This window comes from Kitasatospora sp. NBC_00039, assembly GCF_045160625.1.
In the GTDB taxonomy this organism is placed as follows: Bacteria; Actinomycetota; Actinomycetes; order Streptomycetales; family Streptomycetaceae; genus Kitasatospora.
Genome location: NZ_CP108289.1, coordinates 2908351 through 3021785, shown reverse-complemented (window position 1 = coordinate 3021785; position 113435 = coordinate 2908351). Strand labels below are relative to the sequence as shown.

Below are 113435 nucleotides of genomic sequence, written 5' to 3'. Positions count from 1 at the left end.
GCGGCATCGCCGAGTTCTGCGAGTTCCTCGCGCCCGACAAGCCGGTCTGCGACGTGCTGCGGCTGCGCGGCGAGGGCACCTTCAAGGAGACCGTCCCCGTCCTGGACGAGCTCGGCCACATGACGCCCACCGAGGTCACCCGGCACCTCGGCGTGGACATCGCGCTGCGCTGGGGCGCCGGCTACGACACCACGCTGCGTTCCTTCGTCAACATCATCGCCACCCCCAAGGGCGGCACCCACGTGACCGGCTTCGAGCGCTCGCTCGCCAAGACCGTGAACGAGGCGCTGCGCGCCGGCAAGCTGCTGCGCGTCGCCGAGGACGACATCACCAAGGACGACGCCACCGAGGGTCTCACCGCGGTGGTCACCGTCCGGCTCGCCGAGCCGCAGTTCGAGGGCCAGACCAAGGAGGTGCTGGGCACCTCGGCGGCCAACCGGATCGTCGCCGCCGTGGTCGCCAAGGAGCTCAAGGCCTTCCTGACCTCCGGCAAGAAGGACGAGAAGGTCCAGGCCAGGGCGGTGCTGGAGAAGGTCGTCGCCGCCGCCCGCACCCGGGTCGCCGCCCGCCAGCACAAGGAGGCCCAGCGCCGGAAGACCGCGCTGGAGACCAGCTCGCTGCCGGCCAAGCTCGCCGACTGCCGCAGCGACGACGTCGACCGCACCGAACTCTTCATCGTCGAGGGAGACTCGGCGCTCGGCACCGCCAAGCTGGCCCGCAACTCCGAGTTCCAGGCCCTGCTGCCGATCCGCGGCAAGATCCTCAACGTGCAGAAGGCGTCGGTGAGCGACATGCTCAAGAACGCCGAGTGCGCCTCGATCATCCAGGTGATAGGGGCCGGTTCGGGCCGGACCTTCGACATCGACCAGGCCCGCTACGGCCGGGTCATCTTCATGGCCGACGCCGACGTCGACGGTTCGCACATCCGCATCCTGCTGCTGACGCTCTTTCAGCGCTACATGCGCCCCATGGTCGAACAGGGCCGGATCTTCGCCGCCGTGCCGCCGCTGCACCGCATCGAGCTCACCAACCCCAAGCGCGGCCAGGAGAAGTACCACTACACCTACTCCGACGCCGAGCTGCGCTCCACCTTGCTGGACTTCCAGCGCAAGGGCTTGCGGTGGAAGGACCCGGTGCAGCGGTACAAGGGCCTCGGTGAGATGGACGCCGACCAGCTGGCCGAGACCACCATGGACCCGCGCCACCGCACGCTGCGCCGGATCAACCTGGGCGACCTCGAGCAGGCCGAGAAGATCTTCGACCTGCTGATGGGCAACGACGTCGCCCCGCGCAAGGAGTTCATCGTGGACTCGGCGGCCACCCTGGACCGCTCGCGCATCGACGCCTGAGCAGCCGGCCCCCTCCGCGGCAGGGCCCTCCACCCGTGGGTGGAGGGCCCTCGCGTTTTCTGGTCCACCCCTGGTCCACCCCGGCTCCGATCAGCGGACGGCGCCGGATCCGTAGCGTCGGAGAGGTCAGCCCAGCCCCTTCCGCCGGAACGGAGAGACCGATGAGCGGCCTCGTCAACATCCTCGTGATCATCGCGGTGATGGTCCTGGTGGTTCAGCGCCAGATGCGCGCCCAGCGCCTGGACACCGAGCGCCGCTTCTGGCTCGTGCCGCTGATCCTCGCCGCGCTCGCGCTGCGTGACCCGCAGCTGGTCGACCACGCTCACCCGGCCCCGGCCGTCGCACTGCTCGTCGCCTCGCTGCTGGTGGTGCTGGCCATGGGCTCCGTCTGGGGCTGGACCGTCCGGCTCTGGCACGGCAAGGACGGCGAGCTCTGGGCGCAGGGCACCAAGGCCACGGTCGCGGCCTGGGCCGGCATGGTCGCCATCCGGCTCGGCCTGTTCGGGATCGGCTCGGCGCTGCACGTCCGCCAGAGCGGCAGCGCGCTGCTGCTCGGCCTGGCGGTCCTGCTGCTGGTCAGGTCGCTCGTGGTGAACTGGAGGGCGCGGAACCTGGAGCCCTCGTACCGCGCCACCACGACCGGCTGACCGCCGCCGATCCGTCGAGCCATGAGGAGTGCCCGTGCCCGGGTGGAGCTGGACCCGCTGGCCCTCCCGGGAAGGGCTGGAGCGGGACGCGGAGAGCCCGGCGCGGCGGACCCTCACCGTGCTGGGCCGGACGGTGCTGTTCGTCACGCTGGTCTGGGGGACGTACTCCCGGGGGACGTACGCCGGTTGGGGCGTGGTCGCGGTCAGCGCCGGGCTGGTCGCCGTCGTGGCGCAGTGGTTCGCCTTCCTGAAGGTCAGCCGGGAGCAGCGGGCGCGGCCCACGTTCGTGCTGGCCGCCACCCTGATCGGCTCCGCCTGGCTCGGCGAGTGGGGGCACGCCTACGTGCTGGCGGACTTCACCTGGGCCGGCCTCGCGGTGACCGCCCTGGTCCGGCTGCCGATCGTCGCCGCGCTGGTCACGGCCGTGGCGGCGTTCGGCTCCTACACGGCGGCCAGTTGGGAGAGCTGGCTCGCCGTCTGCGCCACGATCGGGGGGCTCGGCGTGCTCGGCTACCTGCTGCGGCTCGACACCGAGGCGCGCGGCACCGCCCGCCGGCTGCTCACCCAGGAACGGGCGGCCCGGGCCGCCGAAGCGGAGAGCGTGGCGCTCGCCGAACGGGCCAGGATCGCCCGGGAGATCCACGACGTGCTGGCCCACAGCCTCTCCGCGCAGCTCGTCCACCTGGAGGCGGCCCGGCTGATGCTGGACGCCGGCACCGACCGGGAGCAGATCCGCGAACGGGTGGTGGCCGCCCGGCGGATGGCACAGGACGGCCTGGCCGAGACCCGGCAGGCGCTCTCCGCGCTGCGCGGTGAGTTCACCCCGGTCGGGGAGTTCCTGGTGGAGCTGACGGGGCGTGAGCGGGCCGGTCTCTCGGTCACCGGTACGCCGCGCCCGCTGGCCGCCGAGGCGGGGCTCGCGGTGCGGCGTACGGCACAGGAGGCGCTGACCAATGTGCGCAAGCACGCCACCGGCGCACGCTGCACCGTCGAACTGCGCTACCTGCCGGAGGAGGTGGAGCTGGAGGTGCACAACACCCGCCCGGCGCGCGGCGGGGCCGCCGGCGAGCTGGCGGCCAGCGGCAGCGGGTACGGTCTGCTGGGGATGCGCGAACGCGCGGAACTGCTCAGCGGCACCCTGCTGGCGGGCCCTGACGAGGGGGGATGGCGCGTGCTGCTGCGGGTTCCGGCGTGAGCGTGATCCGTGTGGTGGTCGCGGACGACCAGACGGTGGTGCGCGAGGGCATCGTCATGCTGCTCGGGCTGCTGCCGGGCATCGAGGTGGTCGGCGCCGCCGGCGACGGCGAGGAGGCCGTCGCCCTGGTCGAACGGCACCACCCGGACGTGGTCCTGATGGATCTGCGGATGCCCCGCTGCGACGGCGTCGAGGCGACCCGCCGGATCCGGACCGCCCACCCGGAGACCGAGGTGGTCGTCCTCACCACCTACGCCGACGACGATTCGCTGTTCCCGGCGTTGCGGGCCGGGGCGCGCGGCTACCTGACCAAGGACGCGAGCGGCGAGGAGATCGCCCGGGCCATCGCGGACGTCCGCTCGGGCGCGGCCGGGCTCTCACCGCAGGTGCAGCTGCGGCTGCTTGAGCGGCTGGCGGACGCGGCTCCCACGGTCGGACCCACACCTTCCCCGGGGCGCGCGGCGGGCTTCCCGGCGGCGCCCTCGGGCGTGCTGCCGGACGGGCTGACCGCCCGCGAGGCCGAGGTGCTGGCGCTGATCGCCGAAGGGCTCTCCAACACCGAGATCGCCCGGCGGCTGTTCGTCAGCCCGGCCACGGTGAAGACCCACATCAACAACCTCTTCGCCAAGACCGCCGTCCGGGACCGGGCGCAGGCGGTCGCATACGCGTTCCGACACGGAATCACCGGTACGCAGCAGTAGTCGCATGAGTGTCTGTCGGATCATCGATCACCTCATCGAGTGAACGTATCTGCAATGGGAGTTGGCGGGGTTTGTAGGCCTCCATCATGGTTCGGTCAGCACATCCCTCGGTCCAGGAGCAGCAGTGCCACAGCAGCAGACGAGCAGCCCCGGCCAGGGGCAGCGATTCGACTGGTGGGCCGCTCCCGCCGCCGCACCCCGGCCCGGTCAGCCGACACCGACACCGACACCGGCCCCTGCCCCGAGCCCGACGTCGGCCCAGGCGCCGGCCCAGGCGTCGACGCCGGCCCCGTCATCGAACCCGGTGTCGAACCCGGCCTCGGCCTCGACCATGGCCTCGGCCTCGGTACCGGCCGAGCCGACGGCCCGGCCGGTCCGCGGTGCGGCGGTGCCCCCGCAGCCGGTCCCGCCCGTCGTGGAACCGCCGGTCGTCGACGCGAGCACCGAGGTGTACCGGGCCGTCCAGGCCAGCGACGCCTTCCAGGACATCAAGCGCAGCTACCGCGCCTTCGTCTTCCCCACCAGCGGCGCCTTCCTCGGCTGGTACCTGCTGTACGTCGCCGCCCAGGCCGGTGCGCCCGGCGTGATGCGCAGCCCGATCGCCGGACCGCTCAACGTGGCCTGGCTGCTGGGGCTGCTGCAGTTCGCCTCGACATTCGTGCTCACCTGGCTCTACGCCCGCAACGCCCGCACCAAGCGCGACCGGGCCGCCCTGGGGCTCCGCTGGGACACCCAGGACCGGCTGCGATGAGGACCGCCACCCCGCCCCCCGTCGCCCCCACCGGGGACCACCACGACCTGGCCATCGTGCTGTTCGCCGTCATCGTCCTGGTCACCCTGGGCATCACCCTCTGGGTGGGCCGGCGGGGCAGCGCCGCCGAGGACTTCTACGCCGGCGGCCGGGACTTCACCCCGCTGCAGAACGGCTTCGCGCTCTCCGGGGACTACCTCTCCGCCGCCTCCTTCCTCGGCGTCGCCGGGCTGATCGCGCTGTACGGCTACGACGGCGTGCTCTACAGCATCGGATTCCTGGTCGCCTGGCTGGTCGTCCTGACGCTGGTCGCCGAGCTCGTCCGCAACGCCGGCCGGTACACCCTCGCCGACGTGCTCGCGCTGCGGCTGCGCCGTCGCAAGGTCCGGGCGGCGGCCGGCGGCGCCAGCGTCGTCGTCACCCTGTTCTACCTGGTCGCCCAGATGGTCGGTGCGGGCAGCCTGGTCGCCCTGCTGCTCGGCACCAACAGCTCCGAGGCCCGGACCTGGACCATCGTCGCGGTCGGCGCCCTGATGATCGTCTACGTCACGATCGGCGGGATGCGGGCCACCACCTGGATCCAGATCGTCAAGGCCGTCCTGCTGGTCGCCGGCTCGGTGCTGCTCACCGTGCTGCTGATGGTCCGCTTCCACGGGGACGTCGCCGAGCTGATGCGCCAGGCCGCCCAGCACAGCGGCGCGGGGCAGCGGTACCTGGAGCCCGGGCTCAAGTACGGCAAGACCTTCACCAGCCGGCTGGACTTCTTCAGCCTCGGCCTGGCCCTGGTCCTGGGCACCGCCGGGCTCCCGCACATCCTCTCCCGCTTCTACACCGTGCCCACCGCGCGGGCCGCCCGGCGCTCCACGATGTGGGCGATCGGGCTGGTCGGCGGCTTCTACCTGATGGCCATCGCGCTCGGCCTCGGTGCCACCGCCCTGGTCGGCTCGGCGGAGGTCCGGCACGCCAACCCGGCCGGCAACACCGCCGTCCCGCTGCTGGCCCTGGTGCTCGGCGGCGGCAACGGCTCCACCGGAGGGGTGGTGCTGTTCGCGCTGATCTCGGCGATCGCCTTCGCCACGATCCTCGCCGTGGTCGCCGGGCTGACGCTCGCCTCCTCGGCGGCCTTCGCCCACGACATCTGGGCGGGCGCCTGGCGCGGCCGTCCGCGCCGCCGCCCCCGGGGCCGACGGGCTGCCGTCCCGGCCTCCCGGCGGGTCCGCGCCGGCCGGGCGGACGGCGACGCGGCGGGGAGCGAGGCCTCCGAACGCCAGGAGGTCGGCGTCGCACGGATCGCGGCGGTGGGGATCGGGGCGGTCGCGATCGCGCTCAGCCTCTTCGCCCAGCAGATGAACGTGGCCTTCCTGGTCGGCCTGGCCTTCGCCGTCGCCGCCTCGGCCAACCTGCCGGTGCTGCTCTACTGCCTGTTCTGGCGGCGGTTCACCCCGCGCGGCGCGGTCTGGTCGGTCTACGGCGGGCTGATCCCGGCGGTGGTGCTGGTGGCCTTCTCGCCGGTGGTCTCCGGCACCAGGATGGCCCTCTTCCCGGGGGTGGACTTCCACTGGTTCCCGCTGGAGAACCCGGGCATCGTCTCCATCCCGCTGGGCTTCCTGGCCGGCTGGATCGGCACGGTCACCTCGCCCGAGCCGGCCGACGCGGACCGCTACGCCGAGCTGGAGGTCCGCTCCCTCACCGGCGCCGGAGCGGCCTGAGCGGCGTCCCTTCCCGAACCCCGGCGGGCCCAGGCCCGCCGGGGTTCGGCGTGTCCGGGCCCGGGCGCGGGCCGACGGCCCTCAGGCGCGGGCCGCCAGCACGTAGCGGTGCTCGGGCCGTCCGGTGTCGCCGTAGCGCAGGGTCAGCCGCAGCCGGCTTTCACGCTCCAGCTGCTTGAGGTAGCGCTGGGCGGTGGAGCGGCTCAACCCGGTGGCGTCCGCGACCTCCTGGGCGGAGAGCGGCCGGCCCGCCCGGCGCAGCACCCCGAGGACCAGGTCGGTGGTGGGCGCCGAATGGCCCTTGGGCAGGGCTGCCGCCGGGGCCGCCGCGCTGCGCAGGGTCGCGAACAGCCGGTCCACCTCGTCCTGGCCGGCCTCGCGGGCGGCCGGGCCGGCCAGCGCGTGCCGCAGCTGCGCGTAGGCGACCAGCTTCTCCCGCAGGCCGGCGAAGGTGAACGGCTTGACCAGGTACTGCAGGGCGCCGTGCTGCATCGCCGCGTGCACGGTGGAGACGTCCCGGGCGGCCGTCACCATCATCACGTCGCAGGTGATGTCGCGGTCGCGGAGCCGGCGGACCAGGGCGAGGCCGGTCTCGTCCGGCAGGTGGTGGTCGAGGAGGAGCAGGTCGACCGGGCGGCGCTCCAGCGAGGCCAGTGCCTCGGCGGCCGAGTGCGCGGTGCCGGTGACCCGGAAGCCGGGCACCTTGGCCACGTATGCGGCGTGCACGTCGGCGACCCGGAAGTCGTCGTCCACCACGAGTACGTCGATCATCACGCCTCCACGAGCGGTGCGGTGGGCAGGGCGCCGGCCTCGGGGTGCCGGGCGTCGGCGACCGCGGCGGTGGGCGGGGCATCGGCAAACGGGGCGTCGGCAAACGGGGCGTCGGTGTGCACGGCCTCGTCGTGCAGCGCCTCGGGCAGCTCGACGGTGAACCGGGCGCCGCCGAGCGGGCCGGTGTCGAGCACGATCCGGCCGCCGGTCCGCCCGACCAGCCGCCGCACCATCGCCAGCCCCAGCCCGCGCGGCCGGTGCGCGGGCGCGTCCTTGCTGCTCCACCCCTCCTCGAAGACCCGCTCGCGCAGCTCCTGCGGCACGCCCGGTCCGCTGTCCGCGACCTCGACCAGCAGGGTGGAGCCGGCGGCGGCCAGGGTCACGTCCACCCGGCCGCCGCCGCCCGGCGCCAGTGCGTCCACCGCGTTGTCGATCAGGTTGCCGAGCACGGTGACCAGCGTCCGCGCGTCGACCACCGCGTCCGGCAGGTGGGCAGCGGGGGCGACCGCCAGCCGGACGCCCCGCTCCCCCGCCACCGCCGCCTTGCCGGCCAGCAGCGCGGCGACGTGCGGGTCCTGCACCTGTTCGGCGATCCGCGCCGCGACCACCGCGTGCGAGCCCGACTGCTCGGAGATGAACGCCACCGCCTGCTCGTGCCGGCCGAGCTCCAGCAGCCCCAGCAGGGTGTGCATCCGGTTGGCGTGCTCGTGGTCCTGCGCCCGCAGTGCCTCGGTGAGGCTGCGGGTGGTGTCCAGCTCGCGGACCAGCGACTCCAGCTCCGTGCGGTCGCGCAGTGTCACGACGGCGCCGCCCTCGGCCGTGGCCATCCGGTTCACCACCAGGACCCGGTCGTCCCGGACGGCCGGCAGGTCCGTACCGGTGATCCGCCCGGCCAGCACGTCGGCCAGCCGGCCGGGCGGCAGCACCTCGTCGATCGGCCGGCCGGTGCAGCCCTCGGGCAGGCCGAGCAGCCGCAGCGCCTCGTCGTTGGCCAGCCGGATCCGCCCGCGCTCGTCCAGCGCCACCATGCCCTCACGGATGCTGTGCAGCATCGCCTCGCGTTCCACCAGCAGCGCCGAGATGTCGGCCAGCGCGATGTTGTGGGTGCGCCGCTTCAGCCGGCGGGCCAGCGCCAGGGTGGCGACGGTGCCCGCGGCCAGGCCGGCACCCGCGCAGAGCAGGATGCCGGTGAGCATCTTCAGCAGGCGCCGGCGGATCGAGCCGTCGCTGATCCCGACCGACACCTCGCCGACGATCCGCCCGTCGGCGATCCGCAGTGGAACCTTGCCGCGTGCGGTGCGCCCCAGGGTGCCCTGCTGGATGGCGGTGACGCTGCGGCCGCTGAGCGCCGGCTCGGGGTCGGTGGAGACCCGTTGGCCGATCCGGTCCGGGTCGGTGTGCGAGAGCCGGATCCCGTCCAGGTCGGTGACCACGACGAAGCTGGCGCCGGTGGCCAGCCGGATCTGTTCGGCGTTGCGCTGCGCGGTCGCGGAGTCGCGGGCCTCGGCGGCCCGGGCGATCACCTCGTCGTTGGCGGTGGCCTGGGCGATCGACAGCGCGCGCTGCATCGCGTCGTGGTCGAGTTCGGAGCTGACCGGCGCCAGGAAGAGGCCGGCGGTGACGATGGTGACGCCGACGGTGACCACGGTCTGGCTCAGCAGCAGCTGGGCGAAGACCCGGCGGGGCCAACGGGGGTGCTTCATCCGGGCCTCCTCTCGGCGGACGGACTTTCGGGCAGGTGGGCGGGCGGGCGTTCGGGCGGGCTTTCGTGAGGCCTTGGGCCGGGCGGGCTTCGGGCGGCCTCGTGGGCCTTCCGGCGGGCGGGGTGGTCTGGCGGCCTGGTCTGGCGGCCCGCCGGTGGGCCGGCTTTCCGGCCGGTCGGCGGGTTGTGGGGCGGGTGGTCGGCACACCCTATGTTTCCGAGGTGTTTCTGTCAGCCGCGTCCCCGCTGTTGTAGCGGAAGCAAAACGAGCAGAACACCCCTCAACGCGGAGAACCCGCAGTACGCCGAGAAGCCTCCCGCCACCGCCCCGGCCGCTCCTAGCCTCCCGGAGCAAGCACAGACCCGGGAGGTCACATGAGCACAACCCCGGCGGCAGCCCCCACAACCCCCACGGCGCAGGCGGTACCGGCGATCGAGCTGGCCGGCGCGACCAAGCGCTTCCGCACACCGTCCGGCACCCTGCACACCGCCGTCCGCGATCTCGACCTGACGGTGGCGCAAGGCGAGTTCGTCGCCGTCGTCGGCCCCACCGGCTGCGGCAAGTCCACCACGCTGACCCTGGTCAGCGGCCTGGAGGAGCCCACCGAGGGCGACGTCCGCGTGTACGGCGAGGCGGTCGACGGGATCAACCCGCAGGTCGGCTTCGTCTTCCAGCAGGACGCCGTCTTCCCCTGGCGCACCGTCCTGTCGAACGTGACGGCCGGCCCGCGGTTCCGCGGCGTCCCGGCCGCCGAGGCCCGGGAGCGGGCCCGCGACTGGCTGGCCAGGGTCGGCCTCGGGGCCTTCGAGGACCGCTACCCGCACCAGCTCTCCGGCGGCATGCGCAAGCGCGTCGCGCTCGCCCAGACCTTCGTCAACGACCCCAAGATCCTGCTGATGGACGAGCCGTTCTCGGCGCTGGACGTGCAGACCCGCGCCCTGATGTCCGACCAGCTGCTGGACCTGTGGGCCGGCACCAGTTCTTCCAGCACCGCAGCCTCCGTCGTCTTCGTCACCCACGACCTGGACGAGGCGATCGCACTGGCCGACCGGGTCGTGGTGATGACGGCCGGCCCGGCCACCGTCAAGGAGATCTTCACCGTCGACCTGCCGCGCCCGCGCACGGTGGAGGCCGTCCGGCTGGAACCGAGGTTCGTCGAGCTGTACCGCGAGATCTGGGCCTCGCTCGGCGAAGAGGTGCGCATCACCCGTGAGAGAGGAGCGGGTCGTGCCGCTTGAGAGCGCGTCCACCGCGTCCACCGCGTCCACCGCGTCCACCGCTTCCGCCGTCGCCGGCAAGCCCGCGGCCGCCCCCACCACCAGGACCGAGGCCCGCGAACGGGCCGCCCGCAACCGGAAGTTGCGGGTGTACGGGGCCCGGGTCGCGGTGCTCCTCGCCTTCCTCGGGCTCTGGGAGCTGTGTGCCCGCACCGAGGTCATCGACCCGTTCAACTTCTCCCAGCCGTCGAAGATCTGGGCGCAGATCTGGCAGTGGATCACCCACGGCACCGCCCAGGGCTCGCTGGGCGAGCAGATCGGCTACACCCTGTACGAGGCCCTCACCGGCTGGGTGATCGGCGTCACCGGCGGTGTGCTGCTGGGCATCGCGCTCGGCCGGATCCGGTTCCTGGCCGACGTGTTCGGGCCCTACATCAAGGTGCTGAACGCCATCCCGCGCATCGTGCTGGCCCCGATCTTCCTGATCTGGTTCGGCCTCGGCCCGGCCTCCAAGGTGGCCTCCGCGGTGGTGCTGGTGTTCTTCCCGGTCTTCTTCAACGCCTTCCAGGGCGCCCGGGAGGTGGACCGAAACCTCGTCGCCAACGCCCGCATCCTGGGCGCCAACAACCGCAAGGTCACCCTGCAGGTGGTCATCCCCGCCGCCACCACCTGGATCTTCACCAGCCTGCACGTCAGCTTCGGCTTCGCGCTGATCGGCGCCATCGTCGGCGAGTACATCGGCGCCACCAAGGGCCTCGGCCTGCTCGTCGCCGCTGCTCAGGGCACCTTCAATGCGGCCGGCGTGTACGCCGCCATGACCATCCTCGCCGTGGTCGCGCTGCTCACCGAGGGGCTGCTGACCTTCGCCGAGAAGAAACTCTTCCGCTGGAAGCCCGCCGACTCCGGCGACGGCCGCTGACCCCCGTTCCCTCCCCTCCCGTCGTACGTAGAGAGGCACCCCACCCCATGCGCTCGAACCCGACCGGCAGAGCCGCCGCCGCCGCCCTCGCCGCCGCCCTGATCCTCCCGCTCGCCGCCTGTGCCAACGACGCCGCCTCCACCTCCCACAACGGCGCCGCCCCGGCCGGCCGACAGGTCGACGGACCCAAGGTGAAGATCATGGTCGGCGGCCTGGACAAGGTCATCTACATGCCCGCCATGCTCACCCAGCGTCTCGGCTTCTTCGCCGAGGCCGGCGTCAACGTCGAGCTGATGAGCGAACCGGCCGGCGTCAACGCCACCACCGCCCTGCTCGCCGGAGACGTCCAGGGCGCGGTCGGCTTCTACGACCACACCATCGACCTCCAGGCCAAGGGCAAGAACGTCGAGTCGGTCGTCCAGTTCTCCCAGGCCCCCGGCGAGGTCGAGATCGTCTCCACCAAGCAGGCCGACGCCATCAGGTCCGGCGCCGACTTCAAGGGCAAGAAGCTCGGCGTCACCAGCATCGGCTCCTCCACCGACTTCCTCACCAAGTACCTCGCCGTCAAGAACGGCACCGCGGTGGCCGACTTCAGCCCGATCGCGGTCGGCGCCGGCCAGACCTTCATCGCCGCGCTCCAGCAGGGCTCCATCGACGCCGGCATGACCACCGACCCCACCGTCGCCAACATCCTCGACAAGGGCCTCGGCAAGATCCTCTACGACATGCGCACCCCCGAGGGCTCGCGCGCCGCGCTCGGCGGGCTCTACCCCTCGTCCTCGCTCTACATGAACACCGACTGGGTGGCGAAGAACAAGGACACCGCCCAGAAGCTCGCCAACGCCTTCGTGAAGACCCTCAAGTGGATGTCCACCCACAGCCCCGAGGAGATCGCCGCGAAGATGCCCGCCGACTACGCGCAGGGCGGCGCCGACCAGTACGCGGCTGCGATCAAGGCGACCCTGCCGATGTTCACCACCGACGGCGTGATGCCCGGCGACGGCCCGGCGACGGTCCTCGCGGTGCTCGCCGCCTTCCACCCCGACGTCAAGGGCAAGGAGGGAACGATCGACCTCGCCCGCACCTACACCACCGAGTTCGTCAGCAAGGCCGCCACGGGCTGAACCCGAGCCGACGGTCCCGCGCTCACCCCCACGGGCGCGGGGCCGTCACCGCTCCCGGACGGACACGACGTCCATCCGGGACGGCGTCCCCGCGGCCTTGCCGCAACTCTCCGGGCGGGGCGGTTCACTCGCGGCCTCGGCCACCTCGACCTCCCAGACGCGGCCGTCCTCGTGGCGCACCGTCACCAGCCAGCGGCCGTCACCGGACGGCTGCTGCGTCAGCGTCAGCGCGTCGGCCCGGGTCTCGCCGGTGGCCAGCCGCACCGCGTGGTCGGCGGCCTGGCCCGGGCGCTCCCAGCCGGAGCAGCCGCGGGCCCACTCCGGCACCATGTGCCCGGCCGCCGTCGCCGCCAGCACGTCCTTGGCGGTCTCCGTCGTCAGCCGCCCGTACGCGTAGCCGTACGGCAGCACCAGCATGGTGGGGGAGAAACGGTGCCCGCCCAGGTGCGTGACCTCCCACACCTCGCTGTGCCCGGCCGCCGCCAGCTCGGCCGCCAGCGGCCGGCCGAGCAACGCGCAGCAGCGGTCCCGGCGGCCGTTGGTGCACACCAGGGCGACCGGCCCGCCGACGTGTTCCGTCCCGAGACCGCCGTGCTCCCCGGCGCCCAAGGCCGCGAAGTCCAGCCCCAGCAGCTCCGCCGGATCCGCCACCTCGGCCCGCCGGACCCAGCCCCGGCCCGGCACGCTGTGCGCCACGATCACCTCGTGGCGCGCCGTCGGCAGGCAGTCCGCATGCCGCCCGGGCCGCCGGATCAGCGCCACCCGCACCCCGGTCCCCGCCGCGGCCGCCTCCAGCGCCCGCCCGACCGCCGAGTCCAGATGGCTCTCGCCGAGCGCCTTCGCCCCCCACGGCCCGCTCTGCTCGACCAGCAGCCAGGTCGTGGCGGTCGCCGCCGTGGCGGCCAACGGCTCCGACAGTTCACGCGACAACGTCGCACAAGTGCTCACGCAGGTAAGGCTACCCGTACTGAAAAGACCGCGGCGGGACACCGAAAGGTGCCCCGCCGCGAGCCTGTCCTCCGTCCGCCCGGCGCCGCTACGCCGGGCCGGCGACCACCGCGATGGGCGTCGTCACCGGCGTACCCGAGCCGTCACGGCGCGGGTCCCGCTCGGGCAGGTCGACCGGGGCGCCCTTGGCGGTGGCGGCCCGGGCGGGGGAGGGGCCGGCCCAGGCGAAGGCCAGGGCGTCCTCACCCCGCAGGAAGCGCTGACAGCGGACTCCGCCGGTGGCACGGCCCTTGCGCGGGTACTGCTCGAACGGGGTGACCTTCCACGAGCTCTGCTCCTCGCCGGTCAGCGTGCCCGCGGCACCGGCCACCGAGACCACCACCGCGTCCGCCGCCGGATCCACCGCCGTGAACGACAGCACCCGGGCACCGTCCGACAACTTGATGCCGGCCATGCCGCCCGCCGGGCGGCCCTGCGGACGGACCTGGCCCGCCGGGTAGCGGAGCAGCTGCGCGTCCGAGGCGATGAAGACCAAGTCCTCCTCGCCGGTGCGCAGTTCGACCGCACCGATCACCTCGTCGCCCTCCTTCAGGGCGATCACCTCGAACTCGTCCTTGTTGGCGGGCCACTCGGGCACCACCCGCTTGACCACACCCTGCGCCGTGCCCAGCGCCAGACCCGGCGACGACTCGTCCAGCGTGGTCAGCGCCAGCACCCGCTCGCCCGCCTCCAGGCGCAGGAACTCGCCCACCGCGGCGCCGCCCGCCAGCGTCGGCGACGGCGTCGGCGGCAGAGCCGGCAGATCGATCACCGGCAGCCGCAGCACCCGGCCCGCCGACGTCACCACACCGACGTCCGCACGCGCCGTCGCCGGCACCGCCGACACGATCACATCGTGCTTCGCCCGCTTCTCCGACAGCTCGAACGGCTCACCGTCCGCCGTCCGCGCCAGCAGACCCGTCGACGAGAGCAGCACCCGGCACGGATCGTCCGCCACCTCCAGCGGCACCGCCAGCGACGCCGACGGCACCGCCCCCGCCTCCAGCAGCACCGTCCGCCGCTCCGTGCCGAACTGCTTGCCCACCGCGGCCAGCTCCGTCGACACCACACTGCGCAGCCGCGTGTCCGACTCCAGGATCTCCGTCAGCTCGGCGATCTCCGAGTTGAGCTTCGCCTGCTCCTCCTCCAGCTCCACCCGGTCGAACCGGGTCAGCCGGCGCAGCGGGGTGTCCAGGATGTACGCCGTCTGCGTCTCCGACAGCGAGAAGCGCTCGATCAGGCGCTCCTTCGCCTGCGCCGCGTTGTCGCTCGACCGGATGATCGCGATGACCTCGTCGATGTCGACCAGCGCCACCAGCAGGCCCTCGACCAGGTGCAGCCGCTCCTGCCGCTTACGGCGACGGAAGTCGCTGCGCCGGCGCACCACCTCGAAGCGGTGGTCGACGTATACCTCCAGCAGCTCCTTCAGCCCCAGCGTCAGCGGCTGGCCGTCCACCAGCGCCACGTTGTTGATGCCGAAGGTCTCCTCCATCGGCGTCAGCTTGTACAGCTGCTCCAGCAACGCCTCCGGCACGAAACCGTTCTTCACCTCGATCACCAGCCGCAGCCCGTGCTCGCGGTCGGTGAGGTCCTTGACGTCCGCGATGCCCTGCAGCTTCTTCGCGTTGACCAGGTCCTTGATCTTCGAGATCACCTTCTCCGGGCCGACGTTGTACGGCAGCTCGGTGACCACGATGCCCTTGCGGCGGGCGGAGACCGCCTCGATCGTCGTGGTGGCACGGATCTTGAAGGTGCCGCGGCCCGACTCGTACGCGTCCCGGATGCCCGACAGGCCGACGATCCGCCCGCCCGTCGGAAGATCCGGACCGGGAACGAACCGCATCAGCGTGTCCAGATCCGCGTTCGGATGCTTGATCAGGTGCCGGGCCGCCGCCACCACCTCGGACAGGTTGTGCGGCGGCATGTTCGTCGCCATGCCGACCGCGATGCCCGTCGCACCGTTCACCAGCAGGTTCGGGAACGCCGCCGGCAACGCCAGCGGCTCCTGCTCGCTGCCGTCGTAGTTCGGGCCGAAGTCGACGGTGTCCTCGTGGATCGACTCCACCATCGCCATCGACGCCGCCGTCAGCCGCGACTCCGTGTACCGCATCGCGGCCGGCGGGTCGTCGTTGCCCAGCGAACCGAAGTTCCCGTGCCCGTCGATCAGCGGCAGCCGCATCGAGAACGGCTGCGCCATGCGCACCACGGAGTCGTAGATCGACGCGTCACCGTGCGGGTGCAGGCGGCCCATCACCTCGCCGACCAGGCGCGCGCACTTCACGTGCCCGCGCTCCGGCCGCAGGCCCATCTCGTTGGCCTGGTACAGGATCCGCCGGTGCACCGGCTTCAGACCGTCCCGCGCGTCGGGCAGCGCGCGCGAGTAGATCACCGAGTAGGCGTACTCCAGGAAGGAGCCCTGCATCTCGTCCACAACGTCGACATCGAGGATCCGCTCCTCGAAATCTCCGGGCGGCGGGGTCTGCGAACTGCGGCGGGCCATCGCGGCGGGGCTCCCTTGCGTCTGTCTGATGCGTCTGTCTGCTTCGGATCACGGCTCAGCGCCCCCATTGTGGACCCTTCCGCCGACACTCCCGCCCAGCGCCCCTCTTCCGCCCCTGGCGAACGCACCGTCCGCGCGGACACATCCGCGCCCTTCACGCGTTGCACCACAATGGGGGACGCCACACGAACCCCCGACATCGACGACGGGAAGGACCCGAGCGCATGGCCAACCCGGCCCCCGCATCCACCTCCACCGGAGGAAATGGCGCTGCCATCGCCATCACCGAGCACCGCCTGGCCAACGGCCTGCGCGTCGTCCTCTCCGAGGACCACCTCACCCCGGTCGCCGCCGTCTGCCTCTGGTACGACGTGGGCTCCCGCCACGAGGTGAAGGGCCGCACCGGGCTGGCCCACCTGTTCGAGCACCTGATGTTCCAGGGTTCGGCCAACGTCTCCAACAACGGCCACTTCGAGCTCGTCCAGGGCGCCGGCGGGTCCCTCAACGGCACGACCAGCTTCGAGCGCACCAACTACTTCGAGACCATGCCCGCCCACCAGTTGGAGCTCGCCCTCTGGCTGGAGGCCGACCGCATGGGCTCCCTGCTCGCCGCCCTCGACGACAACTCGATGGAGAACCAGCGCGACGTCGTCAAGAACGAGCGCCGCCAGCGCTACGACAACGTCCCCTACGGCACCGCCTTCGAGAGGCTCACCGCGCTCTCCTTCCCCGACGGCCACCCGTACCACCACACCCCCATCGGCTCCATGGCCGACCTGGACGCCGCCACGCTGGAGGACGCCCGCGCGTTCTTCCGCACGTACTACGCGCCCAACAACGCCGTCCTCTCCGTCGTCGGCGACATCGACCCCGAGCAGACCATCGCCTGGGTCGAGAAGTACTTCGGCAGCATCCCCGGCCACGACGGCAAGCAGCCCCCGCGCGACGGCACCCTCCCCGACACCATCGGCCGCGAACTCCGCGAGTCCATCCGCGAGGACGTCCCCTCCCGCGCCCTGATGGCCGCCTACCGCCTCCCGCACGACGGCACCCGCGAGGCCGACGCCGCCGACCTCGCGCTCACCATCCTCGGCAGCGGCGAGTCCAGCCGGCTCTACAACCGGCTCGTCCGCCGCGACCGCACCGCCGTCGCCGCCGGCTTCGGCCTGCTCCGCCTCGCCGGCGCCCCCAGCCTCGGCTGGCTCGACGTCAAGACCTCCGGCGACGCCACCGTCGGGCAGATCGAGACCGCCGTGGACGAGGAGCTCGCCCGCTTCGCCGCCGAAGGCCCCACCGCCGCCGAACTCGAGCGCGCCCAGGCCCAGATCGAGCGCGAATGGCTCGACCGGCTCACCACCGTCGCCGGCCGGGCCGACGAACTCTGCCGCTACGCCGTCCTGTTCGGCGACCCCAAGCTCCTCAACAACGCCCTCCCCAAGGTGCTCGACGTCACCGCCGAGGAGGTCCGGGACATCGCCCGGGCCCGCCTCCACCCGCAGAACCGGGCCGTCCTCGTCTACGAGCCCACCACGGCCGACGACACCGGCACCGACCAGACCGCCACCGCCGCGACCGAAGAGGAGGGCGCTGCCGCATGAGCACCGACTACGTCCCCGCCATGACGTTCCACCCCCAGCCCCAGCCCGGCACCCCCAGCCCGTGGGCCTTCCCCGCCCCCGAGCGCGCCGCCCTCGGCAACGGCATCACCGTCCTGCACTGCCACCGCCCCGGCCAGCAGCTCGTCGCCGTGGACGTCCTCCTCGACGCCCCCCTCGCCGCCGAACCCGACGGCCTCGACGGCGTCGCCGGCATCCTCGCCCGCGCCCTCAACGAAGGCACCGACACCCTCACCGCCGAGGAGTTCGCCGCCGAACTCGAGCGCGCCGGCGCCACCCTCGACGCCCACGCCGACCACCCCTGCATCCGGGTCTCCCTCGAAGTCCCCGCCAGCCGGCTCCAGCGCGGCCTCGGCCTCCTCTCCGACGCCCTGCGCGCCCCCGCCCTCCCCGAGGACGAGATCGAGCGCCTCGTCGCCAACCGCCTCGACGAGATCGTCCACGAGCAGGCCAACCCCGCCCGCCGCGCCGCCAAGGCCCTCTACGCCGAACTCTTCGACGGCACCGACCGCCTCTCCCGCGCCCGCGGCGGCACCGCCGACACCGTCAAGTCCATCGACCGGGCGGCCGTCAAGGCCTTCTACGACGCCCACATCCGGCCCGCCACCACCACCGTCGTCGTGGTCGGCGACCTCACCGGCACCGACCTGCCGGCCCTGCTCGAAAGCACCCTCGGCGCCTGGACGGCCGACACCGCCGCCCCCAGCACCCACGCCCCGGTCACCGCCGACGACACCGCCCGCGTCGTCATCGTCGACCGCCCCGGCTCCGTCCAGACCCAGCTGCTCATCGGCCGCATCGGCCCCGACCGGCACGACCCGGCCTGGGCCGCCCAGATCCTCGGCACCTACTGCCTCGGCGGCACCCTCACCTCCCGCCTCGACCGCGTCCTGCGCGAGGAGAAGGGCTACACCTACGGCGTCCGGGCCTTCGCCCAGCCGCTGCGCTCCGCCGCCGACGGCACCGGGCGCGCGCTGCTCGCGGTCAGCGGCTCGGTTGACACCGCCTCCACCGCCCCCGCCCTCGCCGACACCTGGACCATCCTGCGCACCCTCGCCGCCGAGGGCCTCACCGATGCCGAGCGCGACGAGGCCGTGCAGTTCCTGGTCGGCGTCGCACCGCTGAAGTTCGAGACCGCCGGTTCGGTCGCCGGTACCCTGGCCGACCAGGTCGAGCAGCACCTGCCCGACGACTACCAGGCCGAGGTCTACCGGCAGCTCGCCGAGCTCCCGACGGCCGCCGCCACCGAGGCCGTGGTCGCCGCCTTCCCGCCGGACCGCCTGGTCACCGTCCTCGTCGGCGACGCCGCCCAGATCGCCGAACCCGTGCGCAAGCTCGGCATCGGCGAGGTCACCGTGATCAGCGCCTGAACCGCGCCTGAACCGCCGTACGGGAAGGGCCCGGTGGAGCATTCCGCTCCGCCGGGCCCTCCGTCGTTAAATCCCTTGCGGGGCGTGATCGCCCTGTGGGTAGATATCCCCCGGCAGCCGGTACGACGACGGAAAGGAGGCGGTCACCATGAGGGTCGAGCCGACCACAGTGCGCTCCCCACGACCGTTCCTCCCGTGTGCCCCGGCCCGCCCCCTGGCCGCCTGAGCGCCGCCACCCCAGATCTTCCCCGAGCCGCACCGGGACTCTTCGCGCGGCACCACACCTAGGCTTGAACCAACCGACCTTTGGAGGTCGTTCAACCATGTCGTACACCGAGGTACCCGGCGTCCGGGTCCCGATCCGGATGTGGACCGACCCGGCCACCGTCGAGGGCCAGGCCATGCAGCAGCTGCGCAACATCAGCTCGCTGCCCTGGCTGCACGGCCTCGCCGTGATGCCCGACGTCCACCTGGGCAAGGGCGCGACGGTCGGCTCCGTGATCGCCATGCGCGGCGCCGTCTGCCCCGCGGCGGTCGGCGTGGACATCGGCTGCGGCATGAGCGCCGTGAAGACGTCGCTCACCGCCGAGGACCTCCCCGACGACCTCTCCCGCCTCCGCTCCAAGATCGAGCAGGCCATCCCGGTCGGCCGCGGCCTCCACACCGACCCGGTCGACCCGCGCAGGCTGCACGGCTTCGCGACGGCGGGCTGGGACGACTTCTGGGAGCGCTTCGACGGGGTCGCGCCGGAGGTGAAGTGGCGGCGCGAGCGGGCCATGCAGCAGATGGCAACGCTCGGTGGAGGTAATCATTTCATCGAACTGTGCGTTGATGACACCGGCACTGTCTGGCTGATGCTGCACTCCGGCTCGCGGAACATCGGCAAGGAGCTGGCGGAGCATCACATGGGCGTCGCCCGCTCGCTGCCGCACAACCAGGGGCTGGTCGATCACGACCTGGCGGTGTTCATCGCGGACACCCCGCAGATGGGTGCCTACCGGCAGGACCTCTTCTGGGCGCAGGAGTACGCCAAGAAGAACCGCGCGGTGATGATGGCGCTGTTCCAGGACGTCGTCCGCCGTGAGTTCGCCAAGGCGAAGGTCGCGTTCGACGAGGTGATCAGCTGCCACCACAACTACGTGGCGGAGGAGCAGTACGACGGTGTCGATCTCCTGGTGACCCGCAAGGGTGCGATCAGGGCCGGCTCCGGAGACTACGGGATCATCCCCGGCTCGATGGGCACCGGTTCGTACATCGTCCGCGGCCTCGGCAACGAGGCGGCGTTCAACTCGGCCTCGCACGGCGCCGGCCGCAAGATGAGCCGGAACGCCGCGAAGAAGCGGTTCACCACGCGTGATCTGGTCGAGCAGACCAAGGGCGTGGAGTGCCGCAAGGACAGCGGAGTCGTGGACGAGATTCCCGGTGCGTACAAGTCGATCGAGAAGGTCATCGAGCAGCAGAAGGACCTCGTCGAGATCGTGGCACACCTGAAGCAGGTCGTCTGCGTCAAGGGGTGAGCCCGGACGCGAGGAGGGCCCCGGGTATGTCGGGGCCCTCCTCGCGGTGTTCGTCCCGTGGACGGACAGAAGCGCCCGGCAGTGCTGTCACTGCCGGGCGCTCTGTGGCCGAGAACTGGCTCAGGCGGCGGCCGGCAGCTCGTCGAGGCCCTCCTGGACCAGCTTGGCGAGGCGGTCGAGGGCCTCGTCGGCGCCCTCGGCGTCGGAGGCGAGGACGACCTCTTCGCCGCCCTGGGCGCCGAGACCGAGCAGGCCGAGCAGGGAGGCGGCGTTGACCGGCTTGCCGCCGGGCTTGGCGATGGTGATCGGCACGCCGGTGGCCGTGACGGCCTTGACGAAGACGGCGGCGGGACGGGCGTGCAGGCCCTCGGCCCAACCGATGGTGACGCGGCGCTCAGCCATGAGACGTGCCTTTCCGGTGAAGCTGGTCACGGCCGTGCTAGGGGTGGCGGCCATGTTGTCTAGACCAGTGTTGCACGCAGGTGACCCCTTCGAGCCGCCTCGTTCAGGACTTGTGATTGTTTCTTTCGGGGGCATAAGTGAGGGCATAAGCCCCGGCCAGCGGCCTTGCCGGGCCGCTGGGCGGCCCTGCTCACCCTGCCGTGGCCGCACGCCCGGCGCCATTCGGCTCGCCGCCGGATAACCTGACGAATGTGGACGACTCCGCGGTACCGCATCCCGAGCTGGGCCCGCAGCACGGCACGACGCAGGGCCCGATGCAAGGCGCACGGCAGGGCCCGAAGCCGGCGTCGGCGCACCACCCCGAGCATGCCGGGCCGGACTACCCGCAGCACTGGGAGGCCGACATCCTGCTGCGGGACGGCGGCACGGCCCGGATCCGGCCGATCACGCCCGCGGACGCCGGGCGGCTGGTGGAGTTCTACGAACAGGTGTCGGACCAGTCCAAGTACTTCCGCTTCTTCGCGCCCTATCCGCGGCTGTCCGACAAGGACGTCCGTCGTTTCACCCACCACGACTTCGTCAACCGGGTGGGCCTGGCCGTGGTGATCCGGGACCGGTTCATCGCGACCGTCCGCTACGACCGGATCGACCCCGACGGCCGTCCGTCGGACACCGGTACCGATGCGGAGGTGGCGTTCCTGGTGCAGGACGCGCACCAGGGCCGCGGGGTGGCCTCCGCGTTGCTGGAACACATCGCGGCGGTGGCGCAGGAGCGCGGTATCCGCCGTTTCCAGGCGGAGGTGCTGCCGGAGAACCGCAAGATGGTGAAGGTCTTCACCGATGCCGGCTACACCCAGCACCGCAGCTTCGCCGACGGTGTGGTCCACCTGGAGTTCGACCTGGAGCCGACCGCGGCCTCGCTCGCGGTGATGAGGGCGCGCGAGCACCGCGCGGAGGCGAGGTCCGTGCAGCGGCTGCTCACTCCGCGTTCGGTGGCGGTGCTCGGGGTGTCGCGCAACCCGCAGACCGTCGGCCGGGCGATCCTGCGCGATCTGCTCGGCGGATTCGAGGCCAGTGACCTCGAGGCCGGTCACCTCGCGGCCAAGGGCTCCGCGGCCGAGGGCTCCGGGGCCAAGGAAGCGGACGACGACCGCCGCGTCTACGCCGTGAACCGCAACGCGCCGCCCGGTACCGAGCTGGACGGTGTCCCGGTGCACCGTTCGATCCTGGAGATCCCGGGCCCGGTGGATCTCGCGGTGATCGCGGTGCCGTCCGCCGCCGTCCCCGCCGCGGTCGCCGAGTGCGGCGCGCACGGGGTGCAGGGTCTGGTGGTGGTCACCGCCGGCTACGCGGAGACCGGGCCGGAGGGCCGGGACCGCCAGCGTGCCCTGGTCCGTCAGGCGCGGGCGGCCGGTATGCGGGTGATCGGCCCGAACGCCTTCGGTCTGATCAACACCGACGCCGACCGCCCGTTGAACGCCTCGCTCGCGCCGGTCCTGCCGCGGCGCGGCGGCTTCGGCATCTTCTGCCAGTCGGGTGCGATCGGCGTGGCCCTGCTGGAGGCGGCCCACCGCCGGGGGCTCGGCGTCTCCTCCTTCGCCTCGGTCGGCAACCGCTCGGACGTCTCCGGCAACGACTTCCTCCAGTACTGGGCGGAGGATCCCGCCACCGAGGTGGTGCTGCTCTACCTGGAGTCCTTCGGCAACCCCCGCAAGTTCACCCGGATCGCCCGCCGGCTGGCCGCCGCCAAGCCGATCGTGGTGGTGAAGGGCGCCCGCCACACCGGCAGCCTGCCGCCGGGCCATGCCGTCCCGGCCACCGCGACCGGGCTGCGCGACGCCACCGTGGACGCGCTGTTCGAGCAGGCCGGCGTCACCCGGGTGGAGACGATCACCGAGTTGTACGACACCGGGGAGCTGCTCGCCCTGCAGCCGCTGCCGTCCGGGGACCGGGTCGCGGTGGTAGGCAATTCGGACTCGCTCGGCCTGCTCACCCATGACGCCTGCCTGAGCGCCGGGCTGCGGCCGCGGACGCCCGTGGACCTGACGACCGCCGCGACCGGAGAGAACTTCCGGATCGCGCTGGACGTGGCGTTGGGCGACCCGGGGGTGGACGCGGTGATCGCCGTTGCCATCCCGCCGATCGGCACGTCGGCGCATGCGTTCATGGGTGGCCGGCTGACCGGCCCGGACGATCCGGAGATGGGCTCCGACGACCCGGAGATCGCCGCCGCGCTGCTCGAAGCGGGTGAGCGGGCGAGGGAGTTGGGCAAGCCGCTGGTGCTCGCCCATCTGGCGCTGACCGATCTGCCGAACCGGCTGCGGCCGGGAGGCATCCCCGCCTACCCGGCGCCCGAGCGGGCCGTCCGCGCCCTCGCGCACGCCGTCCACTACGCGCAGTGGCGGTACCGGATGGCCGAGGCGGAGGAGACGGCCCGCGTCCCGGAGCTGGACCGGATCGACGAGTCGGGCGCCCGGGCCCTGGTCGAGGCGGTGCTGAGCACCCGGACTGCCCGCCCGTCGCCCACCACCACCCTTGTTCGTGGCGCTACGCGCCGCACCTTCTCCGCCCGGACCCAACCGGGGGGCGCGCGGATCACGCTGCCGGACGCGGACACGACGGCGCTGCTCGCCCGCTACGGCATCGACGTCTCGCCGACGCTGCCCGCGCCCGACGAGGAGGGCGCCGTTCGTGCGGCCGCGACGCTCGGTTACCCCGTCGCGCTGAAGGCCACCGCCCCGCACCTGCGCCACCGCCCCGATCTCGGCAGCGTCCGGCTGGACCTCACCGGCGAGCCGGGGCTGCGCCGGGCCCACCGTGAGCTGGACGCGCTGCTCGGCGGGGCCGCCCAGGCCGAGCTGGTGGTCCAGCGGCTGGCCCCGCGCGGTGTGGACACCGTGATCGGCGCCACCGTGGACCCGGCGGTCGGCGCGATCCTCTCCTTCGGCCTGGCCGGCGCTCCTGCCGAGCTGCTCGGTGACGTTGCCCACCGGCTGGTCCCGGCCACCGACCAGGACGTGGCCGGGCTGATCCGGGAGGTCCGGGCGGCGCCCCTGCTGTTCGGCTGGCGCGGCGCCGAGGCGGTGGACACCGACGCCCTGGAGGAGGTGCTGCTGCGGGTCTCCCGCCTGGTGGACGACCTCCCGGAGGTCGCCTCGGTGGATCTCGAACCCGTGGTCGTCGCCCCGCACGGGCTGGCGATCCTGGGGGCGCGAGTGCGGATCGCACCCCTGCCCGTCCGCAGCGATCTGGGCCCGCGCGCCATGAGCACGCTGTAACCTTCCTTGGTTGCGCCCTGTCCGGGGGCGCTGTTGCCCGGAAGCTCGGCGCCGTGCCGCCCGCTTCGTCGGCGGACCATGCCAGGATGGAGTTATGGCGAAGACCGGTACCACCACCACTCAGGACCTGCGCTCGGCGATCGAGCGCAGCGGCTACTACCCGGCCCTGGTGTCCGAGGCGGTCGAGTCCGCGGTGGGTCCTGAGCCGATCAGCTCCTACCTGGTGCACCAGGAGACCACCTTCGACGCCAACGAGGTCCGCCGGCACGTGACCGTGCTGGTGCTGACCCCGACCCGGTTCGTGGTGAGCCACACCGACGAGCAGTCCGGCGACGGCGCAGGCCCGGCCGTGCCGTACGCGACGACCTCGACCGAGAGTGTCCGGCTGGACCGGATCGGTTCGGTCGTGGTGAGCCGGATGGTCGCCAACCCGGAGACGTACACCCCGGGCACGCTGCCGCGCGAGGTCGTGCTGACCATCGGCTGGGGCGCGGTGCAGCGCCTGGACCTGGAGCCGGCCGGCTGTTCGGACCCGAACTGCGAGGCGGACCACGGTTACACCGGTTCGGCCACCGCTGACGACCTGTCACTGCGGGTCAGCGAGGCCGGCGACGGTCCCGAGACGGTGGCCCAGGCGCTGGTGTTCGCCCGGGCGCTGTCCGACGCGACGATCAGCAACAGCCCACGGGTCTGAGCCGGCGACGCACGACGACGTGCGCCGGGACCTGACGCACGACGACGCCACCGAAGCCAGGAAGCCAGCCCCTCACCCATGTCCTTCGCCCCCGACGGCTACGACGCCTTCGAGATCCTCGACCCCGCCACCGCCCCGGCGCCCCTCTACGGCAGCGGCTCGCTCTGCGACCTCCTGCCCTCGGTGGCGGCCGGCCTCGGTGTGCCCGGCTTCACCGCGACGCTGCCGATCGCGCCCGCCGACCGGGTGGTGGTGTTCCTGGTCGACGGCCTCGGCTGGGAGCTGCTGCTGCGCCACCCCGAGTACGCGCCGTTCCTCTCCTCGCTGGCCGGCAGTTCGCTGGGCGGCACCGGCCGCCCGCTGACCGCCGGCTTCCCGTCGACCACCGCGACCTCGCTGGCCTCCGTGGGCACCGGGACCCCGCCGGGCCTGCACGGCCTGGCCGGCTACACGGTGGCGGTGCCGGGCGCGGGCTACCTGATGAACCAGCTGCGCTGGCAGCCGCACACCGATCCGGCGCTCTGGCAGCCGTACCCGACGGTGTTCGAGCAGACCGACGCCGCCGGGGTGGCGACCGCCCAGGTGTCCTCGCCGTTGTTCGCCCAGACCCCGCTGACCCGGGTGGCGCTCTCCGGCGGCTCCTTCCTCGGGCGGACCACCGGCGAGGAGCGGATGGACCAGGCCGCCGCCTGGCTGGCCGAGCACGACCGCGCCCTCGTGTACACCTACGTCAGCGAGCTGGACGGTGCCGGGCACCGGTTCGGGGTGGACTCCGACGAGTGGCGGATGACGCTGGACGCGGTGGACCGGCTGGCCCGGCGGCTGGCCCAGCAGCTGCCGCCGCGGTCGGCGATGTACGTCACCGCGGACCACGGCATGATCGACATCGCTCCCGAGGACCGGGTCGACTTCGACGAGGACTGGGAGCTCGGCGCCGGTGTCGCGCTGCTCGGCGGCGAGGGCCGTGCCCGGCACGTGTACGCCGTGCCGGGGGCAGCCGCCGACGTGTACACGGTCTGGAGCGAGGTGCTCGGCGACCGCATGTGGGTGGCGACCCGGGACGAGGCGATCGCCGCCGGCTGGTTCGGCCCCTCGGTGGACGACCGGGTCTACCACCGGATCGGCGACGTGGTCGCCGCGGCCCGTGACGACATCGCCGTGGTCGCCTCCCGCAACGAGCCCGGCGAGTCCGCGATGATCGGCCTGCACGGCTCGATGACCCCGGTCGAGCAGTTCGTGCCCCTGCTCGAGGTCCGCGCGTGAACCCCCCGCTCCGCGTGAACTCCCCCTCTCTGAAAGGCCTCTGCTCCACCCATGGCTGAACTGGTGTTCTTCTCGGGCACGATGGACTGCGGGAAGTCGACGCTCGCGCTCCAGATGGACCACAACCACGCCGCCCGCGGCCGACAGGGGATCATCCTCACCCGCAACGACCGCGCCGGCGCGGCCACCATCTCCAGCCGCCTCGGCCTGCAGGCCGAGGCGGTCGAGGTCGCCGACGACTTCGACTTCCACGCCCACGTCGTGCACCGGCTCTCGGCCGGCGGCCGGGTGGACTACCTGATCTGTGACGAGGCCCAGTTCTTCGCCGCCGAACAGGTCGACCAGCTGGCCCGGGTGGTCGACGAGCTCGGCATCGACGTCTTCACCTTCGGTATCACCACCGACTTCCGGACGAGGCTCTTCCCCGGCTCCCAGCGGCTGATCGAACTGGCCGACCGGGTCGAGGTGCTCCAGGTCGAGGCGCTCTGCTGGTGTGGCGCGCGCGCCACCCACAACGCCCGGACGGTGGGCGGCGTGATGGTGGTCGAGGGCGCCCAGGTCGTGATCGGCGACATCACGGTGCGCGAGGACGAGGTCGGCTACGAGGTGCTCTGCCGCCGCCACCACCGCCGCCGGCTCACCGCCGCGACCGCCCGCGCCTCGGTGCTCTCCCCGGACGTGCTGCCCTTCGAGGAACAGCAGGCCTGAGAGCCCTCGGTCAGAGGCCCGTTTCCAGTACGGAGAAGTGCCCGCCCTGCGGGTCGGCCAGCCGCGCCAGCCGGCCGAGCCCCGTCACGTGCGGCTCCACCAGCACCCGGCCGCCCAGCTCCATCGCCCGACGGGCCGTCAACACCGTGTCCCGGACGGCGAAATGGACCCGCCAGCGCGGCGCATGCCCGCGTAGCTCGGTGCCGGACCGGATGCCCGCCACCGGCCGGCCGTCCACCAGCAGCGCCGACCCGTCGGCGCCCGGCGCCACCGGCCGCCCCAGCACCGCGCCGTAGAAGACCGCCGCACCCTCCTCGTCCGGGGTGATCAGCTCGGCCCAGGCGGGACCGCCGGGCTCGGGGCCCGCCTCCCGGCCGGTGTGCTCCTCACCCTGCCAGAGCCCGAAGACCGCACCGGACACGTCGGCCGCGATCGCCAGCCGGCCGGCCCGCTCGGCCTGCAGCGGACCGACCGCCACCGTGCCGCCGCACTCGCGCACCAGCTGGGCCGTCCGGTCGGCGCTGTCCACCGCGAAGTAGGTCGTCCACTGGACGGGGAAGCCCGTCGCCGCGGAGACACCGAGACCGGCGACCGGGGCGCCGCCCGACTCGGCCCGCACGTAGGCGCCGAGCTGGGTGGGGCCCGGGGTGTACGTCCAGCCGAGCAGCTCGCCGTAGAAGGCGCGGGCGCCCGCCAGGTCGTCGGTCATCAGGCTGACCCAGCACGGCGTGCCCTGGGCCAGCCGGAGCTTCACCGCAGGCATGCGGGCCTCCTCACGGGGCGGACGGCGCACGGAGCTGCGCACGTGAGGGTGATGGTTCCACCCTGGCGCGCGCCGAACCCCCGGGCCGCGCGGAAAGTCCGGCAAAGACCGCACAAAGAGCGTCGAGTTGGTGGCCCTGCGCAAGAATGACCGGCATGACGACTTCTCACGATGACTCCCCGCTGGTCTCGGTGGCCGGCCTGCGGGAGGCGCTCGCCGCGGATCTCCCGCCGGTCCTGCTCGACGTGCGCTGGCAGCTCGGCGGTCCGCCCGGGATCGAGGACTACACGGCCGGCCATCTCCCGGGCGCCCATTTCGTCGAGCTGGACACCGACCTCGCGGCCCCGGCCGGTCCGCCCGGGCGAGGCGGCCGCCACCCGCTCCCCGACGTCGAGGAGTTGGGCGCCGCGCTGCGCCGTTTCGGGGTCTCCACCGGCCGTCCGGTGGTGGTGTACGACGGCGCCACCTCGCTGGCCGCGGCCCGGGCCTGGTGGCTGCTGCGCTGGGCCGGCCACCCGGACGTGCGGGTGCTGGACGGTGGGTTCGCCGCCTGGCAGGCGGCCGGGCTGCCGGTGACCGCCGAGGTGCCGGCGCCGGAGGAGGGTGACTTCAAGCCGGCGCCGGGCCGGTTGCCGACGGTGGACGGGGACGGCGCGGCGGCCTGGGCCCGGACGGGGCTGTTGCTGGACGCCCGGGCCGGGGAGCGCTACCGGGGGGAGACCGAGCCGATCGACCCGCGCGCCGGGCACATCCCGGGGGCGGTCTCCGCGCCGACGACCGAGAACGTCGGCCCGGACGGGCGGTTCCGGCCGGCCGCCGAACTGGCCGAGCGGTTCCGCGCGCTGGGTGCGGGGGAGCGGGAGACCGCGGTGTACTGCGGTTCGGGTGTGACGGCGGCGCACCAGATCCTGGCGCTGGCGGTGGCGGGCCTACCGGCCACGCTGTACCCGGGCTCGTGGAGCGAGTGGTCGAGCGACGGGAGCCGCCCGGTGGCGGTCACCGACCAGCCGGGCTGAGCCGGCCGCGTCCCGCCGGCGGTGCGACGCCGGTCGTACGGAGCCGCGGTCGGACGACGCCGGCAGTACGAGGGTGCGGTGGCACGGCCGGTGACGCGGCGAAGGGGTGGAAGGCCGACCGGCCTTCCACCCCTTCGCCGACGGTGACGGCTACTCCTGCTTCTTGCGCCGGCTGCCGAAGACGATCTCGTCCCAGCTCGGCACGGTGGCCCGGCGTCCGGGCCGGACGCCGTCCGCCTCCGCCTGCCGGTCGGTCGTCCCGACCAGGCGCTCGCGGTGCGGGGCGACGGCCCGCGGCATCAGGATGTCCGCGTACGCCGAGCCCGCGCCGACTGCGGGGGCGGCGGCTGCCGGCTCCTCGCTCTCCTCGGCGACCTCCGCGGGCACCGGCTCGATCGGCGGCGGTGCACCGACGGCGAGGTCACCGCGGAAGGCGGGGACGACGTCGAGCAGGCTGGTCAGCGAGTCGCGCGACTCGGCGGTGGCCTCGCGGCCCTCGCGCACCTCGCGGGCCGACATGATGCGGTCCGCCGAGGGCCGGTCGATCATCGGGCGCAACGGCCGGTCGTGGGGGAGCCGGGCGATCCGCGGGATGAACGGGAAGACCGACTCCTCCTCGCGCTCGACGTTCTCGCCGATCAGCGCGCGGGCCTCGTCGTCGTTGGGCTGGACCAGGCGCCGCGGCGGGTCGTACGTCCAGGACGCGCTGCGGCCCTCGCCCTCGGCCCGGTAGGAGAGGATGACCTCCCAGGTGCCGTCGTCGCGCCGCCAGGAGTCCCAGCGCTCGGTGTCCTTCTCGGCGCCGCGCAGCGCGAGCCGCTCGGCGACGGCCTCGCCCAGCTGCGGTCCGGTGGACTCGCCGTGCCGGCGGATGGCGGTCTTGCGAGCCCGCTCGGCCATGAAGGCGCGCTCGGCGAGCACGGGCCCCTCGAAGCGGCGGACGCGGTCGACGGAGATGCCGGCGGCCTGCGCGACCTCCTCGGCGGAGGCACCGGCTCGTATCCGCGCCTGGATGTCGCGGGGGCGGAGGTGGCTCTCCACCTCGATCTCGATCTGGCCGAGGCGCGGACGGTCACCACGGATGGCGGCTCGCAGCCGCTCGTCGATGGGGAGGGTGTACTCCGTGCTGTCGGCAGCCTTGAGCACCAGCCGTGTGCCGTCGTTGCTGACGGCCACAACCCGCAGTTCGGGCACGGTTACCTCCCGGGTGGTGCCTGCCGACGTCACCTGCGTCGCTGCTCCCGTACTGAGTGTGGCCTGCCCGCTCGCGACTGGCCACAACCTTGCTGAGTTCCCCGGCGTGTCGGGCTTAGGCCCGGACGCGCCGCTGTGGCACGGTTGCCTTTTTGCCACGTCACCTGTTGACGTCGCGCCTGGGTATCCCGACCGTCCTCGCACGCGCAGTGATCGCGACGATCCGGGACGGGCGTCGCCGTGCGTGCCTGCGCCGTGGCTCTTTGTCAATCTGGCGGTTGATGGCCAGTCGACAAGTCGACCCAGGGCTCAGGCTTTACGAACAGTACTCCATTCGTGGCATCCAAAGGGGCGGCTCGCCGCTCAAGTCTCCCGCGATTCACGGGAATCTCAAGAGCGCGCACCCCCGATCGCCGACGATCAGCCGGTGGACGGTGATCATCTTCACATATATCTCCCGCGCAGAACCGCATTTTCGCCCCTTGTGTCCTTCTTTGGGCAAGATGGAGCGACTTGTTCGAAGAGCAGTCGTACGGACCGAGGGATGTTGATGCCGGAGCAGAAGTCCGCCGAGAAGGCCGCCGGGGAGGGCGGTACGGAAGGTCGCAGGCGAATTGATCTGAGTGTGGCTCAGGTCGCGGCCAGTGCACTCGCCGCCGTGGTGGGGGCGTTGCTCGCCTCCGAACTCGGCGTCTACGGCACGATTCTGGGCGCGGCGGTGGTGAGCCTCGGGGCGACCACCGGAGGTGCGGTGTTCCAGCACGTCTTCCGGCGTACCGGCGAACACCTGCGCGACGCGGTGGACCGGACCGGTCCCGGGCCGGAGGTGAACGGGCTCCGCCAGGTGCCGGCCTCCGGCACGCCGGCGACGGTGCCGGCGATCTCCCCGGAGTGGAACGCGCCGCAGGTGGTCCGGGCGCGTCGGCGGTGGACGTGGAAGACGTCCGCGGCGGTGTCCGGGCTGGTCTTCCTCCTGGCGATGACGCCGATCGTCGCCTTCGAACTGGCCACCGGGCAGCCGGTGTCGGCCACGGTGAAGGGCGAGGCGGGCAGTGGCACCTCGCTGGGTGGCACGGTGAGTCCGAAGCCGCAGGCCCCGTCCGGCCGTCCGGCCGGTGACCCCACGGGCGGGCCTTCGGGCGTCCCGTCGCGGGGTGGCGCAAGCCCGTCGGCCGGGAAGGACGGCGGCGCCTCGGCGCCGGCCTCCCCGGGCGCGAGCCCGAGCGCCGGGAGCGGCGGCAAGGCCTCCCCGTCGTCGGGCCCCAGCTCCACGCCGTCCGCCGGTCGGTCCACCGGGCCCTCCACCGAGCCGTCCGCCGGCGCGTCCGGTGCGGCGAGCCCGAGCGGCGGCGCCGGGCCGTCCGGCGAGGCGGCCCCGCAGCCGCCCGCCCCGAGCGGTGCGCCCGCCGCGGTCTCCCCACAGGCCGCCGCCCCCACCGACAGCCGGTGAACCAGGCCCTTCCCGGGCCGGTCTTGCCGGGCGCGCGAGACCGGCCGGACAGGACCTGGGGCCTCTCCGGTCGGGCCTGCCGGATCGGCGTGCGAGACCGGCCGGACGCCTACGCCCCGAGCACCCGCCGCAGGTAGTCGTTGCCGAAGCGGCGCTCCGGGTCGAGCTCGTCCCGCAGCGCCGTGAAGTCGGCGAAGTGCGGGTAGACCCCGGCGAGGTAGTCGGCGTCGCGGGTGTGCAGCTTGCCCCAGTGCGGGCGGCCGTGGTGGGCGGCCATCAGCTTCTCCACCTCGGTGAAGTAGCCCTGTTCGGCGGTGCCCCGGTAGAGGTGGACGGCGATGTAGGCGCTGTCCCGGCCGCCGGCGGTGGAGAGCCAGAGCTCGTCGGCGGGGGCGAACCGCACCTCCACCGGGAAGCTGATCCTCCAGTCGGAGCGTTCGATCATGGCCCGGAGCTCGCGCAGCACCTCGGCGACCTCCTCGCGCGGCACCGCGTACTCCATCTCCACGAAGCGGACCTTGCGGGGGCTGGTGAACACCTTGTACGCGGTGTCGGTGTAGCTGCGGTCCGACCAGGCGCGGCTGGCGAGCGAGGCGATGGCGGGCACGGTGCCGGGGAAGCGCCGGCCGACCCGGCAGGCTCCCTCCCAGACGGTGTTGGAGAGGAGGTCGTCCTCCAGCCACTCCTTGAACCGGGGCAGCGGGGCGGCCGGCCCCTGGCTGCGGTTGTTGCGCTTGGTCGAGCAGCGGTCGGTGTGCGGGAACCAGTAGAACTCGAAGTGCTCGTTGACAGCGGTGAGGTCGTCGAGCCGCTCCAGGACCTCGTCGAAGCGCATCGGCTGCTCGTGCGCGGTGAGCAGGAAGGCCGGTTCGACGGCGAAGGTGAGCGCGGTGATCACGCCGAGGGCGCCGAGGCCGAGCCGGGCGCCCTCGAAGAGCAGCGGGTTCTCGGCGGGGGAGCAGTGCCGGACGCTGCCGTCGGCGAGGACGATCTCCAGGGCGCGGATCTGGGCGGCGAGCGAGCCGGAGTCCCGGCCGGTGCCGTGCGTGCCGGTGCTGGTGGCGCCGGCCACGGTCTGGACCTCGATGTCGCCCATGTTGGTGAGCGAGAGCCCGGCGGCGGCGAGCAGCCGGTTGAGCCGGGCCAGTGGCAGGCCGGCCTCGACGGTGACGGTGCCGGCCTCGCGGTCGATCTCGCGGACGGCGGTCATCGCGTACGGGCGGACCAGGACGCCGTCCCCGGCGGAGGCGATCGAGGTGAAGGAGTGGCCGGAGCCGACCGCCTTGACGGTGCGGCCCTGGTCGGCTGCGCGCAGGATCTCCTTGGCCAGTTCCTCCGCCGTGCCGGGCGTGACCACCTTGGCCGGGTGGGCGCTCTGGTTGCCGGCCCAGTTGGTCCAGCGGGTGCGGGGTGCGGTACTGGCCTGGGGCATGCGGTGCCTCCTGCTCCGTGGCCGAACGGTGTCGGCTCGCTCCGGGGCGGCGCCGCCGCCCTACCCGCGGGTAGGCCCGCGAGTAGGGAGGAGATTAGTCAGTTCACCGATCGAGGTCTACGGTCTGCCCGGCGGGCTGGGCGGCCTCGGCGGACGACAGACCGGCCCGCAGGCGGCCGAGCCCGGTGAGGGCGGCGACCACACCGAACACCCCGGCCGTCAGCGGCACCCAGTAGCCGGCGGCGGCCCCGGCCGCGTCGACCACCCAGCCTGCGGCGGAGGAGCCGAGTGCGACGCCGAGGGCAAGCCCGGTGGTCGTCCAGGTCATGCCCTCGGTGAGCTGGGCGGCCGGGACGAGCCGCTCGACCAGGGCCATCGCGGTGATCAGGGTGGGGGAGATGGCGATGCCGGCGACCAGCAGTGCGGCTCCGACCGCGGCCAGCCCGCCGACCCCGTGCACCGACTCGGCGACCAGCAGCAGCGGCGCCATGCTGAGCGCCATGAAGAGGACGCCGCCGAAGAAGCGGCCGGCCATCGAGCCGGTGAGCTTCAGCGTGCCGAACACCACGCCGGCCACGCAGGAGCCGAGCGCCCAGAGCGCCAGGATCACGCTGGAGACGGACTTGTGGCCCTGCTCGTCGGAGAAGGCGACGGTGACGACCTCCACCGAGCCGAAGATCGCGCCGGTGGCGACGAAGGTCAGGATCAGCACCTGCAGCCCGCGGTTGAGGATCACCGAGCTGCCGGTGTGCCGGGCGGCCGGGTGCACCGGCGGCTGGGTGGAGCGCTGCGCGGCGAACAGCGCCACGCCGACGGCGAGGAAGAGCCCGGCGAGGAGGACGCCGGCCTCCGGGAAGACGGAGGTGGCCAGGGTGATGGCGAGGATCGGGCCGACGATGAAGCAGATCTCGTCGACCACGGCCTCGAAGGAGTACGCGGTGTGCAGCTTGGGCGCGTCGTCCCGGTAGAGGTGGGCCCAGCGGGCGCGGACCATTGCGCCGGTGCTCGGCATGACGCCCATGCCGGCCGCGAAGACGAAGAGTGTCCAGTCGGGCGCCCCCAGCCGGGCGCAGACCAGCAGTCCGACGGCGGCGGCGACGGTGATCGCGGTGGCTGGCAGGAGGATCCGGCGCTGCCCGTGCCGGTCCACCAGCCGGGAGACCTGCGGCCCCAGCACCGCGGCGGACACCGCCAGCGTCGCCGACACCAGGCCGGCCACCCCGTAGGAGCCACGCAGCTGGGAGAGCATGGTCACGATGCCGATGCCGGTCATGGAGATCGGCAGCCGGGATATGAAGCCGGTGGAGGAGAAGGCCAGACTGCCGGGGGCGGCGAAGATCTGGCGGTAGCTGGACAGCACGGTGGCTCCGCAGGGGTAAGGAACGAGGCTGGCCAAGACAGCTTACGTACGTTGGCAAACAGTATTTTCCGGACGCCCGGTGCGGCCCAGCCCGCGGGGTCCGGCCCCTCAATGGCAGGATCGGTCCCATGTCCGACGTGCGCAATCCCTCACCCTCCGGCGCCGCTCCGATCGCGGCCCAGCCGTACGACGCCCTGCTGCTGCTCTCCTTCGGCGGGCCCGAGGCCCCCGAGGACGTCGTCCCCTTCCTGGAGAACGTCACCCGCGGCCGGGGCATCCCGAAGGAGCGGCTCAAGGAGGTGGGCAAGCACTACTTCATGTTCGGCGGCGTGAGCCCGATCAACGAGCAGAACCGCGAGCTGCTGGCCGCGCTGCGCAAGGACTTCGCCGACCACGGCCTCGGCCTCCCGGTCTACTGGGGCAACCGGAACTGGGCGCCCTACCTGGTCGGCACCCTGCGCGAGATCGCCGCCGACGGGCACCGCCGCGTCGCTGTCCTCGCCACCAGCGCCTACGCCGGGTACTCGGGCTGCCGCCAGTACCGGGAGAACCTCGCCGACGCGCTCGCGCAGCTGGCCGAGGAGGGGCGCCCCGCCCTGAGGGTGGACAAGCTGCGGCACTTCTACAACCACCCCGGCTTCGTCGGGCCGATGATCGACGCCACCGTGGCCGCGCTGGACCGGCTGCCCGCGGAGGTCCGCGCCGGCGCCCGGCTCGCGTTCACCACCCACTCCATCCCGGACACCATGGCCGAGACCTCCGGTGCCCCGGACGACCCGGCCCGCGGCCGGCCCGGCGGCGCGTACGTCGCCCAGCACCTGGAGGTGGCCCGGCTGGTCGTCGCCGCCGTCGCCGAGCGCACCGGCGTCGCTGACCGGCCCTGGGAGCTGGTCTTCCAGAGCCGCAGCGGTGCCCCGCACATCCCGTGGCTGGAACCCGACATCGGTGACCACCTGGAGGCCCAGCACGCCGACGGCGCGCCGGCCGTGGTGATGGTCCCGATCGGCTTCGTCTCCGATCACATGGAGGTCAAGTACGACCTGGACACCGAGGCGGTGGCCAAGGCCGCCGAACTCGGCCTGCCGGTCGCCCGCGCCGCCACCGTCGGCGCCGACCCCCGGTTCACCGCCGCCGTCCGCGAACTCGTACTGGAACGGGCCGCCGCCGAGCGCGGCGAGGCCGTGACCCGCTGCGCCCTCGGCACGCTCGGCCCCAGCCACGACGTCTGTGCGGTGGCCTGCTGCCCCAACCCGCGCGCCCCGCGCCCGGCCGCCGCCGAGCGCTGACCCCCTCCGAGGAGAGCCCGTGCCCAGTCCCGAACTGCTCGACGAACTGCTCGACGTCGCCCTGGACGCCGCCCGGCAGGCGGGCGCGCTGCTGCGCGACGGCCGGCCGGCCGAACTGGGCGTGGCGGGCACCAAGAGCAGCCCGGTCGACGTCGTCACCGAGATGGACCTCGCCTCCGAGAAGCTGGTCCTGGAGCTGATCGGCGCCCGCCGCCCGGCCGACGGCTACCTCGGCGAGGAGGGGGCCGACCGGCCCGGCACCAGCGGGGTCCGCTGGGTCGTCGACCCGCTCGACGGCACCGTCAACTACCTGTACGGGCTGCCGTCCTGGGCCGTCAGCGTGGCAGCGGAGCTGAACGGCGAGGCGGTCGTCGGCGTGGTGTACGCCCCGGCCCGCGGCGAGCTGTTCCACGCCGTGCTCGGCCGCGGCGCCCACCTGGACGGCCGGCCGCTCTCCGCCCGCCCGGCCCCGCCGTGGGGGCAGGCGCTGATCGGCACCGGATTCAACTACGTGCAGCAGGTACGGATCCGGCAGGCCGAGGTGCTGCTCGCACTCATGCCGGAGGTCCGTGACATCCGCCGGGGCGGGGCCGCAGCCGTGGACCTCTGCGATGTCGCCGCCGGGCGGCTGGACGGCTACTACGAGCGCGGGCTCGCCCCCTGGGACCGGGCCGCGGGCTGCCTGATCGCCGCCGAGGCCGGCGCCATGGTCGGCGGCCGCCCGGGCCACGGCCCGGACGGCGAGCTGACCGTCGCCGCCGCGCCCGGCGTGTACCAGCCGCTGCAGGAGCGGCTGGCGCGGCTGCGCGCCTGGGCGGACTAGGTCCTGGCGGCCCCCTGCCGACGGGCCGGGGGCCGAACGGGCGGGCCGGGGCCGGCCGTCGGGGCCGGGCAAGGAAGAGCCCTGGCATACAGGGGATGCCAGGGCTTGGGTTTCGCAGGTTGCTCACGGCCCCCCGGAGGGGGCCGCTGGTGCCGGAAGTCCGGCGTCGGGTCGGTCGGGACGGGTGGATCAGGCGGCGGTGCGGTGGCGCTCCAGCACCGTGTCCACGCCGTGTTCGGCGGCGAGCCGGCGGAGATCGTCCAGCTCGGACTGCTCCACCTCGGCCAGGAATTCGTCCCCGGCCTCGATCGCGCGGTGCAGGTCCTGCTCGGCGTTGGCTATGCGCTGCAGGATTCCGGCGGTGAAGGCGTCCATACGGGCCCCCTTACTGTGTCGGACGTGCACGTTCGTGCGTCCCCCGCCCCAGGGTTGTGGTGGTCAGCGGAAGCGTCCGATCCGGCGGGTCGAGATCTCCGGTCGGGCGCGGAGACGGCCCTCGGCCGCTCCCGGTGACGCCCCAAGCCCCAGGGCCGGCGCGGATGAACGCACGGCGGGTGGGTGCGATCGGCCAACAGCCAGATCGCGGGTGTGCACCTGTCCTCCCCACCCCCGGACGGGAGAAACCTCCCGGGGCGAGAAAGTTGCCTGTGTCACAGTCCAACCGGAGTGTTCCCGGTACGAACCGCGCTCTCCCCCATGATCGCGCCGTCGGGACGGCCGTGCCCCCGGGGCAGCTTATCGCTGCTTTACCGCAGGACCAGGCAGGATGGAGGCACCGTCGGAGCCGTGCGTCCGCTTCCGGGGCCGGCCTGGAGAAGGGACAACGACCGTGCGGGTTCTCGTCGTCGAGGACGAGCAGCTGCTCGCCGAGGCCGTCGCCACCGGCCTTCGCCGCGAGGCGATGGCCGTCGACGTGGTGTACGACGGGGAGGCCGCGCTCCAGCGCATCGCGGTCAACGACTACGACGTCGTGGTCCTCGACCGCGACCTGCCGCTGGTCCACGGCGACGACGTGTGCCGCAGCGTGGTCGACCAGGGGCTGGCCACCCGGGTGATCATGCTGACCGCCTCCGGTGACATCAGCGACCGGGTCGAGGGCCTGGAGATCGGCGCCGACGACTATCTTCCGAAGCCGTTCGCCTTCAGCGAACTCGTCGCCCGGGTAAGGGCGCTGGGCCGCCGCGCGACCGTTCCGCTGCCGCCCGTGCTGGAGCGCGCGGGCATCTCGCTCGATCCGGGCCGCCGCGAGGTGATCCGGGACGGGCGCCCCGTCCAGCTCGCCCCCAAGGAGTTCGCCGTCCTGGAGGTGCTGATGCGGGCCGGCGGCGCCGTCGTCTCCGCCGAACAGCTGCTGGAGAAGGCCTGGGACGAGCACACCGACCCGTTCACCAACGTCGTTCGGGTCACCGTCATGACGCTGCGCCGCAAGCTCGGCGACCCGCCCGTGATCGTCACCGTCCCCGGCTCCGGCTACCGGATCTGATCCCTCCGGCCCCCGCGGCCGGCCTTCCGCGCCCGCTTCCGGCGGACGCTCCGAGAGGAACACCATGACCACCCCGCCCCCGGCCGGCGGGCCCTCCGGCGCGCCCGCCGGCGGCCCGCGCGCCGTGCCGCCCAGGCCCGTGCAACCGCCCCGCGCGCCCCGGCTGCACCAGGCGTCGAACGACGCCTACGTCCCCGGCGACGGCATGCTCGCCTGGCTGCCGTTCCGCCCGACCATCCGGATGAGACTCACCCTGCTGTACGGCGGGATGTTCCTGATGGCCGGCGTGGTCCTGCTGCTGCTGATGTACTTCTTCGTCCGGCAGGCCCTGCACGACGTGGCGCCGCCGCCGTTCGTCTTCGGCAGTGACGTCACCGTCAACCGCGTGCCGATGACCAGCGAGCAGTTCAACCAGTACCTCGCCGGCCGGCACGACGTCGCCTCCAACGCGGCCCTCAACACCCTGCTGCGCAAGTCCCTCACGGTGTTGGTCTGCCTCGCGGTGATCGCCTTCGTCGCCGGCTACGCGATGGCCGGCCGGGTGCTGCGCCCGCTCGGGCGGATCACCCGCACCGCCCGCGAGGTGGCCTCCTCCGACCTGCACCGGCGGATCGAGCTGGACGGTCCGGACGACGAGCTCAAGGAGCTCGCCGACACCTTCGACGACATGCTCGACCGGCTCGACCGCTCCTTCGACTCCCAGCGCCGCTTCGTCGCCAACGCCTCGCACGAGCTGCGCACCCCGCTGGCGATCAACCGCACCCTGCTGGAGGTCCAGCTCTCCGACCCGGCGGCCTCGCCCGACCTCCAGCAGCTCGGCAAGACCCTGCTGGCCACCAACGAGCGCAGCGAACAGCTGGTGGAGGGCCTGCTGCTGCTCGCCCGGAGCGAGAACGAGCTGACCGACCGCCGCACGGTGGAGCTCTCCGAGGTGGCCGGCCGCGCCCTGGAGCAGACCCGGGCCGAGGCCGACCGGCGCGAGGTCGAGGTGCGCTCCACGCTCACCCCGGCCGTGGTCGGCGGCAACGGCGTCCTGCTGGAGCGGCTCGCGCTCAACCTGCTGCAGAACGCGGTGCGCTACAACACCCCCGGCGGCTGGGTCGAGATCACCACCGCCGAGGTGCCCGGCGGTGGCGGCGAGCTCGTGGTCTCGAACACCGGCCCGGTCGTCCCCGGCTACGAGCTGGAGCACATCTTCGAGCCCTTCCGCCGGGTCAAGGGCGCCGACCGCACCCGCAGCGACAAGGGGGTCGGACTCGGCCTCTCCATCGTGCGCTCGGTGGTCCGGGCGCACGGAGGCACCATCGAGGCCACCCCGCGGGCCGGTGGCGGCCTCGTCATGCGGGTCCGCATCCCGGGGGCCTGACCGGCCTCCCAGGGCCGTCCTCGGCCCGCTACGCCGTTCGGGCGTCCCCGCGCTCCGTGCGCCGACCATCTCAAGCCGCCCCCGTCAGGCCTGTCAAGACGACATAAGGCCTGGCGGGGGCGGCTTGTCATTTCCGGCCCGAGCAACTTACGGTTACGTAACCTACGCAACCGTAAGTGCAGCCCGACCGTCGTCCCCGACGTGCCCGCCCAACGCGCCCGTCCCGCGCGTGACCGTTCCCCCAGGAGCAAGACCGTGACCATCGCCCCCGTGCAGCGCACCGCCTCCCTCGGATCGAGCGCCTGGACCGACGCGCGGCTGATCATGGCCCTCGAAGAGGTCGTCGAGAAGGAGCTCAACCGCCACCTGAAGGTCGCCAAGGACTGGATGCCCCACGAGTTCATCCCGTGGAGCCAGGGCCGCGACTTCGACGGCGTGCTGGGCGGCGAGGCCTGGTCGGTGGAGCAGTCCCAGGTGACCCCGCTCGGCCGGGTGTCGCTGGTGGTCAACCTGCTGACCGAGGACAACCTCCCCAGCTACCACCACGAGATCGCCACCATGTTCGGCCGGGAGGGCGCCTGGGGCACCTGGGTGCACCGCTGGACGGCCGAGGAGGGCCGGCACGGCATAGCCATCCGCGACTTCCTGCTCGCCACCCGGGCCGTCGACCCGGACGAGCTGGAGCGGGCCCGGATGAGCCACATGTCGGAGGGCTTCGCGTCCGACAACGCGCACAGCATGCTGCACTCGGTCGCGTACGTGGCCTTCCAGGAGCTCGCCACCCGCATCTCGCACCGCAACACCGGCCACCACGCCGGCGACCCGCTCTGCGACCAGCTGCTGGCGAAGATCGCCAACGACGAGAACCTGCACATGGTCTTCTACCGGAACCTGCTGAAGGCCGCCCTGGAGATCGCCCCCGACCAGGCCATGCGGGCCATCGCCGACGTGGTCACCGACTTCCGGATGCCCGGCCACGGCATCCCCGGCTTCGAGCGGGCCGCCGCCCAGATCGCCATCGGCGGCGTCTACAACCTCCGGATCCACCACGACGACGTGCTGCAGCCGGTGCTGCGCCACCTCCGGGTGATGGAGATCGACGGCCTCGGCCCGGACGGCCAGCAGGCCCAGGACGAGCTCGGCGTCTTCCTCGGCGGGCTGGACGCGCAGGCGACCAGGTTCGACGAGCGGCAAGCCGCACTGCTGGCCCGCCGGGCCGCGCGCAAGGCCGCCCAGTAGCCGACGGCGGCCCGGCCGTCGCCGGGTGCCCGGTAGTGGCCGGACACGAACCGCAAGCACGGCGGGTCGTGGATCCGGCCGCTCCGCTTGGGTGGATTTTCCGCGGTTTGCCCCGGAAGATTCGGAACGTGAGCAAGCTCACACCGTGTCGCTCCGCGGGGCGGCCCGACCCCGGAGCGTGATCATGGTGAACGGCGTCCCGGTCGCCGTCCGTGAGGGAATCGGCGGCCCGTTTCGCCCCGGTGGGTTGGCGGGCGCCCCTGGTGGGCAAGGGAATGGGCGGACGCCCCCGCGGTCGCCGATCACTGTCCGTGTCCGCCGGGCGGCCCCGATCGCGGGCCGGTGATGGCCCAGCGTGAGGCCCCCCGTCCCCGAGCGGATCACCCCAACGGACCCCTGGCTGAGTGTCGATTGAGTAACAGGGCTTGAAGTAAGGCAAAATCTCCGCCTCGGGTCGGGCACAAGACCGACCCCCCATGCGTTACGTGCGCTGGAGATACCGCACACACCGCACAAACCCGGAGGGGGAGAGCGAAAAAATGGCAACGGACTACGACACCCCACGCAAGACCGATGACGACCTCAACGAGGACAGCATCGAGGAACTGAAGGCTCGGCGGAACGAGAAGACCGGTAGCTCGGTCGACGTCGACGAGTTCGAGGCGGCCGAGGGCCTGGAGCTTCCTGGCGCCGACCTCTCGAACGAGGAGCTCTCCGTCCGGGTGCTGCCGCGCCAGGCCGACGAGTTCACCTGCATGAGCTGCTTCCTGGTGCACCACCGCAGCCAGCTGTACAGCGAGAAGAACGGCAACCCGATCTGCCGGGACTGCGGCGCCTGAGAACGAGGGCGGCCATGGTCCGGCGCTCGCAGCCAGCGAGACCGGCACACCGCCCCGTCCGGCCCCGGGCAGCGGGGCCGGACGGCAGTTCCGGCGGCCGCCGAGGCGGCCGCACCGGCAGTACGGAGTCAGGTAGTACCAGCGCAGTACCTTGTGCTGCGCGCGGTGCCGCACCTCGGGCGGCACCCCGTGCAGCACGGAGACAACAGGGACGGTCCCGCATCGCGGAACCGTCCCTCTCCGTTTCCCGGGGACGCCCGGGCGCGTTCGTCCCTCCCCGTCAGGCGCGGGCGCTCCGGCGCGCCTCGTCGAGCGCCTCGGCCAGCTTCATCGGCGAGCGGGTCGACAGGTACAGGTACGGCGTCGGGTCGGCCGGGTCGCTGACCTCGACGCGCAGGGCGGTCGGCACGTAGCTGCGCAGCAGCATGAAGGCGCGCGGATCCGCCTTCCTCCCGCGCCAGGCCACCGCCTCGGCGGGGCTGAGCGCGTGCGCGGAGCCGAGGGCGTCGACCGGGATCCGGGCCGGGCCCGCGACCAGCGAGCCCTGCACCACGCGGATCCGGGCGGAGCCGTAGCTGCTGATCGCGGCCGCGCCGGCGGCGATGCCGACCACCAGCCCGACCAACGCGCCGACCGCGCTGAGACGCAGCAGGATCAGCGCGAGCGTGAGCCCGATCGCGACCGGGAGCAACCACCAGGAGCGCGGCACGGTGAGGCGTTCGTCGTACATGCCCCCATTGTGGGCGCCGTGACGGGCGGCCCGGGACGGCACCCCCGGCCCCCCCTCGCCTACCGGTCGGTAGGGTTGGGCGCCGTGACCGGTTCCATCGCCCCCGCCTCCCCGTCCGCCCAGTCGGCGCCGAGTACGCCGCTGGCACCGACCACGTCGCCGGCGCCAGCCGGGTCGCCGTCGCCGACCACGCCGCCGCCGGAGGCCGTGCTGCCCCCGCGCGCCCCCGAGGCCCCGGCCCCGGGCGCCCGGCTCGGCTCGCACTACGAGCACTGTTTCGGCTGCGGCCCGCAGCACCCCGGCGGCCTGCGGATCGACGCGGTGGCGGGCGAGGGGCTCGACGTCACCGCCGAGTTCGCCGTCCGCTCGGCCCACCAGGGCGGACCCGGCCTGGCCCACGGCGGCCTGCTGACCACGGCGATGGACGAGACGCTCGGCACGCTGAACTGGCTGCTGCACGCCCCCGCCGTCACCGGCCGGCTGGAGACTGACTTCCTCTGCCCGGTGCCGGTCGACTCCGTGCTGCACGTGCGGGCGTGGATCACCGGCGTGCACGGCCGCAAGATCTACAGCGCCGCCGAGGCACGGATCGGCGGCCCGGACGGGCCGGTCGCGGTGCGTGCGCAGGCGCTCTTCATCCAGGTGAAGCTGGAACACTTCACCAAGCACGGTCGTCCGGAGGACATCGAGAAGGTCCTCGACGACCCGGATCTGATGAAGCGCGCCCGAGCCTTTGAGGTGAACCCTTGAGCACGACCCCCCGTCCGCCCGTCGACGTTCTGATCAGGCGGATCGACGCCGAGCTGCCGCTGCCCGCGTACGCGCAGCCCGGTGACGCCGGTGCCGACCTGAGGACCACCGTCGACGCCGAGCTGGCCCCCGGAGAGCGGGCCGTCCTGCCCACCGGGATCGCCATCGCGCTGCCCGACGGCTACGCGGCCTTCGTCCACCCCCGCTCCGGGCTCGCAGCTCGTTGCGGAGTTGCTCTGGTGAACGCCCCAGGGACGGTCGATGCCGGGTACCGTGGAGAGATCAAGGTGATCGTCGTCAACCTGGACCCGCGCGAGGCCGTCAGCTTCCGTCGAGGGGACCGCATCGCCCAGCTGGTCATCCAGCAGGTCGAGAAGGCCCGCTTCCACGAGGTGGCCGAACTTCCCGGGTCGGCACGGGCCGAGGGCGGGTTCGGGTCGACCGGCGGCCACGCCGCGGTCTAGGCTGCCCGCGGCCTCGCAGGAAGCCGAGCAGGTATTCGCATCGGTCTTGGACCGGGAAGGACAGTGACCGTGTTCCGTCGTCGCCAGAAGAGCGAGGACGCTGTCGAGCAGCTCGCCGACGACGCCATCAGCGCCGACGAGACGGCCGATGACGTCGAAGGTTCCGCCGAGAGCGAGAACGAGACCGACCTGGACCCGGCGGACCGGGTCGGGCTGCCGCCGGCCCCGCGGCCGGACGGTCCGTGGGACTACTCCGAGCTGGAGAATCCGGAAGAGGGCCGCGTGGACCTCGGGGGCCTGCTGGTCCCCGGTGTCGAGGGCATGGAACTGCGCGTCGAGGTCGCCGGCGACGCGATCGTGGCCGCGACGCTGGTCCTCGGCAACAGCGCCATCCAGCTGCAGGCATTCGCGGCCCCCAAGTCCGAGGGCATCTGGGGCGAGGTCCGCGAGGAGATCGCCAACGGCATCACCTCGCAGGGCGGCATCGTGGACGAGGAGGAGGGCCCGCTCGGCTGGCACCTCCGCGCCCAGGTCCCCGTGCAGCTGCCGGACGGCACGCAGGGCGTCCAGCTGGTGCGCTTCGTCGGCTGTGACGGGCCCCGCTGGTTCCTCCGCGGCGTGATCTCGGGCCAGGCCGCCGTGCAGCCCGAGATGGCCGGAATCCTGGAGCAGGTCTTCCAGCAGACGGTCGTCGTCCGTGGCGAGAGCCCGATGGCCCCCCGCGACCCGATCGTGCTGAAGCTCCCCGAGGACGCGCAGATGGTGGCCGACGGTGGCGGGGCGGCCGCCACCGCCGGCGAGAGCGAGAACCGCTTCGGCGGCACCGCGCTCGACCCGTTCGCCCGCGGCCCGGAGATCACCGAGGTCCGCTGAGCAGGCCGGAAGTTCTCCTGATCGCCCCCGCCCGGATGCCCGGGCGGGGGCGATTTGCATGTGGCGGGGCGGTCCCCGTACAGTTCCGGAGTCGCACCGAGAGGGGCGGCGGAAAGCAAGTCCGATGAATGAAACTCCGGAAAACGGAGCGGAAAACGTCTGATAAGCTTCAAACACGAAAGAACGAAGCGCCCGGAGGGCCCGCTGGAAGGCGGTCCGAAGGAAGTGTCCGTTCCTTGAGAACTCAACAGCGTGCCAAAAGTCAACGCCAGATATGTTGACATCCCCGGCCTCGGTCTTCTGATCGGGGTTGGAGATTCCTTTATGAAGTAAACACTAGCGAGGACGCAGTGCGCGGGATCACCCTATTCCGGTGGTTGCCGTGCCGCTCGACGCGAGTGCGGCCCGATTACGGGCAGACATTCACGGAGAGTTTGATCCTGGCTCAGGACGAACGCTGGCGGCGTGCTTAACACATGCAAGTCGAACGGTGAAGCCCTTCGGGGTGGATCAGTGGCGAACGGGTGAGTAACACGTGGGCAATCTGCCCTGCACTCTGGGACAAGCCCTGGAAACGGGGTCTAATACCGGATATGACCTGGGACCGCATGGTCCTGGGTGTAAAGCTCCGGCGGTGCAGGATGAGCCCGCGGCCTATCAGCTTGTTGGTGGGGTAATGGCCTACCAAGGCGACGACGGGTAGCCGGCCTGAGAGGGCGACCGGCCACACTGGGACTGAGACACGGCCCAGACTCCTACGGGAGGCAGCAGTGGGGAATATTGCACAATGGGCGAAAGCCTGATGCAGCGACGCCGCGTGAGGGATGACGGCCTTCGGGTTGTAAACCTCTTTCAGCAGGGAAGAAGCGCAAGTGACGGTACCTGCAGAAGAAGCACCGGCTAACTACGTGCCAGCAGCCGCGGTAATACGTAGGGTGCGAGCGTTGTCCGGAATTATTGGGCGTAAAGAGCTCGTAGGCGGCCTGTCGCGTCGGATGTGAAAGCCCGGGGCTTAACCCCGGGTCTGCATTCGATACGGGCAGGCTAGAGTGTGGTAGGGGAGATCGGAATTCCTGGTGTAGCGGTGAAATGCGCAGATATCAGGAGGAACACCGGTGGCGAAGGCGGATCTCTGGGCCATTACTGACGCTGAGGAGCGAAAGCGTGGGGAGCGAACAGGATTAGATACCCTGGTAGTCCACGCCGTAAACGTTGGGAACTAGGTGTTGGCGACATTCCACGTCGTCGGTGCCGCAGCTAACGCATTAAGTTCCCCGCCTGGGGAGTACGGCCGCAAGGCTAAAACTCAAAGGAATTGACGGGGGCCCGCACAAGCAGCGGAGCATGTGGCTTAATTCGACGCAACGCGAAGAACCTTACCAAGGCTTGACATATACCGGAAACGGCTAGAGATAGTCGCCCCCTTGTGGTCGGTATACAGGTGGTGCATGGTTGTCGTCAGCTCGTGTCGTGAGATGTTGGGTTAAGTCCCGCAACGAGCGCAACCCTTGTTCTGTGTTGCCAGCATGCCTTTCGGGGTGATGGGGACTCACAGGAGACTGCCGGGGTCAACTCGGAGGAAGGTGGGGACGACGTCAAATCATCATGCCCCTTATGTCTTGGGCTGCACACGTGCTACAATGGTCGGTACAAAGGGCTGCGATGCCGCGAGGCGGAGCGAATCCCAAAAGCCGGCCTCAGTTCGGATTGGGGTCTGCAACTCGACCCCATGAAGTTGGAGTTGCTAGTAATCGCAGATCAGCATGCTGCGGTGAATACGTTCCCGGGCCTTGTACACACCGCCCGTCACGTCACGAAAGTCGGTAACACCCGAAGCCGGTGGCCTAACCCGTAAGGGGAGGAGCCGTCGAAGGTGGGACCAGCGATTGGGACGAAGTCGTAACAAGGTAGCCGTACCGGAAGGTGCGGCTGGATCACCTCCTTTCTAAGGAGCAATATGCCGCTTGCAGGCGAATGTTCTGCACGGTTGCTCATGGGTGGAACGTTGACTATTCGGCACGAGTGAAGAGCACCTGCTAGTACTGCCTCCGGGCGTGGAAGACGGGCTTGCGATTGACTTGTGTCGGGCACGTTGTTGGGTCCTGAGGGAACGGCCGTGAGGCTGTTGCTTCAGAGATGCCGGTCCCACTTGAGGTGGTCTTCGGACTGTCGAGGGTGGGTGACTGGTCGTTGTTTGAGAACTGCACAGTGGACGCGAGCATCTGTGGCCAAGTTTTTAAGGGCGCACGGTGGATGCCTTGGCACCAGGAACCGATGAAGGACGTGGGAGGCCACGATAGTCCCCGGGGAGCCGTCAACCAGGCTTTGATCCGGGGGTTTCCGAATGGGGAAACCCGGCAGTCGTCATGGGCTGTCACCCATACCTGAACACATAGGGTATGTGGAGGGAACGCGGGGAAGTGAAACATCTCAGTACCCGCAGGAAGAGAAAACAACCGTGATTCCGGGAGTAGTGGCGAGCGAAACCGGATGAGGCTAAACCCAGGTGGTGTGAGACCCGGCAGGGGTTGCCACTTGGGGGTCGTGGGATTTTTCTTGACCGGTCTGCCGGCCGGTCGGCGAGTCAGAAACCGTATGGATAGTCGAAGGACATGCGAAAGGTCCGGCGTAGAGGGTAAGACCCCCGTAGACGAAATCTGTGCGGCTCGTTTGAGAAACTCCCAAGTAGCACGGGGCCCGAGAAATCCCGTGTGAATCTGGCGGGACCACCCGCTAAGCCTAAATATTCCCTGGTGACCGATAGCGGATAGTACCGTGAGGGAATGGTGAAAAGTACCGCGGGAGCGGAGTGAAATAGTACCTGAAACCGTGTGCCTACAAGCCGTGGGAGCGTCGGACATGCAGCTTGCTGTGTGTCTCGTGACTGCGTGCCTTTTGAAGAATGAGCCTGCGAGTTTGCGGTGTGTAGCGAGGTTAACCCGTGTGGGGTAGCCGTAGCGAAAGCGAGTCCGAATAGGGCGTTTGAGTTGCACGCCCAAGACCCGAAGCGGAGTGATCTAGCCATGGGCAGGTTGAAGCGGAGGTAAGACTTCGTGGAGGACCGAACCCACCAGGGTTGAAAACCTGGGGGATGACCTGTGGTTAGGGGTGAAAGGCCAATCAAACTCCGTGATAGCTGGTTCTCCCCGAAATGCATTTAGGTGCAGCGTCACGTGTTTCTTGCCGGAGGTAGAGCACTGGATAGGCGATGGGCCTCACCGGGTTACTGACCTTAGCCAAACTCCGAATGCCGGTAAGTGAGAGCGTGGCAGTGAGACTGTGGGGGATAAGCTCCATGGTCGAGAGGGAAACAGCCCAGAACACCGACTAAGGTCCCTAAGCGTGTGCTAAGTGGGAAAGGATGTGGAGTCGCAGAGACAACCAGGAGGTTGGCTTAGAAGCAGCCACCCTTGAAAGAGTGCGTAATAGCTCACTGGTCAAGTGATTCCGCGCCGACAATGTAGCGGGGCTCAAGCACATCACCGAAGTCGTGTCATTGCAGCATGAAGGGCCAACGCCTGCTGTGATGGGTAGGGGAGCGTCGTGTGCCGGGTGAAGCGGCGGTGGAAACCAGTCGTGGACGGTACACGAGTGAGAATGCAGGCATGAGTAGCGATACAAGAGTGAGAAACTCTTGCGCCGATTGACCAAGGGTTCCTGGGTCAAGCTGATCTGCCCAGGGTAAGTCGGGACCTAAGGCGAGGCCGACAGGCGTAGTCGATGGACAACGGGTTGATATTCCCGTACCCGCTTTGAAGCGCCAACGCTGAACCTCTTGATGCTAAGCCCGCGAAGCCGGCCCGGAGTCTTCGGACAAAGGGACGTGGTGGAGCCGGTGACCCAATGGGGTAGTAGGTGAGCGATGGGGTGACGCAGGAAGGTAGTCCAGCCCGGGCGGTGGTTGTCCCGGGGTAAGGGTGTAGGACGAACGGTAGGCAAATCCGCCGTTCACATAGTCTGAGACCTGATGCCGAGCCGATTGTGGTGAAGTGGATGATCCTATGCTGTCGAGAAAAGCCTCTAGCGAGTTTCATGGCGGCCCGTACCCCAAACCGACTCAGGTGGTCAGGTAGAGAATACCGAGGCGTTCGGGTGAACTATGGTTAAGGAACTCGGCAAAATGCCCCCGTAACTTCGGGAGAAGGGGGGCCATTCCTGGTGACGGCACTTGCTGCCAGAGCTGGGGGTGGCCGCAGAGACCAGCGAGAAGCGACTGTTTACTAAAAACACAGGTCCGTGCGAAGCCGTAAGGCGATGTATACGGACTGACGCCTGCCCGGTGCTGGAACGTTAAGGGGACCGGTTAGCTCCATTTCGGTGGGGCGAAGCTGAGAACTTAAGCGCCAGTAAACGGCGGTGGTAACTATAACCATCCTAAGGTAGCGAAATTCCTTGTCGGGTAAGTTCCGACCTGCACGAATGGCGTAACGACTTCTCGACTGTCTCAACCATAGGCCCGGTGAAATTGCATTACGAGTAAAGATGCTCGTTTCGCGCAGCAGGACGGAAAGACCCCGGGACCTTTACTATAGCTTGATATTGGTGTTCGGTTCGGCTTGTGTAGGATAGGTGGGAGACTTTGAAGCAGCAACGCCAGTTGTTGTGGAGTCGTCGTTGAAATACCACTCTGGTCGTGCTGGATGTCTAACCTGGGTCCGTGATCCGGATCAGGGACAGTGTCTGGTGGGTAGTTTAACTGGGGCGGTTGCCTCCTAAAGGGTAACGGAGGCGCCCAAAGGTTCCCTCAGCCTGGTTGGCAATCAGGTGTTGAGTGTAAGTGCACAAGGGAGCTTGACTGTGAGACTGACGGGTCGAGCAGGTACGAAAGTAGGGACTAGTGATCCGGCGGTGGCTTGTGGAAGCGCCGTCGCTCAACGGATAAAAGGTACCCCGGGGATAACAGGCTGATCTTCCCCAAGAGTCCATATCGACGGGATGGTTTGGCACCTCGATGTCGGCTCGTCGCATCCTGGGGCTGGAGTAGGTCCCAAGGGTTGGGCTGTTCGCCCATTAAAGCGGTACGCGAGCTGGGTTTAGAACGTCGTGAGACAGTTCGGTCCCTATCCGCTGTGCGCGTAGGAGTGTTGAGAAGGGCTGTCCCTAGTACGAGAGGACCGGGACGGACGAACCTCTGGTGTGCCAGTTGTCCTGCCAAGGGCATGGCTGGTTGGCTACGTTCGGGAGGGATAACCGCTGAAAGCATCTAAGCGGGAAGCCTGCTTCGAGATGAGCACTCCCACCTCCTTGAGAGGGTAAGGCTCCCAGTAGACGACTGGGTTGATAGGCCGGATATGGAAGCCCTGTGAGGGGTGGAGTTGACCGGTACTAATAGGCCGAGGGCTTGTCCTCAGTTGCTCGCGTCCACTGTGTTGTTCTGAAACAACGACCCCATGACATGGCCTGTCGTGGTGCGGTTGACAGTTTCATAGTGTTTCGGTGGTCATAGCGTGAGGGAAACGCCCGGTTACATTCCGAACCCGGAAGCTAAGCCTCACAGCGCCGATGGTACTGCAGGGGGGACCCTGTGGGAGAGTAGGACGCCGCCGAACAATCATTCACAGAGAACCCCCACCCGGGATCCGGGTGGGGGTTCTCTGCATTTCCGGGACAACGCTGTTCCGAAAACTACAGCGCGAGTTTGAAGCCGAGGTGCGAGGCGACGAATCCGAGGCGCTCGTAGAAGCGGTGGGCGTCGGTGCGGGTCGCGTCGGAGGTGAGCTGGACGAGGTCGGCGTCGAGTTCGCGGGAGCGGTCGACGGCCCAGAGGACCAGTTCGGTGCCGAGGCCGCTGCCGCGCTCGTCGGCGTGGATCCGGACCGCTTCGATGATGGTCCGGGTGGAGCCCTTGCGCGAGAGGCCGGGGACGACGGTCAGCTGGAGGGTGCCGATGGTCCGGCCGGCGCGTTCGGCGACGACCAGGTGCTGGTGCGGGTCGGCGTCGATGCGGGCGAAGGCGTCACGGTACGGGGTGAGGTCATCGGGGCTCTCGCGGGTGGCGCCCAGGGCGTCGTCGGCGAGCATGGCCACTATCGCCGGAAGGTCGTCGGCGGTGGCCCGCCGGATCGTCAGGTCGGTCATGATCACAGCCTAGGCGGACCCTTGGAAGCCCGACCAACCCCCTGCCCGCTCCCCTCAGCCCTTTCCCGGGCCTTTCCCGGGCCTTTGCCACACCCCTCAGAGCCCCACAGCAGCCCTCCAGGCCCCTTCAAGGGCCCTCCTGGCGGGTGACCCGGTGTCACCCACCCTCCGCCGCACTGGTGATGACGGCGAAGACGGCGTTGTGTGGGTCGATCAGCTGGGCGAGCCGGCCGACGCCGTGGACGTCCATGGCGGGGATCCGGACGGTCGCGCCGAGCTGTTCGGCGAGGGCGACGACGGCGTCCACGCTCGGGACCTCGATGTAGGGGAGCCAGTGCGAGGTGGTGCCGGCGGCGGTCTGTTCGGGGCCGAGCTGCATGATGCCGCCGTGCGCGTCGTCCGTGCCGCCGCCGGCCGGGGTGAGGACGGTGTACATCACCTCGCCGAGCGGGACGTCCTGCTCCTGCCAGGAGAAGACGGCGCGGTAGAAGGCCTTGGCCGCCTCGGCGTCGACGCTGTAGCACTCGGCCCAGCAGAAGGTGCCGGGTTCGGTGACGGCGTCCAGACCGGGGGTTTCGCGGGGCTCCCAGAGGGCGAACTCGGCGCCGGCGGGGTCGGTGCAACCGGCCGTCCGGCCGTCGGTGAAGACGCTGAACGGGGCGAGGCGAACCGTGCCGCCGGCGGCCTCGACGAGTTCGGTGGTCCGGTCGGCGTCGAGGGTGCGGAAGTAGATCGTCCAGCCGGGGCGGGTGGTCCCTTCGGCCGGGTCGGCGGCGGCACGGTGCGGGGCGAGGGCGGCGACGGTGCGGCCGTCATGCTGGAAGAGGCCGTAGCCGGCGGCCTCCGGGCCGGCGGAGGCGAAGGTCCAGCCGAAAACGGTGGTGTAGAAGGCGACGGAGGCGGCGGTGTCCGGGCTGGTGAGGTCGAGCCAGTTGGGCGAGCCGGGGGCGAAGGCGGTGGTGAGCATGGCGGCACTGCTCCTCGGGCGATGCCTGTCGCGATGGGGCGCGGGCAGGACGGAAGGTCCCCCTCTGCGTCAACCAGCCTGGCACCAGGGCGCCCGGTGTCGCACCCGGGCGGTACGGTGCGTAGCGGAACTGCACCCGTACTGGTAGAGGGGGCCGGGTGGCCAGGCAGACTCAGCAGGCGCCGGCGGGTCCGGCGGGCCCGCCGCGTCAGCTCGCCCAGGTCGAGGGCGTCCTGGAGCGGATCACGTACGCGAACGAGGAGACCGGCTACACGGTCGCCCGGGTGGACACCGGGCGCGGTGGCAACGACCTGCTGACGGTGGTGGGCGCGCTGCTGGGGGCGCAGCCGGGGGAGTCGCTGCGGCTGCACGGGCGGTGGGGGTCGCATCCGCAGTACGGCAAGCAGTTCGTGGTGGAGAACTACACGACGGTGCTGCCTGCGACGATCCAGGGCATCCAGCGCTATCTCGGCTCGGGGTTGATCAAGGGGATCGGGCCGCGGTTCGCCGAGCGGATCGTGGAGCGGTTCGGGGTGGACACCCTGGAAGTGATCGAGCACGAGCCGGGCCGGCTGATCGAGGTGCCGGGGCTGGGGCCGAAGCGGACCAAGAAGATCGCGGTGGCGTGGGAGGAGCAGAAGTCCATCAAGGAGGTGATGGTCTTCCTGCAGGGGGTCGGCGTCTCCACCTCCCTGGCGGTGCGGATCTACAAGCAGTACGGGGACGGTTCGATCGGGGTGGTGAAGAACGAGCCGTACCGGCTGGCGTCGGACGTCTGGGGTATCGGCTTCCTGACGGCGGACCGGATCGCGCAGGCGGTGGGGATTCCGCACGACAGCCCGGAGCGGGTGAAGGCGGGGCTGCAGTACGCGCTGTCGCAGAGCAGCGACCAGGGGCACTGCTACCTGCCGGAGGAGCGGCTGATCGCGGACGGGGTGAAGCTGCTCCAGGTGGACGTGGGGCTGGTGATCGACTGCCTGGCGGAGCTGGTGGCCGCGGAGGGGGTGGTGCGGGAGTCGGTGCCGGGGGAGGGCGGCGAGCCGATCACCGCGGTGTACCTGGTGCCGTTCCACCGGGCGGAGATCTCGCTCTCCAACCAGCTTTTGCGGCTGTTGCGGGCGGAGTCGGACCGGATGCCGTGGTTCGCGGACGTGGACTGGCCGGCGGCACTGGGCTGGCTGGCGAAGCGGACGGGCACGGAGCTGGCCCCGGAGCAGGAGCAGTCGGTGCGGCTGGCGCTGACCGAGAAGGTCGCGGTGCTGACCGGCGGTCCCGGCTGCGGCAAGTCGTTCACGGTGAAGTCGATCGTGACGCTGGCGCTGGCGAAGCGGGCCAAGGTGGTGCTGGCGGCGCCGACCGGGCGGGCGGCGAAGCGGCTTGCGGAGCTGACCGGGGTGGAGGCGTCGACGGTGCACCGGCTGCTGGAGCTGCGGCCGGGCGGGGACGCCGCGTACGACCGGGACCGGCCGTTGGACGCCGACCTGGTGGTGGTGGACGAGGCGTCGATGCTGGACCTGATCCTGGCGAACAAGCTGGTCAAGGCGGTGGCGCCGGGGGCGCACCTGCTGTTCGTGGGGGATGTGGACCAGCTGCCGTCGGTGGGCGCCGGCGAGGTGCTGCGGGACCTGCTCGCGGAGGGCGGGCCGATCCCGTCGGTGCGGCTGACCAGGATCTTCCGGCAGGCCCAGCAGTCGGGGGTGGTGACCAACGCGCACCGGATCAACGAGGGGCTGCCGCCGATGACGGAGGGGCTGGCGGACTTCTTCCTGTTCGTGGAGGACGACGCCGAGCGGGCGGCCGGGCTGACGGTGGACGTGGTGGCGCGGCGGATCCCGCAGCGGTTCGGCTTCGACGCGCGGCGGGACGTCCAGGTGCTGGCGCCGATGCACCGGGGCCCCGCGGGCGCGGGGAATCTGAACACGCTGTTGCAGGCGGCGGTGTCGCCGGCCCGGGAGGGGCTGGCGGAGCGGCGGTCCGGCGGGCGGACGTTCCGGGTGGGGGACAAGGTCACGCAGATCAGGAACAACTATGACAAGGGGCGGAACGGGGTCTTCAACGGCACAGTGGGAGTGGTGACCTCGCTCAGCGTGGACGACCAGCGGCTGACCGTGCTCACCGACGAGGACGAGGAGGTGCCGTACGACTTCGACGAGCTGGACGAGTTGGCGCACGCGTACGCGGTGACGATCCACCGGTCGCAGGGGAGCGAGTATCCGGTGGTGGTGATTCCGGTCACCACGTCCGCATGGACGATGCTCCAGCGGAATCTGCTCTACACCGCTGTGACCAGGGCGAGGAAACTCGTGGTGCTCGTGGGGTCACGGAAGGCGATCGCCCAGGCCGTTCGAACCGTCAGCGCAGGTAGGAGGCATGCCGCGCTGGACCATCGGCTGGCCACTGGATGATTCTCCAACGGATGGTTGCCTCTATTGTTCTCTTGACGTGAAGAGATTTACGGCAGAGCCTGGTGTGGTGCCGATCTTGTCCGGTTCGTACCGGCTGCGGCGGCAGGTTTTGTAGGGGCGGTCCCTTTCGGGCCACCCCGGGTGCGCGGCTGTCCGCCAGATGGGGGATGGTAGAGACAGTCAGGGCACCTTGGAAGAGGATTCATTTCGTCGGTGAGGAAGACGTGAGCGACAACTCGGTAGTACTGCGGTACCAGGACGGCGAGTACGAGTACCCCGTCGTCGAGAGCACTGCGGGCAACGCCGGCTTCGACATCTCGAAGCTGCTCCCGCAGACCGGCCTGGTCACCCTGGACAACGGCTTCGGTAACACCGCCGCGTACAAGTCCGCGATCACCTTCGTGGACGGCGACAACGGCATCCTGCGCTACCGCGGCTACCCGATCGAGCAGCTCGCCGAGCAGGGCAGCTTCATCGAGACCGCGTACCTGCTGATCAACGGCGAGCTGCCGACGGCCGACCAGCTGTCGGAGTTCAACCGCGAGATCACCCAGCACACCCTGCTGCACGAGGACGTCAAGCGCTTCTACCAGGGCTTCCCGCGGGACGCCCACCCGATGGCGATGCTGTCGTCCGTGGTCGGCGCGCTGTCCACCTTCTACCAGGACAGCCACAACCCGTTCGACGCCGGCCAGCGCCACCTGTCGACGGTCCGCCTGCTGGCGAAGCTGCCGACGATCGCGGCCTACGCGTACAAGAAGTCGGTCGGCCAGCCGTTCGTCTACCCGCGCAACGACCTGAGCTACGTCGAGAACTTCCTGCGGATGACCTTCGCGGTGCCCGCCGAGGACTACGAGCTCAACCCGGTCATCGTCAACGCCCTGGACAAGCTGCTGATCCTGCACGCGGACCACGAGCAGAACTGCTCGACCTCCACGGTCCGCCTGGTCGGCTCCAGCCACGCCAACCAGTTCGCCTCGATCTCGGCCGGCATCTCGGCGCTCTGGGGCCCGCTGCACGGCGGCGCCAACCAGGCCGTCCTGGAGATGCTGGAGAGCATCCAGAAGGACGGCGCCGACGTCGACGCGTTCATCCGCAAGGTGAAGAACCGCGAGGACGGCGTCAAGCTGATGGGCTTCGGTCACCGCGTGTACAAGGCGTTCGACCCGCGCGCCGCGCAGGTCAAGCTGCTGGCGCACGAGGTGCTCGGCCAGCTCGGCAAGTCCGACGAGCTGCTCGACATCGCGCTCAAGCTGGAGGAGCACGCTCTGCAGGACGACTTCTTCGTCTCGCGCAAGCTCTACCCGAACGTGGACTTCTACACCGGCCTGATCTACCGCGCCATGGGCTTCCCGACCAGCATGTTCACCGTGCTGTTCGCGCTCGGCCGGCTGCCGGGCTGGATCGCCCACTGGCACGAGATGATCAACGACCCGACCAGCCGGATCGGCCGTCCGCGCCAGATCTACACCGGCACCGCGATCCGCGACTACGTGGAGCTCGGCGCCCGCTGAGGCTCCGGCACCCGCTGACGCATGACCAGGAAGGGCCCGGCCGCACCGTGCGGCCGGGCCCTTCGCCGTCACCCGCGAGGGTGGAAAACTACGGCGCACGACTCCGGGGGCGGCCGCAGCCCGGGACGGCCGCTCAAAGCGTCCCAGACCCGCCACTCCCCGGCGCCGTGCGCGAAGGCCGCCGACAGGTCGGCGACCGTCCCGGGGCCCGCCGGAGCCCCGTCGGCGGCAGTCGGTGTCCGCGCGGAGACGTGAAGCCGTTCGCCACGTCCCCGCCCACCGAAAAACTGCCGCACTACCAACCTAAGACGTATCAGGGTGCGAGAAGTTACGCCCGGGGTGTGTGACCTGCCTCTCGCCACGCTCCGTGTGCGCGTCGTACCGGTCCCATATCACACCTTCCGCCGGCAGGAACGTCACCCTCCCCACAGTGACGGCAACCGAGCGTGATAGGAATCGTGGCATTCCGGTACGGACCGTCCCGCACCCTCGCAGCGTGGCGGCGGAACTGGGGAGGGAGTGCGCAGATGGCCAGGAACGTCGTTGTCACCGGCGGTGGCACGGGGATCGGGTACGAGGTGGCCCGCCGGTTCGCCGAGGCGGGCGAACAGGTCGTGATCGTCGGCCGCCGGCGGGCGGTGCTCGAACAGGCCGCGGCCGACCTCGGGCCGAACGTCACCCCGCTGGTCTGCGACCTCGCCGACCCGGACGCGGTCGAGGCGGCGCTCGGTGAACTGCCCGAGCGGATCGACGTGCTGGTGAACAACGCCGGCAGCCGGGAGACCGTGATCGGCGGCGGTCCGCACGCCCTGCTGGCCCGCTGGCGTGGCGACTTCGAGCGCAACGTGCTGACCGTGGTGCTGCTCACCGAGTCCATCCGCGACCGGCTCACCCCGGGCTCCGGCCGGGTCGTCACCGTCAGCTCGATCGCCGCCCTGCGCGGCGCCGGCTCGTACGGGGCCGCAAAGGCGTCGCTGCACGCCTGGAACCACTTCCTGGCCGCCCAGCTCGGCACCTCGGGCATCACCGCCAACATCGTCGCCCCGGGCACGGTCGCGGGCACCGAGTTCTTCGGCCCACGGCTGGACGAGGCCGAGGTCTCCCGGCGGGCGGCCCGGACGCTGCTCGGCCGGATCGGGGAGGCCGGCGAGGTGGCGGCGGCGGTCTACTTCCTGGCCTCGCCGGAGGCCGGCTTCGTCACCGGAGAGGTCCTGCACTGCAACGGCGGCGAGCTGCTCGGTCGTTGAGCGGACCCATGGACGTGAGAGGGCCCGGACCGAGCTCGGTCCGGGCCCTCTCACGTGGGTCTCAGGCGGTCCGGAAGCGGCGCAGCCGGAGGCTGTTGGTGACCACGAAGACCGAGGAGAAGGCCATGGCGGCGCCGGCGATCATCGGGTTGAGCAGGCCCGCGGCGGCCAGCGGCAGGGCGGCGACGTTGTAGCCGAAGGCCCAGAAGAGGTTGCCCTTGATGGTGGCCAGGGTCCGGCGGGAGAGCCGGATGGCGTCGGCGGCGGCGAGCAGGTCTCCGCGGACGAGGGTGAGGTCGCCGGCCTCGATGGCGGCGTCGGTGCCGGTGCCCATGGCCAGGCCCAGGTCGGCCTGGGCGAGGGCGGCCGCGTCGTTGACGCCGTCGCCGACCATGGCCACGACCCGGCCCTCGGCCTGGAGGCGCCGCACGGTGGCGACCTTGTCCTGGGGCAGCACCTCGGCGATCACGTCCTCCGGCCTGATGCCGACCTCGGCCGCCACCGCACGGGCCACGGCGGCGTTGTCGCCGGTGAGCAGCATCGGGGTCAGCCCGAGGGCGCGCAGCCGGGCGATGGCCTCGGCACTGGTGGGCTTGACGGCGTCGGCGACCTCCAGGACGGCGCGCGCTTCGCCGTCCCAGCCGACGGCGACGGCGGTGCGGCCGGCGGCCTCGGCCGTGCGCTTGGCCTCGGCGAGCCGCGCCGGCAGGTACTGCGACCAGTCGGCGAGCAGCTGCTCCCGGCCGACCAGGACGGCGTGCCCGTCCACCACACCCTGGACGCCGAGGCCGGGGACGTTCTCGAAGCCCTCCACGCCGGGCAGTTCGCCCGTCCGGTCGGCGGCGGCCGTGGCGACGGCGCGGGCGATCGGGTGCTCGGAGGCGTGCTCCAGGGCCCCGGCCAGGCGCAGCGCCTCGGACTCGGTGATGCCCTCGGCGGTGTGGACGGCGAGCAGGGTCATCCGGCCGGTGGTGACGGTGCCGGTCTTGTCCAGGACGACGGTGTCCACCCGCCGGGTCGACTCCAGCACCTCCGGGCCCTTGATCAGGATGCCGAGCTGGGCGCCGCGCCCGGTGCCGACCAGCAGGGCGGTCGGGGTGGCCAGGCCGAGCGCGCACGGGCAGGCGATGATCAGCACGGCGACGGCGGCGGTGAACGCCTCGGTGGGGCTGTCGGAGACCAGCAGCCAGCCGACCAGGGTGCCGAGCGCGATCAGGATGACCACCGGCACGAAGACGGCGGAGATCCGGTCGGCCAGCCGCTGGGCCGCCGCCTTGCCGTTCTGCGCGTCCTCCACCAGCTTGGCCATCCGGGCGAGCCGGGTGTCGGCGCCGACCCGGGTGGCCTCGACCACGAGCCGGCCGCCGGCGTTGACGGTGGCACCGGTGACGGCGTCGCCCACCGCGACCTCGACCGGCACGGACTCGCCGGTCAGCATCGAGGCGTCCACGGCCGAGGCGCCCTCGACGACCACGCCGTCGGTGGCGATCTTCTCGCCCGGGCGGACCACGAAGCGCATCCCGACGGTCAGCCGGTCCACCGGCAGCCGGGCCTCGCGTCCGCCCCCGCCGTCCTGGAGGACGGAGACGTCCTTGGCGCCGAGGTCGAGCAGGGCGTGCAGGGCGGCGCCGGCCCGCCGCTTGGAGCGTGCCTCCAGGTAGCGGCCGAGCAGGATCAGCACGGTGACGGCGGCGGCCGTCTCCAGGTACAGGGTGGACGAGGCGTCGGTGGCGCCGGCCGAGAGCGAGAACGAGTGCCGCATCCCGGCCATGCCCGCGTCGCCCCAGAACAGGGCCCAGAACGACCAGCCGAAGGCGGCCAGGGTGCCGAGCGAGACCAGGGTGTCCATGGTCGCGGCGCCGTGCTTGAGGTTGGTCCAGGCGGCGCGGTGGAACGGCAGCCCGCCGTAGACGACCACGGGGCCGGTGAGCGCGAAGGCCAGCCACTGCCAGTTGGTGAACTGCATCGACGGGATCATCGACAGCATGACCACCGGGACGCTGAGCACGGCGCTGACCAGCAGGCGGTCCAGCAGGGGGTCGGCGGGAGGCTGTTCGGGCGTCGTGCCGGCCCCGGCGGCCGCGGCCGCGGGTGCCGCCGCGGCGGGCGGCGGGGGGAGTTCGGCGGTGTAGCCGGTCTGCTCGATGGTGGCGATCAGGTCGGCCACCTCCACCCCGGGCCCGAAGTCGACCCGGGCCTTCTCGGTGGCGTAGTTGACGGTGGCCTCGACGCCTTCCATCCGGTTGAGCTTCTTCTCGATCCGGGCGGCGCACGAGGCGCAGGTCATGCCGCCGATGGACAGCTCGACGCGCTCCCGCAGGGCCGCCACGCCCGGGGTGGAGGTGGTGCTCATGCTGGTCAGCTCCTTGGTCAGAGCGTACGGCGGGGGCCGCGGGGTGCGGGCCCCGCCGTGTGGTCTGTCTTCGAGGGCCGCGAGGCTCAGGCGGACCGGCCGACCAGCTCGTAGCCGGCCTCGTCGACGGCCGCGCGGACCTGCTCGTCGTCCAGCTCGGCCGCCGAGAGGACCGTTACGGTGCCGGCCTTGGCGTCGGCCGCCACCTCGGTGACGCCGGCCAGCGCGGAGAGCTCCTTGCTGACCGAGCTCTCGCAGTGGCCGCAGCTCATGCCGGTCACGGTGTAGGTGATGGTGCTGGACATCGGAGCCTCCGGGAGGTCTGTACCGCCGCGGGCACGTGCCCGGGCTGTTCGTCTGATAACACCATACCCCTGCGGGGTATGACCCAGGGAAGGGGGTGATGTGGCGCGGATCGCATCCGGCCGCCCGGCGGCGCGGACGCGGTCCGAGAGCAGAGCGTATGCGCCCGAACACGCTGCGCCCGAATCCGCGCCGGGCGGCGGGCGGATTCTGGTGCAGCGTGCGGTCCTGCGGGGTCGTTCAGGCGGGGGGCCGGGAACCGGGCCGGGTTCGTGGCGCGCTCGCGGCGGATCAGCAGCCGCAGCCAGAAGAGGCCGCCCAGCGCACTGGATGACAAAGCGGTCATTTCGGTACCGATTGGCCCAGTGCGGCTCGGGTGGGCGGGCCGGTTCCGGGGTGCGGGGGTGAGGTGGCTGATCGTCCGTTATGTTCGATATGTGTTCCCGATCCGCCGAGCCCAGTCGCCCGCGGTCCCGACCGCCCTGGGACTGTCGCCGGGCCGGCGGCGCGGCGCGCTGCTCGCCGCCGACCTCCAGGACGTGCCGTTCTGGCGCCGGGCGACCCCGGCGCTGATCGCGATCGGGTTGGTCGGGCTCGCGGATCTCTTCTCCGGCAAGGACCGCTACCTCGCGCCGCTGATGACGGTCGTCCCCACCATTGCCGCACTCACCCTGCGGCCCGTCGAACTGCTGATGGTCTGCCTGCTCGGCCTCTTCGCCGTGTTCGGCCTCAGCCACTACGACGAGGTCGACAACGTCAACGACGAGCGCTTCCTCTACGGCGCGATGGTCAGCTACCTGCTGCTCACCCTGTTCTCCGCCTGGGTCGCCCACCTCAGGATGCGCCGGGCCGCGGCCTTCGCGGCCGTCAGCTCCGTCGCCGAGGCCGCCCAGCGGGCGCTGCTGCGGCTGCCCGGCCCGGTCGTCGGACCGCTGCGCCTCGCGGTCCGGTACGTCTCCGCCGCCGACGCCTCGCGGATCGGCGGGGACCTCTACTCCGTCCTGGAGACCCCGCACGGCACACGGGTGGCGGTCGGGGACGTCCGCGGCAAGGGCCTGGGAGCCGTGCAGACCGCCGCCGTGGTGCTCGGCGCCTTCCGCGAGGCCGCGTACGACGAGGCCGGGCTGCGCGGGGTGGCCGCCCGGATCGAGGCCAGCGTCGAGCGACACGCGCCGGACGGGGAGTTCACCACCGCGCTGTTCGCGGAGTTCCGCACGCCCGGGGTGATGGAGCTGCTCCAGTACGGGCACGTCCCGCCGATCCGGGTGGACCCGGACGGCGGGGTGCACGTCCTCGACGCGCCCGATCCGTGGGTGCCGCTCGGCCTCGGCCGGCTGGCCGCCGGCGAACCGACCAGCTGGGACCAGCCGTTCGGCCGGGACGACGTGCTGGTGCTCTGCACCGACGGCGTGATCGAGGCCAAACACCGCCGGAACGGCGAGTTCTACCCGCTGGCGCAGCGGGTCGGCCCGCTGGTGCGGGGCGCGGCCCGCTCCGCCACGGAGCTGGAGGCGGCCGTCGGCCGGGTCTACGCCGACCTGCTGGAGCACACCGGCGGGGAGCTGCGGGACGACGCCCTGCTGCTCCTGATCACCCGGACCGATCAGCTCTGAGCCGCGGTGACCTCGGCGAGGGCACGGAAGACCAGGGCCGTCGAGGTCGCGCCCGGATCCTGGTGGCCGACGCTGCGCGGGCCCAGGTAGGAGGCGCGGCCCTTGCGGGCCTGGAGCGGCACGGTGGCGAGCGCGCCCTGCTCGGCCGCGTCCGCCGCCGCCCCGGACGCCTGCGGCAGGCCGGCGCCCGCCGCCACCGCGGCCCGGTAGGCGGCCAGTGCCGGGGTCCAGGCGTCCACGATGGTCTTGTCGCCCGGCCCGGCCCTGCCGAGGTCCCGCACCGCCTGGAGTCCGGCCGCCAGCGCGTCGCCGAACGCGGCCGGGCCGGCCGGGGCGGGCAGGGCGGAGCCGAGAGCACGGAAGGCCTTCCCGTACAGCGGCCCGGAGGCGCCGCCGACCTTGGAGATCAGCGTCGTACCGGCCTTGGTCAGCACCGCCCCCGGGCCCGCCGGGTCGAGGCCGTCCAGAGCGGCCAGCACGGCGGTGAAACCGCGCTGCAGATTGCTGCCGTGGTCGCCGTCGCCGATCGCGGAGTCCAGCTCGGTGAGCCGCTGCTGCTCCTTCTCCACGGCGGCGGCGATCGCGCGCACCCAGGCCTCGGCGAGCGGGGTGTCGAAGTCCATGTCCCGCCCTCTTCTCAGGCCCGCTTGAGGGCGGGGGTGTCCACCGGGGCGTCCCACAGCTCCAGCAGCTCGCCGTCGGCCTTGGCCAGGGTGAGCGAGAAGCCCGCCATGTCCAGGCTGGTGACGTAGTTGCCGACCAGGTTGCGGGCCACCGTGATGCCGCGCTCGGCCAGCCGTGCGGCCACCTCGCCGAAGACGATGTACAGCTCCAGCAGCGGGGTGCCGCCGAGACCGTTCACCAGGGCGATCACCTCGTCGCCGGTGGTCAGGTGGTGGTCGGCGAGGATCGTCTCCACCACCTCGGCGGCCAGCTCGCGGGCCGGGCGCAGCTTCTCGCGGCGGCGGCCGGGCTCGCCGTGGATGCCGACGCCGACCTCGATCTCGTCCTCCGGTAGGTCGAAGCCGGGTTTGCCGGCGGCCGGGACGGTCGCGGCGGTCAGCGCGATCGCGAAGGAACGGGAGGCGGCGTTCACCCGCCGGCCCATCGCGGCCACGTCGTCCAGCGTGGCGCCGCGCTCGGCCAGCGCGCCGGCGATCTTCTCCACCAGCACGGTCGCGCCGGTGCCGCGGCGGCCGGCCGTCCACGTCGAGTCCTCGACCGCGACGTCGTCGTCGACCAGCACGGTGCGGACCTCCAGGCCCTCCTCGGCGGCGAGTTCGGCGGCCAGCTCGAAGTTCATCACGTCACCGGTGTAGTTCTTCACCACGAAGACCACGCCCGCGCCGGAGTCCACGGCCTTGGCGGCGGCCAGCATCTGGTCCGGCACCGGGGAGGTGAAGATCTCGCCCGGGCAGGCGGCGTCCAGCATCCCGCGGCCGACGAAGCCGCCGTGCAGCGGCTCGTGGCCGGAGCCGCCGCCGGAGACCAGCGCGACCTTCGAGGCCGGCGGGCGGAGGGCCCGGGTGATCACCCGGTTCGCGAGGTCCACCGTCAACTCCGGGTGGGCGGCGGCGAATCCGGCCAGCGCGTCCTCCAGGACGCTCTCCGGGGTGTTGATCAGCTTCTTCACGGCGCTTCGCTCCCTCGGCAGACGATGCTGACCCGACGCTACGCCAGATGGGGGGCGGCGGCACGGGGTGCGGCGAGGGGCGGCGTGTCCCGGGGTGAGACGGGGGCTGGGGCGTGCGGTGGGTGGCCGGTGGGGCTGGGGCGGGGTCGGCGGCACCGGGCGCGACACGGGGCACGGGTCACTCGTGCGGAGCAGCGGGGCCGCCGTAGGGTCGGCGTATGAGCGACTACGTGGGCATCGTCCTGGTCTCGCACAGCGCGCAGCTGGCCGCCGGGCTGAAGCAGTTGTTGGGGGAACTCGCCTCCGACGCGGTGCGGGTGGTGGTGGCGGCCGGCACGGAGGAGGGCGGGATCGGCACCAGCTACGACCTGATCGCCCGGGCCGTCACGGAGGCGGACGGCGGGGCGGGCGTGGTGGTGCTGCCGGACCTCGGCAGCTCGGTGCTGACCGCCGTCACGGTGCTGGAGGACGAGCCGCGGCCGGGGGTGGTGCTGGTGGACGCGCCCTTCGTGGAGGGCGCGGTCTCGGCGGCGGTCACCGCCTCCACCGGGGCGGCGCTGGCCGAGGTGGTGGCGGCGGCCGAGGAGGCACGGACCTTCCGCAAGCTCTGAGGGGCCGCGAGCTGCGGCCGCTACTTGGCGTCGGCGTAGCAGTCCACCACGGCGGTGCTGAGCGGGAACCGGACCGGGGTGTCCCCGAAGACCAGCTGCCGGGCCTCGTCGGCGGCGGCGGCGACGGCGGCGGCCACCTCGTCGGCCAGGTTGGCCGGGGTGTGCACGATCACCTCGTCGTGCTGGAAGAAGACCAGGTGCGGCCGGTCGGCCGGATCCGCCACCGGCAGGGCGCCCAGCCGGCGGCGCAGCGCCGCGAGGAGGGCGAGCGCCCAGTCGGCGGCGCTGGCCTGGATCACGAAGTTGCGGGTGAAGCGGCCCCGGGCGCGGGCCGAGCGGCCGCCGGCATCCCCGGCGGTCTCCGGGGCCTCGGTGAGGTCGAGCCAGTCGGCGGAGGGCGGGGGGCAGACCCGGCCCAGCCGGGAGGCGACCACGCCGCCGTCCTCGCCGGTGCGGGCGGCCGCCTCGACGTAGCCCATGGCGGCCGGGTAGCGGCGGCGCAGGGTGGCGAGCAGCGGGCCGATGTCGCCGCTGGTCTGCCCGTACATGGCGCCGAGCAGGCCGAGCTTGGCCTTGTCGCGGTCCCCCTGGAAGGCGGAGGCGGCCAGCGCCTCGTAGAGGTCGCCGCCGGCGGCGGTGCGGGCCAGGCCGGCGTCCTCGGAGAGGGCGGCGAGGACGCGCGGCTCCAGTTGGGCGGCGTCGGCGACGACCAGCAGCCAGCCCGGGTCGGCGACCACGGCGCGGCGCAGGATGCGCGGGATCTGCAGGGCTCCGCCGCCCCGGCTGGCCCAGCGGCCGGAGACCACGCCGCCCACCACGTACTCGGGGCGGAACCGGCCGCCGCGGGCCCAGGCGTCCTGCCAGGCCCAGCCGTGCGCGGCGTGGATCCGGGAGAGCTCCTTGTAGCGGACCATCAGCTTCGCGGCCGGGTGGTCGACACCCTTCAGCTCCCAGGACCGGGTGGAGCCGAGCTGGATGCCGCGGTCGGCGAAGGCGCGCAGCACCTGGCTGTGCGAGTCGGGGTTGAAGGGGCGCCCGCCGAGGGCCTGTTGGAGTTCGGCGGCCAGCTCGGCGAGCAGTCTGGGCCGGCTGCCGGGGACGGTGGGGCGGGGGCCGAGCAGCTCGGTGAGCAGCCGGTCGTGGACGTCGGCGCGCCACGGCAGGCCGTCGTACGCCATCTCGGCGGCGACCAGCGCGCCGGCCGACTCGGCGGCGACCAGCAGCCGGAACCGGGAGCGCGCGCCCGGGTCGGTGATCGCGGCCAGCCGGCGCTGTTGCTCGGCGTGGACGGCGACGACGGCGGCCAGCGGGTCGGCGCCGGGCGGCAGTTGCAGCCGGTCCGGGGCGAACAGGGTGTCCTGCCCGTCGTCGTACTCGGCGGAGCCGGGTTCGGGCAGGTCGGCCGGGACGGGCAGGCCGCGGAGCCGGGCCCAGGCGGCGCCGAGCGAGCGCGGCGCACCGAACCGGCCCTCGTGGGCCAGCAGCAGCGCCTCGGTCAGCCGCAGGTCGTGGCAGCGGGCGAGCCGGTCGGGCATTCGGGGGAGCAGCGGGGCGTAGGCGCTGTCGGCGGCCGCCCAGACCCAGCGCACGGTGCCGGCCCGCTCGGCGGCGGCGACGGCGGCGGCGAGGTCGGGGGCGGCGCTGGGCGGGCCGAGCGGGGCTCCGGCGTCGTCGAGGGGCTGGAGCCGGCCGCCGGGGCCGTGCGGGTCGGGGACGAGGGCGATCCGGGGTGCCATGGGGGCTCCTCCTCTCGGGCGGACGGGCAGGGACCTCGACGGTAGCCGGTGGGTACGACAATGCGGGCCGGACGGCGCGCGCGCCGGGTGGCGCGCTGGTCCCCGGGCGGTTCGCCGCCGAGCGGCCGGGGGCCGTAGGCAGCGCCGGTGACACCGCGTAGGGTCGGCGAAATGACCGAGAACCCCTTCTTCGAGCCCAGCACCCTGGTCTACGAGCTGCCGCCCTTCGCCGAGATCCGGGAAGAGCACTACCTGCCCGCGTTCGAGCGCGGGATGGCCGACCAGCTCGCCGAGATCGCCGCGATCACGGCCGATCCGGCGCCGCCGGCCTTCGACAACACGGTGGCCGCGCTGGAGCGCTCGGGGGCGCTGCTGCGGCGGGTGCGGGCCGTCTTCGACAACCAGTCCTCCGCGGACACCTCGCCGCTGGTGGACCGGGTGGACGCCGAGATCAGTCCGAGGCTGGCGGCGCACAGCGACGCGATCCTGCTGGACGCCGCGCTGTTCGCCCGGATCGAGGAGCTGTACCCGCGGCGCGCCGGGCTGGACCTGGACGCCGAGTCGCTGCGGCTGCTGGAGCGGTGGCACACAACCTTCGTCCGGGCCGGGGCCCGGCTGGGCGCCGCCGAGCAGCAGCGGCTGCGCGCGCTGAATGCCGAACTGGCCACCGCCTCCTCGGAGTTCCGGCAGAACGTGGCGGCCGACTCGAAGGCCCGTGCGCTGGTGCTGGACTCCGCCGAGGAGCTGGCCGGGCTCTCGCCGGACGCGATCGCCGCCGCCGCCGAGAACGGCCGGGCGCTCGGGCACGACGGTAAGTACGTGCTCAGCCTGAAGAACTTCTCCAACCAGTCCGAGCTGGCCTTCCTCACCGACCGCTCGGTGCGCGAGCGCCTGCTGGCGGCCTCGCTGGGCCGCGCGATCGAGTCCAACGGCCCGCTGGCGATCCGGATGGCCGCGCTGCGCGCCGAGCGGGCGCGGCTGCTCGGGTACGACACGCACGCCTCGTACGTGGTGGCGGACGAGACGGCGGGCAGTGTCGGGGCGGTGGACGGGCTGCTGGCCCGGCTGGTGCCGCCGGCCGTGGCCAACGCCCGCCGGGAGGCGCAGGAGCTGGCCAAGCTGGCCGCCGCCGACGGGATCGAGGAGATCGCCGCGCACGACTGGGCGTACTACTCGGAGCAGGTCCGGCAGGCCTCGTACCAGGTGGACGCGGCGGCGCTGCGCCCGTACTTCGAGCTGGAGCGGGTGCTGCGGGACGGCGTCTTCTTCGCCGCCAACCTGGCGTACGGGGTGACCTTCACCGAGCGGCCGGACCTCGTCGCCTACCACCCGGACGTGCGGGTCTTCGAGGTGTTCGAGGAGGACGGCGGCTCGCTGGGGCTCTTCCTCGGGGACTTCCACGCCCGGGCGTCCAAGCGCGGCGGGGCCTGGATGGACGAGCTGGTCACCCAGTCGCGGCTGCTGGGGAAGCGGCCGGTGGTGTTCAACAACCTGAACGTCGCCAAGCCGGCGGCCGGTGAGCCGGTGCTGCTCTCCTGGGACGAGGTCCGCACGCTGTTCCACGAGTTCGGGCACGCGCTGCACGGGCTCTTCTCGGACGTCCGCTACCCGTACTTCGCGGGCACCGCCGTGCCGCGGGACTTCGTCGAGTTCCCCTCGCAGGTCAACGAGATGTGGATGGTCCGGCCGGAGGTGCTGGCCAACTACGCCAGGCACCACGTGACGGGTGAGCCGCTGCCCGCCGGGTCGGTCGAGCGGATGGCCGCGGCGGAGGGATTCGGGCAGGGCTTCCGCACCGTCGAGTACCTGGCGGCGACCCTCCTGGACTGGGCCTGGCACACCCTGCCGGCCGGCCAGGAGGTCGCGGATGCCGAGGAGTTCGAGGCGGCGGCGCTGGCCAAGGCCGGTGTGGCGGTGGCGGCGATCCCGCCGCGCTACCGGACGGCGTACTTCTCGCACGTCTTCTCGGGCGGCTACAGCGCGGGCTACTACGCGTACATCTGGTCGGAGGTGCTGGACGCCGAGACGGTGCAGTGGTTCGGGACCAACGGCCGGAGCGTGCGGGAGAGCGGCGAGGTGTTCCGCCGTGAGCTGCTGTCGCGCGGGGACAGCCGGGACGCGCTGGACTCCTTCCGTGCGGTGGTCGGGCGCGACCCGCAGACCGGCCCGCTGCTGGCGCGCCGCGGTCTGGCGTAGTGCCTCGGAGGGTGGCCCGCGCACGGCGGGCCACCCCGGGTCCGACGGGTCCGACGAGGGCCGACGGGCCCCGTCGGGGTCTAGCGGGGTGTGACGGTGACGGTGACCGGGGTGCCCGGGCGGGTGTGCGGGAGGCGGATCCGGGCGGTGCCGGCCCGGTCCCCGGCCGGCTGGTCGAGGTCGACCCGCGCGCCGGCCGGGGTGACGGTGACCCGCACGCCGGTGGGGAACGCGGCGGCGGGCAGGGCCAGTTCGGTGGCGTGGCCGGTGCCGTCGGCGGTCCAGCGGACGATGTGGCCGTCGGCGGTCGCGGTGGTGGCCGCGTCCGTCCCGGCGACCGCCGTCGGATAGGGGCCGAAGACCGGTTCGTCGCCGGGGGCGGGCCGGCCGGCCGGGTCGAGTGCGCAGTAGCCGCCGTTGCCCCGGCACCAGTACCACATCGCCCAGCCGGCGGCGAAGCCGTCCATGGCCGCGACCTGCCGGCGGACCAGCCGGGTGTTGCCCGGCCTGCGGGAGTCGGGCGGCCCCCACTCGCCGACCAGGACCGGCAGCCGGTGGACGGCCGGGTAGGCGGTGATCGCGGCGGTGTACCGCTCGACGAAGCCGCCGCTCTCGTCCCAGTCGGCGCCGGACTCGACCGCGGTGTCGTAGAAGTGCGGCGCGTAGCCGAGCCGGGGGCCGCCCCGGCGCGGGTCGGCGAAGCCGGGCAGCCGGGTGGGCACGCCCTGGCCGACCAGGACGGTCGGTTCAACGAACAGCCAGGCGTGGGTGTCCACTTGGCGCACGGCCCGGATCAGGCGGCGGTACATGTCGGCGAGCCGGCCCTGTTCGAGGGCGGCGGAGGCGGCGGCGAGCACCGCCGGGTCGGTCGGGTCGCCGTCCACTGGGCCGAACGGCTCGTTGAACAGGTCGTAGCCCAACAGGGAGCGGTGGTCGCGCAGTTCGCGGGCCAGCCGGGTGTAGAAGTCAGCCTGCCAGGCGCGCAGGTCGGGGTCGTCGTAGAGGTGGCGGAAGGCGGCCTGGACGGCAGGCTGGAAGTAGCCGGCGAACCAGTCGTCCGGGTCCGGGGTGAACGGCAGGCCGTCGTCGCGGGTGGCCCAGAGCGGAATGCCGCGGTCGCCGCCGCCGAACTTCGGCCCGTAGACGTCCTGGTGGAAGTCGACCAGGGCCAGCACGCCGTACCGGTCGGCCCAGCCGAGCAGCCGGTGCAGACGGGCCAGTTCGGCCGGGTCGAGGCGGCCCCGCCCCGGCTCCAGCCTGGTCCAGGAGACGGGCACCCGGATCAGCGTGAAGCCCTGCTCCGCGAGGGACTTGACGTCCTGCTCGGTGGCCTCGGCGTACTTGTCGAGGTTGAAGCCGCGCAGCTGGAGCCGGCGGCCGGAGTCGTCGGTGAGGCTGGTGCGGCCGTCGGGGGCGGTGGCCGTCCCGGTGGGGAACTCCGCCCGGTGCGGCGCCGCCCGGGCCGCGGCCGGGGCGGCGGCGAGCGGCGTGGTGAGGGCGGTGGTGGCGGCGAGCAGGAGGGCAACGGCGGTGCGGCGCAGACGCATCGGGACCTCACAGGATCTCGCGGGCCGAGGCTCGCGGGCCGGGGGTGGGGCCCGATGATGCCCGGATCGCCGTGTACTGCACAAGAGTTCGGGCCGGGTTCGGCGTCGGCCGGGGCGGGGTTCAGGCCGGCGGCGGCTCGGCGGCCGGGGCGGGGAGGGCGGCGGTGGGCAGGTCGGCGGCGGCCGCGAGCCGGCCCCAGAGCAGGTCGGCGAGCGCCTGGACCATCCGGGTGCGCGAGCACGGTCTCGACTCCAGCCACCAGTCGCCGGCCGCCAGCACCATGCCGGTGATGCCGCGGCCCCAGGCCTCGGCGAGGAGTTCGCGTTCCGCGCCGAGGTCGACCTGGCTCTCGACGGCCCGGGTGATCTCCTCCGCGATCTGCCGCAGCGCCGGGGCGAGCGCGTGGCCGACGCCGCTCGGGTCTCCGGGCTCGGGGTGCGTGAGCAGCCGGTAGACCTGCGGGCGGGCCTCGATCCCGGCCAGGTAGGTGTCCAGTACGTGCTCGACCCGGTCGCGGCGCTCCAGCGGTTCGCTGAGCGCGGCCCGGACGGCGGCCAGCAGGCCGCTGGTGTGGCGCTCGGTCAGCGCCCCGATCAGGCCGTTCCGGTCTCCGAAGTGGCGGTAAAGGATCGGCTTGGTGATCCCGGCCTCGGCGGCGATGGCGTTCATGCTGGCGGCCGGGCCGTCCCGCTGGATCACCCGGTCGGCTGCGTTGAGCAGCTGCTCGCGGCGGGGCTCTGGGGACATGCGCTGCTCCTCGTTCGGGCCGTTGACATCAGTTACGAATCAGTAGCAGACTCCCTCGATGTTACCGGGGGTAACACCCGGCGTGGCCGCGTCGGCAGCTGCCGGCGGCGGGCCGCCTCCCGGCAGCCGGCACTTCATCGGAGGTATGCATCATGGGCACGTTCTCGCTGGACCCGGGCGCGGACCAGCTCGCCGTACGCGACTGGCTGCACGGCTTCGCCGCCGACGTCATGCGCCCGGCCGCGGCCGAGTGGGACGAGCGGGAGGAGACCCCCTGGCCGGTCATCCAGGAGGCCGCCAAGCTCGGCATCTACTCCCTGGACTTCTACGCCCAGCAGTACTTCGACCCCTCCGGCGTCGGCATCCCGATCGCCATGGAGGAGCTGTTCTGGGGCGACGCCGGCATCGGCCTGTCCATCGTCGGCACCACGCTGGCCGCCGTCGCGGTGCTCGCCAACGGCACCGAGGAGCAGATCGGCACCTGGGCGCCGCAGATGTTCGGCACCCCGGACGACGTCAAGGTGGCGGCGTTCTGCTCGTCCGAGCCGGACGCCGGCTCCGACGTCTCCGCGCTGCGCACCCGCGCCGTCCACGACGAGGCCACCGGCGAGTGGGTGCTGAACGGCACCAAGACCTGGGCCACCAACGGCGGGATCGCCGCCGTCCACGTCGTGGTCGCCACCGTCGACCCCGCGCTCGGCTCGCGCGGGCAGGCCTCCTTCGTGGTGCCGCCGGGCACCCCGGGGCTGAGCCAGGGCCAGAAGTTCAAGAAGCACGGCATCCGCGCCTCGCACACCGCCGAGGTGGTGCTGGACTCCGTCCGGGTGCCCGGCCACTGCCTGCTCGGCGGCAAGGAGAAGCTCGACGAGCGGCTGGCCCGGGCCCGTGAGGGCACCCGGAGCGGAAAGGGCAAGAACGCCGCGATGGCCACCTTCGAGGCCTCCCGCCCGGCCGTCGGCGCGCAGGCGATCGGCATCGCCCGGGCCGCGTACGAGGTGGCCCTCGACTACGCCGGGACCCGGGTGCAGTTCGGCCGGCCGATCATCGACAACCAGGGCGTGGCCTTCCAGCTGGCCGACATGAAGACCCGGATCGACGCGGCCCGGCTGCTGGTCTGGCGGGCGTCCTGGATGGCGGCCAACAACCAGCCGTTCACCGCGGCCGAGGGCTCGATGTCCAAGCTCTACGCGGGCGAGACGGCCAAGTGGGTCACCGCGCAGGCGATGCAGATCCTCGGCGGCAACGGGTTCACCCGCGAGTACCCGGTCGAGCGGATGCACCGGGACAGCGCGATCTACTCGATCTTCGAGGGCACCAGCGAGATCCAGCGGCTGGTGATCGCCCGGGCGATCTCCGGGATGCCGATCCGCTGACCGCGGCCGGCGTCAGCGGGCCGCCCAACGTTCTACGGGCCGGGCTGGCCCGTCGCAACGCCCACCAGGGCTAGCGAGAAGCCCCCGGCTCCAGCCGGGGGAGGAGTCACGATGAAGGGGAACACCGTGAGCCGCCGCTGCCGGTGGCCGACGTGGCGGTCATCCAGCGTTCCCTTGCGGACGCCGCGCCGGATGAACAGGGTCGGGACGACGGCGGCGAACAGCACCGCGAACAGTGCCCAGCCGAGACCCCGCCAGCCGTAGCGCAGGACGCCGGGCAGCGGCAGCATCGCGATGATCACGTTCTTGGGCTCGACGCCGTCGGTGACCCGGCGGGCCCAGAGGGTGGTGGTCGTCGGCGTGGTCATCGCGGTGGGCGCTCCCGCCGGCTCGGCTGGATCTTCGACCGGGTGATCGTAGTGGTCCGGGTGGGAGTGATCAGAACCGGGGCGGGCGGCCCTCCAGGAACGCGGCGAGGCCCTCGCGCACGTCCGGGGCCTCCCGGGAGCGGATCTCCCACGGCCGCAGCGCCGCGGCGGCCTCCTCCGGCGCGCAGCCCAGCGCCGCCTTCACCGCACCGATCGTCTGCGGCGAGCGCCGCGTCAGCAGCCGGGCGAACTCCAGGGCGTCGGCGTCCAGATCGGCGGCGGGCAGGACCAGGTCGGCGAGGCCGATCGCCGAGGCGCGCACTCCCGTCAGCAGCTCGCCGGAGAACAGCAGGAGCTTGGCCCGGGAGGGCCCCACCAGCCTGGCCAGCCGCAGGGTGGGGACGGCCGGGTAGACCACCCCGAGCTTGGCCGGGGTGATCCCCATCCGCGCGTCGTCGGCGACCCACCGGAGGTCGCAGGCGACCGCCAGCTGACAGCCGCCGCCGACGCAGGCGCCGTGCACCACCGCGATCGTCGGGTGCGGGAAGTCCGCCAGCGCCTCCTCGGCGGCGACGTTGGAGGCGTGGTAGGCGTCGGCGTGGTCCGGATCGGCGTAGACCTCGGACAGCTCGGCGATGTCCGCGCCGGCACTGAAGGTGCCGCCCGCGCCGGTGACCAGGAGGGCGCGGACACCGGGCTGTTCGGCGATCCGGAGCAGCACCTCGGGCAGCGCCTGCCAGATCGCCAGGGTGATGGCGTTGCGCCGGGCCGGCCGGGTGAACTTCAGCACGGCCACGCCGTCCTCGCCGACGTGGGCGCGGAGGCCGTCGACGTGGGTGGGCAGCGGGGAGCGGTCCCGCGTGAGCAGCGGCTGGTCCATGCGCACCTCCGGAGATCGTGGTGCGGACACTCTCTCAGGTGGCGCGGGCGGGGCCCGACCTGGGCTTCAGGCGGGGGCCCCGGGCGGGCGGGTGCCGTAGTCGCCGAGCCCGTGCTCGACCAGGTCGAAGGCGCGCCGGGCGTTCTCGACGGCCTCCGGCAGCACCTCGGCGGCCCGCTCGCCGGCCATCATCCGGCGCTGGTTGTCGCTGGTCAACGCCGCGCGGACGCCGAGGAGTTGGGCGGCCGCCGCCTGGGCGAGGACCCGATCGCCCTCCGGGTCCTCGGCCAGCAGCTCGGAGGTCAGCAGCTCGTTCGCCGTGTGGCCGAACGCGGTGGTCGCGCGCAGGGCCAGCGCGGGGGTCCGGTAGATCAGCCGCACCACGTCGACGGTGAACCGGTGGTCGTTGAGGCCGGTGGCCGGGTCGAACTCGGCCAGCGCGGCCAGGAAGTGGGTGCGCAGTGCGGCCACCACCGAGGTGCCGGGGGCGCGGTCGCGCACCACCCGGGCGGGCTCGTCGGTGTGCTGCTCCATCGGCGCCATGACCAGGTCTTCCTTGGACGGGAAGTAGTTGAAGACGGTCATCTTCGAGACGTCGGCGGCGGCGGCGATCTCGGCGACCGACACCTCGTCGAAACCCCGCTCGGCGAACAGGGCGATCGCGCTGTGCCAGATCCGCATGGCCGTCTGCTGCTTCTTGCGCTCGCGCAGGCTCAGCCCGTCGGGGGCGGCGGTCCCAGTGCTCTTCACCATGGGCACGACTGTACCAGGATCAAACATATACCAGGTCAGAATGTGTACCAAGTCGGAAGATTGGTCGGGATGAAGAATTGACCGAGTCAAAAAATCCTGCCATGGTGGAGCCGTGCCGCCGGGCCGGGTCTCCCCGGTGCGGCTCGGCCCCTGCTCGATCGCCCGAATTCCGCTACCCCCGGGGGGACTTCCAATGGCGGCCACCGCGCCGGCAGCAGCTCTGATGACGGAGCCTCAGCGCAAGCTGGGCATGCTGCTCTGCCTGATCACGATCATCCTGGCCGTGCTCGACATGAACATCGTGTCGGCGGCCACCGTGCCGATCGTCCGGGACCTCGACCCGGTCCACGGCGTCGACCGGCTGCCCTGGCTGGTCAGCGCGTTCGCGCTGGCCGCCACCGCGCTGCTGCCGCTCTACGGCAAGCTCTGCGACCTCTACGGCGCCAAGCGGGTGCTGCTCGCCGCCGTCGGCACCTTCCTGTTCGGCTCGGCGCTCTGCGGGGCGGCGCAGTCGATGGAGCAGCTGATCGCCTTCCGGGCCGTCCAGGGCATCGGCGGCGGCGGGCTGATGAGCGTGACCATGGTGGTGATGGCCCAGCTCAAGGACCCGGAGGAGGAGAAGAAGGGCGGCGGGGGCGGCATGGGAGGCATTGTCGGCGGTGCCGGCATGGCCATCGGCCCGCTGGTCGGCGCGCTCCTCGCGGACCACCTCGACTGGCGCTGGATCTTCTACGTCAACCTGCCGCTCGGCCTGCTCGTCCTGGTCGGCGCCGCCCTCCTGCTCAAGCTCCCGAAGGGGGCCGGCAGCCGCGGCCTGGACTTCCTCGGCGCCACGCTCGCCGCCGCGTTCGCCACCTCGCTGCTGTTGGTGACCGAGTGGGGCGGCAAGGACTACGCCTGGACCTCCCCGCAGATCCTCGCGCTGGCCGCCGCCACCCTGGCCTTCCTCGGCCTGTTCCTCTGGCGGCAGGCCACCGCCGCCGCGCCGGTGCTGCCGCTCTCCCTCTTCCGCGTCCCGGAGATCCGGATCGGCTTCGCGGTCCAGGGGCTGGTCGGCATGGGCCTCATGGGCGCGGTCATGTACGTGATGCTGTACCTGCAGGTCGCCCGCGGTGTCGCCGCGACCTCGGCCAGCCTCTACCTGATCCCGATGGCGACCGGCATGACGGTCGTCGGTCTGGTGGTCAACCGGCTGACGGCGCGCGGCATCCCGACCAGGACGCTCATTGCCGTCGGCGGGGCCTGCGCCACCGGCGCCCTGCTGCTGCTCGGGCTGAGCGGCCCGGACACCTCGCTCTGGCTGGTGGGGGCCGAGCTGATGCTGCTCGGCCTCGGCCTGGGCCAGCTGATCGGCCAGCTCATCACCGTCGTCCAGGACGCCGCTCCGGCGCACCAGTTGGGTGTCGCCACCACCGGCATCCGGTTCTTCCAGACGCTCGGCAGCGCACTGGGCGCGGCGCTCTTCGGCACCGTGCTGGCCCGGGTCTTCGAGGGCGGCGAGCCCGGCGCCTCGCTCGGCGCGGTGGGCCGGATGGCCGGCGCGGCCCGGGAGCACGCGGTGCGGAGCTTCGTCGACGCGGTGGACGTGGTCTTCCTCTCGGCGGCCGGGGTGATGGCGCTGGTCGTGGTGCTCGCGCTGCGGCTGCCGCGGCAGCCGGTGGAGGAGCAGGCCGTCGAGGAGCGGGTGCTCACCGCCTGAACCCGGCCGGTCGGGGGCCGGGGGTGGTTTCCACGGATCGGCGTAGGGCCCGGTGGACTTCGGTCCGCCGGGCCCGTGTCGTGTCCGTGTTGCCGAGCCGGGGTCCGCTGCGGGTCGGGCAACTGGTCAGGCAGTGGGCCGGCCGGGGTCGGGCGGCGGGTCAGGCGGAGGGCTTCCACTCGCGGGCGAGGAGCGACCAGACCTCCTTGTCCTGCCGGACACCGTTGTGCGGGTAGTGCTCCCGCATCGTGCCGTCCAGCTTCATGCCCAGCCGCTGGGCGAGCGCCCGGCTGCGGATGTTGGCCGGGCTGGTGTACCACTCGATCCGGTGCATGCCCCGGGTGGTGAAGGCGTAGTCGATCAGGTGGCGGACGGCGGCGGCCACCAGGCCCCGGCCCTCGCCGGCGGGCTCCGTCCAGACCCCGATCTCACAGTTGCCGGCGGCGGCGTCGAACTGCGGGAACATCACGCCGCCGACCAGGGTGCCGTCGACCCGGATGCCGAAGATCCGGCCGGCGTCGGCGGCCTGCCGGTCGGCGTAGCGCTGGAGGGTCGCGCGGGCCGAGTCCAGGTCGGTGGAGTGGCCGGCCCAGCCGATCCACGGATCGGTGTGGGCGCGGGCGCGGTCCATGTGGGCGAGGAACTCGGGGGCCTGCCACGGTTCCAGGGGGCGCAGGACGGCGTTGTCGGCGAGCGGGACGGTGAACATGGCAGGCCTTTCGAGGAAGCGGTCCGGGGCGGTGGGCCCAGGCGGGCGGCCCGGGTGGGCCCTACATACATAACAAACGTTTGGTATGTACGATAGCCCCCATGACGCCCGCCCGTGGAGACCATGACGCCCGACGCCTGGAAGTCTCCGAGGCGGTCTGGCGGGTGCTCTCCTCCCGCGGCTTCGAGGGGCTGACGCTGCGCGCGGTGGCCGCCGAAATGGGTGCCTCGACCGGGTTGCTGACGCACTACTTCCCCAACAAGCGGGCCTTGGTGGCCTACGCGCTCGACGAGTTGGACCGGCGCTCCCTCGAACGCCCGCGCCGCGTCGCGCCCGTCGACGGCAGTGCGCCGCCGCCGGCCGGGCTGGCCCGGCTGCGGGCGGCGCTGCTCGACATCCTCCCGCTGGACGGACCGGCCACGGCCGGCAACCGGATCTGGGTCGGCTCCTGGGACGTCGCGCTGGCCGACCCGGAGCTGGCGGACGCGCACGCCGCGCGGTACGCCCGGGCGCGGGAGATGCTGAGCGGGCACGTGGCGGACGCGCAGCGGCTCGGCGAACTGCCTGTGGGCGTGGATGCGGCTCAGCTCGCGGCGGGGGCGCAGGCCTTCGCGCTGGGGCTGGTCGTGCAGGCCCTGTTCGCCCCGGCGGAGTTCCCGCCCGCGCGGCAGGCGGAGCTGCTGGACGCCTACCTGGCCGGGCTGGTGGCCTCGGGGAGCCGGCCCGCGTCGTAGTGCGGACCCGGCCGGGGCCGGGTCGGGTGTGGCGTGCGGTCGGGGTGGGCGCGGGCCGTGGGCGTGCGTGGGGCGTGCCCCGGAGCTCGTCGGCTGCTGCCGGCCCGGGCCGGGGGCGGTGCCGGATCGGCGCGCGGCTTCCGTTCGAGTCCGACCCGTCCGCGTGGTGCGGTCGGCCGGTGCCGGTGTTTCCCGTGGGGTCGTTTCCGACGCGGCCACGACACGCATTGTCACGGGCTATGTGCGGTCGGTGTGCATGCTTTTCCCGGCGGCCGGGCGGGCATAGGCCCCACCGGCCTGGTGGCCTGCGGGAATTCGCGCGTGGGTGCCCCCAGCAGGATTCGAACCTGCGACCTACCGCTTAGAAGGCGGGTGCTCTATCCGCTGAGCTATGGGGGCGGAACGGGCGGCGCCCTGGCGGGCGTGACCGTTGCCGGGATCGGGTGACGGGCGCGTGCGGCGCCCGCTGTCCGGCCCCGTACCTGAGGGTGGGGGTGGGGGTTGGCGGACCCTTGCCCTGTCGGGGACAGGATAAGGGTGTCCAGTTCCTCGGCCGGGTGTAACAACACCGTGGCGGGTGTGTCGGCTTCGGTGGAGCGGTCCGATAATCGCAGGTGAAGGCCGTACGTGCAGCGGTCTGACGGTCTTCGGCGCCGGACGTTGTGCAGTCGTTACGGGGCTGCCGCCCCACCCGTTATGGATTCGGCACGGAGAAAGCGCCGCCGTCGCCGCGGGTGGGGGGCCGTATTCGGGTTCGTTCGGTCGGATGACGTGGGCGGACGGCCGGCCGAGCCACCCGTGGGGGTGTCCTGCCGGGGCGCGAAGCGGGTCGTTTGTTGTCATGGCCGCGCAGAAGAGGGGCCGGAAGTAGTGCCGCAAGGCCGAAATTCACCCCTGTGAGTGACGCCGGTTTTCCACAGGGCCGACTTGTCCACAGGATTTCCGATCTCACTGGTCCGGATTTCCCCGGAAGCGCACTCTCAACTCGCGCCGGTCGATTCCGTACGGTGCACCAGGGAGAACGGAGCGTGTTCTGTGAACGGGACTCAGGTGACGGTGATCGGCAATGTCGCGACCGAGGTGACCTACACGCAGACGGCCGCCGGAGTGCCGGTGGCGAACTTCCGGCTGGCGTCGACGGAGCGGCGTTACGACCGGCAGAAGGAGGGGTGGGTGGACGGCGAGACGCAGTGGGTGACGGTGACGGCGTGGCGGGCGCTGGCGGGTCATCTGATCGGCTCGCTGTCGAAGGGCGATCCGGTGGTGGTGAGCGGCCGGCTGAGGGTGCGTGAGTGGACGGACGGCGAGGCCAGGCGCAGCCGGGTCGAGATCGACGCCCGATCGGTCGGACACGATCTCAGTCGTGGTACGGCGGCCTTCACATGGGCGACAGGGGTGCGGGGTGAGCCGCCGGGCGGCGGTGGGGAGGCGCTCGACGAGGCGGTGCCCGGGTGGATCGCGGACGCACTGCATGCGCGGAAGGTCTCGGCGCTGGCGCCGGCCGAGGCCCCGCCGGCGGGTTCGGGGGTGGCCGTGGCGGCCGGCGAGCGGGTGGACGGCATGCCGACCGGAGGTGAAGAGCAGATGGCCCTGATCTGACCAGCAGGGATCTCAACTGTCGACAAATATGTTGATCGAGACGGTCGTTGCGCCCGCACGTGCAATCCCGGATCGGTTAACCGAAAGCTCCGGTCTTTCTGGTTGATCGTCAGATTGTGTGGATGATGGGATGGTTGATAACGATCCAGATACGGAATGGTCCTGATTTCGCATGGGGGTTTGCGCGCCTCCGGGGCTCAATAGGATTCGTCTGGTTCACACAAGTGCAGCGGCGCCACAGGGGGCGCGGCAATGCAAGGCGGGCAGCCCATCGGCATGGCCCGGCCCGGAGGGATCCCACATGTTCCAGAGGCAGGGGCGGAGTCTTCCGCGCATAGCCACTGTCATGCTCACGACCAGCATCGCGCTGGGCGGAAGCCTGTTCGCGGCGGGTGCGGCGGTTGCGGCCGACGCACCAGGCGCGGGTGTCACGGCAGTGATCCAGCCGACCATGGAGGCCGAGGAGATCGCCGTCGACGGCCACGGCCTCCAGGGTGGTCTGTTCACCCTCAAGACGCCGAACGGCTCGATCCAGACGTACTGCATCGACATCGACCACCCGGTGAACATCACCAGCGGGGTCGAGTACCAGGAGTCCGACTGGAAGTCGAGCTCGCTCGGCGCGAAGGAGAAGGCTCAGGACGCCGCCAAGATCCGCTGGATCCTGGAGAACTCCTACCCGCAGGTGACCGACCTCGTGAAGCTGGCCAAGGACGCCGGCGTCGACGGTCAGCTCACCAAGGAGGACGCTGCCGCCGGAACCCAGGCCGCGATCTGGAAGTTCTCGGACGGCAAGAACGCCATCCCGAAGGACTCGCAGGCCAAGCAGCTGCGCGACTACCTGGTCAGCGACAAGAACAAGGGCATCGCCGCCGAGCCCAAGCCCTCGCTGAGCCTCACGCCGGACTCGGTGTCGGGCAAGCCGGGCAACAAGCTCGGTCCGTTCACCATCAACTCCAGCGCCTCCGAGGTGAAGCTGGCCGTCGCCGGTGACGCTTCCGGCAAGGCGAAGCTGGTCGACAAGGACGGCAAGCCGGTCACCGGCCTGACCGGCCCGGTCGCCAAGGACACCCAGCTGTTCCTGGACGTCCCGGCCAGCACCCCGGACGGCGCCGCCACCGTGACGGCCAACGCCGAGACCGTCGTGCCCAGCGGCCGCGTCTTCCTCAGCAAGGGCTACACCCCGGCGAAGCACAGCCAGACCATGATCCTGGCCGGCTCCACCAAGCTCAGCGTCTCCGACGCCGCCAAGGCCACCTGGAAGCAGGGCAAGGGTGCGCTGGTGGACAGCACCGCCCAGGTCGAGTGCGACGCCAACGGCGTCCGCGTCTCCGTCGCCAACGGCGGCGACGAGGCGGCCGACGTCACGGTGACGCCGGGTAAGAAGGTCACCGTCCAGCCGGGCAAGGTCGAGAGCGTGGTCGTCCCGGTCGCGGAGGACGCCGCCTACGACATCACCGTCACCGGCCCGAACGGCTTCACCAAGGAGTTCAAGGGCATCCTGGACTGCAAGGTCACCAGCGTGACCACGCCGACCGGCACCCCGTCGGCCGCCCCGACCACCCCGGCCGCCACCACCCCGGCTCCGGCCGGTACGCCGTCGGCCGGCGCCACCACCACCGCTGCCAAGCCGGCTCCGGCCGCCACCAGCCCGGCCCCCGGCAACACCGGTGGTCTGGCCCAGACCGGTGGTAACGACGCCACCCCGGTGCTCGCCGCCGTCGCCGGCGGTCTGGTCGTGGCCGGCGGTGCCGCGGTCTTCGTCCTGCGCCGTCGCGGCCGCCACGGTCGCAGCGCCGCCTGAGGCAGCAGCGCACCGAGGTCCTGAGCTCCTGAGGGCCTGAAGGACTCCGGCCCGGCTCCCCGCATCCGTTGCGGGGAGCCGGGCCGAGTCGCGTTCCGGCTGCGTGCGGGGGGTGCGGCGGGAGCCGCGCGGGGGAGGAGGCGGGAGCGATCGGCCGGATACCCCGGTGGGGCACGGCAGTCGGTTCGGGTCTCGGGGCCGGGTGCGGCACAATGGAAGGCTGCAAGCCGAATTACTCCCGACGACGCCGGAGCGATCTCACGTGGCGGAATACATCTACACGATGCGCAAGGTGCGCAAGGCGCACGGAGACAAGGTCATCCTTGACGACGTGACGCTCAGCTTCCTCCCCGGGGCGAAGATCGGCGTTGTCGGCCCCAACGGCGCCGGCAAGTCCACCGTGCTGAAGATGATGGCCGGCCTGGAGCAGCCCTCCAACGGCGACGCCTTCCTCTCGCCCGGGTACACCGTCGGCATGCTGCTCCAGGAGCCGCCGCTGGACGAGACCAAGACGGTCCTCGAGAACGTCGAGGACGGCGTCAAGGAGATCAAGGCGAAGCTCAACCGCTTCAACGAGATCGCCGAGCTGATGGCCACCGACTACTCGGACGCGCTGCTCGACGAGATGGGCAAGCTCCAGGAGGACCTGGACCACGCCAACGCCTGGGACCTCGACGCCCAGCTGGAGCAGGCCATGGACGCGCTGGGCTGCCCGCCCGGCGACTGGGCCGTCACCAAGCTCTCCGGTGGCGAGAAGCGCCGCGTGGCGCTCTGCAAGCTGCTGCTGGAGGCCCCCGACCTGCTGCTGCTCGACGAGCCCACCAACCACCTGGACGCCGAGTCGGTGAACTGGCTGGAGCAGCACCTGGCCAAGTACGCCGGCACCGTCGTCGCCGTCACCCACGACCGGTACTTCCTGGACAACGTGGCCGGCTGGATCCTGGAGCTCGACCGCGGCCGCGCGATCGGCTACGAGGGCAACTACTCCACCTACCTGGAGAGCAAGCAGTCCCGGCTCAAGGTCGAGGGCCAGAAGGACGCCAAGCGCGCCAAGCGGCTCAGGGAAGAGCTGGAGTGGGTCCGCTCCAACGCCAAGGGCCGCCAGGCGAAGTCCAAGGCCCGTCTGGCCCGCTACGAGGAGATGGCGGCCGAGGCCGACAAGATGCGGAAGCTGGACTTCGAGGAGATCCAGATCCCGCCGGGCCCGCGTCTGGGCAGCGTCGTCATCGAGGTGGAGAACCTCAACAAGGCCTTCGGCGAGAAGATCCTTATCGACGACCTCAGCTTCACCCTGCCGCGCAACGGCATCGTCGGCATCATCGGCCCGAACGGCGCCGGCAAGACCACGCTGTTCAAGATGCTGCAGGACCTGGAGACCCCGGACTCCGGCAAGGTCAAGGTCGGCGACACGGTCAAGATCAGCTACGTCGACCAGACCCGTGCCAACATCGACCCGAAGAAGACGCTCTGGGAGGTCGTCTCCGACGGCCTGGACTGGATCAACGTCGGCCAGGTCGAGATGCCGTCCCGCGCCTACGTCTCGGCGTTCGGCTTCAAGGGCCCGGACCAGCAGAAGCCGGCCGGCGTGCTCTCCGGTGGTGAGCGCAACCGCCTCAACCTGGCGCTCACCCTCAAGCAGGGCGGCAACCTGCTGCTCCTCGACGAGCCCACCAACGACCTCGACGTCGAGACCCTCTCCTCGCTGGAGAACGCGCTGCTGGAGTTCCCCGGCTGCGCCGTGGTCATCTCCCACGACCGCTGGTTCCTGGACCGAGTGGCCACCCACATCCTCGCCTACGAGGGCGAGAGCAAGTGGTTCTGGTTCGAGGGCAACTTCGAGTCGTACGAGAAGAACAAGATCGAGCGGCTGGGCGCCGACGCCGCCCGTCCGCACCGGGCCACCTACAAGAAGCTGACCCGGGGCTGACACCCAGCTGTCACAACGGCCCGGCAGACTGCCCTCCGGGGCGGCCTGCCGGGCCGCGGCCCACCGCCACCACCGCGCGGCGGGTCACCTGACGTCGAGGAGAACACCCGTGGCACGCCACATCTACGCCTGTCCGCTGCGTTGGTCCGACATGGACGCCTTCGGGCACGTCAACAACGTCGTCTTCCTGCGTTACCTGGAGGAGGCCCGGATCGACTTCATGTTCACCCAGGCCGCCGCGGCCGGTGCTGGGGAGTTCGCGGGCGGTTCGGTGGTGGCGCGCCACGAGATCGACTACAAGCGGCCGCTGGTGCACCGGCCCGAGCCGGTCACCATCGAGACCTGGGTGACCAAGATCGGCGTCGCCTCGCTGACGGTCGCGTACGAGATCAAGGACACCGCCGAGGACGGCACCGAGACGGTCTACGTCCGGGCGTCCACCGTGGTCGTGCCCTACGACCTCGCCGAGGGCCGGCCGCGCCGGATCAGCGAGGTGGAGCGGGAGTTCCTCGGCCGCTACACCGACGACCACGGCAAGGACGGCCACAGCCTGGACGCGGAGCCGGTCGGCGCGGCGGCCTGATCGGGCCGCGCGGCCCCGGCCCCGCCCCGGCCCGATCGGGCCGCCCGGTCCGGCCGGGCGTACGACCAACCACCGACACACGGATTCGAGCTGACACGCGTTGACCGGTACCGCCCCCCTCGCCCTCGCCGACGCCGGGGAGGCCGCCGACCTCGCCGCCTTCCTGGTCCGGCTGCTCCGCTTCGACAAGGCGGCGGCGGTGCGGCTGCAGGCGGTGCCCGCGGCGGACGGATCGGGTGTGCTGGCGGTCTTCGGGCGGCTGCCGTTGGGCAGTTCCGGCGCGCTGGCGATCCGCACCGCGCGGCTGACCGCGCTCGGCGGGCCCACCGACCGCACCGTCTCGGCGGGCCGGCTGCTGGACGGCCTGGACGACGGGGCCGACACCGCGGCCCTGCCCGCCGCCGTCACCGGCCCCGCCTGGGCCGGCCTGCTGCCGCCGCGCACCGGCTGGCAGCTGCTCGGCGAGCCGCCGGCGGCCGAGGTGTACCCCGAACTGATGGCCGGTGTGCGGGAGTTCCGCGAGCGCAGTGAGGCCGTCCCGGCGCACCACCGGACCAGGGCGGTGCTGGACGCGCTGGCCGACGAGATCTGGTCCCGGCCGGTGACCGCGCTGCCCGAGCTGCCGCTGCGCGCCGCGCACGCGGCCCTGGTGATCGGCTTCCTGAAGCCGGGCGCCCCGCTGACCGTGCACCGGGCCGGCGGCTGGCTGCGGTTGAGCGCCCCGGCCGGGTCGGTGGCGGTCCGCACGGCGGCCGCGCCCGGCGCGGGTCTGGGGCTCAGCCCGGTCCGCTAGGGCTTGGGAGTCGCAGTCCCGTCGCCGCCGGGCGGGCGGGAGTCCGACCAGGACCGCGGGGCCGGCTCAGCCCTCGGTGTTGACCATCGAGGCGGCGGCGTAGGTGAGGTAGTCCCAGAGCTGGCGCTCGGCGTCGGCCGGCAGCGCCAGCTCGTCCACCGCCGCCCGCATGTGTCTCAGCCAGGCGTCGTGCGCCGCGCGGTCCACCTTGAACGGCACGTGCCGCATCCGCAGCCGCGGGTGGCCGCGCTGCTCGCTGTAGGTGCGCGGGCCGCCCCAGTACTGCATCAGGAACAGCGTGAGGCGCTCCTCGGCGGGGCCGAGGTCCTCCTCGGGGTACATCGGGCGCAGCAACTCGTCCTCGGCGACGCCCTGGTAGAACCGGTGCACCAGCCGCCGGAAGGTCGGCTCGCCGCCGACCTGGTCGAAGAAGGTCTCCTCGCTGAGCGTGCCACGCCGGATCTCTGTCACCCGACCATGGTCGCAGACGCCGCCGGGGCCGTACACCGGGACCTGAGGACCAGGACTCCCGGTGTACGACCCCGCGGGTAGCGCCGTGCGGCTACGCGTCCTCCCAGCGGAAGAACCGCCAGGCGATCGCGGTGACGACGGCGGCGAACACCAGCAGCCCGCCCATGGCCGGCAGGGCGTCCATCACGCCGCCGCCCTTGGAGAGCACCGACTGGGCGGCGGTGACCAGGTGCTTGAGCGGCAGCGCGTTGGAGATCGCCTTCAGCCAGGACGGCATGTCGTCGGTGGGGAAGAACGAACCCGACAGGAACGACATCGGCAGCACGATGATCTGCGAGATGCCGTTGGCCGCCTCCTCGGTCTTGGCGACGGCCCCGGCCAGCAGGCCGATCGACATGAAGGCGATGGTCGCGCAGACCACCAGCGGGACGATCAGCCACCAGTTGCCGGTGAGCTTGAGCCCGAAGTACGGCGTGGTGGCGATCGCCAGGAAGATGGCGGTCTGGGTCAGCGCCGTCAGCACCGAGACGGCGATCCGGGAGGCCACGATCGATCCGGCGCTCACCGGGGCCAGCCGCAGCCGCCGCAGCACCTTCTTCTGCCGCCAGGACACCAGGGTCAGCGAGGCGCTGAACACGGCGCCGGTGGCCACCGCCCAGCCGAGCAGACCGGGGGTGAGGAACTGGATCGGCTTGAGCGACTCGTCCTCGACCCGGGTCGCGTCCAGGACGAAGGCGGGCGGCTTGCCGGTGGCGGCCTGGTTGGCCTGCTGGACCACCGAGTTGACGATGCCCTGGACGGTGCCGGCACGGACCTGGTCGGCGGCGCTGAAGCGCAGCTCGATCCTGCCGTCCGGGCCCTGCTTGATCAGCGCGTCCAGGTCGCCCTTGCGGACCTTCTCCAGCGAGGCGGCCTCGTTGTCGCTCCTGCTGAGGGTCAGGACCTTCTCCAGCTCGGCCCGGCCGTCGCCCTGCACCGAGTCCAGCAGCTGGACGGCGCCGACCTGCTCCACCTTGGCGTGCGGGCTGCCGGCGCCCTTGAGCAGCGTGCCGAACAGCATCAGGAACATCAGCGGGAAGAGGAGCACGAAGAAGACGGCGGCCTTGTCCCGGAAGAAGGCGACCAGCATGACCCGGGAGAGGCTCACGAAGGCGCTCACCCGCTCGCGCTCCGGCTGCCCGGCCGGCGCGGACGGGGTCCCGGGCTTCCGCTGGGCCGGGACCGCGGTCCCGGTGCCGTCGGCCTGGGTGCCGCCGGCCCGGGCGGGGTCGGCCTGGGTGGGGTCGGCGGTCATGCGCGGTACTCCCGTCCGGTGAGCTGGAGGAAGACGTCCTCCAGGGTGGCGCCGCGCACCTCGAGGCCGCGCAGGGCGTTCTGCTCGGCCAGCACGGAGAGCACCGGGGCGGGGAGGCGGGTGGAGACGGCGAGCGAGACGCCGTCGTCGTCCACGGTGCCGACCTCGGCGCCGGCGGCGGCCAGCAGTTCGCGGGCCCGCTCGGCGTTCAGCTGGCCGGACTCGACGCTGATCCGTACGGTGTCGTCGATCTCGCGGACCAGCGTGGCCGGGGCACCGGTCCGCAGGATCTTCCCGTGGTCCATGACCGAGACGCGGTCGCAGAGCACCTCGGCCTCGTCCAGGTAGTGGGTGGTCAGGACGACCGTGCGGCCCTCGGCGTTGATGGCCCGCAGGAGGTCCCAGAGGTTGCGGCGGGCCTGCGGGTCGAGGCCGGTGGTGGGCTCGTCCAGGAAGACCAGCTCCGGCTCGTGGACCAGGGCGCAGGCGATCGAGAGGCGCTGGGCCTGGCCGCCGGACATCTTGTCGGTCATCACCCCGGCCGACTCGGTCAGGCCGACCCGTTCCAGCATCGCGTCGGCCCGCTTGGGACCGACGCCGTAGAAGGAGCCGAAGGTGCGGATCGTCTCCCGCGCCGTCAGCTTGTTGAAGAAGGCCGAGGCCTGGAACTGCACGCCGATCCTCGGCAGCAGTTTCGGATTGCGCGGCCAGGGCGCCATGCCCAGCAGCTCGATCCGGCCCTCGTCGGGCTTGCGGATCCCTTCCAGGATCTCCAGTGTGGTGGTCTTCCCGGCGCCGTTCGGCCCCAGGATCCCGTAGAACTCGCCGGCCTCGACGGTGAGTGAGACCCCGTCGACGGCTTGCACATCCCCGTACCGCTGACGGATTCCGTCGGCGGATATTGCTGCAGTCATGAGGCCTGAGACTACGGGTAACGGGGGGCGTTGGGGAGGGATCTGAGCGCGATTTGAAGATCGTTCATGGGATCGGAACCGGGCCGGGCCGAACGGGGTCTGACGCCCGTTCGGCCCGGCCCGGGCCCGTTGTCCGGCCGGTCTGTTCCGGCCCGTTTTCCGGCTCGTTCGTCCGGCGGCCCTCAGGCCCGGTGCAGGGTGATGGTGGTCCACGCCCCGATGTGGATCCGGTCGCCGTCGTTCAGCGGGATCGCGGTGTGCGGGGTGATCGGCTCGCCACCGCCGTTCACCGTGGTGCCGTTGGTGGAGTCCTGGTCGACCAGTACCCAGCTCCCGTCGGCCTGTTCGGCCAGCAGCGCGTGCTGGTGCGAGGCGCCCGGGTCCTCCGGCGGGACGGAGAGGTCGATCTCCGGCACGGTGCCGCGGTGCTGGCTGCGCCGGCCGATCCGCAGCTGACCGCGGCCCGTCAGCGGGATGCGCCGCTCGGGGCAGTACGGCGGGAAGAACAGGCCCGCCGCCTCCGGGCCGCTGCGGGCCATCATGTCGGTGAAGTAGTCGCGGTCGGCCGCGACCACGGCGATCCAGTTGGACCGGACCGGCTCCGGCTGCTGGGGGGCCTGGCCGGGCTGACCGGACTGGGGCTGCTGGTGCTGCTGCTGGGCCTGCGGGGGCACCGGCGGGGCCAGGTTGAACGAGGTGCCGAACTCCCCGCCGCGGCCGGTCGGGCCCGGCTGGGCGTAGACCGGACCGGAGTCCTCGCGCGGTGCCGGCTCCTGGTACGAGGGCTCCTGGTACGCAGGCTCGGCCGGGTACGCGGGCTCCTGGTAGGGCGCCTCCTGGTACGGCGAGCCGGCCGCGGGCGGGTAGCCGTAACCGGACGGTGCACCGGCCTGCTGCGGTTGCTGGCCCTGCTGGTGCTGCGGCGGGGCCGGCGGGAACGGCTGCTCCGGAGGCTGCGGGCCGCCGTAGGCCGCCGGGATGTTGAGCGGGGCCGGCGCCTGGACGGGCCCGGGCACCGGCGCACCGGCGGCGGGGGGCTGGCGGCGCGAGGGCGTGGAGAGGTCGTAGTCGTACCCGCACTCCTCGCAGAACCGCCCGGTCTGCGGGCTCCGGCAGATCGGGCAGAGCACCAGGCCCTCGGTGAGGTCCGGGAAGCCCTGGCCGGCCGGCGGCACGGCCCCGGGCTGTACGGCCCCGGGTGGGACCGCGCCCGGCACCGGCCCGCCGAACGGCGCCCCGCCCTGCGGGGGGTGCCCGGGCAGGCCGGGGTGGCCGCCGTGCGGGCCGTGCCCCGGCGCCCCGGGCGCGCCCGGGAGCGTGCCGGGCGGCGGCGGGAGGGGCGGTGGCGGTGTCATCGGGAAGCCGCAGAAGTCGCACCAGTCCTCGGCCTGCGACTCATGCCCCCTCGGGCAGATCGGCATCAGGTCCCCCTCAATTCCAGCCAGCTGGGGCAGCGTCCGACCGGGCCCCGGCCCGGTCGGCTTCTTCAGCGGTCACTTCTTCACACGGACGGTCTTGGTCGACCGGGTCTCGAGGGTCATCGAGTCGGCCTCGCTCACGTTCTTACGGAACCGAACCGTACCCTCCTTCGGGTCTACCACGTCGACCACCTTCTGCAGCAGCTTGAACGTGCCCTCGTTGCCGGTCGCGTGGGCGATCCGGACGGCGGCGCCGAGCTTGGCGGTCGCGCGGTCGACATCCCCGGCCCGGTGCGCCTCCAGGCCCTCCTGGATGGACGAGGCCAGCTCGGCCTGCCCGGTGTAGTGGGCGACCTGCGGGCTGATCCGGGTGGACGAGGCCAGGTCGTCGGTCCAGACGGCCTTGACCAGGCCCTGGGAGAGCACCTCGGGCGTGCTGCCGGTCTGCGGCGGCAGGACGAGGCTGACCCGGGCGGCGAGCATCTCGTTGCCGACGGCGGCGGCCGGGACCTCGACGCAGACGTGGTAGTCGCGGCTCTCGTCGCCCCAGGAGCCGGTGGGGTAGTCGCCGGCCCGTGGTCCTGCCTCGGCGCGGCGGCCGGTGAGGTCCTCCACCGCGGGGGCGACCTGCTTGACGAACTTCACCACCGCGTTGGCCGGCGTCCAGATCCGCAGCGCGACGTCGGCGACCTGCTTGCCCATCGCGCCCTCCATCATCGCGCGGAAGTCCTCGGCGAGACCGGACGGTTCGGCGACGATGTCGACGGTGCCGAGCAGCGCGGAGGAGATCTTCCGCAGCTCGTCCACCCGCCAGTCGGTGCCGACGCCGCGGCAGTCGGCGGTGAAGTGGCCGGAGACCCGCTCGATGGCGCGGTCGAGGTCGGCCGCCGACTCGTGCTCGTTGTTTCCGTCGGTGAGCAGGATGGCGTGCCGGATGGCGATGTCGCGGCGGGTCAGGAAGAGCTTGTCGGCCTTGGCGAGCCAGCTGCCCATCGCGGTGCCGCCGGCCGCGGTGAGGCGGCGCAGCGCCTCCTTGGCCCGGGCGCGGGTGGCGTCCGAGGCGATGGCGAGGGTGCCGTCGCCGGGGTAGATGTCCCTGGCCTCGTGGGTGCCGGCGACGACCGCGAAGGCGACGCCGTCGCGGACGGTGTCGATGGCGGCGGCGGTGGCCTCGCGGGCGCCGCGCATCTTGCTGGCGGGGTAGTCCATCGAGCCGGAGCAGTCCACCATGATCACGACGGCGGCGGACTGGGCGCCCGCGCCCAGCGGGCCCGCGTCGGACACCCCGAGCGGACGGCCGCCGGAGGTGCCGCCGCCGGTCGAGGTGACGGTGACGATGGCGTTCACCTCGCGGGCGCCGTCGGCGAGGAACTCGTTCTGGAAGATCTCCACGTCGAACCTGGGCAGGTTCGGCTTAGCCAGTGTTGCCATGGGCCGGTGGCTCCCGTCGGGTGGTCGGTTGGTGCGTACGGTCGGTGGGGTGGGCGCGGGCGGGCGTCAGCCCACCGGCGGGTGCGGCGGGTGCGGCGGCTGCGGAGGCACGGCAGGAGGCGCGGGCGGGGCAGGCGGCAGCGGGGCTGCGGGCGAGCCGATCACCGGGAGGTCCGGCAGCGTCGGGTCGTGGTCCTCGTCGTCGTCGCCGATCCCGGCCGGCCGGATCACCGGCAGGTCCAGCGCGGTGGCGGTGCGGGCGTCCTCGTCGGCCGCGTCGTCCGCCCGTCCGGCGCCGGCCAGCCCGGTCGGCGGGTCGATCGGCAGGACGGCGACGGTGATGTTGTCGTGCCCGCCGGCCGCGACCGCGAACTTCACCAGGTTCTGGGCGGCCGCGAGCGGCTCCGTCCGGGCGTCCTGGCGGACGTAGTGGGCGAGGTCGGTGGCGGCCTCGGCGTAGTTCCAGAGGCCGTCGGTGCAGATCAGCAGCACGCCGGGGACGTGCGGCGTGAAGTCCAGGGTGTGCGGGACGACCTCCTCGGCGTCCGCGCCGAGCCAGCCCGTGATGGCGTGGGCGCGCGGGTCCGCGTAGGCCTCGGCCTCGCGCATCAGGCCGGCCTCGACCATCCGGGCGGCCCAGGAGTCGTCCTGGGTGAGCCGGAACGGCTCGGCGGCGACCCGGTCGTCCGGGATCCAGTACGCCCGGGTGTCGCCGACCCAGCCGATGGTGACCCGGCCGCCCGCGGCGATCGCGCTGACGAAGGTGCAGGCGGGCGCGTTGAGGTCGGGCCGGTGCGGCGAGGCGCCGTCCTCGGCGAGGGCCGCGACGGCGGCGGCCGCGTCGGCGACGGCCTGGCGCATCGCCGCGTTGGGCTCGCGGCCGGCCTCCAGCGCGGTGAGCAGCGACTCGGAGGCGGCGTCGACGGCGGTCTCGGAGGCCTCGTCGGGCCGCTCGGAGGAGGAGACCCCGTCGCAGACCACGGCCACCACGACCGGTTCGCCGCCGGGCAGCGAGGAGGCGGCGACGGTGAACGAGTCCTCGTTGCGGTGGTGGCGCACGCCGCGGTCGCTGACCCCGGCGACGCCGGCCAGCGACCTCTCCATGTGGTCGCGCGGGCGCGGCTGCGCGCCCCCGCAGGCCTCGCAGTAGCCGTCGGCGGCGACCTGCGGCAGGCCGCAGTGGACGCAGCCGGGGCCGCCCTGGGCCGGAACGGCCGGGGCGGCGGGTGCGTCCGGCACGGTCGGCGGGTGCTCCGCGCCGGCGGTGCCCCGGGCGGCGGACCAGCTCGCGGGCATCGCGCCCGGGGCCGGACTGCCGTCCCTGCCCGCCCCGCAGGAGCCGCAATAAACGTCCTCCAGGTCCAGCGGCTCGGAACAGCTCTGGCACACGGTCTGCTGCGGCATTGGTTACACCCACGTCCTGGGGCGGGCACGGTTGGCCCGCTCCACCATCTCGATCCTGGTCTCGGCCCGGTCGGCCAACCGGGCGAGTACCCGGTAGGACTGCTCCAGCGCGAACCGCAGTTCCCGTTCGACGGCAGGCCGTCCCAGCACGGTGACCTCACCGGTCGTCCGGCCGAGGCCGGTCTCGCCGGCGGAGCCCGCCGTGACCCAGCCGAGGGCGGCGCTGAGCACCTCGACGGAGAGCTCCTCGCGGCGGCGGTCGTCCAGGCGCAGCGCGGTCAGCTGCTCGGAGCCGGCGCCGAGGTCGGTGCCGAGCGGGTCGGTGGCGGGCCGTTCGCGCAGCCGGGCCCGGACGGCGGCGATCCGGGCGGCGGTGAACTGGCTGGAGGTGGCCGGGACGGACTCCAGCGCGGTGACCGCGCCCGCCCGGTCGCCGTCGGCGAGGCGGACCCGGGCCAGCCCGAAGGCGGCGCTCAGGTAGGCATGGTCGGTGCTCCACACCAGCCGGTAGAGCTCGGCCGCGTCGCCGCCGTCGCCGAGGAGTTCGGCGCAGATGGCGAGGGCCAGCTTCGGGGCGCTCTCGCCGGGGAACGCGTCGTAGACGGCGTCGAAGGCCTCGGCGGCGGCACGCAGCGCGCTCTCGCCGGGCACCCCGTCACCGGACGCCGCCTCACCGGACGCCGTCTCACCGGAGGCTACGTCACCGGAGGCCGCCGGGCGGGAGGCCGTGCCGGTGGCCGCGCCGGCCAGGGCGGTCAGGCCGCGGTACCAGACCACCCGCCAGTCGTCCGGGTGGTTCTGCTCCAGCGAGGCCAGCGCCTCCTCGGCGGTGGCGTGGTGGCCGAGCTCGAGGTGGGCGCGCAGCTCGCGCAGCCGGCGCTCGACGGAGTCGGCGGGCGCGCCGGCCAGGGCGGTGAGCGCCTCCGCCGGGTCGGCGGCGAGCAGGGTGGCCAGGAAGCCGGCGTTGGGGTCGGCCGGGTCGACCCGGGGGACGGGCAGTGCGAGCGCGCCGGCGGCCGGGTCCAGCGCGGTGATCCGCAGCTCGCCGGGCCGGACGGTCGGCTGCACCAGCTCGGTGTCGACGACCCGCAGCTCGGGGCCGAACAGGGTGGAGAGCGACGGCCTCGGCCGGCCGTCCTGGAGCGCCAGGACCTCCCGCAGCACGCCGGTGAGCTGGTCGGCCATCTCCTCGGCGGAGGCGAACCGGCGGGCCGGGTCGTGGTCGGTGGCGCGGACGAGGAAGCGGTAGTACGACTCGTACGCGGCGAAGACCGGGACGGACTCGGGGCCGGGCAGGGAGTCGCGGTAGGTGGTGCTGTAGCCCTGGAAGTCGAAGGTGAGGACGGCCAGGGTGCGGGCGACGGTGTAGAGGTCGGAGGCGGGGGAGGGGCCGTCGGTGGCGATCTCGGGCGCCTGGTAGCCGATGGTGCCGTAGATCGGGCCGTCGTCGTCGAGGCGGCGGACGGCGCCCATGTCGATGATCTTGAGCGCGTCGCCGCTCTGGATCACGTTGTCGATCTTGAAGTCGCAGTAGATCAGGCCCCGGCCGTGCAGGTACCCGAGCGCGGGCAGCGCGTCCAGCGCGTACGCGATCGCCTGCTCCACCGGCAGCGGCTCGCGCCGGCCGTCCGGGGTGCGGCGCTCGTTGGCGATGTCCTTGAGCGACTTGCCGCCGACGTACTCCATCACGATGTAGCCGTCGGTGGCGCCGGTGCGCAGGTCCGGGTGCTCGGCGAAGTTGATGATGCGGACGATGTTCGGGTGGTCCACCTCGGCCAGGAACCGCCGCTCGGCGACGGCCACCGCGAGCGCGTCCTCGTCCCCGGTGTCCAGCAGGCCCTTCAGGACCACCCACTTGTCGTTGACCCGCCGGTCCACCGCCAGGTAGATCCAGCCGAGCCCGCCGTGCGCCAGGCAGCCGACCACCTCGTACTGCCCGCCGACCAGATCCCCCCGGCGCAGTTTGGGCGTGAACGAGTACGGCGTGCCGCACTTGGTGCAGAAGCCGTCCGGGCGGCCCGGCAGGCCGTTCTTCTCGCGGCCCACCGGGGCCTCGCACTTGGAACAGAACCGCTTGCGCTCCGGCACCTCCGGATCGGCCAGCACCGCCTGCGCCGGGTCGGCCGACGGGACGGTCGGCACCGTCACCAGGCCGGCGCCGAGCCGGTGGCGGGTGCCCGAGCTGACGCTGCCGCGGCTGCTGCGCGCCGAGACCGAACGGCCGCTACCCGTCCGGGTGGAGCGGTGCGAGCGGGAGCGGCCGGACATCGAGCGGGAGGAGCCGGTCCGGGCGGAGCGCACGGAGTCCGGCGAGACCCGGGCGGAGGGGACGTACGGCTGGGTGAGCCCGGTGTCACCGCCGGGGGCGGTCAGTCCGCACTCGTCGCAGTAGCCGTCGTCGTCGATGGTGCCGGCGCAGTCGCGCGGGCAGGGCGAGCCGGGGCCAGCTGCGGCGGCAGGGGCCGCCGTGCCGGTGACCGGCCCCGTCCCGGCGCCGGCTGCGGGACCGGTCGCGGGACCGGTTTCGACGGAGACCGTGCCTGCCGGTGCGAGCCCGCACTCGGTGCAGTAGCCGTCCGCGTCGATCGTCCCGTCGCCGGTGCAGTCCGGCCGTACGCACGCCTCGCCCATGAACCTCAGCCCCCCAGTCCCTGTTCCTGTGCCTGTCCGTCGACCGGTCCGCCGCCGGGCTGCCCGCCTCCGGCAGGCCCACCGCCGACCGGTCCGCCGCCGGGCGGCTCGGCCTGGGCCGGCCGCAGCGACTGCTGGAAGCGGCCCACGGCCGCGGCCGCCGCCCGCAGGTCGCACGGCGCGCTCCAGAGCAGCCAGCGCGCCTTCTCGTACCGCTCGATCACTTCCGGGTCCTCGGCGACACGCAGCCGTGCCGCCATCGCCTTGTACGCGTCCAGCCGCCCGCGCAGCTCTGCCCGGACGGCCAGCGGCTGGGTCACCTCGGTGAGCGACTGCCGGGCCCGGGCCAGCTCCTTGGCGGCCGCGTCCTCCAGCGCGTCCAGCAGCGGCGCCAGCCGGTGCCACTGGCCGCTCTGGCGCAACTCCAGGGCCAGCACGATCCGTTCGCGCAGTGCCGAGGCCGGCCCGGGCACCGCGGGCACCTCGGTTGCGGCTATCTTCGCCAGCACCTCGCCGCGCGCCCGGCGGGCCTCGGCCAGGGTGGCGTCGGCCCGTTGCAGCAGGTCGCCGACGCCCTGCAGCCGCTCCTCGGCGTCGTCGCGCAGCCGCAGCAGGTCCTCCAGCTCGACCCGGACGCCGTCCAGCGACCGCCCGGCCCGGTCGAAGCGCTCGGTGTCCACCACCCCGGAAGGTGTGGCCAGCGCGGTGCCGTCCGGGCGGGTGCCGCGCTGGGCCGGCACCCGGGCCGGCCGCCAGAGCGCCAGCGGGTCGCTGCGCACCTCGGTCCGCAGCTCCGTCAGATCGGTCTCCAGCCCGGCCAGGTCGTCTCCGAGCGGGTGGCTGCCGGCGTGCACGCCGAGTGAGCCGGCCAGCGTCTGCACCCGGCGCAGCTCGGCCAGCAGCAGGTCGATCCGGGCGGGCAGCGCCGACCAGACGGCGTCGGCGGCGCTGACCACCTCCAGCACGGTGGCGTACCAGGAGTTCATCCGGGTCATCAGCTCGTCCAGGCTGACCCGCTCGACCAGCTTGGCGGGCGCGCCGAGCAGCTGCGGGCCGTCCGGGCCCGCGCCGCCGGGCACGGTGACCGCCTCGCCGGTCAGCAGCTCGCTGAGCTCGGCGAGTTCGGCCGAGCCGGGCTTGGCCTTGCGGGCGCGGACCGCGCGGGCCGAGGCCAGCGCCTCCGAGTAGCGGTCGAACAGGGCCCAGAGCAGCGGCAGGCCCTGCCCGGCGACGGACCAGCGCTCGTGGGTGCGGCCGACCAGCCCGGCGCCGTCGAGCAGCCGCAGGCCCGGGTGGTCCTGGAGCGAGAGCAGTGCCGACTCGACCGCGTCGCGCTCGGCGCCGAGGCGCGCCAGCGCGCGGTCCACCTCCTCCCGGCTCAGTGCCGGGCCGGCCGAAGCTGCCAACGCCGTGTCTCCTTCGCTGTCCTGGTCTTCTCTGTCGTGCGTCTGTCCTGCGTGTCCTGCGTCGTCGCCGTGCTGTCCTGCGTTGCCCCGGTCCGCGTCGGGCCGGCGGCCCCCCGGCCGGTGGTGCTGCCGGCCCGTGGTCCCCCGGCCCGTGCCGTGGGCCGGTCCGCCCCGACCCTAGCCTGCGATCTCGCGCCCGGACCGGGCCCGGTCGTCAAGGGACCGTCAGGGCCGGGCCGGTGCGGGCCACGCGGGTCAGCGCTGCGCCGGCCAGTAGTGGTCGGCGTCGTTCGGCATGTACGGCTTGAGCCAGCGGTCATAGCCCGCCTGCCAGGCGCCGCTCGTGTGGTAGTCGGCGAGTACCTGGTTCACCCGGGCCGTCAGGTCGGTGCTGTTCTTGAGCATCGCGATGCCCATCACCGCGGGCCGGACCTCGCCGTCCACCACCCGGACGGTCTGGTCCTGGGCGGCCTGGCTGGCCGCGAGGCCGTCGTCGGTCATGGTCGCGTCGACCTTGCCGAGCTGCATCAGCACCAGGCAGTCGAGGTGGTTCTCCACCGAGACGATCTTCCCGACCTTCGGACGGGCCTTCAGCTCGTCCTCGGCCGAGGAGCTCGACGCCGCGCAGACGGTCTTGCCGTCCACCGCCTCGTCGATGCTCTTCGCGGGGGACGCCTTGGGCACCACGACGCGCTGGCTGGTCTTGAAGTACGGCTTGGAGAAGGCGACCTGCTGCAGGCGGTCACAGGTGATCGTCATGGTCCGGACGATCAGGTCGACCCGGCCCTCCTGGATGAAGCCGATCCGCTCCGCGGTGGGCACGGCCTTGAGCGTCACCTTGTCCGGGTCGCCCATGATCGCCGTGCCGATGGCCTTGGCGAGGTCGATGTCGAAGCCCTCGATCTGGCCCGTGTTGGGGTTGCGGGAGCCCCAGCGGTAGCTGTTCTGGTCGACGCCGATGACCAGGCTCCGCTTGGCCTTGATCGCCTTCACCGCCGGGCCGTCCTCGCTGCTCGGCGGCACGCTCTGGTTGGTGTCGCAGTCGGTGCCGGCTTGCTCCTGCTGCGGCGCCTGCGCCGGTTGGAGCGTCGCGGCGGCCGGCAGCACCGCGCCCTGGGGGCCACCCGTGCCGAGCGCCGCCGCGCAGGACGCCAGCAGCGCGACCGCCGCCACCGCCCGGGCCCGTACCGTTCCCTTGCCCATGGTGTCCGTCCCCCCTCTACCGGTACTCGGCCAGTCGCCGGCCGAGGCCGCGGACCGCCGCGGCGGCCGCCACCAGGGCCAGCACCGCCACCGCCGCGGCGGCGGTGCGCAGATCCCCGTCGGTGCCCTCGGCCGCCCGCCTGAACTGCTTCTGCTCGGTGTCGGCGGCCTGCGCGAGCCGCTGGTCGGCGGCGTTGAACGAGGCGTCGGCGGTCTTCGGCACGTCCGCCTCCTTGACCGTCACCGTGGCGTCCAGCGCGCCCTGGTAGTCGGCGTCGACGTTCTCCAGCTTGCTCGCCGCGACGTGCCGGTCGCGCCACTGCCGGTACTGCTGCTGCGCGTCGGCGATGGCGGCCCGGGCGTCCGCCGGGGCGAGCCGCAGGGCGTCCGGCAGGGTGCCGGTCTGCGCCCCCGCGGCGCCGTCCGAGCCGGTCATGTGCTCGGTGGTCCTCGTCCAGAGCTCGGCGTACTTGGTGGAGGAGCCGCGGGCGACGAAGTGCAGGTTCTCCGCCAGCCGGGCGGTCAGCACGTCGACCCGGGCCGCGTTCAGGGCCCGCAGCGGGGCCGCGCCGTTGCGCTCGCTGTCACGCAGGGCGGAGTCGGCGCCCGTCCCGGCGACGGTCAGCCAGAGCACGCCGGCCAGCACGGCCGCGGTCGCTCCGAGCAGCCCGATGTTGAAGACCCGGTTGGTCCGGCGGAAGAGCACGACCTGCACGCAGACCAGCGCCGCCAAGGCCAGCGCGCCCAGCCCGTACGCGGCCCACGGCACCGACCGGGCCTCGGCGTAGTCGGCCGCCAGCTCCTCGTTCTCGGCGGCGCTGAGCTGCGCGGCGGCCGGCAGCAGCACCGTGCGCATCTGGTCGGAGGCGTACCGCAGGTAGGCGCCGCCGAGCGGGAAGCCCTGCCGGTTGTCGGCCCGGGCGCTCTCCACCAGGCCGGCGTAGACCGGCACCTGCTGGTTGAGCGTGGCGAGCCAGCCCTGGGCGGGGGAGGAGGCGGTGGTGCGCGCGGCAGCCTCGGCGATCAGCCGGGAGGCCGTCGCGAGGTCCTGTTCGTAGCGGTCCCGGACGGACTTCGGCTCGGCACCCGCCAGCAGGAAGCCGGTGGCGGCCGTGGTGTCCGCGTCCGCCAGCGAACGGTGGATGTCGGCGGCCGCCTGGCTCAGCGGCTGGCGGTGCGAGACCACCCGCTCCGCGGCCTGCGCCCGGGAGTTGACCTGCCAGGCGGTGAGCGCGCCGAACGCGACGGTGACCACCGCGAGCAGTGCCCCGGCCAGCCGCAGCCGGCCCGGTGCCGTGCGGGTGGCCCGGCCGATCCTGGCCACCGGGCCGCGGCCGGTGGCCGCGCCGCCCGGCCGCGCCGGCACCACCGTGCCCGGCCCCTCCGTACGTACTGGTGTCGCCACCTGCCCCACCCTCCCCTGTGGCCCGGCCCGTCGTCCGGGGCCCGGCCGTTGCCAGCAGTATGGCCGTCGCTCCCCGCGGCCACACCCGACTTGCGCCGATCTTGAGCATCTCCGAGTGCGGTCCGAAGGGCACTCTCTGCGGGCACTCTCCCCGAGCACCGGTCCGAAGCACTGTCGCCGAGCACTGCCGGGCCCCCGGATGCGGGGCGGGCGGCGATCGGGTCGACGCGGGATGCACCCTATGCGGTTCCCCGGACAGCCGGAGGGGAGGGGTCCGGTTGTGTGTGTGATCGGCGGTCGGACGGGTGCTCGTCCGTACCATGGCGGTATGCGTCTGATGGGAACGATCTCCGCCGACCGCCCGCTCGTCGTCGTCGCCGTCCGGGAGGAGGCGGCCCACCTCGGTGACCGGCTGCCGGTGCTGCTCACCGGAATAGGGAAGGTCAACGCGGCTGCCGCGCTGGCCACCGTGCTGGCCCAGGGCGAGCACCCGTCCGAAATCCTCAACCTCGGCACCGCCGGCGCGCTGCGGCCCGGCTGGGAGGGCACCCACACGGTCACCCAGGTGATCCAGCACGACCTGGACAGCCCGGCCCTGTTCGAGCTCACCGGCCGCACTTACGGCGCCCCGCTGGTGGTCGGCAAGGGTGAGGGTCCGATCCTGGCCACCGGCGACCTCTTCGTCTCCTCCTCCGCCGCCCGCGACCGGCTGGCGGAGCACGCCGACCTGGTCGACATGGAGGGCTACGCGCTCGCCGCCGTCGCCCACCGGGCCGGGGTGCCGGTCCGGCTGGTCAAGCACGTCAGCGACGAGGCCGGCGACGGCGCCGGCCACACCTGGCGGGAGTCGGTCGACGACTGCTCCCGCCACCTCGCAAAATGGCTGCACGGGCAGGGGTGGTGACGCCACGTCAGTCAGGGGGTCGTGGCTAGGCTGGCGGGCGTGACCGACAGTGTCGCGCGCAAGCGCTCCGACGTCCGCCCGCCCGGCCTCGATGCCGACGAGCCGACCACCCTGCTCACCTTCCTCGACTACCTGCGAGAGGCCGTCCTCGGCAAGACGGACGGCCTCTCCGACGAGGACGCCCGCCGCCCCGGCGTCGCCTCCGGCACCAGCCTGCTCTGGCTGGTCCGGCACCTCACGGCGGTCGAACTCAACTGGTTCCTCTGGGCCTACCGCGGCGACGACGTCGAGCCCTGGGACGACGACGCCCCCTCGCCCGGCGACGAGACGGTGGCCGGGTCGGTCGCCGCCTACCGCGAGGCGATCGCCCGGGCCAACGAGGTCATCACGGCCGCGGCCGGTGACCTGGACCGCCCGGGTGTCCGCTCGCTGCGGCCCAACGCCGCAGCGCCGTCGATGCGTTGGCTGCTGGTCCACATGATCGAGGAGACCGGCCGGCACGCCGGCCACGCCGACATCATCCGCGAGCAACTGGACGGCGCGGTCGGGCGGTAGCGGGGGGCGGATGCATCCGTCCTGACGGGCAGTGGAATACTCCCCCGCGCACCACGGCGCCGCTCCGACGGTACCGTGCGTTTTCACACAGGGGGAACAAGAGTTCATGTCATCGCCACGTATATCCATGCGGCGTGCCCGGGCCGCCGCCGGCGCGTCCGCGCTCACGCTGGCCCTGCTCGCCACCACGTCGGCGTGCGGGCCGGACAACAGTTCGGCGGACGCCGGCGCGGCGGTCAGTGCCGCGGCCGCCGCGCTGCCCACCAATCTCGAAGACCTGAAGAAGTGGAAGTTCGAGGACTGGGAGAAGTGGGCGAAGGACTACGCGCTCCCGGCCGCCGTCGAGGGGTACTGGACCCTCGACAGGCTCCTCCACGCCAAGCCGGACGACCTCGCGCCGCCCGCCGCGCCGCCCGCCCCGGCCTCCCAGGCACCGGCCGCCTCGCAGGCGCCGGCCACCTCGGCTCCGGCCTCGCAGGCTCCGGCGTCCAAGCCGCCGGCCGGCCAGCCGTCGCAGCCCGCGCCGAAGCCGTCGAACACGCAGCAGCCGGCCTCCCAGGCTCCCGCACCGCCGGCCTCCCAGGCGCCGCAGCAGCCCCCGGCCTCCCAGGCGCCGCAGCAGCCCCCGGCCTCCCAGGCTCCCGCGCAGCCTCCGGCCCAGGCACCGCAGCAGCCCGGCGACAACGGCAACGACCCGGAGCCGAAGACCGTCAACGCGCAGCCGGTTCCGCACCCGTACACCAAGAACGTCGCGGCGTACGGAAAGATCATGTTCGCCGAGCCGGGGACGAAGGAGTTCAACCGCGTCTGCTCCGGCACCGTGGTGGCCGACCCGGCGCACCCGGGCAAGAGCAACCTCGTCTGGACCGCCGGCCACTGCGTCCACCAGGGCAAGGGCGGTTCGCCCTGGTCCAACGTCACCTTCATCCCCGCGTTCAACAGCAACGGCTCGGGCAGCGGCGGCAAGGCGGCCGACATGTCGCAGCTCGCCCCGTTCGGCACCTGGACGGCGACGCAGTACGTCACCTCCCCGGTGTGGAAGGCAGAGGGCGGCCAGACCGGCTCCGCGGCGACGCAGTACGACTTCGCGATCGTCAAGGTCAAGGCGAACAAGGACACCGGCAAGTCGCTGGAGGAGACGGTCGGCGGCGCGCTGCCCGTCTGGTTCAACGCCCCGCGTGACCAGCTGAGCATCACCGAGTACGGCTACCCCGCCGCGCCCCCGTACGACGGCAACGAGCTGCACCGCTGCGACAGCGGCAAGCCGAGCCGCATGTCCTGGGACCCGACCCGGCCGCCGATGCTCGCCATCGGCTGCACCATGACCGGCGGCTCCAGCGGTGGCGGCTGGGTGACCACCAAGGACGGCAAGCCCGTCCTGGTCAGCAACGTCTCCATCGGCCAGCACGACCGCGAGCCGAAGTTCCAGGCCGGTCCGTACCTGGACGACGTCGCCGCCGGCGCCTACGACTTCCTGTCGAAGAAGGGCTGAGCCCCGCCGCTCGACGACGACCGCCCCCGCACGGCTGCCGTGCGGGGGCGGGTCGCGTTCTGCTCCCGGCCACTCCGGGAACGCGGCTACTCCTGGAAAGCGGCCAGGTCGAGCGCGTTCAGCCGCTCCGGGTCGGTCAGTACGTCGATCGCCACGATCGTGCCGTCCACCACGGTGAACGCCATGATCGAGGCCGGCTTGCCGTTGGCGCCGATCACCACGACCCCGGCGGCGCCGTTGACCAGCGCCGGGCGGGCGTACGGTGCGAGCGAGCGGTACGTGACCGCCTGGCTCGCCACCATCTCGGCGCCGGTGAGCACCACCGTCCGGAGACGGGCCCGGCCGACCCCGCCGTCGGCGCGCAGCACCACGTCGGGGTCGAGCACGGCGAGCAGCGCTTCCAGGTCGCCGGTGCGGGTGGCGGCGAAGAAGGCGTCGACGGCCACCCGCTGCCGGGCGAGGTCCCGGTCGGGCGCGGGCGCCTGCCCCTGCACCTTGCGGCGGGCCCGGCTGGCCAGCTGCCGGGTGGCGGCCGCGGTCTTCTCGATCAGCGGGGCGATCTCCTCGAACGGCACCGCGAACAGGTCGTGCAGCACGAACGCCACCCGCTCGGCCGGCGACAGCGACTCCAGCACCACCATCAGCGCCAGCCCGACCGAGTCGGCCAGCAACACCTCCTGCTCCGGGTCGATCACGCCCTCGCGGGCGATCAGCGGATCGGGGATGCGCGACTCCAGCGAGTCCTCGCGCCGCTGCTCGCGCGAGCGCAGCAGGTTCAGGCAGACACGGCTGACCACCGTGGTCAGCCAGCCGCCGAGGTTCTCCACGTCGCTCGTGTCGGTGCGGTCGTACCGCAGCCAGGCCTCCTGGACGGCATCCTCGGACTCGCTGATCGAGCCGAGCATCCGGTACGCCACCGCGCGCAGATGCGGCCGGTGCTCCTCGAACAGCCCCGCCCGGTCCTCGGCCCGGCGCTCGCCCGAGAAGCCGGCCGGCAAAACTTTCTCGTCCACCGTGTCACATTCCTTCGTCGCCGCGGGTCATAGCTGCAGAACCACGAAGCTGCAGGACCACGAAACTAACGGCTGTGGCCGGGAGATCAACTTCCGGCCGGGACGAATCGGAGACGATCATGACGAACGCTCCCATCCTGGTGACCGGCGGCACCGGCACCCTCGGCGGCCACGTCCTCCCGCTGCTGCGGGCCGCCGGCCACGACGTCCGGGTGCTCACCCGCAGCGCGCGACCGGCCGCGGACGGCGTCGCGTACGCGGCCGGCGACCTGCTCAAGGGCGAAGGGATCGAGGAGGCGGTGGCCGGCGTCTCGACCGTGCTGCACCTCGCCGGCGGCGCCAAGGGGGACGACGAGGCCACCCGGAACCTCGTACGCGCCGCGCAGCGGGCCGGGGTGGAGCACCTCGTCTACATCTCGGTGATCGGGGCGGACCGGCTGCCGCTCGGCTACTTCCGCTCCAAGCTGGGCGCCGAGCAGGCCGTCGCCGACTCCGGTCTGCCCTACACCACGCTGCGGGCCGCCCAGTTCCACGACCTGGCGCTGAAGGTGGCGGCGGGGATGGCCAAGCTGCCGGTGGTCCCGGCCCCGGGCGGGATCCGCTGGCAGCCGGTCGACGCGCGCGAGGTGGCGGCGCGGCTGGTGGAGCTGGCGCTGGACGCGCCGGCCGGCCACGTCCCCGACCTGGCCGGGCCGACGGTCTACCCGATGGGCGAGCTGGTCCGCAGCTACCTCAAGGCGCGCGGGAAGAGCCGGCCGATGCTGCCGGTCCGCGTCCCCGGCAAGGTCGGCCGTGCCTACCGGGCGGGCGACAACCTGACCCTCAGGGGCGCCGAGACGGGCCGCCGGACCTGGGAGGCGTTCCTGGCCGAGCGGGCGGCCTGAACGCCGCGTCGGCGGGGCGGCCGGGGCGGGTCTGTCGGACACGGCACCTAGGCTGGCGGGCATGTCGCACTCACTGCTCGCCGCCGTCCGGGACACCGCGGCCGCCGAGGACTTCCTGCGCTGCACGGCGGACTTCGACCTCGGCGGCACCGGGCACGTGGAGGAGGTCGTGCTCGCCTCCGGTGACCGGCTGGAGCCGATCGGCGGGGACGGCGCCGGCGGCACCTACTTCTTCTGCGGGGAGGGCGGGGAGGAACGGCCCGTGCTCTACGCCGACTCCGAGGGCGGCGCCGCGGTGGTGGCGGTCGGACTCCCGGAGCTGCTGCGGCTGTTGCTGGCCGTCCCGTGGTGGCGGGACTGCCCGGGGTTCACCGCCGAGGAGAGCGCCGAGGCGGCCGGGTGGTACCTGGAGGACGAGCCGGGCCTGCTCGACGAGCGGGACGCGGCGGCCGCCGCCCTCGGGCTCGAACTCCCCACCGACGCCGAGGCGCTGGCCCGGCTCCGGTCGGTGGCCACCGGGCCCGGGCCGGGCCGCGACCTCGTGCTGCTCAATGCGGAGGAGGGCAACGCCTACGCCCCGCTCCTGCACTGATCCGCCGGGTCAGCCGATCACCGCGGGCCGGGCGGCGTTCGCCGCCGCCACCACGGCCTCGGTGGTGACCACCTTGGCGAACCGCATCGCGTGCAGCACCGTGCTGGTGGCGCGGGCGAGTTCGGCGGCGGGGACGGTGACGCCGTCGGGGCCCGCCATGTCGAAGGCGTGCATCGCGTCGGCCGGGAAGATCGCGTCGTAGCCGAGGTTGCCGGCCATCCGGGCCGTGGTCTCGTTGCAGACGTTGGTGATGATCCCGACGATGACCACCTGCCGGGCGCCCCGCTCCTGGAGCCAGGCGTGCAGGTCGGGCGTGCCGTAGAAGGCGCTGTTGACCTGCTTGGTGATGTGCAGGTCGGACTTGGCCGCCGCCACGAAGTCCTTGAGCTCGTACCCCGGGGTGCCCGGCACGAGCGGGCCGCCCTCGGAGGCGTGCTGCACCGTCACGATCGGCCGTCCGGTGCTCTCCCAGGCGTCGATGAGCTCGCCGATCCGCTGCTCGGCCCGGGGGTTGTCGCGCTCGCCCCAGAACGCGTAGTCCTCGAAGCCCTTCTGGACGTCGATGACGACGAGGACGGCGTCGGGGTCGAGGGTGAGGGGGGCGTCGAAGGCGCTGGTGTTCGTCATGTGTCCATCGTGCTGCGCCCCGGGGACCCTTCGTGAGGGGCGCTGCCGCCACCCATCGATAGTTTTCTGCCATGCGGATTGTGGGTTGCCTGATCTTCGAGGGTGTCCGGGCGTTCGACTACGCGGTGATCGGGGAGGTGTGGTCGAACCGGCTGACCCGGCCCGGGCTGCCGCGCTTCGAGCTGCGGGTCTGCGGGCCGGAGGGGGCGCGGGTGCGGCTGGGCGGCGGGCTGGAGCGGGTGCCGGACTTCGGGCTGGAGGCGCTGCCGGAGTGCGATCTGATCATCGTGCCGGGAATGGAGATGAACGAGCCGCGCGACCCGGCCGTCCTCGCCGCGCTGCGCGCCGCGCACGAGCAGGGTGTCACCATCGCCTCGCTCTGCGCGGGCGCGTTCGTCCTCGCCGAGGCCGGTCTGCTGGACGGCCGCACCGCCACCACGCACTGGGCGCTCGCCGGCGAACTGGCCCGCCGCTTCCCGGAGGTGGAGGTTCGCCCGGAGGTGCTGTTCACCGGTGAGGGCGACCTCTGGACGTCCGCCGGGGTGGCGGCCGGGATCGACCTCTGCCTGCACCTGGTCCGCGCCGCCCACGGCCAGCAGGCCGCCGCCACCATCGCCCGGGCCATGGTCACCGCGCCCTTCCGGACCGGCGGCCAGGCCCAGTTCATCCCCTCCCCGGTCCCGGACGACGCCGTGGACGACACGCTGGCCTGCGCCCGCGCCGAGATCCTGGCCGCGCTCGACACCCCGTGGACGGTCCGCCGGATGGCCGGGGTGGCGCTGATGTCGGAACGCTCCTTCGCCCGCCGCTTCGTCGAGGCGACCGGCACGACGCCGCTGCGCTGGCTGCTGGAGCAGCGGGTGCTCGCCGCCCAACGCCTGCTGGAGGAGACGGACCTGCCGGTGGACGCCGTCGCCGTCCGCTGCGGCTTCGGCTCGGCGGTGTCGCTGCGGCCCGCCTTCGTCTCCCGGGTGGGCGTGGCGCCGCGCGAGTACCGGCGGACCTTCCGGGGCCGGGCCGGTTAGGGCTTGCCCCTAGCGGATCGTCCCTCCCGGCGGCTGGGCGCTCACCGGCGCATTGCGATCCATGCGCGGGGCCAGCCCGTCCAGCAGGTTGGCCAGGCCGAACTCGAACAGGGCGTCCAGCTCCATGTCGTAGCCGTCCGGCAGCTCCGCCACCAGCCGGCTGAACACCGGGAACCGGCCCGAGGCGGCGAGCGCGCGGAGGGTGGGGAGCTGGCCGTCCATCCACTGGTCCTCGTCGACGCCGGTGGCGGCCCGGGCCTGGGCCTCCCGCTCCAGGTGGACGGCGATGCCCTCGACGTAGCTGTACAGCAGCACATGGATCTGCAGCACGTCCGGCGTGGAGAGGCCGTGGCCGTCCAGCGCGGAGAGCGACCACTCGGCGTGCGTCATCAGGTTGGGCAGCAGCAGCGGCCGGGTGACCGGGCTGATCTGGGCCAGCCAGGGGTGACGGCGGAACACCGCCCACAGCGTCCGGGCGCCCAGCTCCAGGCGGGCCCGCCAGCCGGCGGGCGGTTCGGCGGGGTAGGCGCCATCGCCGAAGGCCGCGTCGGCCGCCAGCAGGACCAGCTCCTCCTTGCTGGTGACGTGGCGGTACGGGGACATCGCGGAGACCCCGAGCCGGGCCGCGACGGCGCGCATCGAGAGCGTGGCCAGCCCCTCGGCGTCGGCCAGCTCCAGGGCCGCCCGGATGATCCGGTCCCGGCTCAACTCACCCTCGGGAGCAGCGGGTTGGGTCGGCCTGGTGGAGGCCTGGGCGAAAGTCGGGGCGGGCGCCTGGGCGGGTGCCTGGGCGGGGCCCGGGGTGGGGCTCGCCACGATGGTGCCGACGCGCGGGAGGGCCTCCACCAGGCCCTCCAGGCGCAGCACGGTGAGCGCCTTGGTGGCGGTGGCCAGGGCGACGCCCCAGTCCTGGGCGATCCGCCGGGTCGAGGGCACACGCTCGCCGGGGGCCAGCTCCCCGGTGGTGATGCGCCGTCGCAGGTCGGCGGCGATGCGCTGGAAGGGCGGGTCCGTCTCCGGTGCCATGCTGTCGAACTCCTCGGAAGATATTTTTTTCGCCACTGCCGGTCCTGTACTAGATCAGACGTCACCAGCGCGAATGTCTGTCACGAGCCTTCTGTACTAGCTCAGATGAGCTCCTTCGGTGCTGGTGTGGATCTTGCGGCGACCTGAATTTACGTCGTACATTCATCATGCTTACAGCGTACAGACACGCCGGCCCGGGCGCAGCAGTCCGGAGACGGCCGCACAGTGGCGGCCGTACCGGCACGGCAACGGGGGAGCCTCACATGAAGACCGTCCTCATCTCCGGCGGCGGCATCGCCGGCCACGCACTCGCGTTCTGGCTGCACCGCCAGGGCTTCGCCCCGACCGTCGTCGAGATCGCCCCCGCCCTGCGCGGCGGCGGCCAGGCGGTCGACATCCGGGGCGTCGCCCTCGGCGTGATCGAGCGGATGGGCCTGACCGGGCAGGTCCGCGCCGTCCGCACCCGGATGCGTGGCATGTCCGTCCTCGACCCCGACGGCAAGGAGGTGCACCGCTCCGTCGAGGCCACCTTCAGCAGCGGCCGGCTGGACAGCGACGACGTCGAGCTGCTTCGCGAGGACCTCGTCGCGATCCTGCACGAACACACGGCCGGCGACGTCGAGTTCATCCACGGCGACACCGTCACCGCCCTTCGCGAGGACGAGCACGGCGTCCACGTCACCTTCGCCCACGGCGGGCCCCGCACCTTCGACCTGGTGGTCGGCGCCGACGGCCTGCACTCCCGGGTCCGCACGCTGGCGTTCGGCCCGGAGGAGCAGTTCCTGCACCACCTCGGCACCCACCTCGCCATCTTCAGCGCCGACAACTTCCTCGACCTGGAGGACTGGCAGGTCTGGCACCGCGACGGCGACGCCGGCTACGGCATCTACCCGGTGCGCGGCAACAGCGAGCTGAGGATCGTCTTCGGCTACGGCAACCAGGACCCCGCCGTCCGGGACACCGAGCGGACCAGGCAGTTGGTCGCCGAGCGGATGGCGGCGCTGCGCTGGGAGACGCCCCGGATGCTGGAGGCGCTGCACCGCGCCCCCGACTTCTACGCCGACGCGATGGCCCAGATCCACCTCGACCACTGGTCCACCGGCCGGACCGTCCTGCTCGGCGACGCCGGCTACTGCGCCTCGCCGCTCTCCGGCCAGGGCACCAGCCTCGCCCTGGTCGGCGCCTACCTGCTGGCCGACGAACTCGGCCGCGCCCGGGCCGCCGGCGAGGGCCACCGTGCGGCGTACGAGCGGTACGAGGGGCGGATGCGTCCCTTCGTCGCCCTCAACCAGGCGCTCGCCACCGAGAACCCCGGCGGCCCGGCGGCAGAGGAGTCGGTCGAGCGGGCCAAGAACGCCATCGAGCTCGACCGCTGAGCAGACGCTCGCGTCACCTGCCGACGCCGGACCACATCACCACGGAGGAGACCACGATGAACGCCACCACCAGGGCAGACCCGCAGCCCGTCCGCTCCGACCTCGACCTCGGGGGCCGCCGCCTCTCCTACGTCGACTTCGGCGGCCCCGGCCGCCCGCTGCTCGCCCTGCACGGCCACCTCTCCGAGGGGCAGGGCTTCGCCGGAGTCGCCCGCGAACTCGGGCCCGAGTGGCGGGTCATCGCGCCGGACCTGCGCGGTCACGGCGACTCCGACCGCACCCCGGAGTACACCCGTGAGGGCTACCTGGCGGACGTCGTCGCCCTGCTGGAGCACCTCGGCCTCGGCCCGGTCCCCGTCCTCGGGCACTCCGGCGGCGCGATCACCGCGTACCAGCTGGCCGCCCGGCACCCGCACCTGGTCAGCGCGCTGATCAACGAGGAGGGCGCGGCCGCCCTCTCCACGGAGGGCCCCAGCCCGCTCGCCTTCGTCCTCGGCTTCCCCTACACCGCCCCCAGCAGGGAGGAGCTGCTCGCCTCCCTCGGCCCGGTGTTCGGTCCGATGTTCGGCACCCGGCTGCGCGAACTCCCCGACGGCGGCTGGCGCCTGCCCTTCCACCCGCAGGACACCGTCGACTCCGAGACCCTCGTCCACGGTGACCACTGGGCCGAGTGGCTCGCCACGGACTGCCCCGCGCTCCTGGTGGCCGGCAGCCGGATGCCCTGCCTGGACGCCGACCTGGCCAAGGCGATGGCGGACCGGCGACCCCGCACCCGGCTCGTCTTCCTCGACACCGACCACTTCGCCCACGACGGCGACCCGGCCGGCTTCGGCACGGCCGTCCGGGAATTCCTCGCCACGCTCGCCTGACGTACCGCCCGCGTGTCCGGGCGGCGCCCCCACGGCCCATGGCGGGCGTGGCGGTACCGGCCGGACACGGACCACAAATTGACCCATCATTTCTGCAAATAACTGCACCATGGAGCGGGTCGTTCCGGCGCCTAGAGTCGTAGACACAAGGCCACGGCGGAGCGCCGGAGCAGCCGCAAGACCAGGGAGAACACTGTGAACACCAGCACGAACACCGCCGCGCTGAAGCCCGTCCTGACCCGCGCCGCCGAGGCCGAGACCACCAGCGACCCGAGCAGCGTCATGACCCTGCTCGCCGACTGCGGCACCGACGGCAGCCCGATCACCAGCTACCGCTCCACCTTCGCCAAGGGCGCGGTCGGCGCCCCCGCCCACTTCCACACCCGCGCCTCGGAGCTTTTCTTCGTCATCGGCGGCGCCCTCCAGGTGCTGGTGGACGACGAGGTGAAGACCCTGCACGAGGGCGACTTCCTGCTCGTCCCCCCGCACACCCCGCACGCCTTCGCCGCGGCGCCCGGCTCCGAGGCCGACGTGCTGTTCACCTTCACGCCCGGCATGCCCCGCTTCGACTACCTGCGCCTGCTCGGCCGGGTGATGCGCGGCGAGGCGAGCCCGCAGGAGATCAAGGACTCCTCCGAGCAGTACGACAACCACTACGTCGACAGCCCGCTGTGGCGCGCCACCCTGGAGGCGGCGGCCAAGTAACGGTCGTGGCGCGCCCGCCGTCAGGGGTGGGCGAACGCCGTGCTGGCGAGGGCGACCTGCGCCGCGGTGCCGCCCAGGATGCTCAGCACGGCGTTGCGCCGCCACAGGTGCAGGCCGAGCGTGGCGGCCAGGCCGAGGACGGTGGGCGCGGCGTAGGGCGGGCTGGTGTGGGGGAGGTCGCGCAGGGGGTAGACGGTGAGGATCACCGTGACGCCGACCGGCATGCGCGCGCTCAGGCAGTGGAGCGTGGCGCCGGCCCGGAGCGGGGCGAGAGCGGCGAAGGGGAGCGCGCGCAGCCCCCAGGTGACGGCGGTCGAGACGCCGATGGCGGCGAGCAGGTAGGGCGTGTCAGGGACGGGCCGGGGTGGGGATGTCGCGCCGGGCCCGGTAGGCGTCGACGGCCAGGACGACGAACAGTGCGGTCAGCGCGAAGTCCAGCCTGAAGAAGATCAAGGGCGACGACTGAGGGCGTACCCCGGGGGTGGCGGCCCCCGGTGCCGCCACCCCCGGGGTGCGGGTCAGCAACTGCAGTGCCACTCGTGGTCGAGCGGCGGAGTCCGGTCCGGCACGGGCGTGGGGTTGACGGTGCGTGCGGCGGTCGCGGGGTGGACGGTCCGGCCGGCCTTGAGGGTCTCGGCGATCTCGATGTGCTGGATCTCCTCCGGGTCGACCGTCACCGGGTTGACGCTGAGGATCACCAGGTCGGCGAGCTTGCCGACCTCGATGCTGCCCTTGCGGTCCTGCTCGTCGTACTGCTGGGCGGCGTTGATGGTGATCGAGCGGACGGCGTCCAGGGCGGACACGCACTGCTCCGGCCCGAGGACGACCTTGTCGGTGCGGGTGCGGCGGGTGACCTGGCTGGACAGGATGGCGATCGAGTTGGGCAGCGCCACCGGGGCGTCGTGGTGCGAGGTGTAGGCCATGCGCCGGTCGAGCGCCCAGCGCGCCGGGGAGATGTTCGCGGCCCGCTCCTCGCCGAGGACGGTCTTCCGGTACCAGTCCCCCCAGTAGAACGTGTGCATGGAGAAGAACGACGGGATGATCCGGAGCAGCGCGAACTCGTTGATCTGGTCCTCGCGGGCGGTCTGCGCGTGGATCGCGACCGTGCGCCGGTCGCCGGGCCCGGCTTTCGCGGCGGCAGCCCTGACCGCGCCGATGAACTGGTCGATCGAGGCGTCCCCGTTGACGTGCGCGAGCACCTGCCAGCCCTTGGCGTACGCCGTGAGCACCTGCCGGAGAACGACGGCGTCGTCCTTGATGGCCGGGTAGCCGCAGTAGTCGTCCGGCTCGTTCCCCGGCGGCGTCTTGTACGGCTTGCTGAGCCAGGCCGTGCGCCCCTGCGGCGAACCGTCGAGGAACATCTTCACGCCCGCCGCCCGCACGCCGTTGACGTACTCCGGGCTCGCGCCGACCGGGTCCGTGTCCGGGTCCTTCTCCAGGGCGGCCGTGGCCTGGTCGGCGCGCGCGTAGGCGACGACGTCGATCTCGAACGGCACGGCGGCGGCGATCTCCCGCAGCGCGCCCAGGTTCGTCAGGGTGGCGCCGCCCTCCTGGACGGTGGTGAAGCCGAACGCGGCCGCCGATGCCGCGCCCTTGCCGAACAGTCCGAGCTGCGCGGCCATCGGGAGGCCCGCCAGCGCCGTGTCCGAGGCGGGGGAGAAGGCCGTCTCCTCCAGCACCCCGTTCGGCTCGCCGTGGGGCTCGGCGATGACGTCCTCCCACCGGCGGATGACCCCGCCCTCCGGGTCCTTGCGGTTCGAGTCGTAGCCGAGCGCCTCCAGCCCGAGGCTGTTGACCGCCCCGAGGTGGAAGGACTGGTGGATCGCCAGCACCGGCCGGGAGGTGGAGACCTCGTCCAGGTCCTTCCGGGTGGGGTGCTGCTTCTCCGCCAGCATCGCGTCGTCGTAGCCGAACCCGACGATCCACTCCGACTCCTGCCCGACGTCGGTGTCCGCCCAGTTGCGCAGCTTCTGCTGCAGCGAGGCGATGGTGGTGACGTCGCCGTCCGGGGCGGCCAGCAGATTGGCGATGGTGGCCTGGAGGCCGATGCCGCCGAGGTGGCCGTGGGCGTCGATGAACCCGGGGAGCAGCGCCCGGCCTTCGAGGTCGCGCACCTTCGTCCGGAGGCCGCCCCAGCGGTCGACGGCCTCGGCGTGGTCGCCGACGAAGACGATGACGCCGTCCTTGACCGCCACCGCCTCGGCGGTGGGCGGCTCGGTGACGGTCACGATCTCGCCGCCGTGGAGGATGAGGTCGGCCTCCTCGTACGGTGCCGGAGTCTGAGGTGTCGTGTGCTGCTGATCGGCCATGGCCGGGTCCCCTTGCCAACGGATACGTTCGGTGCTGGTGGGGCTACCCAAGGTGATCGCGTTCAACCTGGCGGATCCCGAAAGCGCGCCCGGCGGTGCGGCACGGCCGGCGGGGCCGGTAGGCGGGGTGGCAGCCCTCAGCGCCGCCACCCCGCCCGGGACTTTGCGTCGGACGGGGTATCGGCGCGTGAAGGGCGATCGGTTGAGCCAAACCCCACCTTGGGGGGAACGTGGTGCGGAAGGGGCGGGGAAGTGCGCCGGGCGGCGCCCGCCGATCAGACGGCGAGGACGTCCGGGGCCTGATCGAAGCCGCGCTCGGTGAAGCCCGGAGCCGGGGCGATCAGCGCCCACGCGAGCTTGCCGACCCCAGCCGCACGCGGACAGCAACCCCAGCGCTCGGCCAGCTCGTCGACGAGAAGGAGGCCGCGCCCGCTCTCGTCGTCGGCGGACGAGGGGCGGACCGTCGGTCGCCCGCCGCCCGCGTCGTGGACCTCGATCCGGAGGCGGTCCGTGATCAGCGCGAACCGGATCTCGACCATCCGGTCCGGCGGCGCGTCACTGTGCCGGACCGCGTTGGCGAACAGCTCGCCGAGCAGCAACTCGGCGATGTCCGCGTACCGTTCGCCCCTCGGCATCCCGGCCAGGTACGCGCGCAGCATCAGGCGCGCGAGCGGCGTGGACCCGGGCCGGGAGTCGAGCCGCGCCGCGAACGCACGCGGCCGGCGGGAATCGGGGTGGAGCGGCCGACGGTTGGCACGGTTCTTGGGCATGGCGTGGCTACCTCCTGGGGTGATGGGGGGAGTGGAACGGGCTCGCGAGAAGGCGCGCGGAATCACACTGCGCAAGCAAAGGATTGCGTTCCGGTGTCAATCATCGGGGTGCGGAGATACGGTGACGACCGATCCGGAGTACCGGTCACGTGCAGCACGTGAGGGGAGACGACGTGTCACACCGGCGAGCGAAGCAGGGGCCAACGGCAAGCTCGGCCGTGATGTTCGGCGAAGAGCTGCGGTTCTACCGGGAGATGCTCGGCTACACGCAGGAGGAGCTGGGCAAACTCCTGCACTGCAACCGGACGAACATCACCCGCTACGAGAGCGGCAAGCGCCGGATGCCGATCGACTCGGTGGAGGACGCGGACCGGGTGCTCAGCACGGGCGGCCTGCTGAAGCGGCTCTGGGAACGGGTCGACTGGGATGCGGAGATCGAGCACCCGGACTGGTTCCGGGACCATGCGGACATGGAAGCCGAGGCGGTTGCCGTCAGGGTCTTCCAGTACGGCTACATGCATGGGCTGCTGCAGTGCCAGGAGTATGCGCGGGCGATGTTCGCGGCCGGTGACGATGCTGGGAACCTCGACCTCATCGAGGAGCGGACGGCGGCGAGACTGGCCCGGCAGGAGCGCTTCCTGGTGCAGGACGGCCCGCTGCTGCTTGCCGTCCTCGATGAGAGCTCCATCCGATCGGTCGTCGGTGGACCGAAGGTGATGTGCCGCCAGATGGAACACCTGTTGCGAGTCATGGAGCTCCCGAACGTCCTCGTTCAGGTTGCTCCGTTCACATCCCGCTCCACGATCATCAACACGTCGATGGTGCTCCTGGAGATGCCTGACGGGCAGCGGTGGGTCTACTCGGAGAGCCTCGATCGAGGCTCTCCGAGCGACGTTCCGGCCATCGTCTCAGGCCATCACCGCACCTATGATCGGCTGCGCGGCGACATTCTCTCGATGAGGGACACGCGCGCGCTGATCACCGATGCGCTGGAAGGGTTCAGGGATGACGAGGAACGAGCTCGCCGCAGCCGTCTGGCTCAAGAGCAGCTACAGCGGAACCAACGGCGGCGACTGTATCGAGGTGGCCCCCGGATTGCCCGGCGTCGTCCCCGTCCGTGACTCCAAGGACCCGCAGGGCCCCGCCCTCCTCTTCCCCGCCTCCGCCTGGCGCTCCTTCATTGCCGCCGTCCGGGTCGGCGACTTCCCCGGCTGACCGGTCAACTACGGTCACGAACGATCCCGCTCAACGGCTTTCGACCAGTACCGGTCCCGTGCTGGTGCAGTGAGTAACCGAACCGTTACCTTCACTGACTGTGCACGGATGACCCCTGTTCGACTCGACCGAGGCGGTAGGCATGGCACAGGACCCCCGTATCGACGTTGCGTTCACCCTCCGGGAAGGCGGTGCGGAGCCCACCCGGGACGAACTGGCGGAACTCGCCGGCTCCCTCAAGCCCGAGGTCTGGTTCTCCACTCCGCTGTCCGACGCCGAACCGGGTGAGGGCGGGCGCGAGCCCGACTTCACCTGGGACCTCTCCGGTGCTCCGTACAAGGGGCAGGTCGCGACGGGCAAGGCGGCCGTCTACCTCGCCAACTCGAAGTTCGGCCTCAACCGGCCCTTCATCTTCGCGGACGGGTTCAACTACGGCGAGAGCGACCTCCCCGGGCTGTTCGCGTACTTCAACACGCCCTACGGCACCAAGCAGGGCCTCTTCGACCAGCTGCTCAGCAGCGGCTTCGACGTGATCGTGCTCGGCTTCACCGAGCGGCACACCCACATCCAGGCCAACGCCGAGGTCGCGATCGCCGCGATCCGCCGGACGATCCAGGAGCGCAAGAGCGACATCCCGCTGACCGTCGGCGGGGTGAGCATGGGCGGCATGATCACCCGCTACGCGCTCGCCAAGATGGAGGCCGAGCAGTCCGACCACGAGACCGCCACGTACCTCTCCTACGACACCCCGCACAACGGCGCCTGGATCCCGCTGATCCTCCAGCAGATGGCGTACTTCTTCGAGGACTTCACCCCCGCCGGGTCCGACGGCGTCAAGCAGGCCGAGCTGATCCGGAGCCCCGCCGCGCAGCAGCTGCTCTGGGCCTGGGTGGAGAACTCCAAGTACTCGGGTGAGGTGGCCACCGCCAGTGAGCTGCGCGGGGAGTTCCTGCGGGACCTCGCCGCCGTCGGCAACTTCCCGCAGCGCCCGCTCAAACTCGGCGTCTCCAACGGCCGGCGTGACGGCGTCGGCCGCCCGCTGCCGGCCGGTGAGGTGGCCTTCGACTGGCAGGCACTGATCGCCAGCGCCACCGCCCGGTTCCAGGCGGACAAGAGCGAGAAGAAGCCGATCGGCGGCATGCACCTCGGCCTGGCGCTGCGCCGCAGCACCACCACCGAGGTCCCGGCGCTGGACGGCGCGCCCGGTGGCACCCTGGAGTCCTTCGGCCTGGTCGCGGACGCGCTGAAGGCGAAGATCGCCCACGAGTACCGCAGCGGCGCCTTCGTGCCGTCGGTCAGTGCGGCGGCGCTGGACTTCGACCCGGTGAAGTGGGACGTCAACCTGAACCTCTCCATCACCGACGCCGACCTCGAGCGCGGCCACCTGGACGAGGTCGCGTTCGACGACGACAACCACCCGCACAGCCTGGTCTCCGGAGTCCTGATCGACTGGATCGTGGAGCACCTCGCCGGCTGACCCCGCCCGCCTGCCGAAACCGGTTCGGAGCACCCCCGCGCATGGGCTACGATTTACCTCATCACCCAGATGCGCGGGTGGCGGAATAGGCAGACGCGCTGGATTCAGGTTCCAGTGCCCGAAAGGGCGTGGGGGTTCAACTCCCCCCTCGCGCACAGAGAAGTACCGACGAAACGGTGCCTCCCACAGTGACGGAAGTCGCTGTGGGAGGCACCGTTTCGGCTTTTGCGCCGCCCTGCGGGAACCTTCGCTCAAGAACTGACGCCCCACTCGCACCGTACGGCGTCGCACGACGCCGCGCACCGGCTGCCCGCCCCCGCCAGGGGCGGGCAGCCGTCGTCGTTCCCGCGGCGATGTGCTCGACCCGCTGTGAGCACACGCCTGACGGCCCGGTATTTTCGCGCGGAGCGCGGATCCCAGCGTGCCCGATTCCTGTGAGATGGAGCCCGATGACCGATCAGATGAGTGTCGCCCTCGTCAGCCTGCTCTTCACCGGCATATTGATCCTCGTACCACTGGCGGGGGCCGTCGTCGCCGCCCTGTTCATCCGCCGCCGCGGGCGCAACGCCCGCCTGGCCATGGCCGGTTGCCTGGTCACGGCGCTGGGGCCGCTGGTCCTGGCCCTCGGCATGGCACTGGGCTCGGACACTCTCTACGGCAAGGTCGGGCTCGCCGCGGCGGTCGGCGTGCAGTCGGCGATCACTGCCGTGTTCTCCCTGGTCGGGCTCGGCCTGGTGCTCGCCGGAGCACTCGCCGCGCCGGTGCCGCCGCCGGCGGCCCACGGGGGTGGGCAGGTCTTCGTACAGCCGGTCGCGGATACCGCATACCCGGCCTGACCTGCCGCTGGAGCCGGAGCCGGCCGCCGGTGCTCAGGCGAGGCCGACCTCCGGCAGGGTGGTCGCGTCGGCCGTGAGCCGGTGCCGGCGGCCCGGGCCGCCCGCCCCTGCCGTCGGAGCACGGTCGCACCGCCACCGCCCGGCCGGGAGGCCTCAGTTCAGGAACGCCGCCGTGGTCGCGACGAACCGCCCGGGGTCGTCCACCCAGGGGTTGTGGCCCGCGCCGGGCTGCTCGACGTACGTGGCGTCGGGGAACAGGGCGGCGAACTCGGCCATCGCCGGCGGCGGGCTGTTGAGGTCGAACTCCCCGGCGAGCACGAGGACGGCGCCCTCCCAGGCGGCGAGCGCCGCACGGGTGGCCTCCGGGGCGAAGGCGCCGTCCGAGCCGAAGGCGCCGACCACGTCCGGGTTGGTCGGGAGGGTGGTCACGTGGTGGCGTTGCGCCGCCTCGTCCCACCGGCCGTAGCCGAAGGGGGCGATGGCCTCCCAGTCGCTGCCCGTGCCCGCGGCGATCGCCTGCA

The 113435-nt window shown here is 72.3% G+C and carries 96 protein-coding genes, 2 tRNA genes and 3 rRNA genes (2 of these 101 only partly in view); 58 read left to right on the top strand and 43 right to left on the bottom strand.

Annotation, left to right across the window (positions count from 1 at the left end):
• The 4 genes from OG286_RS13445 to OG286_RS13430 all read left to right on the top strand — a co-directional run.
• Positions 1-1349, top strand: partial view of a type IIA DNA topoisomerase subunit B gene (locus OG286_RS13445; protein ID WP_396323757.1) — the 3' portion only. The gene continues 763 nt to the left of window position 1, outside the view; only the last 1349 of its 2112 coding nucleotides appear in the window; its start codon lies off the left edge, out of view; its stop codon occupies positions 1347-1349.
• Between the two features lie 161 nt (positions 1350-1510).
• Complete coding sequence (locus tag OG286_RS13440; RefSeq protein WP_396323756.1) at positions 1511-1996, top strand: DUF1453 domain-containing protein; 486 nt, start codon at positions 1511-1513, stop codon at positions 1994-1996.
• Positions 1997-2030: 34 nt separating this feature from the next.
• Positions 2031-3191 (top strand): sensor histidine kinase, encoded by a 1161-nt coding sequence (locus OG286_RS13435; RefSeq protein WP_405365285.1) that lies wholly within the window; start codon positions 2031-2033, stop codon positions 3189-3191.
• Positions 3161-3892 (top strand): response regulator, encoded by a 732-nt coding sequence (locus OG286_RS13430; protein ID WP_396323754.1) that lies wholly within the window; start codon positions 3161-3163, stop codon positions 3890-3892. Before OG286_RS13435 ends, OG286_RS13430 begins: the two co-directional genes overlap by 31 nt.
• A gap of 207 nt (positions 3893-4099) precedes the next feature.
• Here the strand turns inward: OG286_RS13430 and OG286_RS13425 are convergent, their stop codons facing one another.
• Complete coding sequence (locus OG286_RS13425) at positions 4100-4225, bottom strand: hypothetical protein (protein ID WP_396323753.1); 126 nt, start codon at positions 4223-4225, stop codon at positions 4100-4102.
• On the opposite strand from OG286_RS13425, the gene OG286_RS13420 reads away from it, so the two are divergent.
• Together OG286_RS13420 and OG286_RS13415 are read left to right on the top strand one after the other, a co-directional pair.
• Entirely contained in the window at positions 4224-4643 is a 420-nt protein-coding gene (locus OG286_RS13420; RefSeq protein WP_396323752.1) for a DUF485 domain-containing protein, read from the top strand. The two genes, OG286_RS13425 and OG286_RS13420, sit on opposite strands and share 2 nt — an antisense overlap.
• A complete protein-coding gene (locus OG286_RS13415; RefSeq protein WP_396323751.1) occupies positions 4640-6352 on the top strand; it encodes a cation acetate symporter in 1713 nt (570 codons plus the stop codon). The genes OG286_RS13420 and OG286_RS13415 overlap by 4 nt, the downstream gene beginning before the upstream one ends.
• Before the next feature lie 81 nt (positions 6353-6433).
• Here the strand turns inward: OG286_RS13415 and OG286_RS13410 are convergent, their stop codons facing one another.
• Both OG286_RS13410 and OG286_RS13405 read right to left on the bottom strand, forming a co-directional pair.
• Entirely contained in the window at positions 6434-7123 is a 690-nt protein-coding gene (locus OG286_RS13410) for a response regulator (RefSeq protein WP_396323750.1), read from the bottom strand.
• Positions 7123-8826, bottom strand: a complete 1704-nt coding sequence (locus tag OG286_RS13405; RefSeq protein ID WP_396323749.1) for an ATP-binding protein — start codon at positions 8824-8826, stop codon at positions 7123-7125. The genes OG286_RS13410 and OG286_RS13405 overlap by 1 nt, the downstream gene beginning before the upstream one ends.
• A gap of 374 nt (positions 8827-9200) precedes the next feature.
• On the opposite strand from OG286_RS13405, the gene OG286_RS13400 reads away from it, so the two are divergent.
• Genes OG286_RS13400 through OG286_RS13390 form a run of 3 tightly spaced genes read left to right on the top strand, consistent with a single transcriptional unit; the run spans position 9201 to position 12086 of the window.
• Positions 9201-10064 carry an ABC transporter ATP-binding protein gene (locus tag OG286_RS13400; RefSeq protein ID WP_396323748.1) on the top strand — a complete coding sequence of 288 codons (864 nt, stop codon included), beginning with the start codon at positions 9201-9203 and terminating at the stop codon, positions 10062-10064.
• Entirely contained in the window at positions 10054-10962 is a 909-nt protein-coding gene (locus OG286_RS13395; RefSeq protein ID WP_396323747.1) for an ABC transporter permease, read from the top strand. The genes OG286_RS13400 and OG286_RS13395 overlap by 11 nt, the downstream gene beginning before the upstream one ends.
• A 47-nt stretch (positions 10963-11009) precedes the next feature.
• On the top strand, positions 11010-12086 hold the full coding sequence (locus tag OG286_RS13390) for an ABC transporter substrate-binding protein (protein ID WP_396323746.1): 1077 nt from the start codon (positions 11010-11012) through the stop codon (positions 12084-12086).
• Between the two features lie 45 nt (positions 12087-12131).
• Here the strand turns inward: OG286_RS13390 and OG286_RS13385 are convergent, their stop codons facing one another.
• Complete coding sequence (locus OG286_RS13385; RefSeq protein WP_405365283.1) at positions 12132-13034, bottom strand: sucrase ferredoxin; 903 nt, start codon at positions 13032-13034, stop codon at positions 12132-12134.
• A gap of 88 nt (positions 13035-13122) precedes the next feature.
• Positions 13123-15573, bottom strand: coding sequence for a DNA topoisomerase (ATP-hydrolyzing) subunit A (locus OG286_RS13380; protein WP_405365281.1), 2451 nt, complete (start codon positions 15571-15573; stop codon positions 13123-13125).
• Positions 15574-15797: 224 nt separating this feature from the next.
• On the opposite strand from OG286_RS13380, the gene OG286_RS13375 reads away from it, so the two are divergent.
• From OG286_RS13375 to OG286_RS13365, 3 genes are all read left to right on the top strand, one after another.
• The gene (locus OG286_RS13375; protein WP_396323743.1) at positions 15798-17171 is read left to right on the top strand and encodes a M16 family metallopeptidase; all 1374 of its coding nucleotides are present in this window, start codon (positions 15798-15800) and stop codon (positions 17169-17171) included.
• A 20-nt stretch (positions 17172-17191) separates the two neighbouring features.
• Positions 17192-18559 carry a M16 family metallopeptidase gene (locus tag OG286_RS13370; RefSeq protein WP_396323829.1) on the top strand — a complete coding sequence of 456 codons (1368 nt, stop codon included), beginning with the start codon at positions 17192-17194 and terminating at the stop codon, positions 18557-18559.
• Positions 18560-18882: 323 nt separating this feature from the next.
• Positions 18883-20076, top strand: a complete 1194-nt coding sequence (locus tag OG286_RS13365; protein ID WP_396323742.1) for an RtcB family protein — start codon at positions 18883-18885, stop codon at positions 20074-20076.
• Between the two features lie 120 nt (positions 20077-20196).
• Here OG286_RS13365 and OG286_RS13360 read toward each other — a convergent pair whose 3' ends face one another.
• On the bottom strand, positions 20197-20478 hold the full coding sequence (locus tag OG286_RS13360) for an HPr family phosphocarrier protein (RefSeq protein WP_396323741.1): 282 nt from the start codon (positions 20476-20478) through the stop codon (positions 20197-20199).
• 314 nt (positions 20479-20792) lie between these two features.
• On the opposite strand from OG286_RS13360, the gene OG286_RS13355 reads away from it, so the two are divergent.
• From OG286_RS13355 to OG286_RS13340, 4 genes are all read left to right on the top strand, one after another.
• Positions 20793-23756 (top strand): GNAT family N-acetyltransferase, encoded by a 2964-nt coding sequence (locus OG286_RS13355; RefSeq protein ID WP_396323828.1) that lies wholly within the window; start codon positions 20793-20795, stop codon positions 23754-23756.
• Positions 23757-23850: 94 nt separating this feature from the next.
• A complete protein-coding gene (locus tag OG286_RS13350) occupies positions 23851-24450 on the top strand; it encodes a DUF5998 family protein (RefSeq protein WP_396323740.1) in 600 nt (199 codons plus the stop codon).
• A 78-nt stretch (positions 24451-24528) separates the two neighbouring features.
• Positions 24529-25713 carry an alkaline phosphatase family protein gene (locus tag OG286_RS13345; protein WP_396323739.1) on the top strand — a complete coding sequence of 395 codons (1185 nt, stop codon included), beginning with the start codon at positions 24529-24531 and terminating at the stop codon, positions 25711-25713.
• Positions 25714-25764: 51 nt separating this feature from the next.
• The gene (locus OG286_RS13340) at positions 25765-26421 is read left to right on the top strand and encodes a thymidine kinase (protein ID WP_396323738.1); all 657 of its coding nucleotides are present in this window, start codon (positions 25765-25767) and stop codon (positions 26419-26421) included.
• 10 nt (positions 26422-26431) lie between these two features.
• Here OG286_RS13340 and OG286_RS13335 read toward each other — a convergent pair whose 3' ends face one another.
• A complete protein-coding gene (locus tag OG286_RS13335) occupies positions 26432-27184 on the bottom strand; it encodes a VOC family protein (RefSeq protein WP_396323737.1) in 753 nt (250 codons plus the stop codon).
• A gap of 155 nt (positions 27185-27339) precedes the next feature.
• Here OG286_RS13335 and OG286_RS13330 point away from each other — a divergent pair, with 155 nt between their 5' ends.
• Positions 27340-28200, top strand: a complete 861-nt coding sequence (locus OG286_RS13330; protein ID WP_396323736.1) for a sulfurtransferase — start codon at positions 27340-27342, stop codon at positions 28198-28200.
• A 150-nt stretch (positions 28201-28350) separates the two neighbouring features.
• Here OG286_RS13330 and sepH read toward each other — a convergent pair whose 3' ends face one another.
• Entirely contained in the window at positions 28351-29427 is a 1077-nt protein-coding gene (gene sepH, locus OG286_RS13325) for a septation protein SepH (RefSeq protein WP_396323735.1), read from the bottom strand.
• Between the two features lie 517 nt (positions 29428-29944).
• Between sepH and OG286_RS13320 the strand changes: the two genes are divergently transcribed.
• Positions 29945-30844: a hypothetical protein gene (locus tag OG286_RS13320; protein ID WP_396323734.1), complete on the top strand. Its 900-nt coding sequence runs from the start codon at positions 29945-29947 to the stop codon at positions 30842-30844.
• A 109-nt stretch (positions 30845-30953) separates the two neighbouring features.
• Here the strand turns inward: OG286_RS13320 and OG286_RS13315 are convergent, their stop codons facing one another.
• Both OG286_RS13315 and OG286_RS13310 read right to left on the bottom strand, forming a co-directional pair.
• A complete protein-coding gene (locus tag OG286_RS13315; protein ID WP_396323733.1) occupies positions 30954-32276 on the bottom strand; it encodes a D-arabinono-1,4-lactone oxidase in 1323 nt (440 codons plus the stop codon).
• Between the two features lie 103 nt (positions 32277-32379).
• A complete protein-coding gene (locus OG286_RS13310) occupies positions 32380-33636 on the bottom strand; it encodes an MFS transporter (protein ID WP_396323732.1) in 1257 nt (418 codons plus the stop codon).
• Between the two features lie 128 nt (positions 33637-33764).
• On the opposite strand from OG286_RS13310, the gene OG286_RS13305 reads away from it, so the two are divergent.
• Complete coding sequence (locus OG286_RS13305; RefSeq protein ID WP_396323731.1) at positions 33765-34922, top strand: ferrochelatase; 1158 nt, start codon at positions 33765-33767, stop codon at positions 34920-34922.
• A 19-nt stretch (positions 34923-34941) separates the two neighbouring features.
• The gene (locus OG286_RS13300; RefSeq protein WP_396323730.1) at positions 34942-35745 is read left to right on the top strand and encodes an inositol monophosphatase family protein; all 804 of its coding nucleotides are present in this window, start codon (positions 34942-34944) and stop codon (positions 35743-35745) included.
• 189 nt (positions 35746-35934) lie between these two features.
• Here OG286_RS13300 and OG286_RS13295 read toward each other — a convergent pair whose 3' ends face one another.
• Entirely contained in the window at positions 35935-36120 is a 186-nt protein-coding gene (locus OG286_RS13295; protein WP_030301315.1) for a hypothetical protein, read from the bottom strand.
• Positions 36121-36574: 454 nt separating this feature from the next.
• Between OG286_RS13295 and OG286_RS13290 the strand changes: the two genes are divergently transcribed.
• The 4 genes from OG286_RS13290 (at position 36575) to OG286_RS13275 (ending at position 40672) form a co-directional block, all read left to right on the top strand.
• Complete coding sequence (locus tag OG286_RS13290; RefSeq protein ID WP_148642660.1) at positions 36575-37228, top strand: response regulator transcription factor; 654 nt, start codon at positions 36575-36577, stop codon at positions 37226-37228.
• Between the two features lie 64 nt (positions 37229-37292).
• The gene (locus OG286_RS13285) at positions 37293-38594 is read left to right on the top strand and encodes a sensor histidine kinase (protein ID WP_396323729.1); all 1302 of its coding nucleotides are present in this window, start codon (positions 37293-37295) and stop codon (positions 38592-38594) included.
• Positions 38595-38849: 255 nt separating this feature from the next.
• Entirely contained in the window at positions 38850-39833 is a 984-nt protein-coding gene (locus tag OG286_RS13280) for an acyl-ACP desaturase (RefSeq protein WP_396323728.1), read from the top strand.
• Between the two features lie 539 nt (positions 39834-40372).
• The gene (locus OG286_RS13275; protein WP_148642658.1) at positions 40373-40672 is read left to right on the top strand and encodes a DUF4193 domain-containing protein; all 300 of its coding nucleotides are present in this window, start codon (positions 40373-40375) and stop codon (positions 40670-40672) included.
• 280 nt (positions 40673-40952) lie between these two features.
• On the opposite strand, the gene OG286_RS13270 is transcribed toward OG286_RS13275, so the two are convergent.
• Positions 40953-41402 carry a DUF3093 domain-containing protein gene (locus OG286_RS13270; protein ID WP_396323727.1) on the bottom strand — a complete coding sequence of 150 codons (450 nt, stop codon included), beginning with the start codon at positions 41400-41402 and terminating at the stop codon, positions 40953-40955.
• Positions 41403-41543: 141 nt separating this feature from the next.
• Between OG286_RS13270 and OG286_RS13265 the strand changes: the two genes are divergently transcribed.
• The 6 genes from OG286_RS13265 to rrf all read left to right on the top strand — a co-directional run bounded on the left by OG286_RS13265 (position 41544) and on the right by rrf (position 49038).
• On the top strand, positions 41544-42152 hold the full coding sequence (locus OG286_RS13265; RefSeq protein ID WP_396323827.1) for a PaaI family thioesterase: 609 nt from the start codon (positions 41544-41546) through the stop codon (positions 42150-42152).
• Positions 42149-42616: a dUTP diphosphatase gene (gene dut / locus OG286_RS13260; protein ID WP_396323726.1), complete on the top strand. Its 468-nt coding sequence runs from the start codon at positions 42149-42151 to the stop codon at positions 42614-42616. The genes OG286_RS13265 and dut overlap by 4 nt, the downstream gene beginning before the upstream one ends.
• Positions 42617-42685: 69 nt before the next feature.
• Positions 42686-43489 carry a DUF3710 domain-containing protein gene (locus tag OG286_RS13255; protein ID WP_396323725.1) on the top strand — a complete coding sequence of 268 codons (804 nt, stop codon included), beginning with the start codon at positions 42686-42688 and terminating at the stop codon, positions 43487-43489.
• A gap of 422 nt (positions 43490-43911) precedes the next feature.
• Positions 43912-45434, top strand: a 16S ribosomal RNA gene (locus tag OG286_RS13250).
• 281 nt (positions 45435-45715) lie between these two features.
• Positions 45716-48838 (top strand): 23S ribosomal RNA (locus OG286_RS13245).
• An 83-nt stretch (positions 48839-48921) separates the two neighbouring features.
• Positions 48922-49038 (top strand): 5S ribosomal RNA (gene rrf, locus OG286_RS13240).
• Together the 16S, 23S and 5S rRNA genes form the textbook arrangement of a ribosomal RNA operon.
• 76 nt (positions 49039-49114) lie before the next feature.
• On the opposite strand, the gene OG286_RS13235 is transcribed toward rrf, so the two are convergent.
• Together OG286_RS13235 and OG286_RS13230 are read right to left on the bottom strand one after the other, a co-directional pair.
• A complete protein-coding gene (locus OG286_RS13235) occupies positions 49115-49567 on the bottom strand; it encodes a GNAT family N-acetyltransferase (RefSeq protein ID WP_405361522.1) in 453 nt (150 codons plus the stop codon).
• Between the two features lie 157 nt (positions 49568-49724).
• Positions 49725-50534, bottom strand: coding sequence for a VOC family protein (locus OG286_RS13230; protein ID WP_396326151.1), 810 nt, complete (start codon positions 50532-50534; stop codon positions 49725-49727).
• 158 nt (positions 50535-50692) lie between these two features.
• Between OG286_RS13230 and OG286_RS13225 the strand changes: the two genes are divergently transcribed.
• The 3 genes from OG286_RS13225 (at position 50693) to OG286_RS13215 (ending at position 55700) form a co-directional block, all read left to right on the top strand.
• Complete coding sequence (locus OG286_RS13225) at positions 50693-52939, top strand: ATP-dependent RecD-like DNA helicase (RefSeq protein ID WP_396326148.1); 2247 nt, start codon at positions 50693-50695, stop codon at positions 52937-52939.
• 224 nt (positions 52940-53163) lie between these two features.
• On the top strand, positions 53164-54453 hold the full coding sequence (locus OG286_RS13220) for a citrate synthase (RefSeq protein ID WP_396326147.1): 1290 nt from the start codon (positions 53164-53166) through the stop codon (positions 54451-54453).
• A gap of 527 nt (positions 54454-54980) precedes the next feature.
• On the top strand, positions 54981-55700 hold the full coding sequence (locus tag OG286_RS13215; protein ID WP_405365278.1) for an SDR family NAD(P)-dependent oxidoreductase: 720 nt from the start codon (positions 54981-54983) through the stop codon (positions 55698-55700).
• Between the two features lie 61 nt (positions 55701-55761).
• Here OG286_RS13215 and OG286_RS13210 read toward each other — a convergent pair whose 3' ends face one another.
• Positions 55762-58053: a heavy metal translocating P-type ATPase gene (locus OG286_RS13210; protein ID WP_405365276.1), complete on the bottom strand. Its 2292-nt coding sequence runs from the start codon at positions 58051-58053 to the stop codon at positions 55762-55764.
• A gap of 86 nt (positions 58054-58139) precedes the next feature.
• On the bottom strand, positions 58140-58358 hold the full coding sequence (locus OG286_RS13205) for a heavy-metal-associated domain-containing protein (RefSeq protein ID WP_396324985.1): 219 nt from the start codon (positions 58356-58358) through the stop codon (positions 58140-58142).
• Between the two features lie 435 nt (positions 58359-58793).
• On the opposite strand from OG286_RS13205, the gene OG286_RS13200 reads away from it, so the two are divergent.
• A complete protein-coding gene (locus OG286_RS13200; protein ID WP_405361529.1) occupies positions 58794-59969 on the top strand; it encodes a PP2C family protein-serine/threonine phosphatase in 1176 nt (391 codons plus the stop codon).
• Here OG286_RS13200 and dhaL read toward each other — a convergent pair.
• Both dhaL and dhaK read right to left on the bottom strand, forming a co-directional pair.
• On the bottom strand, positions 59960-60592 hold the full coding sequence (gene dhaL, locus OG286_RS13195; RefSeq protein ID WP_396324987.1) for a dihydroxyacetone kinase subunit DhaL: 633 nt from the start codon (positions 60590-60592) through the stop codon (positions 59960-59962). The genes OG286_RS13200 and dhaL overlap by 10 nt on opposite strands.
• A 14-nt stretch (positions 60593-60606) precedes the next feature.
• A complete protein-coding gene (dhaK, locus tag OG286_RS13190; protein WP_396324988.1) occupies positions 60607-61602 on the bottom strand; it encodes a dihydroxyacetone kinase subunit DhaK in 996 nt (331 codons plus the stop codon).
• Positions 61603-61820: 218 nt separating this feature from the next.
• Between dhaK and dhaM the strand changes: the two genes are divergently transcribed.
• Positions 61821-62213 carry a dihydroxyacetone kinase phosphoryl donor subunit DhaM gene (gene dhaM, locus OG286_RS13185; RefSeq protein WP_405361533.1) on the top strand — a complete coding sequence of 131 codons (393 nt, stop codon included), beginning with the start codon at positions 61821-61823 and terminating at the stop codon, positions 62211-62213.
• 20 nt (positions 62214-62233) lie between these two features.
• On the opposite strand, the gene OG286_RS13180 is transcribed toward dhaM, so the two are convergent.
• Positions 62234-63949 (bottom strand): bifunctional 3'-5' exonuclease/DNA polymerase, encoded by a 1716-nt coding sequence (locus OG286_RS13180; RefSeq protein WP_396324990.1) that lies wholly within the window; start codon positions 63947-63949, stop codon positions 62234-62236.
• Between the two features lie 171 nt (positions 63950-64120).
• Here OG286_RS13180 and OG286_RS13175 point away from each other — a divergent pair, with 171 nt between their 5' ends.
• A complete protein-coding gene (locus tag OG286_RS13175) occupies positions 64121-66145 on the top strand; it encodes a M3 family metallopeptidase (protein ID WP_405361535.1) in 2025 nt (674 codons plus the stop codon).
• An 80-nt stretch (positions 66146-66225) separates the two neighbouring features.
• Here OG286_RS13175 and OG286_RS13170 read toward each other — a convergent pair whose 3' ends face one another.
• Positions 66226-67692, bottom strand: coding sequence for a cellulase family glycosylhydrolase (locus tag OG286_RS13170; protein WP_405361537.1), 1467 nt, complete (start codon positions 67690-67692; stop codon positions 66226-66228).
• A gap of 121 nt (positions 67693-67813) precedes the next feature.
• The gene (locus OG286_RS13165; RefSeq protein WP_396324993.1) at positions 67814-68440 is read right to left on the bottom strand and encodes a TetR family transcriptional regulator; all 627 of its coding nucleotides are present in this window, start codon (positions 68438-68440) and stop codon (positions 67814-67816) included.
• Positions 68441-68592: 152 nt separating this feature from the next.
• On the opposite strand from OG286_RS13165, the gene OG286_RS13160 reads away from it, so the two are divergent.
• Positions 68593-69813, top strand: coding sequence for an acyl-CoA dehydrogenase family protein (locus OG286_RS13160; RefSeq protein ID WP_405361539.1), 1221 nt, complete (start codon positions 68593-68595; stop codon positions 69811-69813).
• Between the two features lie 32 nt (positions 69814-69845).
• On the opposite strand, the gene OG286_RS13155 is transcribed toward OG286_RS13160, so the two are convergent.
• From OG286_RS13155 to OG286_RS13145, 3 genes are all read right to left on the bottom strand, one after another.
• Entirely contained in the window at positions 69846-70181 is a 336-nt protein-coding gene (locus OG286_RS13155; protein WP_405361541.1) for a hypothetical protein, read from the bottom strand.
• 70 nt (positions 70182-70251) lie between these two features.
• Positions 70252-71061, bottom strand: coding sequence for an enoyl-CoA hydratase/isomerase family protein (locus tag OG286_RS13150; protein WP_396324996.1), 810 nt, complete (start codon positions 71059-71061; stop codon positions 70252-70254).
• A 66-nt stretch (positions 71062-71127) separates the two neighbouring features.
• Positions 71128-71814, bottom strand: a complete 687-nt coding sequence (locus tag OG286_RS13145) for a TetR family transcriptional regulator (protein ID WP_405361544.1) — start codon at positions 71812-71814, stop codon at positions 71128-71130.
• A gap of 223 nt (positions 71815-72037) precedes the next feature.
• On the opposite strand from OG286_RS13145, the gene OG286_RS13140 reads away from it, so the two are divergent.
• Positions 72038-73513 carry an MFS transporter gene (locus tag OG286_RS13140; RefSeq protein ID WP_396324998.1) on the top strand — a complete coding sequence of 492 codons (1476 nt, stop codon included), beginning with the start codon at positions 72038-72040 and terminating at the stop codon, positions 73511-73513.
• Positions 73514-73673: 160 nt separating this feature from the next.
• Here the strand turns inward: OG286_RS13140 and OG286_RS13135 are convergent, their stop codons facing one another.
• Positions 73674-74222, bottom strand: a complete 549-nt coding sequence (locus OG286_RS13135; RefSeq protein ID WP_405361546.1) for a GNAT family N-acetyltransferase — start codon at positions 74220-74222, stop codon at positions 73674-73676.
• Positions 74223-74323: 101 nt separating this feature from the next.
• On the opposite strand from OG286_RS13135, the gene OG286_RS13130 reads away from it, so the two are divergent.
• Positions 74324-74956, top strand: coding sequence for a TetR/AcrR family transcriptional regulator (locus tag OG286_RS13130; RefSeq protein WP_396325000.1), 633 nt, complete (start codon positions 74324-74326; stop codon positions 74954-74956).
• Between the two features lie 326 nt (positions 74957-75282).
• On the opposite strand, the gene OG286_RS13125 is transcribed toward OG286_RS13130, so the two are convergent.
• A tRNA-Arg gene (locus OG286_RS13125) sits at positions 75283-75355 on the bottom strand.
• 636 nt (positions 75356-75991) lie between these two features.
• Here OG286_RS13125 and OG286_RS13120 point away from each other — a divergent pair.
• The 5 genes from OG286_RS13120 (at position 75992) to OG286_RS13100 (ending at position 81662) form a co-directional block, all read left to right on the top strand.
• The gene (locus tag OG286_RS13120) at positions 75992-76555 is read left to right on the top strand and encodes a single-stranded DNA-binding protein (RefSeq protein WP_405365274.1); all 564 of its coding nucleotides are present in this window, start codon (positions 75992-75994) and stop codon (positions 76553-76555) included.
• A gap of 346 nt (positions 76556-76901) precedes the next feature.
• Entirely contained in the window at positions 76902-78359 is a 1458-nt protein-coding gene (locus OG286_RS13115; protein ID WP_405365272.1) for a Cys-Gln thioester bond-forming surface protein, read from the top strand.
• A gap of 262 nt (positions 78360-78621) precedes the next feature.
• The gene (gene ettA, locus OG286_RS13110; RefSeq protein WP_396325003.1) at positions 78622-80286 is read left to right on the top strand and encodes an energy-dependent translational throttle protein EttA; all 1665 of its coding nucleotides are present in this window, start codon (positions 78622-78624) and stop codon (positions 80284-80286) included.
• A 109-nt stretch (positions 80287-80395) separates the two neighbouring features.
• Entirely contained in the window at positions 80396-80869 is a 474-nt protein-coding gene (locus OG286_RS13105; RefSeq protein ID WP_396325004.1) for an acyl-CoA thioesterase, read from the top strand.
• Between the two features lie 100 nt (positions 80870-80969).
• Entirely contained in the window at positions 80970-81662 is a 693-nt protein-coding gene (locus OG286_RS13100; protein ID WP_396325005.1) for a hypothetical protein, read from the top strand.
• A 66-nt stretch (positions 81663-81728) separates the two neighbouring features.
• Here the strand turns inward: OG286_RS13100 and OG286_RS13095 are convergent, their stop codons facing one another.
• From OG286_RS13095 to OG286_RS13050, 10 genes are all read right to left on the bottom strand, one after another.
• A complete protein-coding gene (locus OG286_RS13095) occupies positions 81729-82133 on the bottom strand; it encodes a globin (protein WP_396325006.1) in 405 nt (134 codons plus the stop codon).
• Positions 82134-82224: 91 nt separating this feature from the next.
• Positions 82225-83427, bottom strand: a complete 1203-nt coding sequence (locus OG286_RS13090) for an ABC transporter permease (protein ID WP_396325007.1) — start codon at positions 83425-83427, stop codon at positions 82225-82227.
• A complete protein-coding gene (locus tag OG286_RS13085; RefSeq protein ID WP_396325008.1) occupies positions 83424-84341 on the bottom strand; it encodes an ABC transporter ATP-binding protein in 918 nt (305 codons plus the stop codon). The genes OG286_RS13090 and OG286_RS13085 overlap by 4 nt, the downstream gene beginning before the upstream one ends.
• A 182-nt stretch (positions 84342-84523) precedes the next feature.
• Entirely contained in the window at positions 84524-85762 is a 1239-nt protein-coding gene (locus OG286_RS13080) for an FHA domain-containing protein (RefSeq protein ID WP_396325009.1), read from the bottom strand.
• Positions 85763-85834: 72 nt separating this feature from the next.
• Positions 85835-87190, bottom strand: a complete 1356-nt coding sequence (locus OG286_RS13075) for a VWA domain-containing protein (RefSeq protein WP_396325010.1) — start codon at positions 87188-87190, stop codon at positions 85835-85837.
• 66 nt (positions 87191-87256) lie between these two features.
• Positions 87257-88594 carry a PP2C family protein-serine/threonine phosphatase gene (locus OG286_RS13070; protein WP_396325011.1) on the bottom strand — a complete coding sequence of 446 codons (1338 nt, stop codon included), beginning with the start codon at positions 88592-88594 and terminating at the stop codon, positions 87257-87259.
• A gap of 3 nt (positions 88595-88597) precedes the next feature.
• Complete coding sequence (locus OG286_RS13065; protein WP_405365270.1) at positions 88598-91225, bottom strand: tetratricopeptide repeat protein; 2628 nt, start codon at positions 91223-91225, stop codon at positions 88598-88600.
• A gap of 5 nt (positions 91226-91230) precedes the next feature.
• A complete protein-coding gene (locus OG286_RS13060) occupies positions 91231-92631 on the bottom strand; it encodes a hypothetical protein (RefSeq protein ID WP_396325013.1) in 1401 nt (466 codons plus the stop codon).
• 255 nt (positions 92632-92886) lie between these two features.
• Complete coding sequence (locus OG286_RS13055) at positions 92887-93834, bottom strand: glutamate ABC transporter substrate-binding protein (protein WP_396325014.1); 948 nt, start codon at positions 93832-93834, stop codon at positions 92887-92889.
• A 16-nt stretch (positions 93835-93850) separates the two neighbouring features.
• Positions 93851-95239 carry a hypothetical protein gene (locus OG286_RS13050; RefSeq protein WP_405365268.1) on the bottom strand — a complete coding sequence of 463 codons (1389 nt, stop codon included), beginning with the start codon at positions 95237-95239 and terminating at the stop codon, positions 93851-93853.
• 328 nt (positions 95240-95567) lie between these two features.
• On the opposite strand from OG286_RS13050, the gene OG286_RS13045 reads away from it, so the two are divergent.
• The 3 genes from OG286_RS13045 (at position 95568) to OG286_RS13035 (ending at position 98190) form a co-directional block, all read left to right on the top strand.
• Complete coding sequence (locus tag OG286_RS13045) at positions 95568-96143, top strand: nucleosidase (RefSeq protein WP_396325016.1); 576 nt, start codon at positions 95568-95570, stop codon at positions 96141-96143.
• A gap of 39 nt (positions 96144-96182) precedes the next feature.
• Complete coding sequence (locus tag OG286_RS13040; RefSeq protein ID WP_396325017.1) at positions 96183-96698, top strand: DinB family protein; 516 nt, start codon at positions 96183-96185, stop codon at positions 96696-96698.
• Positions 96699-96804: 106 nt separating this feature from the next.
• Positions 96805-98190 carry a trypsin-like serine peptidase gene (locus OG286_RS13035; RefSeq protein ID WP_396325018.1) on the top strand — a complete coding sequence of 462 codons (1386 nt, stop codon included), beginning with the start codon at positions 96805-96807 and terminating at the stop codon, positions 98188-98190.
• Between the two features lie 86 nt (positions 98191-98276).
• Here OG286_RS13035 and sigJ read toward each other — a convergent pair whose 3' ends face one another.
• Entirely contained in the window at positions 98277-99188 is a 912-nt protein-coding gene (sigJ, locus tag OG286_RS13030) for an RNA polymerase sigma factor SigJ (protein ID WP_396325056.1), read from the bottom strand.
• A gap of 134 nt (positions 99189-99322) precedes the next feature.
• Here sigJ and OG286_RS13025 point away from each other — a divergent pair, with 134 nt between their 5' ends.
• Both OG286_RS13025 and OG286_RS13020 read left to right on the top strand, forming a co-directional pair.
• Positions 99323-100087 (top strand): SDR family oxidoreductase, encoded by a 765-nt coding sequence (locus tag OG286_RS13025; RefSeq protein ID WP_396325019.1) that lies wholly within the window; start codon positions 99323-99325, stop codon positions 100085-100087.
• Positions 100088-100148: 61 nt separating this feature from the next.
• Positions 100149-100679 carry a hypothetical protein gene (locus OG286_RS13020; protein ID WP_396325020.1) on the top strand — a complete coding sequence of 177 codons (531 nt, stop codon included), beginning with the start codon at positions 100149-100151 and terminating at the stop codon, positions 100677-100679.
• 9 nt (positions 100680-100688) lie between these two features.
• On the opposite strand, the gene OG286_RS13015 is transcribed toward OG286_RS13020, so the two are convergent.
• Entirely contained in the window at positions 100689-101306 is a 618-nt protein-coding gene (locus OG286_RS13015) for a cysteine hydrolase family protein (protein WP_396325021.1), read from the bottom strand.
• A gap of 71 nt (positions 101307-101377) precedes the next feature.
• Between OG286_RS13015 and OG286_RS13010 the strand changes: the two genes are divergently transcribed.
• On the top strand, positions 101378-102331 hold the full coding sequence (locus tag OG286_RS13010) for a GlxA family transcriptional regulator (protein WP_396325022.1): 954 nt from the start codon (positions 101378-101380) through the stop codon (positions 102329-102331).
• Positions 102332-102340: 9 nt separating this feature from the next.
• On the opposite strand, the gene OG286_RS13005 is transcribed toward OG286_RS13010, so the two are convergent.
• Positions 102341-103357 (bottom strand): TetR/AcrR family transcriptional regulator C-terminal domain-containing protein, encoded by a 1017-nt coding sequence (locus tag OG286_RS13005; RefSeq protein ID WP_405365266.1) that lies wholly within the window; start codon positions 103355-103357, stop codon positions 102341-102343.
• Between the two features lie 263 nt (positions 103358-103620).
• Between OG286_RS13005 and OG286_RS13000 the strand changes: the two genes are divergently transcribed.
• The 3 genes from OG286_RS13000 (at position 103621) to OG286_RS12990 (ending at position 106307) form a co-directional block, all read left to right on the top strand.
• Positions 103621-104733, top strand: coding sequence for an FAD-dependent monooxygenase (locus OG286_RS13000; protein ID WP_396325024.1), 1113 nt, complete (start codon positions 103621-103623; stop codon positions 104731-104733).
• Positions 104734-104789: 56 nt separating this feature from the next.
• Positions 104790-105602 (top strand): alpha/beta fold hydrolase, encoded by an 813-nt coding sequence (locus OG286_RS12995; RefSeq protein ID WP_405365264.1) that lies wholly within the window; start codon positions 104790-104792, stop codon positions 105600-105602.
• Between the two features lie 195 nt (positions 105603-105797).
• Entirely contained in the window at positions 105798-106307 is a 510-nt protein-coding gene (locus tag OG286_RS12990; protein WP_396325026.1) for a cupin domain-containing protein, read from the top strand.
• Between the two features lie 20 nt (positions 106308-106327).
• On the opposite strand, the gene OG286_RS12985 is transcribed toward OG286_RS12990, so the two are convergent.
• The 3 genes from OG286_RS12985 to OG286_RS12975 all read right to left on the bottom strand — a co-directional run bounded on the left by OG286_RS12985 (position 106328) and on the right by OG286_RS12975 (position 109386).
• Positions 106328-106645: a branched-chain amino acid transporter permease gene (locus tag OG286_RS12985; RefSeq protein WP_405366051.1), complete on the bottom strand. Its 318-nt coding sequence runs from the start codon at positions 106643-106645 to the stop codon at positions 106328-106330.
• A gap of 180 nt (positions 106646-106825) precedes the next feature.
• On the bottom strand, positions 106826-108616 hold the full coding sequence (locus OG286_RS12980; protein WP_405365262.1) for an amidohydrolase: 1791 nt from the start codon (positions 108614-108616) through the stop codon (positions 106826-106828).
• 275 nt (positions 108617-108891) lie between these two features.
• Positions 108892-109386 (bottom strand): ATP-binding protein, encoded by a 495-nt coding sequence (locus OG286_RS12975; RefSeq protein ID WP_405361559.1) that lies wholly within the window; start codon positions 109384-109386, stop codon positions 108892-108894.
• Between the two features lie 221 nt (positions 109387-109607).
• Here OG286_RS12975 and OG286_RS12970 point away from each other — a divergent pair, with 221 nt between their 5' ends.
• From OG286_RS12970 to OG286_RS12950, 5 genes are all read left to right on the top strand, one after another.
• The gene (locus OG286_RS12970; protein WP_405365261.1) at positions 109608-110507 is read left to right on the top strand and encodes a helix-turn-helix domain-containing protein; all 900 of its coding nucleotides are present in this window, start codon (positions 109608-109610) and stop codon (positions 110505-110507) included.
• Positions 110470-110601, top strand: a complete 132-nt coding sequence (locus OG286_RS12965) for a DUF397 domain-containing protein (protein WP_396325030.1) — start codon at positions 110470-110472, stop codon at positions 110599-110601. Before OG286_RS12970 ends, OG286_RS12965 begins: the two co-directional genes overlap by 38 nt.
• A 142-nt stretch (positions 110602-110743) precedes the next feature.
• Positions 110744-112078, top strand: coding sequence for a hypothetical protein (locus OG286_RS12960; RefSeq protein ID WP_405365259.1), 1335 nt, complete (start codon positions 110744-110746; stop codon positions 112076-112078).
• A 71-nt stretch (positions 112079-112149) separates the two neighbouring features.
• Positions 112150-112233: transfer RNA gene (locus OG286_RS12955), tRNA-Leu, on the top strand.
• A 294-nt stretch (positions 112234-112527) separates the two neighbouring features.
• The gene (locus tag OG286_RS12950; protein ID WP_396325032.1) at positions 112528-112914 is read left to right on the top strand and encodes a hypothetical protein; all 387 of its coding nucleotides are present in this window, start codon (positions 112528-112530) and stop codon (positions 112912-112914) included.
• 153 nt (positions 112915-113067) lie between these two features.
• Here the strand turns inward: OG286_RS12950 and OG286_RS12945 are convergent, their stop codons facing one another.
• Positions 113068-113435 carry the 3' end of an alpha/beta fold hydrolase gene (locus tag OG286_RS12945; RefSeq protein ID WP_396325033.1) on the bottom strand. The gene runs 460 nt beyond the window's last position, so 368 of the gene's 828 nt are visible here — the last part of the coding sequence; the start codon falls outside the window, past its right edge; it ends in the stop codon at positions 113068-113070.

Excerpts from the sequence above, each read along its gene's own strand:
- OG286_RS13170 (WP_405361537.1), bottom strand. The coding sequence starts at position 67,692 with ATGCGTCTGCGCCGCACCGCCGTTGCCCTCCTGCTCGCCGCCACCACC.
- OG286_RS13425 (WP_396323753.1), bottom strand. The coding sequence starts at position 4,225 with ATGGTCGAGGCCGAGGCCGGGTTCGACACCGGGTTCGATGACGGGGCC.
- OG286_RS13305 (WP_396323731.1), top strand. The coding sequence starts at position 33,765 with ATGTCCGACGTGCGCAATCCCTCACCCTCCGGCGCCGCTCCGATCGCG.
- OG286_RS13315 (WP_396323733.1), bottom strand. The coding sequence starts at position 32,276 with ATGCCCCAGGCCAGTACCGCACCCCGCACCCGCTGGACCAACTGGGCC.
- OG286_RS13335 (WP_396323737.1), bottom strand. The coding sequence starts at position 27,184 with ATGCCTGCGGTGAAGCTCCGGCTGGCCCAGGGCACGCCGTGCTGGGTC.
- OG286_RS13410 (WP_396323750.1), bottom strand. The coding sequence starts at position 7,123 with ATGATCGACGTACTCGTGGTGGACGACGACTTCCGGGTCGCCGACGTG.
- OG286_RS13365 (WP_396323742.1), top strand. The coding sequence starts at position 18,883 with ATGTCGTACACCGAGGTACCCGGCGTCCGGGTCCCGATCCGGATGTGG.
- OG286_RS12980 (WP_405365262.1), bottom strand. The coding sequence starts at position 108,616 with ATGGCCGATCAGCAGCACACGACACCTCAGACTCCGGCACCGTACGAG.
- OG286_RS13215 (WP_405365278.1), top strand. The coding sequence starts at position 54,981 with ATGGCCAGGAACGTCGTTGTCACCGGCGGTGGCACGGGGATCGGGTAC.
- OG286_RS13235 (WP_405361522.1), bottom strand. The coding sequence starts at position 49,567 with ATGACCGACCTGACGATCCGGCGGGCCACCGCCGACGACCTTCCGGCG.
- OG286_RS13140 (WP_396324998.1), top strand. The coding sequence starts at position 72,038 with ATGACGGAGCCTCAGCGCAAGCTGGGCATGCTGCTCTGCCTGATCACG.
- OG286_RS13045 (WP_396325016.1), top strand. The coding sequence starts at position 95,568 with ATGCGTCTGATGGGAACGATCTCCGCCGACCGCCCGCTCGTCGTCGTC.
- OG286_RS13430 (WP_396323754.1), top strand. The coding sequence starts at position 3,161 with ATGGCGCGTGCTGCTGCGGGTTCCGGCGTGAGCGTGATCCGTGTGGTG.
- OG286_RS13210 (WP_405365276.1), bottom strand. The coding sequence starts at position 58,053 with ATGAGCACCACCTCCACCCCGGGCGTGGCGGCCCTGCGGGAGCGCGTC.
- OG286_RS13080 (WP_396325009.1), bottom strand. The coding sequence starts at position 85,762 with ATGCCGATCTGCCCGAGGGGGCATGAGTCGCAGGCCGAGGACTGGTGC.
- OG286_RS13085 (WP_396325008.1), bottom strand. The coding sequence starts at position 84,341 with ATGACTGCAGCAATATCCGCCGACGGAATCCGTCAGCGGTACGGGGAT.
- OG286_RS13130 (WP_396325000.1), top strand. The coding sequence starts at position 74,324 with ATGACGCCCGCCCGTGGAGACCATGACGCCCGACGCCTGGAAGTCTCC.
- OG286_RS13380 (WP_405365281.1), bottom strand. The coding sequence starts at position 15,573 with ATGGCCCGCCGCAGTTCGCAGACCCCGCCGCCCGGAGATTTCGAGGAG.
- OG286_RS13295 (WP_030301315.1), bottom strand. The coding sequence starts at position 36,120 with ATGGACGCCTTCACCGCCGGAATCCTGCAGCGCATAGCCAACGCCGAG.
- OG286_RS13135 (WP_405361546.1), bottom strand. The coding sequence starts at position 74,222 with ATGTTCACCGTCCCGCTCGCCGACAACGCCGTCCTGCGCCCCCTGGAA.
- dhaL (WP_396324987.1), bottom strand. The coding sequence starts at position 60,592 with ATGGACTTCGACACCCCGCTCGCCGAGGCCTGGGTGCGCGCGATCGCC.
- OG286_RS13345 (WP_396323739.1), top strand. The coding sequence starts at position 24,529 with ATGTCCTTCGCCCCCGACGGCTACGACGCCTTCGAGATCCTCGACCCC.
- dhaM (WP_405361533.1), top strand. The coding sequence starts at position 61,821 with ATGAGCGACTACGTGGGCATCGTCCTGGTCTCGCACAGCGCGCAGCTG.
- OG286_RS13115 (WP_405365272.1), top strand. The coding sequence starts at position 76,902 with ATGCTCACGACCAGCATCGCGCTGGGCGGAAGCCTGTTCGCGGCGGGT.
- OG286_RS13320 (WP_396323734.1), top strand. The coding sequence starts at position 29,945 with ATGCCGGAGCAGAAGTCCGCCGAGAAGGCCGCCGGGGAGGGCGGTACG.
- OG286_RS13375 (WP_396323743.1), top strand. The coding sequence starts at position 15,798 with ATGGCCAACCCGGCCCCCGCATCCACCTCCACCGGAGGAAATGGCGCT.
- OG286_RS13350 (WP_396323740.1), top strand. The coding sequence starts at position 23,851 with ATGGCGAAGACCGGTACCACCACCACTCAGGACCTGCGCTCGGCGATC.
- OG286_RS13155 (WP_405361541.1), bottom strand. The coding sequence starts at position 70,181 with ATGACCACGCCGACGACCACCACCCTCTGGGCCCGCCGGGTCACCGAC.
- OG286_RS13440 (WP_396323756.1), top strand. The coding sequence starts at position 1,511 with ATGAGCGGCCTCGTCAACATCCTCGTGATCATCGCGGTGATGGTCCTG.
- OG286_RS13065 (WP_405365270.1), bottom strand. The coding sequence starts at position 91,225 with ATGGGCGAGGCGTGCGTACGGCCGGACTGCACCGGCGACGGGACGATC.
- OG286_RS13180 (WP_396324990.1), bottom strand. The coding sequence starts at position 63,949 with ATGGCACCCCGGATCGCCCTCGTCCCCGACCCGCACGGCCCCGGCGGC.
- OG286_RS13405 (WP_396323749.1), bottom strand. The coding sequence starts at position 8,826 with ATGAAGCACCCCCGTTGGCCCCGCCGGGTCTTCGCCCAGCTGCTGCTG.
- OG286_RS13055 (WP_396325014.1), bottom strand. The coding sequence starts at position 93,834 with ATGGGCAAGGGAACGGTACGGGCCCGGGCGGTGGCGGCGGTCGCGCTG.
- OG286_RS13000 (WP_396325024.1), top strand. The coding sequence starts at position 103,621 with ATGAAGACCGTCCTCATCTCCGGCGGCGGCATCGCCGGCCACGCACTC.
- OG286_RS13420 (WP_396323752.1), top strand. The coding sequence starts at position 4,224 with ATGGCCTCGGCCTCGGTACCGGCCGAGCCGACGGCCCGGCCGGTCCGC.
- OG286_RS13020 (WP_396325020.1), top strand. The coding sequence starts at position 100,149 with ATGTCGCACTCACTGCTCGCCGCCGTCCGGGACACCGCGGCCGCCGAG.
- OG286_RS13340 (WP_396323738.1), top strand. The coding sequence starts at position 25,765 with ATGGCTGAACTGGTGTTCTTCTCGGGCACGATGGACTGCGGGAAGTCG.
- OG286_RS13415 (WP_396323751.1), top strand. The coding sequence starts at position 4,640 with ATGAGGACCGCCACCCCGCCCCCCGTCGCCCCCACCGGGGACCACCAC.
- OG286_RS13070 (WP_396325011.1), bottom strand. The coding sequence starts at position 88,594 with ATGCCGCAGCAGACCGTGTGCCAGAGCTGTTCCGAGCCGCTGGACCTG.
- OG286_RS13015 (WP_396325021.1), bottom strand. The coding sequence starts at position 101,306 with ATGACGAACACCAGCGCCTTCGACGCCCCCCTCACCCTCGACCCCGAC.
- OG286_RS12975 (WP_405361559.1), bottom strand. The coding sequence starts at position 109,386 with ATGCCCAAGAACCGTGCCAACCGTCGGCCGCTCCACCCCGATTCCCGC.
- OG286_RS13175 (WP_405361535.1), top strand. The coding sequence starts at position 64,121 with ATGACCGAGAACCCCTTCTTCGAGCCCAGCACCCTGGTCTACGAGCTG.
- OG286_RS13360 (WP_396323741.1), bottom strand. The coding sequence starts at position 20,478 with ATGGCTGAGCGCCGCGTCACCATCGGTTGGGCCGAGGGCCTGCACGCC.
- OG286_RS12960 (WP_405365259.1), top strand. The coding sequence starts at position 110,744 with ATGGCACAGGACCCCCGTATCGACGTTGCGTTCACCCTCCGGGAAGGC.
- OG286_RS13150 (WP_396324996.1), bottom strand. The coding sequence starts at position 71,061 with ATGGACCAGCCGCTGCTCACGCGGGACCGCTCCCCGCTGCCCACCCAC.
- OG286_RS13145 (WP_405361544.1), bottom strand. The coding sequence starts at position 71,814 with ATGGTGAAGAGCACTGGGACCGCCGCCCCCGACGGGCTGAGCCTGCGC.
- OG286_RS13005 (WP_405365266.1), bottom strand. The coding sequence starts at position 103,357 with ATGGCACCGGAGACGGACCCGCCCTTCCAGCGCATCGCCGCCGACCTG.
- OG286_RS13035 (WP_396325018.1), top strand. The coding sequence starts at position 96,805 with ATGTCATCGCCACGTATATCCATGCGGCGTGCCCGGGCCGCCGCCGGC.
- OG286_RS13390 (WP_396323746.1), top strand. The coding sequence starts at position 11,010 with ATGCGCTCGAACCCGACCGGCAGAGCCGCCGCCGCCGCCCTCGCCGCC.
- OG286_RS12970 (WP_405365261.1), top strand. The coding sequence starts at position 109,608 with ATGTTCGGCGAAGAGCTGCGGTTCTACCGGGAGATGCTCGGCTACACG.
- OG286_RS13275 (WP_148642658.1), top strand. The coding sequence starts at position 40,373 with ATGGCAACGGACTACGACACCCCACGCAAGACCGATGACGACCTCAAC.
- OG286_RS13230 (WP_396326151.1), bottom strand. The coding sequence starts at position 50,534 with ATGCTCACCACCGCCTTCGCCCCCGGCTCGCCCAACTGGCTCGACCTC.
- OG286_RS13330 (WP_396323736.1), top strand. The coding sequence starts at position 27,340 with ATGACGACTTCTCACGATGACTCCCCGCTGGTCTCGGTGGCCGGCCTG.
- OG286_RS13370 (WP_396323829.1), top strand. The coding sequence starts at position 17,192 with ATGACGTTCCACCCCCAGCCCCAGCCCGGCACCCCCAGCCCGTGGGCC.
- OG286_RS13090 (WP_396325007.1), bottom strand. The coding sequence starts at position 83,427 with ATGACCGCCGACCCCACCCAGGCCGACCCCGCCCGGGCCGGCGGCACC.
- OG286_RS13400 (WP_396323748.1), top strand. The coding sequence starts at position 9,201 with ATGAGCACAACCCCGGCGGCAGCCCCCACAACCCCCACGGCGCAGGCG.
- OG286_RS13205 (WP_396324985.1), bottom strand. The coding sequence starts at position 58,358 with ATGTCCAGCACCATCACCTACACCGTGACCGGCATGAGCTGCGGCCAC.
- OG286_RS13075 (WP_396325010.1), bottom strand. The coding sequence starts at position 87,190 with ATGGCAACACTGGCTAAGCCGAACCTGCCCAGGTTCGACGTGGAGATC.
- OG286_RS13355 (WP_396323828.1), top strand. The coding sequence starts at position 20,793 with ATGCAAGGCGCACGGCAGGGCCCGAAGCCGGCGTCGGCGCACCACCCC.
- OG286_RS13165 (WP_396324993.1), bottom strand. The coding sequence starts at position 68,440 with ATGTCCCCAGAGCCCCGCCGCGAGCAGCTGCTCAACGCAGCCGACCGG.
- OG286_RS13010 (WP_396325022.1), top strand. The coding sequence starts at position 101,378 with ATGCGGATTGTGGGTTGCCTGATCTTCGAGGGTGTCCGGGCGTTCGAC.
- OG286_RS13160 (WP_405361539.1), top strand. The coding sequence starts at position 68,593 with ATGGGCACGTTCTCGCTGGACCCGGGCGCGGACCAGCTCGCCGTACGC.
- OG286_RS12995 (WP_405365264.1), top strand. The coding sequence starts at position 104,790 with ATGAACGCCACCACCAGGGCAGACCCGCAGCCCGTCCGCTCCGACCTC.
- OG286_RS13270 (WP_396323727.1), bottom strand. The coding sequence starts at position 41,402 with ATGTACGACGAACGCCTCACCGTGCCGCGCTCCTGGTGGTTGCTCCCG.
- OG286_RS12950 (WP_396325032.1), top strand. The coding sequence starts at position 112,528 with ATGACCGATCAGATGAGTGTCGCCCTCGTCAGCCTGCTCTTCACCGGC.
- OG286_RS13025 (WP_396325019.1), top strand. The coding sequence starts at position 99,323 with ATGACGAACGCTCCCATCCTGGTGACCGGCGGCACCGGCACCCTCGGC.
- OG286_RS13285 (WP_396323729.1), top strand. The coding sequence starts at position 37,293 with ATGACCACCCCGCCCCCGGCCGGCGGGCCCTCCGGCGCGCCCGCCGGC.